This is a genomic window from Jeongeupia naejangsanensis (genome assembly GCF_016865585.1).
In the GTDB taxonomy this organism is placed as follows: Bacteria; Pseudomonadota; Gammaproteobacteria; order Burkholderiales; family Chitinibacteraceae; genus Jeongeupia; species Jeongeupia naejangsanensis.
Map to the genome: position 1 here is coordinate 164,384 of NZ_JAESND010000003.1, position 109,451 is coordinate 273,834.

The following is a 109,451-nucleotide window of genomic DNA, read 5'->3' on the forward strand; positions in this document are numbered from 1 at the left end:
AGCACATGCACCGAACCGGCGTCGAGCGATTCGGCTGCCGCCCGCAGCCCGTGCGCCAGTTGCAGCCGTTGCCCGTCGTCCGATGTCATCAGCCTTGAACCGGGTACCGGGGTGAACGGCACCGCCGAGACGAGCTTCGGGTAGTAGTCGAGGCCGTGCTGCTCGTAGGCGCGCACCCACGACCAGTCGAACACGTATTCGCCGAACGAGTGCGATTTCAGATAGAGCGGCACGGCCGCAGCTAGGCCGTCGACGCTCAGATGACACGGTTGCCAGCCGGTTTGCGCGCTGACGCAGCCACTGCGCTCGAGCGCATCCAGAAAGGCGTGCTGCAGGACCGTCTGACTGCCGGCCAGTGTGTTCCAGCGTGCGGGGTCGAGCGCCGCGATACGAGAATGAAGCTGGATGTCCATGAGCGGATCCAAGGGCGATGGAGCTAGGGTAAAGCCCGAGCGACAGCGGCGGCAAGGCAGCGTAGAACGGGCCGGTTGACCCGCGAGGTGGGAGCCGCGCTATGAAAAAACAACTACAAGTGGGGCTGATCGGTTATGGCAACGCAGGCAAGACCTATCACGCACCACTGATCACGGCGACGCCGGGGCTGAAGCTGGCGGCGATCGCATCGAGCCGGACACTGGCGGTCAATGCGGACTGGCCCGATGTCGATGTCGAACCCGATGCCGACGCGCTGATCGCGCGGCGTGATCTTGATCTGGTGGTGATCGCGACGCCGAACGACAGCCACGCATCGCTGGCGCGCGCGGCGCTGATCGCCGGGCGCAACGTCGTGGTCGACAAGCCGTTCACGCTGACCGTTGCCGAGGCCGAATCGCTGGTGGCGCTTGCCACCCAGACCGGGCTGCTGCTGTCGGTCTTTCACAACAGCCGCTGGCATGCCGACTTCATCGCGATTCGCAGTGCGATCACGGCCGGCAGGATCGGCACGGTCAAACAGTTCGAAAGCCGGGTCGACCGTTTCCGGCCGGTGGTCCAGCAACGCTGGCGCGAGGCGGCACAAGCCGGCGCCGGGCTGTGGTACGACTTCGGCCCGCACCTAGTCGATCAGGCATTGCAGCTGTTCGGCGTGCCGCAGACCGTCTGGGCCGACCTGGCGCTGCGGCGCGACGGCGCGCTGTCCGATGACGACGTGCACGTCGTGCTCGGCTATCCGGCGCTGCGTGTCGTGCTCGGGGTCAGCAATCTCGTGGTGGGGGGCGGACACCGCTTCCTCGTCCACGGCACCGGCGGCAGCCTCGTCGTCGACGGGGCCGACAGTCAAGCCGAACAGCTCAAGGCCGGCATGCGCCCGGGGCATCCGGCATGGGCATTCGATGCCCGGCAGATGGCCCTGTATACCGAGGCCGGCGGCGAAACGCGCAAGCAGCACATCGATCTGCCGCGGGGCGAATACACCGCCTACTACGCCGGTATCCGTGACGCCTTGCTGGGGAGCGGCCCGAATCCGGTGATGCCATCCGATGCCGTCGCGGTGATGCGGGTGATCGAGGCCGGCATCACCAGCAGCAGAAGCGGCAGGCGCATCGATCTCTGAGTTAGGTTGCGACCGGACTTACGCCCCCCGAACGCCGGCTTGCGTTCAGGGGGCGTTTGCCGGATGCCGCATCAATGTCGCCCTATTGCCGGCGGTGGGCCGCTTTACTCGGCCAGTGCGCCCCGGGCATTGGCGACCAGTTCGCGAACCAGCGCGGCGTCGGTGTCGACGATCGCGTATTCGTCCTGCCCCGGCGCGCCCATCTTGACCACGGCGTTGCGGTAGCGCATTGCGCTGTCGCGCGGTGCGCGGCCCGAGCTGTGGTATTCGCGGCAGCCGGTCTGCCGGACCAGCTCGGCGATATTGTGGTCACGGACTCCGGCACCGGGCATCACGATGATCCGGTCGCCGGCGATCTCGTTCAGCTGCTTGAGCATCGCCGCACCCTCGAGTGCGCTCGGCGCCTGGCCGCTGGTGAGCAGCCGGTTGCAGCCGGTGGCAATCACGTCTTCCAGCGCCTTGAGCGGATCGCGGGCGACGTCGAAGGCGCGGTGGAAACTGACCTGCATCGGCGCGGCGAGCTCGACCAGCTCGCGCGTCCGGGCGACGTCGATGTCGCCGTCGGCGCTCAGCAGACCGATGACGACGCCGTCGGCGCCGATCTTCTTGCACGCGAGGATGTCGCGCTTCATCACTTCGAACTCGATGTCGTCGTAGAGGAAGTCGCCGCCGCGCGGACGGATGATGACGTTCAGCGTGATCCACAAGCGGTCACGCGCAACGGCGATCGCACCGTGCGACGGCGTGGTGCCGCCTTCGAGCAGGTTGTCGCAGAATTCGACGCGTGCGGCGCCGCCTTCCTGCGCGGCCAGACACGAGTAAACCGAACCGGCACAGATTTCCAGCTGAATTTGATCGGATGCGGACATGGGATTCCTCCGTGGGCAATGACGGCGATGTTAGCCCTAGCGGCTGCCGGACCCAAACAAAAAGCCGCGCGGTGGCGCGGCTTTTTGTTGCGGATCAAGTCGAGCGGGGCCCGGCTCAGGCGGCGCGGCCCTCGCGCACCATGCCGCCGTTGAGCACGGCGAACACTGCGCGCTGGCGCTCGTTCAGTTCGGACAGCTGCTGCGTGAGCTGGCGGTCGATGTCCTCGAGTTCCTCGATCCGGCCTTCGAGCGTGTCGGTCGCCTTGTGGATGCGCTTGATGCTCTCAAGCCGGCGGCGCAGCTGCAGCTGGTGCTCCTTGACCTGCGTTTCCATCGGCGCCATCACGGCCTTGAGCCAGTGCTCGACGTCACGGTTGGCGACTTCGAACACGTAGACGACACGGCTGGCGACGGTTTCGAAGAACTTGTGTGTCAGGCGGCCCTGGCTGGTCGTCAGCAGCCGGCCGACGGTGTTGAAGTGCTCGCGGAACGACTTCTCCAGCCGTGCCAGCTCCTTGTGGTACTTGAGCGTCGAGAACGGCGGCGGGGTGACCTGGCCGAGGCCGTGCTCCTCGCTGAATTTCTTGTACATCGCGGCCATCATCGCCTGTACTTCGGCGACCTGTTCGGCAGCACGGCTGATGTTGTCGTTCACGTCCTTGAAGAAGCGGTCCATGATCGCGCGCAGCCCGGTTTCGCCGAACGAGAACAGGCTGCGTTCCATTTCGGCGCGGATGCCGGCGATCTGCGCTTTCAGCGCATCCATGCCGAGCAGCGTCAGCAGCTGGTTCTGCTGCTGCGAGAAGATCGACCGCAGCGCCTGGAAGCGCACCAGGCCCTGTTCGAACTCGCGCTTGTCGGCCTGCACCTTCTCCATCATCTGGGCGACGACGTCCTGGTTCTTGCCGCGCAGGCCGGTCAGCTCGAACAGCTGTTCGGTCACGCCGTCACGGCGGGCCGAAAGGATGCCGCGCGTGGCCATGACGATGTCTTCGACCTCGGTCACCGTTGCATCGCGGACGATGTCGAGCTTGGCCGGCAGCAGTTCTTCCGACAATGCGGTTTCCAGCGCGATCAGGCGCGAACGCTCGAGCAGCGCGGTGTTGTCCTGCACCTTGGCGACCAGCGCCTTCTGCGCCGACACCGGATAGACCTGCCGCGTCGAGATGCCGAGCAGCTGCGCCGTCGTGTCGACCTGACGGACGATTTCGGCGTCGGTCTCCGCCGGCGACTTCAGCTCGTCCCACAGCGTATCGATCTTGTTGAGCACGACCAGCCGGCCGCGGCCGCTGCCCTGCGATTTGCCGATGTGGTTGCGCCAGACGTCGATGTCGCTCTTGGTGACGCCGGTCTCGGCGGCGAGGATGAACAGGATCGCGTGCGCGTTCGGCAGCAGGTTCAGCGTCAGCTCGGGTTCGGTACCGATCGCGTTCAGCCCCGGCGTATCGAGGATGACCAGGCCCTGTTCGAGCAGCGGGTGCGGGAAGTTGATGATGGCATGGCGCCAGCACGGAATCTCGATCGTGCCGTCGTGACCGACGACGAGTTGCTGATCGGCGTCGCTGCTGTCGTAAAGGCCGAACTTCTGTGCCTCGTCGAGCCGGGCGCGGCGGGTTTCGCCGACGCGGCGGAATGCGGCGAGCAGCTGGTCGGGGTTGTCGATGTCGAGCGGAATCGTCGTCCATTCTTCCGCGTAGCGACGGTACTCGCTGGTGGTGACGTTCTGCGCGCGCGTTTCGATCGGCAGCAGCTTGATCGACGGCGGCTCGCTGCCGTCGTACAGCAGCTCGGTCGGACACATCGTCGTCCGGCCGGCGCTCGAAGGCAGCACGCGCTTGCCGTAGTGGGCGAAGAAGATCGCGTTGATCAGCTCGGACTTGCCGCGCGAGAACTCGGCGACAAAGGCGATGTTGAGCTTGTCGTCGCGCAGCTTGCCCTGCAGCGCGTTGATGCGCAGCTGGGTCTGCGCGTCGTCGAGGTCCTGATCGGTGAGCCAGCGCGACAGTTGCGCCACCGACTGCGTCAGCGTCGCGCGCCACTGGCTGTAGGCCTGGAAGTCGCCGACGAGGCGATCGCCTGCGTCGGTCGGATCGTTGACGGCGACATCGTCGCGATGCAGGTAATCGGTGCTCATGGGCTCACGGCCTCGTATTGTAAATATTGCCGCTGTTATCACCCGCGCGCGCGGCGCTGTCAACGCTGGCAGCGGGGGCAGTAGTAGCTTGTCCGCTGGCCGATACGGATTTGCCGGATGAGCGTGCCGCAAACGCGGCAGGGTGTGTCATTCCGGCCATAAACGAAGGCGTTGAGCTGGAAGTAGCCGGGCTTGCCTTCGGTATCGACGAAGTCGCGCAGCGTGCTGCCTCCGGCGCTGATCGCCTCGGCCAGCGTCGCCTTGATCGCCTCGGCCAGCTTCGCCGTTTCGTCGGCGTTCAGTGCGCTGGCCGGCCGTTCCGGGTGGACGCCGGCGCGGAACAGCGATTCGGACGCGTAGATGTTGCCGACGCCGACGACGACATGGTTGTCCATGATGACCAGCTTCACCGCGCGGCGCGTGCGCTGCAGTGCCGCGGCGAGGTGGGTGGCGTCGAAGGCGTCGGACAGTGGCTCCGGCCCCAGCGCGGCGATCAGCGGGTGGTCGCTGCCGTCGCCGTCGGCCCACAGCAGCGCGCCGAAGCGGCGCGGATCGCGGTAGCGCAGCCGTACACCCGAGGCGAGCACCAGATCGAAATGGTCGTGCTTTTCCGGCGGGTAGGCCTCGGTCAGCACCCGCAGGCTGCCGCTCATGCCGAGGTGGACGATGGCCGTGCCGGTGTCGAACCCGATCAGCAAATATTTGGCTCGCCGGCGCAGCGAGCGGATCGGCTGGCCGGCGATGCGTTCCGGCAGCTCGGGCGGAATGGGCCAGCGCAGCCGGGCTTCGCGCACGATCAGTTCGCTGACGACGGCGCCGTCAAGGTAGGGGGCGACACCGCGGCGTGTGGTTTCGACTTCGGGCAGCTCTGGCATGGTCTTTACTGGTAAGGCGCGCCGGCGTTTGGACGCCGTCTCGCTGATTCATTAAGATCAGGCTGTCTAACATAAAACAGGCCAGACCGTCGCTATGACCAAATCGCCCGCCGTTCGTACCACGCGTTTGCTGTCGGCGTTGCTGCTGGCGTTCGGGCTGTCGGCCTGCGCGTCGATGGGCACGCCGAGCGCCGTCGGCAACGCCAGTGAGCCCGCCGCGGAAGCCGCGCCGGGGCTCGACGACGATGCGATTCCCGACGACAAGCTGCCCAAGATTCCGCTGACCAGCGAATTGCTGCTGCGCTTCCTTGTCGGCGATATCGCGCTGCAGCGCGACCGGCCGCAACTGGCGGCACAAACCTGGCACGATCTGGCGCAACGGACCGACGACCCGCGCGTCGCGCGTCGCGCGACCGAAATCGCCATCGGCAGCGGGCAGTTGTCGATTGCCCGGGACGATGCACAACGCTGGATCGACGCCGTGCCCGACTCGGTCGCCGCACGGCAGGTGATGCTCAGCCTGCTGATCCGCGCCAACCGGCTCGACGAAGCCAAACCGCACATCCAGGCGCTGCTGGCCGCGCAGCCCGAGGAAATCGCGCCGTTTTTCCTGCAGATGCACCTGCTCTGGGACAAGAACACCGATCGCGAGGCGGCGCTCAAGCTGACCGAAGAGCTGACGACACCGTATCCGAAGCTGGCCGAGGCGCATTTTGCCCGCGCCGTCGCGCTGGCCAACGTCGGACGCATCGACGATGCCCTGAAGGAGCTCGACGAAGCCAACCGGCTCAAGGCCAACTGGGAGCCGGCGATCCTCTATCGCGCCCAACTGATGGGCAAGTCGTCGACGCCTCAGGCGCGTATCGATTACCTGCAGTCGGCCGAGCGCGCGCTGCCCAAGTCGATGGCCTTGCGTTCGGCCCTGGCGCGCGAATATGTCGAGGCCAATCGTTTCGACGCCGCGCTCAAGGTGTATGACGAAATGCTCGCGCTGCAGCCGAACAATCTGGAAGCGCTGACCGGCAGCGGTCTGGTGGCCTTGCAGACGCATGATCTCGACATGGCGGAAAAGCGGCTGACCCGCGCGACCGAGCTGGCGCCGCAGCAGACCGGCAACCTCCGCTACTACCTCGGCCAGATCGCCGAGGAAGGCTACCGCTTTACCGATGCACGTGACTGGTACGAGGCCGTCGATGGCGAGTTGAAGCCTTCGGCCGACAAGCGTCTGGTCCGCGTACTGGCCCGACTGGGCGATATCGACGGCGCGCAGGCGCAGGTCAAGGCGATCCCGGCACCGAACGACGAGGCGAAAGTCGAGAAGATCCAGCTCGAAGCGTCGATCTGGCGCGAGGTGAAGCAGTACCGCAAGGGCTACGACCTGCTGAGCGAAGGCCTCAAGCGCTACCCGGCGAGCACCGATCTGATCTACGACCGCTCGCTGTTTCTGGATCTGATGGGCAAGCAGGCCGAAGCCGAGGCCGAACTGCGCCGCTATCTGGCACTGGAACCCGACAACGCCATCGGCCTGAATGCGCTGGGCTATACGCTGGCCAACCATTCGACCGCGAGTGACACGGCCAGACTGGCCGAATCGCAGAAGCTGCTCGATGCGGCGCTGGCCAAGGAGCCCGACAACCCGACCGTGCTCGACAGCATGGGCTGGCTGCGCTATCGCCAGGGCAGATTGAACGACGCCAAGGGACTGCTCGAAAAAGCCTATGCCCGGATGTCCGACCCTGAAATCGGCGCCCATCTGGCCGAGGTGCTCTGGCAGCTTGGCGACAAGGCCGAGGCCCGCAAGCTCTTCGATACGGCGACCAGGGTTGATCCGAGCAACGAAGTCGTGCGAGAGGCGGTCCAGCGGCTGGGCGTGAAGTGATGCGCCGTTTGAGTGCCGTGCTGCTGGCCGGTGCCCTGCTGGCCGGCTGCGCCAGCGTGCCGCCGCCGGCGGCCGGCGATCTGGTGGCGCTGGGGCGGGTCAGCATCAAGCGGCCGCAGGGCAATGACTACGCCAATTTCATCTGGACCTGGCACGCTGCCGAAAGCCGGCTGGCGCTGAACAATCCGCTGGGGCAGACGCTGGCCGAGCTGACAATGACGGCAACCGGCGCCAGCTACCGTGATGCCGAGGGCCGGGTGCTCAGCGCCGGCGACGCCGATGCCCTGCTGCAGGACGGCCTCGGCTGGTCGGTGCCGGTCAACGGTCTGGTGCACTGGCTCAAGGGCGAAGCCGATCCGGGCAGCCCGGCAACGGTGCGTGACGCCGACGGCCGGCGCACGATTCTCCAGTCCGGCTGGCAGATCGAACTGTCCGAGTGGCAGCCCCGTGCCGACGGCCAGCGCCTGCCGCGCCGCCTGCATTTGACCCGTCCCGACCTTGACCTGCGTATCGCGATTTCCGAATGGCAACCCTGAACGATTTTCCGCCCGACGCGGCCGGCTGGCGCGCGTTTCCCGCTCCGGCCAAGCTCAACCTCTTCCTGCATGTCATCGGTCGTCGCGACGATGGCTACCATCTGCTGGAATCGGTGTTCCAGCTCATCGACCTTGCCGACACCATCCGCTTGCGGCTGCGTGACGACGGCGAGATCGTTCGTGTCGATCCGCTGCCCGGCGTGTCGCCGGAAACCGACCTGACCGTACGCGCCGCTCGCTTGCTGCAGCGGGAAACAGGCTGCAGCTTCGGCGTTGACATCGCTGTCGACAAGCATCTGCCCATGGGCGGTGGCGTCGGTGGCGGCAGCTCGGACGCGGCGACCGTGCTGCTGGCGTTGAACCGGTTGTGGCGGCTCGACCTGAGCCGGGAGCGGCTGATGCAGCTCGGTGCCTCGCTCGGCGCCGACGTGCCGTTCTTCATCTTCGGCGAAACGGCTTTCGTCGAGGGCATCGGCGAACGGATGACCCCCGTGCCCGGTGCTGCCGGCCATTTCGTGGTGCTGCACCCGCCGGTGCATGTACCGACACCGGAAATTTTTTGCGACCTGGGCTTGACGCGGGATACTCCACCACTTAATATGCGCGACCTCAACGCAGTAACTACCCGCAACGATTTGCAGGTGGTGGCTGTGAGGAAGCATCCTCTGATCGGGCAGTACATCGCCTGGTTGGGCCGGTTTTCCCCGGCAAGGATGACCGGTTCCGGAAGCTGTGTGTTTGCACATTTCGCTTCACAAGCCGGTGCAGATGCAGTAGTATCGCAGCTTCCTCGGAACATGACCGGATGGGTTGCGAAAGCAGCAGATCGGCATCCGTTGAAAGAATTTGCCGGATGATCGGCAAACGCCGCTAGGGGAGTCGCCAAGTTGGTTAAGGCATCGGATTTTGATTCCGACATGCGAAGGTTCGAATCCTTCTTCCCCTGCCAAATTCGAAAAGAAAAGCGTGTAACCCGGGTTACACGCTTTTCGTTTTTCTAGGGTTTGAAAATGGCTTACGACAGCCTCATGGTCTTCACCGGCAACGCTAACCCCAAGCTTGCCGATCGTGTTGTCAATCATCTTGACATCTCACTGGGCCGGGCAACCGTCGGCCGTTTCTCCGATGGCGAAGTCACCGTCGAATTGCTCGAAAATGTTCGCGGCCGCGACGTTTTCGTTCTGCAGTCGACCTGTGTGCCGACCAACGACAACCTGATGGAAATGATCCTGATCGTCGATGCGCTCAAGCGTGCATCGGCCGGCCGGATCACTGCCGCAATTCCGTACTTCGGCTACGCGCGCCAGGACCGCCGACCGCGTTCGGCCCGTGTGCCGATTTCGGCCAAGGTCGTCGCGAACATGCTGCAGGCCGCCGGCGTCGACCGCCTGCTGACCGTCGATGTCCATGCCGACCAGATCCAGGGCTTTTTCGACATTCCGGTCGACAACATCTATTCGACGCCGGTGCTGTTCGCCGACATCCGCGCGCAGAACTACGAGAACCTGATGGTCGTGTCGCCGGACGTCGGTGGCGTGCTGCGTGCCCGTGCAATGGCCAAGCAGCTCGGTACCGACATGGCGATCATCGACAAGCGTCGTCCGAAGGCCAACGTGGCCGAAGTGATGCACATCATCGGTGACGTGAAGGACCGGACCTGCCTGATCGTCGACGACATGATCGATACCGCCAACACCCTGTGCAAGGCCGCCGCCGCGCTGAAGGCGCACGGCGCCAAGCGCGTGCTGGCGTATGCCACGCACCCGGTGTTCTCGGGCGCCGCCGTCGAGCGCATCCTGCAGTCGGACCTCGACGAAGTCGTCGTCACCGACACCATTCCGCTGTCGGACACGGCCGAACTGTCGGGCCGCATCCGCTGCGTGTCGATCGCCGGCCTGCTGGCCGAGACGATGCGCCGCATCAACAACGAAGAGTCGGTCTCGTCGCTGTTCGTTGACTAATTCAGGGGATTTTTCCCCGGAATCGGCAGCCTTCCTGGTCGCGGGAGGCTGTTGCTTTTAATGCTATGGAGCAAACCATGACTTACGAAATTCAAGCTGCAGCCCGTGCTGCACAGGGTACCGGTGCGAGCCGCCGCCTGCGCAAGACTGGCAAACTGCCGGGTATCGTCTACGGCGGCAGCACTGCCCCGCTGGCGATCGAACTCGATCACAACAGCATGTACTACACCCTGCAGGAAGAAGCTTTCCACACCGCGCTGATCAAGCTCGCCGTGGATGGCAAGACCGAACAGGTGCTGCTGCGCTCGGTGAACTACCACCCGTTCAAGCAGCAAGTGCTGCACGTGGACTTCCAGCGTGTTGAAGCTGGCAGCACCGTTGAAGTGCGCGTACCGCTGCACTTCGTCGGCGCCGACACCTGCGAAGGTGTGAAGCTGCAAGGTGGTTCGATCCGTTACATCCTGAACGATGTGAAGGTTCGCTGCCTGGCCGACAAGATCCCGGAATTCCTGAACGTGGATCTGTCGAAGATGGCCGTTGGCAACACCATCGCCCACTTGACCGACATCGTTCTGCCGGAAGGCGTGACGTTGCTGGCACTGGCTCGCGGAGAAGACCTCGCTGTGGCCAGCCTGAACGGTGCCAAGGCCGGTTAATCCAGCCCGCTCCGTCCGAAACCCGCCGTGGCGCAAGCCCGGCGGGTTTTTTGTTTGCCCGGTTTGCCTGCAAGCCGGATGACGGAATCTTTTGGCCTTGCCATGCGCTACGATGACGGCATCATCGTGGATTGATCAGGGTTTTTATGTATTCGAACGAACAACCCGAAGGTCAGGACGTTCACCGCAAGCATGTTCCCAGCCCGCTTGAGCTGCTCGCGAACCTGCCGGTGATTCCGCCGCGCCATCGTCCAAAGGTGCGTGCGGTGGGGCTGATTGTCGGTCTGGTGTTGCTGGTCTACTGGCTGGCCCCGCGCTGGGGGGTGTCACCCTTTCATTCCCGCCAGGATGGTCTCGACTACTACCCGCACTTTACCGATGTCCAGGCGTCGCGCTACCAGTCCGCAGCGCCGAAGCGGCCGCCGGACGTCGTCGTGCAGGTCGGCTGGCCGGGTTGGCGGCTCGAGCAGTACGCCAGACGCTACGGGGAATCCAATACCTGGCTGGTGCTGCGCAATGCCGATGGCGAAGTCCGCTGGCAGCAGGTTGCCGACAACGACAACTGGCTTGGTGACTACCGGATCAAGCCCGACTCGGCGCACTGGGCCTGGTTCGGCGGCTGGGTGGTCGAGCTGCAATCGCCGCGGGTCGAGGATGCGCGCCTGTATCTGGCACCGGACGGATCGCCAAGACTGATCCGCCAGTGGCCGAACGCGCAGGCGCGGGCCAGACTCAAGGCGCTGGGCGCCTAGGCGGCGACTCGCGTTATCATGGTGGCCTTGCCTGCCGCGGGCGGGCCATCCGCTTTCTTTCCGATGTCCTCAATCAAACTGATCGTCGGCCTGGGCAATCCCGGTGCCGAGTATGCTGCAACCCGGCACAACGCCGGTTTCTGGTGGGTCGACCAACTGGCGCGTGATGCCGGCATCTCGCTGCGGCATGACGTCAAATTCCACGGTCTCGCCGGCCGGGCCCGTCTGGACGGGCGCGAGGTGTGGCTGCTCGAACCGCAGACCTATATGAACAAGAGCGGACTGTCGGTCGTCGCGCTGGCGCAGTTCTACAAAATCCTGCCGAACGAGATCCTTGTCGTCCATGACGAACTCGACTTGCCGGCCGGGCAGATCAAGCTCAAGCAGGGCGGTGGCCACGGTGGCCACAACGGCCTGCGCGATATTCAGGCCCACCTGTCAACGCCTGCGTTCTGGCGATTGCGCGTCGGCGTCGGTCATCCGGGCAACCGCAACGAGGTGGTCAACTTCGTGCTCAAGCCGCCGCGCAAGGAAGAACAGGACGCGATCGATGATGCGCTGACACGCGCGCATCACATCCTGCCGATGCTGCTGGCCGGCGAAACCGGCGCGGCGATGCAGAAGCTGCATACCGACGACAGCAAGATGCGGCCGCACAAGCCGGCCCCCGGGGCCTGAAATGCAGACGATCCTGGTGGCCAATCCCAAGGGCGGCAGCGGCAAGACGACGGTGGCGATTCAGCTGGCGACGTGGTTTGCCTGGCAGCGTCGCCCGGTGGTGCTGGCCGACCTGGACCGGCAGCAGTCGGCGCTGCGCTGGCTGGCGCTGCGCCCCGATACCTTTCCGGCGATCCGTGGCCGCGACGAGATCGTCGACCGATTGCCGACCGATGCCGTGCAGGTCGTCGACAGTCCGGCGGGCCTGCATGGCAAGCTGTTCGATGCCGCGCTTCAGGCTGCCGATCGCATCGTCGTGCCGATGCAACCTGCGGCATTCGACCGCTGGGCCAGTGCCGATTTTTTTGCCCGGCTCGCCGAGGAAAAACGCGTACGCAAGGGCAAGGTCGAGATCGCCCTGCTCGGCATGCGCGTCAATGCCCGGACGCAGACGGCACGCGATTTCAGCGCCTTTGTCGACGAGGCTGGTCTGCCATTGCTGGCGACGATTCGCGATACGCAACTTTACGTCCAACTGCAGCCGCGCGGACTTGCGCTGTTCGATCTGCCGCGCCTGCGTTTCGAGCGCGATTGCGAGCAATGGCAACCGCTGCTGAACTGGTTTTGAAATGACAACGACTCAAGCCATTCCGGTCAATCTGGTGACCGGCTTCCTCGGCGTCGGCAAGACAACCGCACTGACGCGCCTGCTGGCAGACAAGCCGGCGAATGAGTACTGGGCGATCATCGTCAACGAGTTCGGCGAGGTCGGCATCGACGGCGCGACGCTGTCGTCGAACGGCGAGGATCTGAACGTGGCCGAGGTGCCGGGCGGCTGCATCTGCTGTACGACGAGCCCGATGCTCCGGACCACATTGACCAAGCTGGCGCGCGGCCGGCGACCGGACCGCTTGCTGATCGAGCCGTCCGGGCTTGGCCATCCGGCCGGCATCGTCGATCTGCTGCGCGATCCCTTCCTGTCCAAGGCCTATCAGACGCGGGCCGTGATCACGCTGATCGATCCGCGCCATCTTGGCGATGCACGTTATACGACACACGAAACCTGGCGTGACCAGATCGAACTCGCCGATGTGCTGGTGCTGAACAAGACCGACCTTGCCGATGCCGACCAGCTTGCGTACGCGCATCGTTTTGCCGCAGCGCTCTATCCGCCGAAACTGGATGTCGTCGAAGCCCGGCAAGGCGCATTCGATCCGGCGCTGCTCGACCTGAGTCTGCTGGCCGAACGCTGGCCGGCGGCGAGTGGCGTCAAAACCGCTGCGCATGCACTGGCACCACGCCGGACTGTCGTGAATGCACGCGCAGCACCGTTGTTCTGGCCGGAACGCAACCTCCAGACCAGCCTGGATTCGGAGAGTTGCGGTTGGGTGTTTCCGCCGGAAACGCAGTTCGATTCGGCGCTGCTGGCCGAGCTGTTCGAGGCTGCCGGGCAGCATTTGCCGGGGCTGACGCGGGCGAAAGGCGTCTTCAATACCGAGCGGGACTGGTACCGGCTCGACTGGGTCGACGGCATGACCGGCGCAGCCGTTTCCGCTTACCGGCGCGACTCCCGGGCCGAATTCATTGTTGCCGGCGGCGTGCCGCCGGACTGGGTCGCAATCGAAGCCCGATTGGCTGCGGCGATGCTCAGCGGCGCAGGATCACGCTGATCTGCTGCAGATAGCTTTGTGCCACGGCGCCATGACCGCGGCTGTTCATCAGGGATTCCCAATGCTGCAGGCACTGGTTCAGCCCGGCCAGGTCGGCGCATTGGCCCAGAACGCGGTCGATCCATTCATCGAGCTCGCCACGCAAATGGGTGTTGTTGCTGATGTAGACAATCTGGCGGATCTGCGCGAGCTGCTTGCTACCCAGCGTTGCCGGGCTAGGCACCGTGGCGGCTGGCGCCGGTGCGGGGGCGGGTACGGGACCGATCTGGCCGGCGATCTTCTCGACCATGCCGTCCCATTCGAGTTCGAGCAGCGCTTGCAGCAACTCGCGTCCGCTCAAGGTCGTGATCAACTGGTCGGTGGTCTTGATGCCGTCGATCTGGATCAGCAGTTGCCGTGATTTGGCTGCCAGTCCGCTTGAACGGTTGACCATTTCGGCGAGTCCCTGCTGGGTCTTGCGATATACCACGCCTTGCATGCCGATTGTCCCTGGCTGAAATTCTGACGAATATATTACGCGGTTGTCGCGGTGCCCGCTGAGCGGGTGACGCAGGCTGCGCAGGGCCTAGGCGTCGGCGCGCAATAAAACTGACTTAATTTGAAATTATCAAGCCAGCTCGGTGCGAATTTCCCGCAGCACGCGATCGGCGATGCTGCGATGCCCGGAACGCCGCAATGCGGTCTGCCAATCGTCGAGCAGCTGTTCGAGCGCGGCAGTACCGTCAAGAGCGGCAAAGGCGGCATCGAAGCGGGCCAGCCAGCCATCACCGAGATAGGTACGGCTGCTGTCCTGTACCAGTGCATGGACCCTTGCAATCCGGGCGGCGTCGGGCAGGTTCGTGAGCGGTTTCTTCACGTCGACGGACGGTATGGCTGCATGTCCGGCAATGAGGCCGAGTTCCCGCAACCGCGCCAGCGCAGCATCGACATCGGTGGCTGGCGCCAGTTGACGGAGTGCGGTGACGTCGCGCTGGCCATCGATCATGATCAGCAATTGCCGTACCTTGAAACTGAGCAGATCGGTGCGCGTTGCCAGTTCTTGCTGGGCCTTGGCGGTCTTGTGATAAATCGTGTTTTCCATGCTTGCTCCCCGGCCTCGCTGACGTCGTGCTAGAAAGTCTCTGCGTGACTTCCGGTGCTGTCGCTGCGTTTTCGTAGCATAGTCTTACAGACTACAAACGTGTCAACGTGGCGTGTCAGTGTTGTATCGAGCACAAGAAAAAACCCGCGCGATGCGCGGGTTTTCCTGTGGGGGGAAGGCTGGCTCAGAGGCCGCCGTAGGAATGCAGGCCGGAGAGGAACATGTTGACGCCGAGGAAGGCAAACGTCGTCACCAGCAGGCCGATGACCGACCACCATGCCAGCACGTTGCCGCGCCAGCCCTTGACCAGCCGGACGTGCAGCCAGGCGGCGTAGTTCAGCCAGACGATCAGCGCCCATGTCTCCTTCGGGTCCCAGCTCCAGTAGCCGCCCCAGGCGTCGGCAGCCCACATTGCACCGAGGATGGTGGCAATGGTGAAGAACAGGAAACCGACGGCGATGGCCTTGTAGGAGACTTCGCCCAGCGTGTCGTAGCTCGGCAGCTTGCTGGTCAGGATGCCGCGCGACACCAGCAACTGCGCGACGCCGAGCATCGCGGCAATCGCAAACGCGCCATAGCCGACGAAGTTTGCCGGTACGTGGATCTTCATCCACCACGACTGAAGTGCCGGAATCAGCGGCTGGATCTCGTGGGCGCCGCGATCGAACGAGTACCAGAGGATGAAGCCGACTGCGGCGCTGATCACCAGCAGCACGAACGCACCCATGCTGCGTGCGGCAAAGCGGGCTTCGTAGTACAGGTACATCAGCGCAGTGATCAGGCAGAACAGCACGAAGACTTCATACAGGTTCGACACCGGAATGTGGCCGACGTCGGGGCCGATCAGATAGCCCTCGTACCAGCGCACGAGAATCGAGCTCAGCGCCGCGGTCGCCGCGGCCCAGGTCAGCCCCGATGCGATCGACAGGCTGCTGGCACTACGGCGCAGCAGACCGACCCAGTACATCAGCGTGGCCAGGAAGAACAGTACGCACATCCACATCACCAGCGACTGGCTGGCGAGCATGTACTTGAGGAAGAAGTTGCTGCTGCCACGGGCGAGATCCCGGTCGTACAGCTCGATGGCGGCCAGTGCGATCGCGCCGCACAGCGGCAGAAAGCGCTGCATGACCGGCCAGAAGCGGCCGAACCAGATCAGCCCGGCGGCACTGGCGAACAGGATGCCCTGTTCGTAGTAATCCATGGCGCCACGATAGCGGCTGAAGCTGATCATTGCTGCGACCAGCACCAGCGCGGCGAACGCGATGGCGCCGGCGGGGCGTTTGACGGGGAGGGTGGTCATGCTGATTCTCCGTCCGGACCGGTGTGGTCCGGCTTGGGCAGTGGCGGCGCGCTGTGCGCGGGGTCGGGCAGCAGTGCTGCGCTATGCGCAGCAAAGGCGTGGTCAAGGTCGGCGTTGCGGCGGTTGCTGGTCATTGCAATCAGCGTTCTGCCTGCTTCGAACCGGACCCACAGCCGTTCTTCGCGAATGTAGAACATGCAGAAGATGCCCATCACCAGCAGGATAGAGCCGATGTAGACCACGGTCTTGCCCGGCGAGCGCGTCAGCTGGAAGCCGCTGGCCTGGACCTGGGTGAAGCCGGTCGGCTGCAGGTAGACCGCCGGGCCGTAGTCGAACAGGTTGCTGGTCGCGACGAGGCTGTCCATCAGGAAGCGGTAGTTCGTTTCGTCCATCGGCAGTGGCGCCAGGCCAGCCTGACGCTGGGCCTGTGCAAACGCTTCGACTGCAGCCCCCTGAAGAATCTTCAGATAGGTCTGCGCGACCGTCTGGCGTTGCTCGGCCGGCACCTTGCCGTCGAGGAAACGCTCCAGTGCCGGGAAACCGCCGGTGCCGAACTGGGTCAGTACGCTCTGGGTGACCTCGGCGAACTGTGCCCGGTTGGTTGCCGAGAATGCACCGTCGCGGAAGGCCGCATCGGCGGTGGCCTTGGCGATCGCCGGGTACTGCCGCGGATCGAGCAGCGCGTGGCGCACGCGCATGAAGGTATCGACCCTGCCTTCGGCATCAAGCGGCATGCGGATGAACGAGAACGGCTGCGCCACTTCGCGGCGCATGCCGGTGACCAGATACAGATGGTCGTCCAGCGTTTGCGGCGCCAGATAGTTCAGGTACTCGACGGCCTGACCGGTCGCATCGCGGAGCTTGAACTGTACCGAGGGGCCGAGGTTGCGCAGGTTGTGCTCGCCCTTGACGCTGGTCGCCTGCGACAGCGCCTGCTCGAACTTGTTGACCGTGACCGCCGATTGCGTCGATTCGGTCTTGCCCAGGTTCTCGATGTTGAAGACGCGCAGGTCGCCGGTCTCGAGCGTGTACGGCTGGCCGGCGATGGTCAGCGCGCTGCTGGCCTGCGAGCGGGCGTCGAGCGGTGCCGGCTTGCCGCCGATCAGATCCCAGCGGGCGAAGTTCAGCGGCGAGCCGCCGTCACCGAAGCTGGCCTGATAGATCGCGACGCCGTCGACGACCATCGGCTTGTTGACCTCGACGGTGCCGCTCTGGCGTACCTTGCCGCTCTGGCGGTCGAGAATGTCGATGTCCGAGGCGAAGCGCTTCGGCTGGCCGGTGGTGTAGTAGTCGACGTGGAAGGCCTTGAGCCGGATCGCGAACGGCAGTTCCTGGACGAAATACCCGTTGCCGGCATTCAGGAACACTACGTCGGCTGCGGCGCCCTCGGGGACGGTGACGTTGCCGCGGAACGACAGGTTGGATGCGCTGAGGCGGCTGACCTCGGGGACCTGGCCCTGCGGCATGTCGCGCGTTTCCGGCGCCTTGTAGCCGGCGAGTTCCATCAGCTTGAGCGGCAGATTGCCATCAAGCAGGCCACCGATACAGATCACCACGATGGCCGCATGCGCGAACAGGTAGCCGAGTTTCTGCCACGCACCGCGCTTGGCCGCGACTTGCCAGACGCCGTCGTGCTCGCGTTCCTTGAAGCGGAAGCCCGATTGCGTCAGGTGTGCGAGCACGGCATCGCGGCCGGGCTGGCCGTCGCTTTCTGCGTGGTGTGCCATCAGCCGCAACGAGTTGCGGCTGGCCTTTTCGCGCCAGCCACGGATGTCGCGCAGCATGCCGGGCACGTGGCGCCAGATGCACAGCGACGTCGACAGCATCAGGAAGGCCAGCAGCAGCAAGAACCAACTGGTGTGGTAAACGTCGAACAGGCCCAGCGGCTCGAAGATGCGGAACCAGAAGTCGCCGAACTCGAAGCGGTAGTTGACGTAGGGCTCGTTCTGCTTGAGCACGGTGCCGATCACCGAGGCAATCGACAGCACGGTCAGCAGGCTGATCGCAAAACGCATCGACGAGAACAGCTCGAAGAGCGCGCGCCCGAACGGGGCAGGATGGTGGCGAGGAGATTTTTTCGTAGTCATAAAGCAAAAAAGGGGCGTTGGCCGCCCCTCTTGGTGAGTGATTGCCGGTAAAGGTTCACCGGCGGGGCACTCAGTTCAGCGCCTGCATGTACTGGGAGACGGCCTTGATCTCGTCGTCGCTCATTTTCTTGGCGACATCGGTCATCACGCTGTTGTTTTTGCGCTCACCCGAGCGGAAGGCTTTCAGCTGGGCCTCGATGTAGGCGCCGTGCTGGCTGGCTACGCGCGGATACTGGACCGGGATGCCCGAGCCGGCGGGACCATGGCATGCCATACAGGCCGGCAGGCCGGTCTTGGCAACGCCGCCACGGTAGATCTTCTTGCCGGCTTCGATCTGGGTCTTGTCCGACGCGCCCAGCGCCTTCGGCTGCTGGCTGGCATAGTAGGCGGCGACATTGCGCATGTCGGCGTCGGTCAGCGTCGCGGTCATGCCGAGCATCACCGGGTTGTTGCGCTTGCCGGTCTTGAACTCGGTCAACTGCTTGTACAGATACTGCTCGTGCTGGCCGGCCAGACGCGGGTAGGTCGAGGCAACGGCGTTGCCGTCGACACCGTGACAGGCGGCACAGACCGTTTCGGCCTTCTGCTTGCCCGCGGCGATATCGACCTTGGGTTGTTCTGCGTAGGCAGCCGATGTGGCCAACCACAATGCTGCTGCAACGAATGCTGCGACAGGCGCGCTGCGCATAGCTCTGCTCCCTCAAGCGATAGCGGTTCCCGGCTCTTGGCGCCGGTTTGAAACCAAATCCTGCTATTCTATAACAAGACTTTTTACCAAACAAAATACCTATGTCGCTGTTCCGCGGTTTGCAGTTCCTCACCACTGTCAATGATCTGTCCACACTGCCTCAGGAAGGCCTTGAAGTGGCGTTCGCCGGGCGCTCGAATGCGGGCAAGTCCAGTGCGATCAACACGCTGGCCAATCATACCCGGCTGGCTTTCGTCTCCAAGACCCCGGGGCGTACCCAGCACATCAATTACTTCGATTTCGGCAACGAGCGGCGTCTGGTCGACCTGCCGGGCTACGGTTACGCCGAGGTGCCGGCCAACGTCCGGGCCCACTGGGAAAAGCTGCTCGGCCACTATCTGGTCAACCGCGACAACCTGATCGGTCTGGTGCTGATCATGGATGCGCGCCGGCCGCTGACCGAACGCGACCGGCGCATGCTCGACTGGTTCCTGCCGACCGGCAAGCCGGTGCACTGCCTGCTGACCAAGTCGGACAAGCTGAGCAATCAGGAAAAGATCAAGACGCTGCGCGCGGTCGAAGCCGAGTTCAAGGGCGATCCGCGCGTGACCGTCCAGCTGTTCTCCAGCCTGAAGAAGCAGGGGGTCGAGCAGACCGAACAGGTCGTCGGCGCCTGGTTTGCCGCAGCGCAACAGGCCGATGCAGCCGACGACGATCATGCCGATGACATTGGATCGACGGACGGTCTCTGATTCGCCTTGCGCTTTGGGGGCGCCTTCCTATCTTGGAAGCTAGGTGCGCCCCTGCACCTCCCGCTTTTCCTCCCTGAGCGGGTGCCCCGGCTACGTGCCGGGGCGTATGTATACCCCGGTCATTCTCCCCTTGGGCCGGGGTTTCTTTTTTGCTGCCGCGCGATTTCTCCTGCCTGATCCTGTCATGCCTGAAAATCAGGGTTGTCTGATTTAAACATCGGCTTTTCCGGTTTTTCCGGCCGGACTTGGTGCCTGCAAATTTCCGCCGGTATGATCGAACGTACGAAAAATCCGTGCGTCTTGTTCGCCGGAGCGAATAAAAACGGGTCGCCGCCGGTGCATACGGTCGGCCCGCAGGGAGGAGCACCATGTCGGAACTCGCCGGGGTCAAGGTGATGGTGATTGATGACAGCAACACCATCCGCCGCAGCGCCGAAATTTTCCTCGGGCAGGCAGGTTGCGAGGTCATCCTGGCCGAAGACGGTTTCGACGCGCTGGCCAAGATCAGCGATCATCAGCCGCAACTCATTTTCGTCGACGTGATGATGCCGCGGCTTGACGGCTACCAGACCTGCTCGCTGATCAAGAAGAACCCGCGTTACAAAAACACGCCGGTGATCATGCTGTCGAGCAAGGACGGCCTGTTCGACCGTGCGCGCGGTCGCATGGTCGGCTCCGACGAGTATCTGACCAAGCCCTTTACCAAGGACAGCCTGCTGGCCGCCGTCGGCGAGCACGTGCAGCAGCGCTGAGCCTTTCTTTTACTTCTTCCGTACAAAGCGAACACTACCGCCATGGCCATCAAGAAAATCCTGATCGTTGACGACTCGCCCACCGAGCGTCACTTCCTCGGCGAACTCCTGACCAAGAACGGCTTCACCATCGTGACCGCTGAATCCGGCGAGGACGCCGTCGCCCGCGTCAAGGAACTGATGCCCGACCTGATCCTGATGGATGTGGTGATGCCCGGCATGAACGGTTTTCAGGCAACGCGCACGATTACCCGCGATACCGAAACCAGCCACATTCCGGTGATCATGTGTACGTCGAAGAACCAGGAAACCGACAAGGTCTGGGGCAAGCGTCAGGGGGCCGCCGAGTACGTCGTGAAGCCGGTCGACCCGCAAGAACTGCTGTCGAAGATCGCGGCGCTGTAAGCGGAGTCGATCATGGCCAAGCGGATCAGCCTGCGCGAGTATCAGGAAGGGGTAGTGGCCCGGCTCAAGAGCGCCGCGGCGACCGCTCAGGTCAACGCCCGCCTGGGGATACGCATCGGCCAGGAAAACTGGCTGGTCGACCTGGCTGACGTGGCCGAGGTGATGCCGGTACCGCCGGTGTCGCCATTGCCGCTGTCGCAGCCCTGGTTCAAGGGTGTGGCCAATATGCGCGGCAACTTGGTCAGCGTGTCGGACCTGTCGGCCTTTTTCGGCGGACCGGCGTTGATCGCCTCGCCGCTGGCCCGCTTGGTGCTGCTGCATCCCAAGCACATCCTGCATTCGGCAGTGCTGGTCGAGCGCATGCTCGGCCTGAAGCATTTGTCCGACCTGAGCGTGGAGGACGCGGTGCATCCGCGGGCCTCGACTGCTTACCGCGACGCAGCCGGGCAGCGCTGGCTGGCGCTCGACGTGGCCGCTTTGGCCAGTGATCCCGGCTTCCTGCAAGCCGGGCAATAAAGACAACGATCGGAATACGGGAAGAGACGCGCATCATGGCCTTGAAACTGGATCGCCTGAAAAACCTGTTTGGCAAGAAGACCGGGGCGCAGGCCGGCAAGGGATACGATTCGCTTAAAACGACGTGGATCCTTGAAAAAATGCGTCTGCCCGACGTCGACGAGGCACGCGTTCTCAAACCGCTGCCGTTGGTGGGGCACTTGCCCAGCCGGCAGCAGATGGCGATCTTCCTGCTGGGACTGATCGGCTCGGTGGCGCTCTTTGCCATCGTGGCGCTGCTGTCTTTCCAGTCCTCGACCCGCAACGCCGAACGGCGTTCGACGGCGACCGAAATGGAAATGCTGTCGCAGCGGATTGCCCGGGCGTCAACGCAGGCGGTGCAGGGCAACGCCGAAGCGTTCACGGTATTGCAGGACTCCTACCAGAAGTTCGGCGACAACCTCGACAAGCTCAAGCGCAGCGGCACGTTCTTCGGCCTGCTCGCGGTGGGGCAGGGCGACCTGCTCGACAGCATCAGCAGCACCTGGAACACCAGCTATGCGCCGAACCCGGGGCATCCGAGCGTCGACACCATCCTCAAGCAGAAGCCCAGCCTGATTTCCATCGGCAAGAGCGTCAGCGGGATCAACAACAGCGATGCCAAGCTGCTCGAGCTGACCCAGCAGTTCACCTCGATGCTCGGCGAGACCGGCGGCAACGTGCGCGAGCTCGACTACGCCAACCAGTTGTCGATGCTCAGCCAGCGGATGGCGAAGAACGCCAACGCCATGCTGGCCGGCGAGCTGATCAACCCGGAAGTGGTGTTCCTGCTGGGCAAGGACGTGTCGACGTTCTCCGACATCGTCAAGGGCTTCAACGACGGTAGCGACGAGTTGCAGATCCGCGCGGTATCGAGCTCGGCGCTGGCCGACAAGCTCGGCGAAATCCGTGCGCTGTTCCGCGACTTCGAAGTGGTCGTCAGTGCGTTCTCGAAGAACATGCAGCCGCTGGTGAACACGCGTCTGGCCAACCAGGCGATTGTCCGCGATTCGGAATCGCTGCTGAAGGACACCACCGCGCTGGCGGAGGCATACGAAAACAAGGTGGGCGGGGTGCTGATCACCGTGCTCGAACTGATCCTGATCGGTGCCGCACTGCTGTCGCTGTACCTGCTGGTCCGTGTGTTCAACCAGGAGGCCGTTCGCCGCCGGGTTGCGTCGGAAGGCGAGAACAAGCGGAACCAGGAGGCGATTCTTCGTCTGCTGAACGAAATGGCCGACCTCGCCGACGGTGACCTGACGGTCCGCGCCTCGGTGACCGAAGACCTGACCGGCGCGATCGCCGACTCGGTCAACTACACGATTGAAGAACTGCGGGCGCTGATCACCGAGATCAACCGCGCAACCGATCAGGTGACGCGCGCGACCGACGATGCACAGGACGTATCGAGCGGTCTGCTCGCCGCTGCCGAACGCCAGTCGAACGAAATCGCCGACACCACAGGCACCGTCGAGCAGATGGTGCGCTCGATTCAGGGCGTGTCGGGCAATGCGGCGCAATCGGCCGACGTGGCGCAAGCGTCGCTGCTGGCTGCGGAGAAGGGCTCGGACGCGGTGCAGAACCAGATCAAGGGCATGAACGAAATTCGCGAGCAGATCCAGGAGACCGCGAAGCGAATCAAGCGTCTGGGCGAATCGTCGCAAGAAATTGGCGAAATCGTTGAACTGATCTCGGACATTACCGAGCAGACCAACGTGCTGGCGCTGAACGCGGCGATCCAGGCCGCAGCTGCCGGCGAAGCCGGTCGCGGCTTCTCGGTCGTGGCCGAGGAAGTGCAGCGGCTGGCTGAACGCTCGGCCGAAGCGACCAAGCAGATCGGTGCGATCGTGAAGACCATTCAGACCGATACGCACGACGCCGTCGCGGCGATGGAAGTCTCGACGCAGGGTGTGGTCGAAGGCGCCAAGCTGTCCGACGCCGCCGGCGCGGCCCTGTCGGAAATCCGCCGCGTCACCGGCGAGCTGGCGCGATTGATCGAATCGATCGCGCATGAAACCGAAGACCAGACCGGTCTCGCCGCCCGCGTGAACGCGTCGATGCGCGACATCCTGTCGATCACCGAGCAGACGTCGACCGGTACCCAGCAGTCGGCGCAGATTGTCGGCCAGCTTTCCGGGCTGGCGCAGGACCTGAAGGACTCGGTGTCCGGCTTCAAGCTGTCCTGACCCATCCTGCCTGAAACGGGGGCCGGTCGGCCCCCGCCTCCGCCCGATTCGCCGGGCCAAGACGAAGAGAACCCGCCATGAGCGTTCATACCGAATTTGACCGCGGCTCGCTGGTCTGGGTGAAGAGCGAGATCGACCAGACGCTGAATCGCGCGGCCGACGTCCTCAACCAGTTCAGCAACGAGCCCGACGCGGCGTTGCTCAAGCACGCCCAGACCCACTTGCACCAGTGCGCCGGCGCGCTGCAGATGGTCGAGCTCGACGGGCTGGCGCGGTTTTGCGAAGAGATCGAACAGCTTGTTGCCAAAGTGGCTGCCGGTGACGCCGAAGCTGAGGCGCTGCCGCTGGTCCAGACTGCGGTCCAGGATACGGGGCGCTACCTTGAGCGCATCGCCGCCGGTGCGCCGAACGTGCCATTGCACCTGGCGCCGCGCTTTGCCGAACTCGCCCAGGCCGCCGGCCGGCCCGCCGCTGCAGTTGAGTTGTTTTTCCCCCGCCTTGGCGATCTGAGCCTGCCGGCCGGTTTGCCTGTGCGCCCTGTCGATGCGGGTGAGCGCGACGCGCATGTCAAACTGCTGCGCAGCCGCTACGAATCGGGGTTGCTGCGCTGGATTCGCGGCGATGCCTCTGCCGCTGCACAAATGAGCCGGGCGCTGGCCGAACTGGCCGCCGCGCAGGCCGGCGGACTGGCTCGCGTGTTCTGGTGGAGTGCCGCTGCGGCGACCGAAGCACTGCCCACCAGCGATGACGTCGACGCCAAGCAATTGCTGATGCGCCTGAACCTGCAGCTGCGGCGCCTGGCCGACGGCTCGACCAAGGTTGCCGAACGGCTGTTCAGGGATCTGCTGTACGTGCTGACGGTGTCGAAGACCCCGGGCACCCTGGGTCAACACCTGCAGCAGGCGTTCGCGCTGGATGCCTTGCTGCCGGACGGTAGCGCCGCCATGTCGTCGGAGCACGAAGCCCTGATCGCCCAGGCCGCCGCGCTGCGCGACGAGCTGGGCACGGCACGCGAAATCTGGTCGCGCACCGCGGGCGGGCAGCACGAACGTCTGCCGGCACTCCAGTCCGAACTGGCCCGGCTGTCAGCTGCGAGCGTATCGCTGCAGATCGCCGCACTGCCGACGCTGTGGGACGCGATGCAAAGCGCTTGCCGTCGCTATGCCGACAGCGGCGTGGTCGAGGCCGACGCGCTGGAAATGGCCACGGCCCTGTTGCTGGTCGACAATGCGCTGGCCAACTACCCGCGGCAGGCAAGCGATTTTGCGGAGCAGGTCGCCGCCATGGCGGCCCGTCTGGCCGAACCGGGCCTGGATGGCGACGTGCCGCACCTCGATACCATCAGCCAGCAAGCGCAAGAGCGGTTGCTGCGCGCTCAGCTGGCGCAGGAAATGCGCAGCAATCTGCGCCACGTCGAGGAAGTGCTGGATGCCTATTTCCGCGCACCCGAAACGGGCAGCAGCCTGGTCGAGCTCGAATCGGGCCTGCGGCAGACGCTGGGGGCGCTGGCGATGCTGGAGTGCGATCGTGCGGTCCGGCTGCTGGAAGTGTGCCGGCAACGTATCGATGAATATGCCGCCAGCGAAGTCGTGCCCGAACAGCTTGCGCTCGAAGAACTGGCCGAAGCATTTTCAAGCCTCGGTTTCTATATCGATGCACTCGAAGCCGGGCGCCCGGATCCCGACCGTCTGATCGCTACGTCGCTGGCTCGACTTTGCGGCGAGGAAGCGCTCGTCGAGGCGCCGTCCGAGGAGGTGCTCGAAGTCGAGGCGCCGCTGGCCGCCGTTGCCCCGGCTCCCGCGTCCGAACCGGCCGAAGTCAGGTCGCTGCCGCAAACCGATGACGCGATCGACGCCGAGCTGCTCGACGTTTACCTCGAAGAGGCGGTCGAAGTGCTGGCCACGATAGCCGGCCAGCTCGAGCGTTGCCGCGCTTTCCCGGCTGATCGCGATGCCATGACGGTAATCCGTCGCGGCTTCCATACCCTGAAGGGCAGCGGTCGCATGGTCGGGCTGACACAGCTTGGCGATGTGGCGTGGGCCATCGAACAGGTCATGAACAAATGGCTGCAGGACGAAGTACCGGCGTCGCCGGCGCTGCTCTCGCTTGTCGCCGATGCGCATGACGCCTTTGCCGGCTGGGTCCGCGAGCTGGGCGAGACCGGCGCCGCGCTGGTCGATGCCGGGGCACTGGTAGCAACCGCCGATTCGCTGCGGGAAGGTACGGCGCAGGCCGCCATGGCGCCGGCTGCCGCGCTTGCCGCGGTCGCACAACCCGGCGAATCCGACGAAGTGCAGATCGGCGAGGTCACGGTCTCGGCTGCGCTGTTCGCTCTGTTCCGCGACGAAGCGCAGCGCTACATGGACACCTTGCGTGGCGGTCAGCGCGCGCTGCGTCAGGGCGAGGTGCCTGGCGCCAATGTCGAACTCGCGGCGCATACGCTTGGCGGCATAGCGTCGACGGCGGGGCTGCGGTCGATGGGCGAGCTTGCCTACGCCATCGAAAACGCGCTGCAAACGCTCGATCTGCAACTGGCGTACCACGCCGATGCCGTTATCGATGCCGTCGACTTCCTGGGCGGCATGCTGGATGCCGTGGTCGCATTGAACGCACCGGCCGATCCGGCCGCGCCGCTGGCCACGCTGGCGGCACTTCACGACGAGCTGCTGACGATCAACTTCGATGCGCCGGCAGTGCCGGAGCCGCAGGACAGCGACCTCGGGGAACTGCCGTTGCTCGACGGCGAGGACCTGCTGATCGTCCCGCCGGTGGATGACGAAGACGAGCAGATCGAATTGCGTCTGCTTGACGGTGCCAGCGCAGAACAAGTGGCGGACACTGTTGCCGAAGCCGAAGCCGAAGCCGAAGCCGAAGCCGAAGCCGAAGCCGAAGCCGAAGCCGAAGCCGAAGCCGAAGCCGAAGCCGGCCTCGTTGTGTCGCTGGACGACGACGCAGAGCTGGTCTTTTCGTTGCCGGACGAGGCGGTTGATGCTGAGGTCATTCCGCAGGCATTGCACGAGGACGATAGCTTCACCCTTGATCTCGATGGCCTGCTCGACCACGGCATCGCATCGTTGCCGGCGGATATCCTTGCCGTTGGCAAGGCCGAACAAGCGCCGGAGTTCATCGAGCAGCCGAACGAGGACGGCGTTGACGCGGTACCGGTGGTTGACGCTGTTGCGGCGGACCCGGTCGAGCACCTTGAGCGCGAACCAGTCGTATCGGCTCCGGCAGGCGGTTCGGACGCTGACGAGCTTGTCGCGTTCGACGTGGCGCTGGCGGGCGAGCCGACGGTCGATGTTCAGCTGGACGCCGATCTGGCCGTGACGATCGACGCGGAACTGGCCGAGGAACTGTACAGCGACCGCCTGGCGTCGCCGGCTGACGACGCGCTCGCCGACGAATCGCCGTTCGCGTCGCTGCTGGCGACCCAAACCGAACGCCGTGACGAGCTCGATATTGGCGTCGTCGACGATATCGACGCGCAACTGCTGCCGATCTTCATCGAGGAAGCGGACGAGTTGTTGCCGCAGCTCGAGGCCTGCCTGCGTGCCGTGCGCGAAACGCCGGACGACGTGGAATCCAGCGCTGCAATCAAGCGCGTGCTGCATACGCTGAAGGGCAGTGCGCGGATGTCGGGCGCAATGCGCCTCGGCGAAGCCACGCACCGGATGGAGAGCCGGCTGCTGGCCGCCGTCGGTACGCCGGGTCTCGCGCTGCTTGACGAGCTCGATGCCGATTACGACCTGATCGTTTCGCTGTACGACACCCTGTGTGGTCGCGGTCAGCCGCAAGCGGCGACGGAACAGGCGCAACCTGCCGCTGCACCGCAGTTCCTGCTGGGCGCGGCCGAATCCGATGCGAAGACGACGATCCGGGTGAAGTCGGAACTCGTCGACCAGCTCGTCAACCAGGCCGGTGAAGTGGCGATCGCGCGCTCGCGGATCGAGGCCGAGATGCTGTCGCTGAAGGGCTCGCTGCTGGAGCTGACCGAAAACGTCGGCCGGCTGCGCGGCCAGCTGCGCGAGCTGGAAATCCAGGCCGAAAGCCAGATGCAGGCCCGTTCGCGCGAAATCGAGGACAGCCACGGCAACTTTGACCCGCTCGAGTTCGACCGCTTTACCCGGCTGCAGGAAGTCACCCGTTTCATCGCCGAAAGCGTCAACGACGTCGCGACGATCCAGCACAGTCTGCTGAAGAACCTGGACGACTCGGCCGGTGCGCTGACCGCGCAGGGCCGGATGACGCGCGAGCTGCAGCAGAGCCTGATGCGTGTGCGCATGGTGCCGTTCGCCAGCGTCTCGGACCGGCTGTACCGGCTGACGCGGCAGACCGGCAAGGAAGTCGGCAAGAAGGTCAACCTCGAACTCAAGGGCGGTCGCGTCGAAATCGACCGCGGCGTGCTCGAGAAAATGATTTCGCCGTTCGAGCACATGCTGCGCAACGCGATCGACCACGGCCTTGAGGACAGCGACGCCCGTGTTGCCGCCGGCAAGTCCGAGTTCGGCGAAGTGCTGGTCGAAGTCCGTCAGGAAGGCAACGAGCTGGTGCTGACGCTGAAGGACGACGGCAAGGGGCTCGATTACGGCCGCATCCGCAGCAAGGGCGAAACGCTGGGTCTGGTTGTACCGGGCAGTGATGTCTCGGAAACCACGCTGGCGCAGCTGATTTTCGAACCGGGCTTCTCGACAGCCAGCAACGTGACGCAGCTGTCGGGCCGCGGCATCGGCATGGACGTCGTCAAGAACGAGATCGGCAACCTTGGCGGCAGCATCGAAGTCGCCAGCACGCCGGGAGCGGGGACGACGTTCACGATCCACCTGCCGCTGACGCTGGCGGTGACGCAGGTGCTGCTGGTCAAGGCGGGCGAGCGCCAGTTCGCGATTCCGTCGGTGATGATCGAACAGGTGCAGGAACTGAAGCAGGCGCCGCTGGCCGAGCTGTATGCGGCGCGGGTGCAGCACTGGATGGGGGGCAGCTATCCGTTCGCCTACTTCCCGCGTCTTGTCGGTGATGCCGAGACCGTGCCGGAGCAGAAGCGCTTCTCGACCGTGCTGCTGTTGCGCAGCGGCGCCACGCGGATGGCACTGCACGTCGACGCGCTGCTCAAGAACCAGGAAGTCGTCGTCAAGGCGATCGGCCCGCAGCTGGCCCGGATCCCCGGTGTGGCTGGGGCGACGGTGCTCGGCAACGGCGACATCGTGCCGATCATGAACCCGATCGCGCTGCTGGCGCGTGGCGAGATCGCGGCGGCCGGTGTACGGGTCGAAGCGGCGCCGGCCCAGCTCGAAACCACGCCGGTGGTGATGGTCGTCGACGATTCGCTCACCGTGCGCAAGATCACCTCGCGCCTGCTGGCACGCGAAGGCTTCCAGGTCGTGACCGCCAAGGACGGCGTCGATGCGCTGCAGCAGCTGCAGGACGTGACCCCGGCGGTGATGCTGGTCGACGTCGAAATGCCGCGCATGGACGGCTTTGAGCTGACACGCAACGTGCGCAACAACGAGGGTACGCGCAACACGCCGATCGTGATGATCACGTCGCGTACCGCCGACAAGCACAAGAACTACGCGTTCGAACTGGGCGTCAACGTCTTCCTCGGCAAGCCGTATCAGGAAGACGAGCTGCTCGGCCACATCCGCCGGCTGATCGCCACCGCGACGATCTGATTCGCGGTGCGGTCCACACAAAGGGCACGGTTTTCCGTGCCCTTTGTCATTGCGGCGGACAATGAAGGGCCGATCGGCGCGGATGACCGCAATTTTGCGTGCTTTGTGCACGAAGGCCGCGCACCGACGGTGCGACTGCCTTTATCATTGCGGGTGAATGCGCGCCGGCGTGACCGGCGCGCGCGTCTTTTCCGGCCCGCCAGCGCGCGTGCCGCACGCCAGGAAGAAACGATGTCCACGCAAGCTTTGATCCAGCAATTGCAAGAACGCGGGCTGATTGCCCAGGTGACCGATACCGACGCGCTGGGCGCGCTGCTCGAACAGGGCCCGGTGACGCTGTATTGCGGCTTCGACCCGACCGCCGACAGCCTGCACCTCGGCCATCTGGTACCGGTGCTGGTGCTCAAGCGCTTCCAGCTCGCCGGCCACAAGCCGATCGCCCTTGTCGGCGGCGCGACCGGCATGATCGGTGACCCGAGCTTCAAGGCGACCGAGCGCAAGCTCAATACCCCCGACGTGATCGCCGGCTGGGTCGAGAACATCCGCAAGCAGGTCGAACCGTTCCTGAGCTTCGACGGCAGCAATGCCGCAATCATGGCCAACAACCACGACTGGTTCGGCCAGATGAACGTGCTCGATTTCCTGCGCGACATCGGCAAGCACTTCTCGGTCAACGCGATGATCAAGAAGGAATCGGTGCAGCAGCGGATCGACCGCGACGAGAGCGGCATTTCGTTCACCGAGTTCAGCTACAGCCTGCTGCAGGGCTACGACTTCGTCGAGCTGAACAGCCGCCATGGCTGCCGGCTGCAGATCGGCGGCTCGGACCAGTGGGGCAACATCACCGCCGGCATCGACCTGACCCGCCGCCGCAACCAGCAGCAGGTGTTCGGCCTGACGCTGCCGCTGGTGACCAAGTCCGACGGCACCAAGTTCGGCAAGACCGAAGGCGGCGCGGTGTGGCTCGATCCGAAAAAAACGTCGCCGTACAAGTTCTACCAGTTCTGGCTTGGCACCGCCGATGCCGACGTCTACAAGTTCCTGCGCTACTTCACCTTCCTGAGCATGGACGAGATCGCCGCGATCGAAGCGGCCGACAAGGCGCGTGACGGCAAGCCCGAAGCACAACGCATCCTCGCCGAGGCGGCGACCGCGCTGGTGCACGGCGACGACGCGGTGGTCGCGGCCAAGCGGATTTCGCAATCGCTGTTCAGCGACAGCCTGGCGTCGCTGACGCAGGACGACTTCGAACAGCTGGCGCTCGACGGCATGCCGACGGTGAGCCTGCCGAAAGAGACCGGCCTGATCGACGCCGTCGTCGCCGGCGAGCTGGCCAAATCCAAGAGCGAAGCGCGCACCTTCATCACCAGTGGCGCGGTCGCGATCAACGGCGCCAAGGCGGAGTCGATCGAGCATGCCTTTGCCGATGGCGAGCGTCTGTTCGGCCGTTATACGCTGCTGCGTCGCGGCAAGAAGAACTACAGCCTGATCGTCTGGCAGGACTGAAACCGGCTCATTCGGCGGCTGCGCCAGCGCAGTTCGTGCCCGTCCGATGCTCGGAATCCTCATGGACTCGTGTCCATTCCGGTTCCTGCGCTTCGGGCGGACACAAACTGCTTTGGCTCGCTCACCGACTGAACTGGTTTTGCCACGAGTTGGCGAGAACGAGGCCCGGCTTCCACGGCCGGGCTTTGCAGGAGTCCCCATGAAACACGTCCTGAGTATCCAGTCCCACGTCGTCTACGGCCACGCCGGCAACAGCGCGGCGGTGTTTCCGATGCGCCGGCTCGGCGTCGAGGTCTGGCCGGTCAACACGGTGCAGTTCTCCAACCACACCCAGTACGGCCGTTGGGCCGGGCAGGCGCTTGAGTCGTCGCAGATTACCGCGCTGGTCGACGGCATTGCCGCGATCGGCGAGCTGCAGCGTTGCGACGCGGTGCTGTCGGGCTACCTCGGTGCGCCGGAGCAGGCGGCCTACGTGATCGAGGCGGTACGCAAGGTCAGGGCCGCCAACCCGCAGGCGATCTACCTGTGCGATCCGGTGATGGGTCATCCGGAGAAGGGCTGCGTCGTTCAGCCTGGCATCCAGCAGTATCTGGTCGAGCACATGCCGGCGGTGGCCGACATCATGGCGCCGAATCATCTCGAACTCGAGAAGCTCGCCGGCCGCGACATCGACAGCCTGGCCGACGCGCTTGCCGCCTGCCGCGACCTGATCGCACGCGGCCCCAAGCTGGTGCTGGTCAAGCACCTCGACTACGCCGGCAAGCCGGTCGACCAGTTCGAGATGCTGGTGGTATCGGCAAGCGAAGCGTGGCTCGGCCGCCGGCCGCTGTATCCGTTCGACCGGCAGCCGGTCGGCGTCGGCGACCTGACCTCGGGTGTTTTTCTCGCGCGCACCTTGTCCGGTGACGATGTGAAAACGGCGTTCGAGCACACACTCGCCGCCGTCGACGCGGTGATGGCGGCGACGCATGCCGCCGGCGAGTACGAGCTGCAGCTCGTGGCCGCGCAGGACGAGATCGCCCGACCACAGCGCCATTTCGACGCGATCGCAGTCTGAACAGGCGTGGAGTGAAAATGCCGGCTTGCATGCCGGCATTGTTCGGATATCATTGATGTATTGAAAATGCTTCTTTAAATGCCGTGCGCAATCCCTTTGCCTCCGACGCCGTCGGTTTCGATACCCCGATCGCGATGCTGATCGCCTGCCACGACCGGGTCCGGCATTATGCCGGGCTGCTGCCGAAGCTGGCCGGCCACGTTGCGATCCACGGTGCCGATGCCGAAGCGGCACGTGCTGCTTTGGCGATCCTGCGCTACTTCGACGTCGCCGTACCCTTGCACCATCAGGATGAGGACGACGACGTGTTCCCGTTGCTGCGCGAACGCGGTGATGCGGCGCTGCGCGCGCGTGTCGACGAGATCGCCGCCGAGCACGATGCGCTCGGACTGCAATGGCAGACCTTGCGCCCGGCCTTGCAGGCGCTGGCGGTTGGCCTGGCGGCGACGCTGGACGCCGGTGTGGTGCAAGCGTTTGCCCAGGACTACCCGGCCCACGCGGCGCGCGAGGAGCGCGAACTCTATCCGCATGCAACACGGCTGATCGGTGCTGACGAGATGGCCGGGATCGGCCGGACCATGGCCGCGCGCCGCACACACAAGGACTGACGATGAACCGACTCTGGGACGCGCCGCACCGCGCGGCATTCTTCTTCGGCGGCCTCGGCGCCGTACTGGCACTGGCGTGGTGGGCGGCCGAGATGGTCATGCGCCTGCACGGCGGCTCGACCCACAGCGCGATTCCGGTGATGTGGCTGCACGCCGACCTGATGTTGTTCGGCTTCTTCCCGCTGTTCATGCTCGGCTTCATCTATACCGCCGGGCCGAAGTGGCTGAACGTCGAGCCGCCGCCGCTGAACGCGTGGGCGCCGGCAATCCTCGCTTACACCACCGGCACGGCGTTGCAGCTGGCCGCGCTGCGCTGGCCGATGGCGTGGTCGCTCGGTGATGCAATGCACTGGATCGCCTGGGTCGGCGCAACGATCTTGTGGATCGGCCGGATGCGCGCCAGCCGCGCACCGGACAAGAAACACGCGACTGCGGTGGCGTTCGCCTTCGGCCTCGGCGCGATTGCGCTGGCGACGATGGTCGGCGTGTCGTGGTTCGGCATCGCTGCAGCCTTCCAGCCGGCGGTGACGCTCGGCGTCTGGGGCTTCCTGCTGCCGGTGTTCCTTGCCGTCACCCACCGGATGCTGCCGTTCTTCTCGGCCAACGTCATCGCAGGCTATACCGCGTGGCGGCCGGGCTGGCTGCTTGGCGCTTTTGTCGTGCTGCCGTGGGCGCATGGTGGTTTCGTGCTGATGCAGTTCAACCCGGTGGCCGTCGACGTGCTGTTCGCCGGGCTGCTGCTGTACACCGGCTGGCGCTGGCGTCTGTTCGCATCGTTCAAGAACCGTTTGCTGGCGATGCTGCACGCGTCGTTCGCGTGGGCCGGCATCGCCATGCTGCTGTTCGTGGCGCAGGACATTGCCGATGCACTCGGTCAGCCGCTGTTCGCCTTCGCGCCACTGCATGCATTGACGATCGGCTTCTTCGCGACGATGCTGCTCGGCTTCGTTACCCGGGTGACGATGGGGCATTCGGGACGGCCGCTGGTGGCCGGTGCGGTGACGTGGACCGCGTACTGGCTGCTGCACGGCGTTGCGCTGGCGCGCGTCGCCAGCGAAATCTGGCCACAGGCGCAGTTCGCACTGCATGCCGCTGCCGGCATTGGCGCCTTGCTGGCCTTCGTGGTCTGGGCGGGGCAGGCCTTGCCGATCTACCTGAAGGCAAGGGCGGACGGTCAGCCGGGCTGAGCGTCGACGCCGATCGCCGCCTAGTCCGAAAGGACTAGCCGGGCCAACCGTTCGGCGTGCCGGCCCTGAGCCGATGGCGAATGGCCGGATTGCGGGGCCGGGACTACATTGCGTGCAATGGCTTCCTGAGGGAGGCTGTACTACCGTTCAAATCATGCGGCGCGCCAGCGCCCGCCAACGGGGATTACGCAATGTCCAATGCCTTGATCAAACGCTGGGAGCCCGAAGATCCGGTCTTCTGGCAGGAAACGGGGTCGCACGTCGCCAAACGCAATCTGTGGATCTCGATCCCCTGCCTGCTGCTGGCCTTCTCGTGTTCGATCGTCTGGAGCATCGTGGTGCTGAAGATGCCGCTGGTGGGCTTCTCGTACACCAAGGACCAGCTCTTCCTGCTCACCGCCTTGCCGTCGCTGTCGGGCGCCACGCTGCGGATCTTCTACAGCTTCCTGCCGTCGATGATGGGCGGGCGCAAGTGGACGACGATCTCGACCGCCTCCTTGCTGATTCCGGCCATCTGGCTCGGCTATGCGGTGCAGGATCCGACCACGCCGTATCCGGTGATGCTGATCATCGCGCTGCTGACCGGCTTCGGCGGCGGCAACTTCGCCAGCTCGATGGCCAACATCGCCTACTTCTTCCCGAAGTCGCAGAAGGGCTACGCCAACGGCATGAATGCCGGCCTCGGCAACCTCGGCGTGTCGATTGCCCAGTTCGTGATGCCGCTGGCGATTACCGTCGGCATGTTCGGCGCCTTCGGCGGCAACCCGCAGGCGCTGCCCAACGGCGGCGAGATCTGGCTGCAGAACGCCACCTTCGTCTGGGTGCCCTTCGTCGTCGCCGCGACGCTGGCCGCATGGTTCGGCATGAACGACCTCGCATCGGCGAAGGCCTCTTTCGCCGAGCAGGCGGTGATCTTCAAGCGCAAGCACAACTGGCTGATGTGCTGGCTCTACCTCGGCACCTTCGGCAGCTTCATCGGCTTCTCGGCCGGCTTCATGCTGCTGTCCAAGACCCAGTTCCCCGAGGTTGATCCGACCAAGGTTGCCTTCATCGGCCCGTTGATCGGTGCGCTGATCCGCCCCATCGGCGGCATGGTGTCGGACAAGGTCGGCGGCGCACGCGTCACGCTCGGCATCTTCGTCGGCATGGTGATCGCGGTGTTCGGCGTACTGGCCTTCCTGCCGGGTGCCAGCGGTGCCGGCAGCTTCATGGGCTTCTTCCTGTGCTTCCTCGCGCTGTTCCTGCTGGCCGGGATCGGCAACGGCTCGACCTACCGGATGATCCCGACGATCTTCTCGACGCTGGCGATGCGCGAAGCCAAGGGGCGCGATGCCGCGTCGATCAAGGAAGCCGAAGCAGACGGCGCACGCGAATCGGCGGCAGCCGGCGGTTTCATCAGCGCGATCGGTGCCTACGGCGGCTTCATCATTCCGCAGACCTTCGGTTTCTCGATGAAGGCGACCGGCGCGGCCGAGGCGGCACTGTACGTGTTCATCGCCTTCTACCTGTCGTGCGCGGCCATCACCTGGTGGTACTTCGCGCGCAAGAACGCCGAAATGCCCTGCTGATCCGTCGACTTCAACGTCAGAACCCCGCTTCGGCGGGGTTTTTCCGTTTCAGGGGGCGGAGTCGAGCAGCGTGCGGTAACGCTCGGCGAACGGATCGATGACGGCCAGCGGGGCCTCGCCGACGTCGAGCAGCAGCGGCTCTGCCCAGACCATGCCGCACAGGCGGGCGGTTTCGATCAGCGGCCGCAGCAGCACCGACGGCACCGACTCGCCCCAGCGCGGGCTGGCATAGCTGGCGACGGCCTGCAGGGTCTTGCCGGCCAGCGGCTTCGGGTCGGCCAGCGCCCACGCCGGGTCGAGCACCGTGTATCGAGCCAGACCTTGAGCGAGGCCGGCGGTGCGAACCAGTACAGCGGGAACTGCAGCACCAGCCGGCTCGCATGCGTGCAGGCTTCGCGCTCCTCGTCGACGTCGAGGGCGCCCTCAGAGATCAGCGTGTCGGCGTGGTGCAGCGAGACGTCGCCGGTTTCGGCGAGCATTTCGGCCAGCCGGGCGTGGACGACCGAGCCGCCGAGGTGGGGGTGGGCGAGGATCACGAGGTTGCGCATCTCTTTCTCCGTCTTACCCCTAGTCACTTCGGACTAGGGGCGCTAAGCCGATTGCGCCGCGCCGGCTGATCGTGCGGCGAATGTTGCGTCTGGCATCAGGCTCGTAAGCTCGGTTCATTCACACGAGCGCCCGCGTGCTCGAGCAGAACCGCAACCGGAGGCAGCATGAGCCATTTCCTGGACCGACTGAAGTTCCTCTCCAAGACCCGCGATACCTTCGCCGACGGCCACGGCGCCGTGGTGAACGAAGACCGCCAGTGGGAGAACGGCTACCGCAACCGCTGGACCCACGACAAGGTCGTGCGGTCGACCCACGGCGTCAACTGCACCGGCTCCTGTAGCTGGCGCATCTTCGTCAAGAACGGGCTGATCACCTGGGAGCTGCAGCAGACCGATTACCCGCGCACCCGACCGGACCTGCCGAACCACGAACCGCGCGGCTGCCCGCGCGGTGCTTCCTATTCGTGGTACGTCTACTCGGCACAGCGCGTCAAGCACCCGATGATCCGCGGCCGGCTGGCGCGGCTGTGGCGCGAGGCGCGCAAGACCATGGACCCGATCGCCGCATGGGCGAGCATCGTCGAAGACCCGGCCAAGTCGGCATCGTACAAATCGGTGCGCGGCCTCGGCGGTTTCGTGCGTACCGGCTGGGACGAAGTCACCGAGCTGATCGCTGCGTCGAACGCCTACACGATCAAGAACTACGGCCCGGACCGCGTGGTCGGCTTCTCGCCGATTCCGGCGATGTCGATGGTCAGCTACGCCGCCGGCGCGCGTTACCTCGGCCTGATCGGCGGCGTGCCGCTGTCGTTCTACGACTGGTACTGCGACCTGCCGCCGGCCAGTCCGCAAGTCTGGGGCGAGCAGACCGACGTGCCCGAATCGGCCGACTGGTACAACTCGACCTACCTGATGGTGTGGGGCTCGAACGTGCCGATGACGCGCACGCCGGACGCCCACTTCTACACCGAGGTCCGCTACAAGGGCACCAAGACCGTCGCCGTATCGAGCGACTTCGGCGAAATGGTCAAGTTCGGCGACCTGTGGATGGCGCCGAAGCAGGGGACCGACGCGGCGCTGGCGATGGCGATGGGCCACGTGGTGCTGAACGAATTCCACAAGACCGGCGCCTCGGATTACTTCCGCGACTACGGCAAGCAGTACACCGACTTCCCGATGCTGGTGACCTTGCGCGCCAAGGATGGCGGCTTCGTTGCCGACCACTTCCTGCGTGCCTCGCAACTGCCGGAGAACCTCGGCGAAGCGAAGAACCCGGACTGGAAGACGGTGCTGATCGATGCCGCCACCGGCGCGCTGACGGTGCCGAACGGCACGATCGGCTCGCGCTGGAACGAGGGTGAGGGCCGCAAAGGCAAGTGGAACCTCGAAATGAAGAACGTCGCCGACGGCGCCGGGATCGATCCGCTGCTGTCGCTCAAGGGCGCGCACGACGAGGTCGCCTCGGTCGGCTTCGACTACTTCGGCGGTGAAGCCGAAGACCTGCTGTTCCGCAACGTCCCGGCCAAACGCGTGACGCTGGCCGACGGTTCGACCGCGCTGGTCGCGACCGTTTACGACCTGCTGCTCGCCAACTATGGCGTCGACAACGGCATGGGCGGCGGCAACGTCGCGACCTCGTACGCCGACGACATCGCCTACACCCCGGCGTGGCAGGTCAAGCACACCGGCGTGCCGGCGATCGACGTCGAGACCGTCGCGCGCGAGTTCGCCCAGAACGCCCACGACACCCACGGCAAGAGCATGGTGATCGTCGGTGCGGCGCTGAACCACTGGTTCCACAACGACATGACCTACCGCGGCATCATCAACCTGCTGATGATGTGCGGCTGCGTCGGCCAGAGCGGTGGCGGCTGGGCGCATTACGTCGGCCAGGAAAAGCTGCGTCCGCAACCGGGCTGGACACCGCTGGCGTTCGCGCTCGACTGGCAGCGCCCGGCGCGCCAGATGAACGGCACCTCGTTCTTCTACGCCCACACCAGCCAGTGGCGGCACGAAAAACTCTCGGTCTCCGAAATCCTCGGCCCGAGCGCCAATGTCGATGCGTACAAGGACCTGTCGCTGATCGACTTCAACGCCAAGGCCGAACGGATGGGCTGGCTGCCGAGCGCGCCGCAGCTCGAAACCAACCCGCTCGACGTTGTGCGCCAAGCCGAAGCCGCCGGCCGCAACCCGGCCGAGTTCGCTGCCGAACAGCTGAAATCCGGCCAGCTCAACATGAGCTGCGACGATCCGGACAACCCGAAGAACTTCCCGCGCAACCTCTTCGTCTGGCGCTCGAATCTTTTGGGCAGCTCGGGCAAGGGCCACGAGTACTTCCTCAAGTATTTGCTCGGCACGCAGAACGCCGTGTTCTCGGATGAAAACGATGCAATCACGCCGTCCGAAATCAAGGTGCGCCCGGCCGCCGAAGGCAAGCTCGACCTCTTGACGGTGCTCGACTTCCGGATGAGCACGACCTGCCTGTACGGCGACGTCGTGCTGCCGACGGCGACCTGGTACGAGAAGGACGACCTCAACACCTCGGATATGCACCCCTTCATCCACCCGCTGTCCGAAGCCGTGCAGCCGCTGTGGCAGAGCAAGACCGACTGGGAAATCTACAAGGCCATCGCGAAGAAGTTCACCGAACTCGCCGGCCCCTACCTCGGCGTGCAGAAGGATCTGGTCCTGACGCCGCTGATGCACGACAGCCCGGGCGAGCTGGGCCAGCCGTTTGCACCGAAGGACTGGAAGAAGGGCGAGTGCGACCTGATTCCGGGCAAGACCGCGCCGAACATGACCGTGGTCGAGCGTGATTACGCGCGCATTTACGAGAAGTTCACCACCATCGGCCCGCTGCTGAAGAACGTGAACAACGGCGGCAAGGGCATCTTCTGGCAGACCGGTCATGAAATCGACGAGCTGGCCGCACTGAACGGCGTTGCCGCCAACGGCCAGCCGAAGCTCGACACCGCGATCGATGCGGCCGAAATGATCCTGACGCTGGCGCCGGAAACCAACGGCCATGTGGCGGTGAAATCGTGGGCGGCGCTGTCCGAGGTCACCGGCCGCGACCACACCCATCTGGCGAACGGCCGCGAGCATGAAAAAATCCGCTTCCGCGACGTGCAGGCGCAGCCGCGCAAGATCATTTCCTCGCCGACCTGGTCGGGCATCGAATCGGAAGAGGTCAGCTACAACGCCGGTTACACCAACGTCCACGAGCTGATTCCATGGCGCACGCTGACCGGCCGCCAGCAGTTCTACCAGGACCACCGCTGGATGCTCGACTTCGGTGAAGGCTTTGCCGTCTACAAGCCGGCGATCGACCTGAAGACGGTGCAGCCGATGCTCGGCCGCCAGCCGAACGGCGAGCAGGAGATCGTGCTCAACTTCATCACGCCGCACCAGAAGTGGGGCATCCACTCCACCTATTCGGACAACCTGCGGATGCTGACCTTGAGCCGCGGCGGCCCGCACGTGTGGCTGTCGGAAACCGACGCGAAGAAGGCCGGCATCGAGGACAACGACTGGATCGAGGTGTTCAACGTCAACGGCACGCTGACTGCCCGCGCCGTGGTGAGCCAGCGCGTTCCGGAAGGCATGACGCTGATGTACCACGCGCAGGAAAAGATCATCAACGTGCCGGGTGCCGAGCAGAGCGGCAAGCGCGGCGGCATCCACAACTCGGTGACGCGCACGGTGACCAAGCCGACGCACATGATCGGTGGTTACGCGCAGCAGGCCTATGGCTTCAACTACTACGGCACCGTCGGCGCCAACCGTGACGAGTTCGTCGTGATCCGCAAGATGAAGAAGGTCGACTGGATGGAAGGCGAACTCAAGGGAGAAAAAGCATGAAGATTCGCGCCCAGGTAGCGATGGTGCTCAACCTCGACAAGTGCATCGGCTGCCATACCTGTTCGGTCACCTGCAAGAACGTCTGGACTTCGCGCGACGGCGTCGAGTACGCGTGGTTCAACAACGTCGAGACCAAGCCCGGCATCGGTTACCCGAAGGAGTGGGAAAACCAGAAGAAGTGGAAGGGTGGCTGGAAACGGCTCCCGAACGGCAAGCTCGAACCGCGTCAGGGCGGCAAGCTGCGCATCCTGGCGAGCATGTTCGCCAACCCGAACCTGCCCGAGATCGACGACTACTACGAGCCGTTTACCTTCGATTACGACCGGCTGCAGAACGCACCCGAAGTCGAAACGCCGCCGACCGCAAGGCCGGTGTCGGTGATCACCGGCAAGAAGATGGACAAGATCAACTGGGGCCCGAACTGGGAAGACGACCTTGGCGGCGAGTTCGCCAAGCGTTCGAAGGACCAGCTGTTCGAAGACGTGCAGAAGGAGATGTACAGCACGTTCGAGAACACCTTCATGATGTACCTGCCGCGCCTGTGCGAGCACTGCCTGAACCCGGCCTGTGTCGCCTCGTGCCCGTCGGGCTCGGTGTACAAGCGCGAGGACGACGGCATCGTGCTGGTCGACCAGGACAAGTGCCGCGGCTGGCGCATGTGCGTGTCGGGCTGCCCGTACAAGAAGATCTATTACAACTGGCAGAGCGGCAAGGCCGAGAAGTGCACCTTCTGCTTCCCGCGCATCGAGGGCGGCCAGCCGACCGTGTGCTCGGAATCGTGCGTCGGCCGGATCCGCTACCTCGGCGTCATCCTCTATGACGCCGACCGGATCGAAGCCGCTGCCAGCGTTGCCGATGAAAAGGACCTGTACAAGGCCCAGCTGCAGGTCTTCCTCGACCCGCATTCGGACGCGATCATCGAAGAAGCCCGCCGTCAGGGCATTCCGGATTCGTGGCTGACCGCTGCGCAGAAGTCGCCGGTCTACAAGATGGCGATGGAATGGAAGGTGGCTTTCCCGCTGCACCCGGAATACCGCACCCTGCCGATGGTCTGGTACATCCCGCCGCTGTCGCCGATCCAGTCGGCGGCCGAACGCGGCTTGATGAACCAGAAGGGCCTGCTGCCCGACGTCAGCGAAATGCGCATTCCGGTCAAGTATCTGGCCAACCTGCTGACCGCCGGCGACGAAGCGCCGGTGCTGTCGGCGCTCGAACGGATGCTGGCAATGCGCGTCTACATGCGCGGCAAATCGGTGCACGGCAGCGAAGACCTCGAAGTGCTCAAGCAGGTCGGGCTGACGCAGGCGCAGGTCGAGGACATGTACAAGATCATGGCGATCGCCAATTACGAAGACCGTTTCGTGATTCCGAGCAGCCACAAGGAAGAGGTCGAGGACAGCTTCAACGACAAGGCCGCCTGCGGCTTCACCTTCGGCAACGGCTGCTCGGGCGGCACCTCGCCGCAGGGGCTGTTCGGCACGCGCAAGGAAGGCTCGGTGATCTTCGTCGACATGCCCAAATCCCGGAAGAACAAGGCGGAGGTGTAAACCATGACGACCGACACACTGCATTTCCGTGTCCTCTCGGCGCTGCTGCAGTACCCGGAAGCCGAACTGATCGACGCGCTGCCCGAGCTCGACGCCGCGCTGGCACAGGCGCCGACGGGGCTGCGCATCACCGTCGCGCCGCTGCTGACCGAACTGGCGGCCGGTGACCTGATCGCCGCGCAGGAAGGCTATGTCGCGACGTTCGACCGCTCGCGCGGCCACTCGCTGCACCTGTTCGAGCACATCCACGGCGAAAGCCGCGAACGCGGCCCGGCGCTCGTCGACCTGATGAACGCCTACCGCACGCACGGCTTCGAGATCGACGCCAACGAGCTGCCCGACTACCTGCCGCTGTTCCTCGAGTTCCTCGGCAGCGTCGACACCGCCACGGCGCAGGACTTCCTCAACGAGGCGGTCCACGTGATCGCCGCGCTGGCCGAGCGCCTCGGCGAAGCCGAAAGCCGCTACGCCTGCGTGATGAACGCGCTGGTCGCGCTCGCCAGCGTCAAGATCCAGCCGCTGGTCGCACCGCCGATCCGCGACATGGACGAAATGCTCGAAACCTTCGGACCCGGTGCCGACGGCACCGAACCGCTGCTGTCGCAGGCCGCAGGGCCCCAGACGGTGAAGTTCTACCCGCGCAATCAGGAGGCCCGGCCATGACTTACCTGCATCACTTCGTTTTCGGGGTCTACCCGTACATCGGTCTGGCGATCTTCCTGTTCGGCAGCCTGGTGCGCTTCGAGCGCGAGCAGTACACGTGGAAGAGCGACTCGAGCCAGCTGATCGACCGCCGTCTGCTGCGTGCCGGTTCCTACCTGTTCCATATCGGCGTGCTCGGTGTTTTTGCCGGTCACCTGGTCGGCCTGCTGACGCCGCTGGCGGTGTGGGATGCGCTCGGCGTGAGCCACGGTGCCAAGCAGCTGCTGGCGATGGTCGCCGGCGGTATCTTCGGCGGCATGGGGCTGATTGGCGCGCTGATCCTGATCTACCGCCGCTTTTCGAGCGAGCGGCTGCGCGCGATCACCACCTGGCGCGACAAGCTGACGCTGGGCTGGATCACCGTGACGCTGATCCTCGGCCTGTCGACGATCTTCGTTTCGAAGGATCACCTCGACGGCCACATGATGACGCTGTTCATGGAGTGGGCGCAGCGCATCGTCACCTTCCGTGGCGACGCGGCGAACTACATCGTCGACGCCCCGGGGATCTTCAAGCTGCACATCTTCATGGGCATGACGCTGTTCGTGATTTTCCCGTTCACCCGGCTGGTGCACGTGTGGAGCGGCTTCGGTGCCGCCGGCTACGTGACCCGGGCGTGGCAGCTGGTGCGGCCGCGAGGCTGAGTGCGAGTTACCGACGTGAAAAGGGCGCCAGCGGGCGCCCTTTTTTTCGATCGGGTCGGGACGCCGGGCTTGGCGTCTCCGGCAGGCCACGGCGCACGGATACCGGGCCGCCCCGGGGCGCCGGCATACGGGGGTACAAAATCCGGCGCCGGTTTCTGGTGTATTTCGTACGAGAAACTTAATCAAATATTCAGATATTGCATCGGCAACCCCGGTCTAGATTGATAGCAGGTCCACGACGCCGGAGAACGTCATGAGCACCAGCATCGGTCAGTACCTGCTGCAACGGCTGCACGAAGAAGGCGTGCGCCACGTCTTCGGCGTGCCCGGCGACTACATCCTGCGCTGGTACCAGCAACTGGCGCACAGCGAACTCACCCAGGTCGGCACCACGCGCGAGGACAACGCAGCGTTTGCCGCCGACGCCTATGCCCGGGTGCACGGCTTGGGCGCGCTGGCGGTCACCTACGGCGTCGGCGCGCTGTCGGTCGTCAATGCCGTCGCCGGGGCGGCGGCCGAATCGTCGCCGGTGGTGGTGATCTCGGGCGCACCGGGCGTGATCGAGCAGCGCGAACATCCGCTGCTGCACCACCGATTCGGGCCGTACCACTTCCAGCGCGAGATCTTCGAGCGGCTGACGTGCTACTGCGCGGTGCTCGACGACCCGCTGCTGGCGGCAAGGCAGATCGACCGGGCGCTGGCCGCTGCGCGGCGCTACAGCAAGCCGGTATATCTGGAGCTGCCGCGCGACCGTGTCGACACGGTGATTCACCTGCAGCCCGAGTGCGTGTTCGACGACGACGGCAGCGATCCGGACGCACTGGCCGAGGCCGTCGCCGAAACCGTCGCCCTGCTTGCCGGCGCCGAACGCGGTGCGGTGCTTGCCGGGGTCGAATTGCACCGCTACCGGCAGCAGGACGCGCTGGCTGCGCTGGTCGAGCGGCTGCGCTGGCCGGTCGCGGCGACGCTGTCGGGCAAGTCGGTGCTGTCCGAGCAGCATCCGGCCTATCTCGGCGTCTACGAGGGCGCAATGGGTGCCGAGTACGCACGCAGCGTGATCGAGGGCGCCGACATCCTGCTGCTGCTCGGTTCGGCGCTGAACGACGTCGACCTCGGCGTGTTCACCGCCCAGCTCGACCCGCGGCACATGATCCAGGCGCGCAACGACGAGGTGTGCGTCCGACACCACCGTTATCCGAACATCCGGCTGGCCGACTTTCTCGCCGCGCTGATTCCGGCGCTGCCCCCGCCACAGCGCGACTGGCCGGCGCACAGCCTGCCGCTGTCGGCGCCCGGTTTCCCCGAGCCCGGCGACGCGATGACGGTGTCGCGGCTGATCGGCCGGCTCAACGACACGCTGCCGGACGACATGCTCGTCGTCTCGGACACCGGCGACTGCCTGTTCGCGTCGCTCGAACTGCGCACCCACCCGCGCACCGGCTTTCTGGCGTCGGCGTACTACACGACGATGGGCTTCGCGGTGCCGGCGGCGCTCGGCGCCCAGCTCGGCAGCGGACTGCGGCCGCTGGTGCTGGTCGGCGACGGCGCTTTCCAGATGACTGGCACCGAGCTGTCGACCGCGGCATGGAAGGGGCTGAACCCGGTGGTGATCGTGTTCGACAATGGCGGCTACAGCACCGAGCGGTTTATCCTCGACGGACCGTTCAACGACATCGCGCCGTGGCGGCTCGATGCACTTGCCGACGTGTTCGGTCCGCTGTACGCGTTCACCGTCGGCGACGAGCAGGCGTTCGACGCGGCGTGGCAGCACGCGCTCGAGCACAAGGACCGGCCGACGCTGATCGCGGTCAAGCTCGCCGCCGACGATCCGTCGTCGGCGATGCGCCGGCTCGGGGAGTCGCTGGGAAGAACCGTCAAGGGAGGCTGAATGCGCGCACGCAGTGAATATCTCGACTGGCTGATCGACGAGCTGGCGCCGTTGGGGACGATACGTGCCAGATCGATGTTCGGCGGCTGGGGGCTTTACTGCGAAGAGCTGTTTTTCGCCATCGTCGACGACGACGTGCTCTACCTGAAGGCCGATGCGCTCAACCGCGCGGCCTTCGTTGCCGAAGGCGTCGCACCGTTCAGCTACACGGCGCGCGGCAAGGTGCAGACGATGTCCTATTACCGGCTGCCCGACGCCGCGCTCGATGACGCGACTGCGCTGCAGCACTGGGCGCGGACCGGTTTCGAAGCGGCGTTGCGTGCCGCTGCGGCCAAGGCGAGGCGCTAGCAGTCCGGCGTCAACCGGGCCGGTCCCGTACCGAAATGTGCGCAAGCCGGCCACGCATGTCGGCCAGCCCCTTCCCGCAGACGGCAATCTGTTGGAGAATCTGCATTAATTACGTCCAACTCCCGACCGCAATCGGGGCTATCCATGCGTCAGGCTACTGTTACCCGCAATACCCTCGAAACCCAGATCACGGTTTCGGTCAATCTCGACGGCTCCGGCCAGTCCAAATTCGATACCGGCGTGCCGTTCTTCGAGCACATGCTCGACCAGATCGCCCGTCACGGGCTGATCGACCTCGACATCAAGGCAGTCGGCGACCTGCACATCGACGCGCACCACACCGTCGAGGATGTCGGCATCACGCTCGGCCAGGCGTTTGCCAAGGCCGTCGGCGACAAGAAGGGCATCCGCCGCTACGGCCATGCCTACGTGCCGCTCGACGAAGCGCTGTCGCGCGTCGTCGTCGACCTGTCCGGTCGTCCCTGTCTCGAGTACGAGTGCGAATACACGCGCGCGGTGATCGGCGGTTTCGACGTCGACCTGTTCGGCGAGTTCTTCCGCGGTTTCGTCAACCATGCCGCGATCAGCCTGCATATCGACAACCTGAAGGGCAAGAATGCCCACCATCAGGCCGAGACGATTTTCAAGGCCTTGGGCCGCGCGCTGCGCATGGCGGTCGAGCACGACGAACGCATGGCCGGCATCACGCCGTCGACCAAAGGCACGCTGGTAGGCTGACATGGAAAAAATCGCCATTGTCGATTACGGCATGGGCAATCTGCATTCGGTGACCAAGGCGTTCGAGCTGGTTGCCGACGGTCGCGCCGACGTGGTGCTGACGGCCGATCCGGCCGTCGTTGCGTCGGCCGACAAGGTCGTGTTTCCCGGACAGGGCGCGATGCCCGACTGCATGCGCCATCTCGACGAATCGGGTCTGAAGGCCGAAGTCCTCAAGGCCGCCGGTGACCGGCCGTTCCTCGGCATCTGCGTCGGTGCGCAGCTGCTGTTCGCGCGCAGCGAGGAAGGTCCGACCGACAGCCTCGGCGTGTTTCCGGGGCAGGTGGTGCGCTTCCCGCCGGAAAAAATGCTGGATGCAGCCGGCCAGAAGCTCAAGGTGCCGCACATGGGCTGGAACGAGATGTTCATCAAGCATGCCCACCCGCTGTGGCAGGGCATTGCCGATGGCGAGCGCTTCTACTTCGTCCACAGCTATCATTTCTCCGGTGCGGACGATATCGCAGTCATCGAGTCGGCCTACCCGTACCGCTTTGCCGCCGCGGTTGCCCGCGACAACATCTTCGCGATCCAGTGTCATCCCGAGAAGTCGGCCGGCGCGGGTCTGAAGCTGCTGAAGAACTTCGTTGCCTGGGATGGCCGCCAGTAGGAGACTTTGGGTGAAATCACTGCCACAGTGGCTGCGCGAGTCTTTTCGGCAGTCGCTCATGACCGTTGGTGTGCTGGCGCTGGTTTTGCAGTTGTTTGCGCTGTCCGGTTCGCCGTCGCAGATGAACTACCTGCTGTTTTTTGCCATATATTTCCCATTTAGTGCGCTGGTCGCCTGTTTTCGCGCCAGACCGTTCCGTTCCCCGATCACCCAATCGTAACCGTCATCATGCTGATCATTCCTGCTATCGACCTCAAAGACGGCCAGTGCGTTCGCCTGCGCCAGGGCCTTATGAACGACGCCACGGTCTTCTCCGACGACCCGGCCAGCTTCGTCAGCCACTGGCTCGGCCAGGGCGCGCGCCGCATGCATCTGGTTGACCTGAACGGCGCGTTCGCCGGCAAGCCCAAGAACCTCGACGCGGTCAAAAGCATCATCAAGGCGATCGACGGTGAAGTGCCGGTCCAGCTCGGCGGCGGCATCCGCAACCTCGACACGATCGAGATGTACCTCGACGCCGGCATCGACTACGTGATCATCGGTACCGCCGCGGTCAAGCAGCCGGGCTTCCTGCACGAAGCGTGCGATGCCTTCCCGGGCCACATCATCGTCGGTCTCGACGCCAAGGACGGCAAGGTCGCTACCGACGGCTGGGCCAAGGTCACCGACCACGACGTGATCGACCTGGCGCAGCGCTTCGAGGGCTACGGCGTCGAGAGCGTGATCTACACCGACATCGGCCGCGACGGCATGCTCTCGGGCGTGAATATCGAAGCGACCGTGAAACTGGCGCAGGCGCTGCGCATTCCGGTGATCGCCTCGGGTGGCCTGACCAACCTCGACGACGTGCGCAAGCTCGTCGATGTCGAGTCGGAAGGCATCGAAGGCGTGATTACCGGCCGGGCCATCTACGAAGGCACGATCGACTTCAAGGCGGCGCAGGAACTCGCCGACGGCAAGCTCGAAGCCGTGGAAGCCTGATGCCGCTCGCCAAACGCATCATCCCCTGCCTCGACGTGACCGCCGGCCGCGTCGTCAAGGGTGTCAATTTCGTCGGGCTGCGCGACGCCGGAGATCCGGTCGAGATCGCCAAGAAGTACGACGCGCAGGGCGCCGACGAACTGACCTTCCTCGACATCACCGCCAGCTCGGATGACCGCGATCTGATCCTGCACGTGATCGACGCGGTCGCCTCGCAGGTCTTCATCCCGCTGACCGTTGGCGGCGGCGTGCGCAAGGTCGACGACGTGCGCCGGCTGCTCAATGCCGGTGCCGACAAGGTGTCGATCAACACCACGGCCGTCAGCAACCCGGAAGTGGTCGAAGCCGCAGCCAGCCGCTTCGGCAGTCAGGCCATCGTCGTGGCGATCGACGCCAAGGCGGTCGACGACACCAACACCCGTTGGGAAATCTTCACCCACGGCGGCCGCCGGCCGACCGGGCTCGACGCGGTCGAGTGGGCGGTGAAGATGCAGCAGCTCGGCGCCGGTGAAATCCTGCTCACCAGCATGGACCGCGACGGCACCCGGATCGGCTTCAACCTGCCGCTGACGCGCGCGGTGTCGGATGCCGTGGACATTCCGGTAATCGCGTCGGGCGGCGTCGGCAGCCTGCAGCATCTGGTCGACGGCGTGATCGACGGCCATGCCGATGCGGTGCTGGCGGCATCGATCTTCCATTTCGGCGAGTACACGGTGCGTCAGGCCAAGGAAGCAATGCAGCGTGCCGGGATCGAGGTGCGCCTGTGAGCTGGCTCGACGAGATCAAGTGGGACGACAAGGGCCTGGTGCCGGTGATCGCGCAGGATGCGCACACCGGCCGGGTGCTGATGTTCGCCTATGCCAACCGCGAAGCGGTCGAGAAGACGGCCGAGCACGGCACCGCGCATTACTGGACCCGCTCGCGCCAGAAGCTCTGGCACAAGGGCGAGGAAAGCGGCCATTTCCAGCACGTGCTGGAGATCCGCCTCGATTGCGACGGCGACGTGCTGATCTACGTGATCGAGCAGGACGGCGGCATTGCCTGCCACACCGGCCGCGAGAGCTGCTTCTACCGCGTGCTCAGCGACGGCGAGTGGGAAACCGTCGATCCGGTGCTCAAGGATCCGGCCGCGATCTACCACAAGCATCACTGAGCGCTGTGCGCTCGAAACAGGCCGGTTTTCCGGCCTGTTTGCTTTTCCGTTCCCGCTTTTTTTCGGTGTCGGCCGCGTTCATTACGCGAGTGTCACCAAACGGCAATATAATTGCCGCTAAATCACGTGCACTCTGAGGTCCAGCATGGTTTCCAGCGAAATTCTCGACCGCCTTTCGGCGACGCTTGCCAGCCGTCGCGATGCCGATCCGACCACCTCCTACGTTGCCAAGCTCTTCCACAAGGGCCAGGAAGCCATCCTCAAGAAGGTCGGCGAGGAGTCGTTCGAGGTCGTCATGGCCGCCAAGGATGGTGACAGGCGGGCCCTGGTCGGCGAAATCGCCGATCTGTGGTTCCACACGCTGGTGCTGCTGGCCCACGAGGGGCTGAGCCACGAGGACGTGCTGGCCGAGCTGGCGCGGCGCGAAGGGATTTCCGGCATCGATGAAAAAGCATCGCGCCCCAAGGATTGAGACGAGGACAGCATGAGCGACTGCATTTTCTGCAAGCTGGCGAAGGGCGAGTTTCCGACGACCAAGCTCTACGAGGACGACGACATCCTCGTCTTCAACGACCTGCATCCGGTCGCACCGGTGCATTTTCTCGTCGTGCCGAAGCCGCACATCGAATCTCTGGCGCACGCCGAGGTCCAACATCAGGCGCTGCTGGGCAAGCTGATGCTGGTCGCCGCGCGCGTTGCCGCCGAGCAGGGGCTGGCGCAGGGCTTCCGCACCATCATCAATACCGGCGAGGGCGGGGGGCAGAGCGTGTTCCACCTGCACCTGCACGTGATCGGCGGTGCACCGCTGCCGACCAAGATTACCGAACTCAGTACCCACTGATTCGCATTCCAACGGAGAACGTCCATGGGTTCCTTCAGCATCTGGCACTGGCTCATCGTGCTGGTCATCGTCATCCTCGTATTCGGCACCAAGCGTCTGGGCAATATCGGCAAGGACCTCGGATCGGCCGTGCGGGGGTTCAAGGAGGGCATCCGCGAGGGAGAGGGTGACAAGCCCGAGTCCAAGGACGTGCCGGCCGATTCGGGCCGCGTCATCGACGTGGTCGACAAGGACAAGCGCTAAGCCGTGTTCGACGTCAGTCTCGGCGAGTTGGCCGTCATCGGTGCCGTGGCGCTGGTGGTGATCGGCCCGGAGCGCCTGCCGACCGTTGCACGCACCGTGGGTGCGCTGATCGGTCGTGCGCAACGCTTCGTCGGCAGCGTCAAGGCCGACCTCGAACGTGAGGTCCGTGCCAGCGAGCTGGCACAGATCGAAGCCGAGCTGCGCGCCGAGGGCGAGGCACTGAAGCAGACGATTCACGCGCCGGTGACCGAGTTGCGCGAAACGCTGGCCGGCGCCCGCGATGCGCTGAGCGATCCGCTGCCGCCCGCCGTGGCCGAGGCGGCATCGCCGCCCCCCGTTGCCGGTGCGACCGTCCGCGAGATTCCGCAAGCGGACGAGCGCCAGCCCGATCTCTTTGTTGTCGAACCCCCGGCACCTCCACCCGCGCGCGACCGCCGCTGATTCCTGATGAATGCTGCCGATTTCCAGCCGCTCCTGGCCCACCTGATCGAACTGCGCAACCGGCTGGTGCGCGCCGGGCTGGTGTTCCTGCTCGGCTTCGGCGTGTGTTTCGCCTTCTCCGCGCAGCTGTACGACTTCGTCGTCGCGCCGCTGACGCACGTGCTGCCGGGGCAGAAGCTGGTGTCGATCGGCATCGCGACGCCGTTCATGGTCCAGGTGAAGATCGCCGCGCTGGTCGCCTTCATCGCCACGCTGCCGCATACGCTTTACCAAGCGTGGGCCTTCATCGCACCGGGCTTGTACACGCACGAGAAAAGGCTGGTGCTGCCGCTGATCGTCGCCTCGTCGCTGCTGTTTCTTGCGGGCATGGCGTTCGCGTATTTCTTCGTGTTCGGCGTGGTCTTCAAGTTCATCGCCTCGGTCGTGCCGGCGTCGATGCAATGGTTGCCCGATTCCGGCGAATACCTCGATTTCATTTTCGGCATGTTCATCGCCTTCGGAACGACCTTCGAGGTCCCGGTGGCGATTGTCGTGCTCGTGTACCTCAACGTCGTCAACGTCGCGCAGCTGGTGCGCTGGCGGCCTTATGTGATCGTCGGTGCTTTTGTCATCGCCGCGGTGGTGACGCCGCCCGACGTTCTGTCGCAATGCCTGCTGGCGATACCGCTGTGGCTGCTGTACGAGCTCGGCTGTATCGTTGCCCGGCTGATTGTTCCCCGTTCGCCCCTTCCTGCCTGAGTCTGCATGCTCCGCGTTTTCCAAGTCCTGCTTTTCCTGCTTGCCGCCGTCCCCTGCGGCATTCCGTTCCGCTATCCGCCAAATCCGGTGTTTCCGTCCGAGCTGGCCGCGTATTCGCTGGCGACGCTGCTGGTGCTCGCCGTCGCCGGCTTGCCGACCCAAAGGGTCGAAACGACCCGCACGCCGTGGATGGCGATCGTCTGGTTCGGTCTTGCCGCCGTGCTCGGCCTGCAGGCACTGACGATGACGGTGCCGTACTGGTCCGACCTGACGATTCCGGCGCTGTATATGGTGACTGCCGGCATGTCGGTCTGGGCACTGGCGCGCGCGCGTGACGAATTCGGCATCGCGCCGCTGGCACAGGCGCTGGCGTGGGGGCTGGTCGTCGGCGCGCTGTTCAATTCGGCGATCGCGGTCGAACAGATCTACCAGCTGATCACCAGCGGGCCGCGGCTGATTTTCGGCAACATCGGCCAGAAGAACATGTACGGCCACTATCTGGCCTGGGGCTTTGCCTCGGTGATGTGGCTGTCGGCGACCGGCAGGCTGCCGCGCTGGCTGACGGTGACGCTGTCGCTGTGGTTCGCGCTGTCGATGGCCTATTGCGGTTCGCGCTCGCCCTTCCTGTACGCCGTCGCATGGCTGGTGTTCGGCCTTGCACTGGCCTTCGGCAGGCAGGATGTCGTGCGTCGTCTGGGTCGCAATCTGATGATCGCCGGTGCACTGATCATCGCGATGCAGTTCGTCGCACCGCTGATCAACGACGTGATCGGCAGCCTGCTGCGCTCGCAGAACGAAGTGCCGACCGGGCTCGACCGACTCGATTCCAACGGCGCGCGCCGTCTGGTCGAATGGCACAAGGCGTGGCTGACGTTCGAGGCGCATCCGCTGCTCGGCGTCGGCTGGGGCGAGTACCCGGCCCACGGCGTTGCGCTGCAGGTCCAGCCGGAGTTCGCCAAGGTCGTCGAAAGCGTGCTGTTCACCCACGCGCACAACTCGCTGCTGAACCTGATGGCCGAAACCGGCGTCATCGGCACCGGCATCGTCGTACTCGGCATCCTGGCCGCGTTCTTCGGTCTGTGGTCACGTCGCGATGACGACGTGGCGATGTTCGCTGCCGCGCTCGTGGCGGTGTCGATCCTGCATAGCCTGGTCGAATATCCGCTGTGGTACTACCACTTTTTCGGTCCGTTCGCGCTGATGCTCTTCCTCGCCTTCGGCGCCACGCCGCGCAAGGGGCCGGCGGTATCGCGTGGCGGCTTCGCGCTTTACGGCATCGCCTCGGTCGCCGCGGCGGTGTTCGGCGGTCTGACCTACCTGAAGATCTATCCGATCATCGACCCGAGCGACAGCGTGGCGACCAACGAGCGCAACCTGAAGACGCTGGGCGAGTTGCGCCACAACCCGCTGGTCGACTTCTACGCCGATTACGCGCTGTCGAACTACATCACCGCCAGTGCCGAGAACATCGACTGGAAGCTCGGCATCCTCGACCGGCTCAACGCGGTCCGGCCGTATCCGGGCCAGCTGTCCGACGCGGCAATCATGCACGCGATCAAGGGCGATGCTGCGCAGGCGCAGACATTGATGCGTCAGGCCGCATTCGCCTATCCGGAAAGCCTCGACTACTTCCGCGACGAACTGGCACGTTTCCCGAACGACACCCGCGTCCAGGCGCTGGCCAAGCCGGTCGACGAGGGTGAGGCGATGTTCGGCAAGCAGAAGCACGACGGCGAATAGGCGCTGTTTCGACCGCATGAAAAAAAGCCCGGCAATGCCGGGCTTTTTCGTTGCCGAGTCCGGTCAGAACTTCTCGGCGCGCAGCACCCGGACGTCGGTCAGCCACTGCACCAGCGCATAATGCCGGCCGAAGCGTTCGGCGATCGTCGTTGCCAGCTGTTCGGCCGCCGCGGTATCGGCGATCAGCTCGATCTGGATATTGCCGTTGGCGTCGAAGCTGGCGCGTTTTTCGCCGTGCTCGCCCTTGCCGCGGGCTTCGACGATGGTCCAGCCGCGCAGGCCCTGAAGGTGGAACAGATCGACCAGATCGTTTTCCAGCGCGGATTCGGTGACGATGGTCAGCAGGGTACGGGTATGGAAAGTCATCGCGGTTCCTCAGGCAACGGCAAGGGCGAACTGATGGTACAGCGGAATGCCGACCAGCAGGTTGAACGGGAAGGTGATGCCGAGCGCGGCACCGAGCGATAGCGCAGGGTCGGCGCCAGGCACCGCCATCCGCATCGCCGCCGGTGCGGCAATGTACGACGCAGACGCGGCGAGCAGCGCCATCAGCGTCAGGCCTCCGGTCGACATGCCCAGCATCAGGCCGACGCCGATGCCGAGCCAGCTCAGTGCCAGTGGCAGGCCGATGCCGGCCACGAGCAGGAACAACCCCTCGCGCCGCAGGATGCCGATCTTGCCGGCGACGACGAGGCCCATTTCGAGCAGGAACAGCGTCAGCGTCGGCTTGAACAGGTCGACATAAAGCCGGTCGAGCGGCTTGATGCCCTCCGGCCCGGCCAGCGCACCGATCGCCAGACCGCCGAGCAGCAGCACCATGCTCTTGCCCAGCAGCACTTCGTGCAGCAGCTTGCCCCAGCCGTGGCCGGGCGCGGACCGGCTGCCGCGTCGTGCCAGAATCACGCCGATGATCAGCGCCGGCATTTCCAGCAGCACGAGGAACAGCGTCGTCTGCGATTCGAACGCCTCGCCGATCCGCGACAGGTAGGCCACGCCGACGGCGTAGGTGACGACCGAAACCGAGCCGTAGTGGGCCGCAATGCTGGCCGCGTCGACCTGCGGCAGGCGCCAGCGCAGCAGCGGGTAGATGAGTAGCGGAATCGCCGCGCCCATCGCCAGTACCAGCATCGCCTGCGGCAGCAGCGTCAGGATGGGCTGCTTGGCGAGCTCCAGCCCGCCCTTGATGCCGATGCACAGCAGCAGGAACACCGACAGCGTGTCGTACAGCGCGGCGGGGAGCTTGAGGTCCGATTTGGCGACGCCGGCCGCGAGGCCGAGCAGGAAGAAGAGAACGACGGGATCGAAGGACATCGGCAGCGGTCGGCGGTTGGGGCGCCGCGACTCTAGCGTGTTGGCGCCGCGGCCGGTAGTGACGTTGGGCGGCGACCGCCGGTCGGCGTTTTTCGCCGAATATCGGGAACCTTACGGGCGGCCGGACGTCGCCGTGCCGTGATTCTCCGGCTCAGGTTCGGTGCCCGGGTAACGATGGCGGCTGCACCGGTATTGCCATCGGAATATATTTCCATATAATTGGAAATATGGAAAATAAAGAAGCCGTCGTTCGACTCGCGGCGCTGGCGCAGGACACGCGCTTGGCGATCTTCCGTCTGCTGGTCACGGCCGGCCCCGAGGGCATGGTCGCCGGGCGCATCGGCGAACAGCTGGCGCTGGCGCCGGCAACGCTGTCGTTCCACCTGAAGGCGCTGGCGCAGGCCGGCCTGATCGAGGCCCGGCACGAAAGCCGTTTCATCCACTACTCGGTCAACTATCCGGCCATGAACGCACTGCTGGCGTTCCTGACCGACAGCTGCTGCGGCGGCGCCCCGTGCGAGATCACGGCGCCGTCGTGCTGCACACCATCGGAGCAAGCATGAGCAACAAGGTCTACAACGTGCTGTTTTTGTGCACGGCCAACTCGGCGCGCAGCGTCATGTCCGAAGGCTGGCTGAACGTGCTGGGGGGCGGCCGTTTCCGGGCATTCAGCGCCGGCAGCCACCCGAGTGGCAAGGTCAACCCGCATGCGATCGCGCTGCTGGACGGGATCGGCTACGACATCGGCGCGCTGCGTTCCAAGTCGTGGGACGAATTCGAGCTGGCCGATGCACCGCGCATGGACATCGTCATCACGGTCTGCGACAACGCCAAGGGCGAGGCCTGCCCGGTCTGGCCGGGGCATCCGCTGACCGCACACTGGGGTTATGAAGACCCGCATGGCGAAACCGAGGCGGAAAAGCGCGCTTCGTTCCAGAAGATTTTCCTGCAGATCAGGCAACGCATCACGCTGCTGGTCGCGCTGTCGGATGCGCAGCTCGCCGGCCCGGCGCTCAAGGATGCCGTGCGCGACATTGGCGAGACTCGCGTCGATTGAACCCCGCGTCCTGTCCGCAGGGCAGGGTGCCGAACCGGAGCAAGCCATGTCCGCGCAATGCGAAGCCGTCGGCCAGCGTGCCGCCGTCGCCCCGATGGGATTTTTCGAACGTTATCTGACGGCCTGGGTGCTGGCGTGCATCGTCGTGGGTATCGGACTGGGCCAGGCCTTGCCGCAGCTGTTCAAGGCCATTGGCGCAATGGAAGTCGCCAGGGTCAATCTGCCGGTCGGGTTGCTGATCTGGGTGATGATCATTCCGATGCTGCTGAAGATCGATTTCGGCGCCTTGCATCAGGTCCGGGGCCATTTGAAGGGCATCGGCGTCACGCTGGGCGTCAACTGGCTGGTCAAGCCGTTCTCGATGGCGCTCTTGGGCTGGCTGTTCGTCCGCGTGCTGTTTGCGCAGTGGCTGCCGGCGGACCAGCTCGACAGCTATGTGGCCGGGCTGATCCTGCTGGCCGCGGCGCCGTGCACGGCGATGGTCTTCGTCTGGAGCCGGCTGACCCGCGGTGACGCGTATTTCACGCTGTCGCAGGTCGCGCTGAACGACCTGATCATGGTGTTCGCGTTTGCGCCGCTGGTTGCGCTGCTGCTTGGTGTCTCGAGCATCGTCGTACCGTGGGCGACGCTGCTGACGTCGGTCGTGCTCTACATCGTGATCCCGGTGCTGATCGCCCAAGTGATCCGCAAGGCGCTGCTCGCAAAGGGTCAGGCGGCATTCGATACGGCCATGCACAGGATCCAACCGTGGTCGATTGCTGCACTGCTGGCGACACTGGTGCTGTTGTTCGCGTTTCAGGGTGATGCCATCATCAGGCAGCCCCTGGTGATCGCGCTGCTGGCGGTGCCGATCCTGATTCAGGTGTTTTTCAATGCGGGCCTCGCGTACTGGCTCAACCGCAAGGTGGGAGAAAAACACGCGGTGGCCGGCCCGTCGGCGCTGATCGGCGCGTCGAACTTCTTCGAGCTGGCCGTCGCCGCCGCGATCAGCCTGTTCGGCTTCGAATCGGGCGCGGCGCTGGCGACCGTCGTCGGCGTGCTGATCGAAGTGCCGGTGATGCTGCTGGTGGTGCGCGTCGTCAACGCCAGCAAGGCCTGGTACGAGGCGGGCCTGCCTCAGCCGCGACGGGCGTAGACGAAAAATTCGCGGTTGCCGTCGCCACCGGTGATCGGGCTGTCGAAATAGTCGAGCACGTCGAAACCGGCCTCGCGCGCCGACGTGCGGATCTTCGCTTCGACCTCGGGGTAGCTGCCCGCGTCGCGGACGATGCCGCCCTTGCCGAGTCCCGCCAGGCCCACTTCGAACTGCGGCTTGACGAGAAAGAGCAGCAGGCCGCCGGCCGGCAGCTGCGTGGCCAGCGCAGGCAGGACCAGCGTCAGCGAGATGAACGACACGTCGCCGACGACGAGATCGACGGGCGCGTCCAGATGATCGTCCAGATCACCGGCCGCCAGATGGCGTGCGTTGAGGCCCTCGAGCGTGACGATGCGCGGGTCATCGGTCAGGCTGCGGTGCAGCTGGTCGTGACCGACCTCGAGGCCGATCACCCGGCGTGCGCCGGCCTGAAGCAGGCAGTCGGTGAAACCGCCGGTGCTCTGGCCGACGTCGAGCACCAGCATGCCGCTCACGTCGACGCCGCTCTGCGCCAGCGCGCCGGCGAGCTTGAGCCCGCCACGTGACACGAAGCGGTCGGCTTCGTCATCGGCGGCGATGGCGATCGACATGCCGGCATCGAGCTTGGCGCTGGCCTTGCCGACGAGCCTGCCTTCGACGCTGACCCGGCCCGCGGCAATCAGTTGCTGTGCATGGGTGCGCGAGCTGGCGAGGCCGAGCTCGACCAGCAGAACGTCGGCGCGTGCCATCAGAACATCTCGTCCGGGTGCAGATAGCGCCACTGGCCGGTCGGCAGGTCGCCGAGTTCGACCTTGCCGATGCGGATGCGCTTGAGGCCGACCACCTTGAGGCCGACCAGTTCGCACATCCGGCGGATCTGCCGCTTCTTGCCTTCGTGCAGGACGAAGCGCAGCTGGTCGCGGTTCTGCCACCAGACTTCGGCGCGCTTGAGTTTCTGGCCGTCGAGTTCGAGCCCGTAATTGAGCCGCTTCAGGTCGCCCGGCGCCAGTTGGCCGGAGACGCGGACGAGGTATTCCTTCTCGACGGTCGAGTTCTCGCCGATCAGGTGCTTGGCGATGCGGCCGTCCTGCGTCAGCACCAAGAGGCCCACCGAGTCGATGTCGAGGCGGCCGGCCGGGACGAGGCTTTTCAGGTGTTCGCGATCGAAGCGGATGCCGCTCGTGTCGTCGGCCCACTGGTTGTCGGGCTTCACCAGTACCACGGCCGGCTGGTAGCCGTCTTCGGCCTGGCCCGAGACATAGCCGATCGGCTTGTTGATCAGCACGGTGACGCGGCCGGCCTGCTCGCGTTCGGCGGCCTTGTTCAGCGTGACGGTCTGCGTCGGCAGAACCTTGCTGCCGAGCACGTCGACAACGACGCCGTCGACGCGGACCCAGCCGCGGGCAATGTATTCGTCGGCTTCGCGGCGCGAGCACAGACCGAGTTCGGTCATGCGTTTGGAAAGGCGGATCGGTTCCATGACGTCGCTCCGGGAAAACCGTGCAGCTTATCGAATCGGGCCGGTGCTGGCGAGCCGCTGCCGACGATTTACACTGCGGCAGCCCCGCACGCCCGGAACCTCAGTCGCTGCGACCGAGGCCGTGTTCGACCGCGTACACGGCCGCCTGGACCCGGCTCGACAGGCCGAGCTTCTTGAGGATGTTCTGCACGTGGATCTTGACCGTGCTCTCGGCAAGATCGAGCTCGCGCGCGATGCCCTTGTTGCTGTCGCCGCGGGCGAGAAAACCGAGGATTTCGCGCTCGCGCGGCGTCAGTCGGTCTTCGTCGCGCGGTTCGGCCGGTGCTGCCGCATTGCGGAACTGGGCGACGAGCTTGGCGGTCATCGCTTCGGCGACGACGGCTTCGCCGGCGTGGGCGCGGACGATGGCACCGACGAGATAGTCAGCGTCGATGTTCTTCAGCAGATAGCCGCGCGCACCGCTGCGCAACGCATCGGCCAGGTCCTCGGCGTCTTCGGACACCGTCAGCATCAGCACGGCGGTCTGCGGCCGGTCCTCGAGGATCAGCTGCAGCGCTTCGAGGCCCGAGAGGCCGGGCATGTTCAGGTCGAGCAGCACCACGTCGGGTGCGAGTTCGTGGCAACGCTTGACGCCTTCGGCACCGTCGGCCGCCTCGCCGACGACGTCGAATTCGGGCTGGCGCGACAGCAGCAGCTTGATGCCGCTGCGAAACAGCGTGTGATCGTCAACCAGCAATACCTTGATCGTCATGCCTGCCTGTCCTTTCCTGTGTACGTTCGTCGAGCCGGCGCGCCTCGGCCGGGATCGTCAGGGTCACGACGCCGCCGTGGTCCGAGTCGATCCGCAGTTGTGCCGCCAGCCGGCTGGCGCGCTCCTGCATGATTTTAAGCCCGACATGGCCTTCGGCGCGCGCCGCCATTTCGGCCGCGTCGAAACCGCGCCCGTCGTCGTGGATCGTCAGCGTTACGTCGCGCTCGTTGACGAAGCGGACCCGGACCCCGGTCGCGTAGGCATGCTTGCGCACGTTCGACAGTGCCTCCTGCAGCACGAACAGCAGCTGCAGCTGGTCCTCGGCCGGCAGTGGTGCACCGGAGCCGCTGGTGTCGAAGTCGACGCCGATCCCGGTCTGGCGGCGGAAGCGTTCGATCGTCGCGCGCATGCTGGACACGAGATCGCCTTCGGCGAGGCGGGCGCGGAAATTGTTCAGCAGTTCGCGCACGTCGTCGTAGCTCTCCTGCACGCCGGCCTTGAGCAGCGGCACGATGTCGAGCGCCTCGGCGACGTCGCCGCGCTTGAGCGAGTCGTTGAGCATCTGCACCTGCAGGTTCAGGAAGGACAGCCCCTGGGCGATGCTGTCGTGCAGGCCCTGGGCGAGCAGGTTGCGCTCCTCGTAGACGGCGATTTCGCGCTCGCGTGCGGCGAGGCGCAGGTTTTCCAGTGCGATGCCCAGCTGTTCACCCAGCGCTTCGAGCAGGTCGCGTTCGCTGCGGGTGATGTCGCGCGCGATGCGGAAGTGCATGTTGAACTGGCCGGTCGACCGCGTGCGGGCACGGATAGGAAAGGCGCTGACCTGGACAAAGCCCTCGCGCTCGCACGAATACGGCGCGGCTGCCATCGGCAGCTTGCGGAAGTCCTGAATGATGGCGACGCCTTCCTTGAGGCTGGTGCCGCACAGGCAGTCGCCGGGCTGCAGGCAGTGTTCGGCGGCGGCGAGGCTGTCGGAAATCCCCTCGTAGACGACCATGTGCGCAGCGTTCGAATGCGGGTCGACGATGCGGACGCTGCCGCCGTCGGCGCCGAACCAGGCGATCAGCTGGTCGAGAAAATCGCGGCACATCGATTCGGCCGACAGGCCGGCGTTGAGACGGGCGCCGATGTCGTTGCGCAGGGCGAGTTCGCGGTTGCGCGTGTTGAGCGCATCGGTCTTCTGGGCGACGCGGGCTTCGAGCGAGCCGTGCGCATCGGCGACGCGGTCGGCCATCCGGTTGAAGCTGCGGGTCAGCTCGCCGAATTCGTCGTCGGTCTCGACCGGCAGCCGGACGCTGTAATCCCGTTCGGCCATGCGCGAAATCCCGCCCGAGAGCCGGTACAGCGGCCGGAACACCAGCAGGAACATCAGGTAGATCTGCGCAACGGTACCGACGATGGCCAGCGCGATCAGCAGGATCTGCGAGCCGCGCATCAGCATGGTCCGGCGCGCGTTGTACTGTTCGATGTCGAGGACCAGTCCGTTGATCTGGTCGACGAAGTGGTCCATCTGGACGCGCATGTCCGCCGGGTCGCGCTTCAGCGTGCTCGGCGGCATGGCCAGCAGCCGCTCGTAACGCTGCTCGATCGCCTTGAACCGTGCGCGTACGGCGGGATCGCTGGGCAGATAGAGCGGCCGCGCCGGATCGCCACGGTCGAGCAGCGCCAGCGTGGCGGCAAACTGTCCGCGTTCGTGCTCGATCTGCGCGGCCAGCTCGGGGCTGGGATGCTCGCGGTTCAGTTGCAGCGTGTAGCCGAGCCGGTAGGTCTGCATGCGCAGGCTGCCGGCTGCGTTGATCGCCGCCGCGCCGCCTTCGAGCTGCCAGGACAGGTAGAGCGTGGTGCCGACCGCCGCCAGACCGACCAGCAGCGAGACCAGCAGCAGCGCGACGACCTTGATCGACAGCTGCTGGCGGGCGGGCAGCGCCGGTTCGCCCTGCATCAGCCGTGTCCGTCGGCGGGTTCGTCGCCGGCGCGCCACACACCGGATTTCCCGCCGCGTTTTTCCAGCAGGCGGATGTCGCCGATGACCATGCCGCGGTCGACGGCCTTGCACATGTCGTAGATCGTCAGCAGTGCGACGTTGACCGCGGTCAGCGCTTCCATCTCGACGCCGGTCTTGCCGACGGTCTCGGCGACGACTTCGCAGCGCACGCCGTCGGCTTCAAGCTCGAATGCCACATCGACGCGGGTCAGCGGCAGCGGGTGGCAGAGCGGAATCAGTTCGGATGCCTTCTTGGACGCCATGATCGCGGCAATGCGGGCGATGCCGAGCACGTCGCCCTTCTTGTGGCCGCCGCCGGCGATCAGCGCCAGCGTCGCCGGCTGCATGCGGATCCGGCCTTCGGTGCGGGCAACACGGTGCGTGTCGGCCTTGGCGCCGACATCGACCATGTGCGCCTGGCCTTGCTCGTTGAAATGGGTCAGCGGGTTCATGCGTCGGACTCTTTGGGGGCAAAGGCAGCCAGCGCCGCCGGGGTGTTCAGGTTCGGAAAGGCATCGGCCGCAAAGGCAACCGGCACGGCGTCCAGACTGGCGAGCCAGTCGCGCAGACGCAATTCGTGGCGCTGCAGCCGGCCTGCGAGCGCGCTCGCGCAAGCGGTGCGGACAAGGCAGATGCTGGGCTGGATTGTCTCATCGGCGAAGGCGACGGCAGCCTGTTGTCCGGCCAGTACGCCGGCAAGCCGGATCACAAGGTCGGCCGGCAGCATCGGCACGTCGCACGGCACGATCAGCAGGGCATCGGCATCGGTGGCCGTCAGTGCCGCGTGGATGCCGGCGAGCGGCCCCAGCCGTTCCGTGTCGGCATCGGGCAGTACCGGTACGCCGTAGCGCCGGTAAGTGTCGAGGTTGCGGTTGGCCGAGATCATCACATGATCGGGCTGCCTTGTCTGTGCGGCCAGCGCGGCCAGCACCCATGCGACCAACGGCCGGTCGTGCAGCGGCAGCAGGCCCTTGTCCTGGCCGCCCATGCGCCGGCCTTCGCCGCCGGCCAGAATGACGGCGGCGATCTTCATCGAATGCCTCCGCCGGACAGGAAGACTAGGGCGATCCTCATCGGGCGCCTTCGCCGGCGAGGACGGTCATGTCGATTGTCATGGCGTGTCGTCGGGGTGCCAGCGCTGGATGGCCTCGCTGTCGCTGTCGCGTGCGTCGACCCAGTGCGCCGTCTGGCCATCCGATTCGCGCTTCCAGAACGGCGCCTCGGTCTTCAGGTAATCCATGATGTAGGCGTTGGCGTCGTACGCCGCATGACGGTGGGCGCTGGCGGTCAGGACCAGCACGATCTGGTCGGCCGGGTGCAGCGGCCCGACGCGGTGGACGACGGTGACGGCTGTCAGCGGCCAGCGCGCAGCGGCGCTGTCGGCGATTTTCGCCAGCGCTTTTTCGGTCATCCCCGGATAGTGTTCGAGTTCGAGGACGGCAACGTGCCGGTCGAGGCTCAGGTCGCGCACGCGGCCGACGAAGGCGACGACAGCGCCGCTGTCGGCTTCCCCCGCGACGAGCGCGGCGTACTCGGCGCCGAGGTCGAAGTCGTCGGGACCGACGCGGATCGTGATGCTGGCCATCTCAGCCCCCGGTGACGGGCGGAAAGATCGCGACCTCGGCGCCGGCCGGGATGGCGTCGGCGGCGTGCGCCATTTCCTGGTTGACCGCAACGCGGAAGACCCGTGTACCGCCGAGTTCGTCGGCAAAAGCACCGCCACGGGCAACGAGCAGGGCGACCAGATCGGCGACACGGCTGCCACCGGGCAGCGACACGGCCTCGCCGGCGCAGCCGAACGCATCGCGCAGCCGTGCAAAGTAAAGCAACTGGATGGTGTTCACGGTTTGCCCCTCAGTTCAGTGTGGCCAGCGGCAGGAAGTCGACCGGGTCGCCCTCCCGCACGGTTGCCGCTTCGGGCACGATCACCAGACCGTCGGCCCAAACCACCGACGTCAGCACGCCCGAACTCTGGTTCGGAAACAGCACGACTCGGCCGTCGACCAGCCGTGCACGCAGGTATTCCCGGCGGTTGCCGGCACGTTCGATCGTGAAGCCGGCCGGCACCCTGATGGCCGGCTCCGGTGCATCGCGGCCGGTGCGGGCCGCGAGGAAGGGACGGACGAACACGATGAAGGTGACGAAACTCGACACCGGATTGCCGGGCAGGCCGATGAAATCGGCATCGCCGATCCTGCCGCAGGCGAACGGCTTGCCGGGCTTGATGGCGATCTTCCACAGTGACAGGGCTCCGAGCGATTCGACGGCGGCCTTGACGTGGTCTTCCTCGCCGACCGACACGCCGCCGGTACTCAGGACGACGTCATGCGTCGCCGCGGCATCGGCGAGAATGTCGCGCGTCGCGGCGAACTGGTCCGGCACGATGCCGAGGTCGTCGACGATGCAGCCGGCCTCGCGCAACAGCGCCGACAGGGCATAGCGGTTGGAGTTGTAGATCTGGGCCGGCGCAAGCGGCGAGCCGGGCTCGACCAGCTCGTTGCCGGTCGACAGCAAGGCGACGCGCAGTTTTCGCACGACAGCCACCTGCCCAACGCCCACCGCCGCCAACAGGCCCAGTTCGGCGGCGCCAAGGCGCGTACCGGCCTGGATGACGACAGCACCTTGCTGCACGTCTTCGCCGCGCCGGCGGATGTGCTGGCCGGGTTGCAGCCTGGTGTTGACGGTCAGCGTGGTGGTCTCGACGTTGCAGTCTTCCTGCATCGCGACGGCGTTGCTGCCTTCGGGCACCGGCGCGCCGGTGAAGATGCGTGCGGCCTCGCCCGGCGCGAGTGCGCTGCCGGTGTCGCCGGCGGCGATGCGCTGGACGACACGGAATGCGGTCGGCGCGCTGAAATCGGCAACGTTGAGGGCGTACCCGTCCATGGCGCTGTTGTCGAAACCGGGGACGGCCAGCGTCGAGACGACGTCGGTGGCGAGCACGCGGCCGAGCGCGTCGTTCAGTGCCAATGTTTCGGTTTCGGTGATGCGCCGGGCGGCGGCGAGCAGTTGCTCGCGGGCTTGATCAACGGTCAGCATGGGGATTCAGTGCCAGATGGTGAGTGATGAAGTCGGCGATCGTGTCGGCGTCGTCGAGGTCGAGGAAAGGCAGGGCGGTCTCGACCGGATGATCGCTGGCGACGGCGACGATGCTCGGGTCGCCGGGGAACAGCTGCGGCTTGCCGGTTTCGGCGCGCCAGACTTCGAGTTTCGGGATGGGATCGTGCTTGAAACCCTCGACCAGCGTCAGGTCGGCAGGCGAGAGGCGGGCCAGTTGTTCGGCCAGCGTCGGCTCGGGTGCGCCGCGCAGCTCGTGGACGATGGCAAACCGGTAGGGCGAGGCAACCAGGACCTCGGCGGCGCCGGCGCTGCGAAAGCGCGCGCTGTCCTTGCCCGGCGGTTCGAGTTCGAGATCGTGGTGCGAATGCTTGATGGCATTGACGCGCAGGCCGCGTGCCGCGAAGCAGGCAATCAGTTGCTCGGTCAGCGTGGTTTTGCCGCTGCCGGAAAAGCCGACAATGCCGAAGACGCTGCCCATCAACCGCCCGTCTGCGACATGAAACGCACGAGCTTGGTCGGCGCTTCGATGAATTCGTGGCGTTCGGGCTTGAGTTCGATCGCATGGGCAATGGCGGCGTCGAGATCGGCGTCGCTGCAGCCGGCGCGCAGCATCGGCCGGAATTCGAACTTCTCTTCCTGGCCGAGGCAAAGGTAGAGCGTGCCGTCGACCGAGAGGCGGACGCGATTGCAGGTCGCACAGAAGTGCTGCGAAATCGGCGTGATGAAGCCGATCCGGCCCTGGCCGTCCGGTGTTTTCCAGTAGCGCGCCGGACCGCCGCCGAGTTCTTCGGCTTCGGGTGTCAGTCCGAAATGCGCGACCAGTTTTTCGCGCACCGGTGCGAGGTCGAGGTATTGCGTGTTGCGGCCCGTGTCGCCCATCGGCATGGCTTCGATCAGCCGCAGGATGAAGCCGTGGCGCATGGCGAACTCGGCCATTCGCTCGATCTCGGCCTCGTTGACGCCCTTCATCGCGACCATGTTCAGCTTGATCGGTGAGAAACCTTCGTCGCGGGCGGCCATGATGCCGGCGAGGCTGGCGTCGAACGCATCGCGGCCGGCGAGTTTTTCGTAGCAGCCGCGATCGAGCGTATCGAGGCTGATGTTGAGGCGGTCGACGCCGGCGGCGCGCAGTGCGCGGGCATGGCGGACCAGCTGGGTGGCGTTGGTCGACAGCGACAGGTCGTCGAGACCGTCGAGCTGTTTGAGCCGGGCGGCGAGCTCGGACAGGTTCCGGCGCAGCAGCGGTTCACCGCCGGTGAGGCGGACGCGGGCGACGCCGGCGCGCACGAAGGCGCCAACCAGACGTTCGACTTCATCGAAGCGCAGCCAGTGTTCGGGCTCTTCGAATCCGTGAAAGCCCTTGGGCATGCAGTAGCTGCAGCGCAGGTCGCAGCGGTCGGTCACCGATACGCGCAGGTAGCGGATCGAGCGGCCGAATCGGTCGACGAGCGGCGCTTGGTCTGTCAGTGGTCGATCGGTCTGCATGGCCTCCTCCTCTCATGCCCATTCTAGGCGGATTGCGGGGCGGGGACAGTTCGCCTGTCGATGCGGGTGAGCTAGTCCGTTCGGACTATACCCCGGTCATTTTATGCCGCTGCGTTGCGGCTGTGGATAAGCAATCGCCCCGGTCTGGGCCGGGGCGATGCGGGGCGGGCGTGGCCGGAATTACTGGCCGGCAGCCTTGAGGTCGTAACCCTGGATGTCGGCGGCTTCGACCAGACCTTGCAGGTAGGTGTGCATCGCGCGGCGTGCTTCCATCTCGGTCAGGTAGGCGGTCAGGCGTTCCTGGACTTCGTCGAAGCTGACGCTGGCGCCGCCGGTTTTCTTGCCGGCCTTGATGATGTGCAGGCCGAACTGGGTTTCGACCAGCTCCTTGGCCAGCTCGCCTTCGCCGAGCGCGAACGCGGCCTGTTCGAATTCCGGCACCATCTGGCCGCGACCGAACGAACCGAGCGCGCCGCCTTGCTGGCCCGACGGGCAGGCCGACAGTTCCTTGGCGCGGGTTTCGAACAGGTGCGGCGCGAGGCGCAGTTCCATCAGCACCTGTTCGGCCTTGCCGCGCATCAGCGCAGCCGGCGTTTCCGGGGTGCTCTTGAACAGGATGTGGCTGGCTTCGACCTGCTCGCCCTGGACGAAGGCTTGCGGGTTGGCATCGTAGAAGGCGCGGGCCTGGGCTTCGTCGACCTTCGGTGCCTCGATTTCCTGGCCGAGCAGTTCGCCGACGGCTTCCTGCGGATCGGTGGCTTCGATGCCCTTGGCACGTGCGCGCTGGGTCAGCAGTTCGCGCAGGATCAGTTCCTGAACGGTGGCGTCGACCGGGCTCGGTGCGTCCTGGTGGTGCGGCAGTTCCGCTTCGATCTGTGCATCGGTGATTTCAACGCCGTTGACGAGAATGGCCATGGGTCAGGTCCTGTCTGAATATGAAAATGGCCGCGACACCGTCGCGGCCCGTCTGTGCTGCATATCGGGTCGAATAACCCGATTGCAAGTGGGTGATTATTTCAGTCGCAGCTCGGCGGCGTTGGCATGCGCCGTCAGCCCCTCGCCGTGCGCCAAGGTCGCGGCGACACGACCCAGCGTCTGCGCGCCGGCTTCGGACACCATGATCAGGCTCGAACGCTTCTGGAAGTCGTAGACACCGAGCGGGCTGGAGAAACGTGCGCTGCGCGCCGTCGGCAGCACGTGGTTCGGCCCGGCACAGTAGTCGCCGAGGCTTTCCGAAGTGAACTTGCCCATGAAAATTGCGCCGGCGTGGCGGAGTTTTTCGACCCAGGCTTTCGGATCGGCGACCTGCAGCTCAAGGTGCTCGGGGGCGATCCGGTTCGAGATCGCACAAGCCTCGTCGAGGTCGGCCACGTGGATCAGCGCACCCCGGTTGCCGAGCGATGCGGCGATGATGTCGCGGCGCGGCTGGCTGGGCAGCAGTTTCTCGATGCTGGCGGCGACACGGTCGATATAGGCCGCATCCGGGCACAGCAGGATGGCCTGGGCGATTTCGTCGTGTTCGGCCTGCGAGAACAGGTCGATGGCGACCCAGTCCGGATCGGTGGAGCCGTCACACAGCACGAGGATTTCCGACGGGCCGGCGACCATGTCGATGCCGACGACACCGAACACCGCGCGCTTGGCGCTGGCGACATAGGCATTGCCGGGGCCGGTGATCTTGTCGACCTGCGGCACGGTCTGCGTGCCGTAGGCGAGTGCACCGACGGCCTGCGCACCGCCGACGGTGAATGCACGCGACACGCCGGCGACATAAGCGGCGGCGAGGACCAGATCGTTCTTTTCGCCCTTCGGTGTCGGCACGACCATGATGATTTCGGCCACGCCGGCAACGTGGGCCGGAATCGCGTTCATCAGCACCGACGACGGGTAGGCCGCCTTGCCGCCCGGCACGTAGATGCCGACCCGATCAAGCGCGGTGATCTGCTGGCCGAGCAAGGTGCCGTCCTCGTCCTCGTAGGTCCACGAGCTCATCTTCTGGTGCTCGTGGTAACTGCGCACGCGTTTGGCTGCGAAGGTCAGCGCGTCCTTCTGCACTTGCGGCAGGCGCTCGAACGCGTCCTTGAGTTCGTCCTGCGTCAGTTCGAGATCGGCCATCGTCGTGGCTTGCGTGCCATCGAAGCGGTTGGTGTACTCGACCACGGCAGCATCGCCGCGGGCTTTCACGTCGGCAAGGATGGCGGCGACACGGGCGTCGACCTCGGGATCCTGCGAGGTTTCGAACGCCAGCAGCGCGGAGAGTTCGGATTCAAAATCGGCGGAACGGGTATCGAGGCGACGGATCATGGCGGCTCTGCGGCTATCGTTGGGTTGGGTCGATTATACCTGCCGTATCCGCCGCGACGACTTGCCGGGGCTCAATCGTCGTCGCTGTCGCGCTCGGCCTGTTTCTGCAGCAACTTGGCGCGCAGCTCGGCGTCGCTGATGTTGACACCTGTGGCACGCAGCTTTTCACCCAACTCGTGAATCCGGGCATCGGTGATTTCACGACCATGGTTGTCGTAGATTTTCTGCCCGTTTTCGCCGTCCTGCGTGGTGTTGTCTGGCTGACTGTGTTCGGCAATGGCGTTGCGTGTACCCGTTGATTTCAATGCAGCTGGCAGCGAGGCGACACTGATCAGCAGGCACAGGACGCCGCCGATATGGATCAGCAAGGTCGGCGGTTCGGCGGGCAGGCCGAAACGGTTGTCCGCGGTGTCGCCGGGAACCAGGCAAAGGCCGAGCGATGCGAGCAACACCGCGCCGGAAAGCAGCATCCCCAGCCGCAGGTCGATGGCATAGGCGATGCCCGGGATGGCGACTGCGGAGACGCACCACCAGCCGGAGAAGTCGAAGTCGTGCAGCCTGAGTATGGCCAGGCGCAGCATCAGCCAGAGTGCTCCGGCGGCAAACGCGTAGATGAAACCGTCGAGAAAGACCAGCAATGGCGAGCCGAGGATTGCCGCTGCAACGATCACCACGAGCAGTGCCATGCTGTAAGCCAGATAGCGCATCCGCCCCAGCCGGCCATCGGTGAACACGCCGAGCAGCGGCGGAGTAAGAAACTCCAGTTCGTCGTCGGGAACCCGGCCGGTGAGTTGCGGCGTGGTCGTGACGTTGCGATGCGTATCCTGGGCTGCAACGGCTGGCGGGGATGCCGGGGTTTGCTGTGCGGCGCGAAAGCGCGGCATGTCGATACCGCAGCCGAGACATAGCGTGCGCGGCGGTTGCTGTCGTCCGCAGGCCGGGCAGGCGATGCCGTTCTCGATGACGGGTGTGGCGACGGGTTCGACGTTCAGGCTGGCGATATCGAGGTCGTCGCTGACAATGGCTTGCTGCCGGGCTTCACCCGCCGGCGGTGTCAGCGGCTCGGCGCGAACGACGACGCCGGCACGTTTCAGGTGGGTCAGGTATGCACCGGCTTCCCTGCCGGACACGCTGGGCTTGATGATTTTCGGCGCGGCGCCGAGCAGCTGGTGCGCGCGGTCGACGTCGATCTTCAGCAGCGTGGCCAGATTGCCTGCCGCGGTTTCGAGGGAAACGCCGGGTTGCAGCTCGCCGGTGAGGACGAGACGGACGGGATCGTGCATCGATGGAATCCGGTGGAACGGTTGTCGATGACGATATTGTTTGATTCAGTTTCACGCAAGAAAATTGGCGTGAAGCGCGGTGTTGTGACGCAAAAAAGCCGGCATTGCGCCGGCTTTGCTGACGGTGACATGGCCGGGCTTACTGGCCGATCGCCCCGGCGAAGGCTTCCAGCATCGGCTGGATCCGGTCTTCCTTGAGCTTGAGCGCCGCCTGGTTGACGACGAGCCGGCTCGAAATGTCGCGGATGTGTTCGACGGCGACGAGGTCGTTGGCCTTGAGCGTGCCGCCGGTCGACACGAGGTCGACAATGGCGTCGGCGAGGCCGACCAGCGGCGCGAGTTCCATCGAGCCGTACAGCTTGATCACGTCGACGTGGACGCCCTTGGCGGCGAAGTGTTCGCGCGCCTGCTGGACGTACTTGGTGGCGATCTTCAGCCGCGCGCCCTGACGCACCGCGCCGTCGTAATCGAAACCGTTGCGTGTCGCGACCATCAGCCGGCACTTGGCGATTTCGAGATCGAGCGGCTGGTAGATGCCGGCGCCGCCGTGCTCGATCAGCACGTCGCGGCCGGCGACGCCGAGGTCGGCGGCGCCGTACTCGACATAGGTCGGTACGTCGCTGGCGCGGACGATGATCAGCCGCACGTCGTCACGGTTGGTACCGATGATGAGCTTGCGGCTGGCTTCCGGATCTTCGGCCGGGGTGATGCCGGCTGCGGCGAGCAGCGGCAGCGTTTCTTCGAAAATGCGTCCCTTGGACAGCGCGATCGTGATCATCGCAGGCTCACTTGAAGAGTTTGAGGGTCAGCGGGTACTTCGACTGCCAGCCGTTGATGGCCTTGGCGCCTTCCCACATTGCGAAAATGGTCGAACCGATCGCAACCCACCAGATCAGGAACAACGAGTTCAGCGCGAAACCGGCGATCATCGCGAACAGGTAGAGGCTGGCCATCAGCAGCTGGAAGTTCACCGCCTGGATCGCGTGCTGCTCGACAAACGGCGAATGGATGCGTGCGAACTGCAGGATCAGGAACGGGATCACCAGCGCGAGAATCGGCATCGGCAGATAGGGAATCCAGAACAGCCCGGCCAGATGCGCCAGCGCGGCGAAGCCTTTTTCGACCGGCTGCGGCGGGCGCTGCTTGCCGTCGTCGTCATCGCCGCGGGGTTTGGGGTTGAGCGTCAGCATGCGGTCGTCCGGTTCAGGAAAGACGTTCGATCTGCGCGCCGACGCCGGCGAGCTTGGCTTCGATGTGCTCGTAGCCGCGATCAAGATGGTAGATGCGGTCGACGATGGTTTCGCCTTCGGCGACCATGCCGGCGATCACCAGACTGGCCGACGCACGCAGGTCGGTGGCCATCACGGTGGCGCCAGACAGCCGGTCGACGCCGGTGACAATGGCGGTGTTGCCTTCGGCCTTGATCTGGGCGCCCATGCGGCCAAGTTCCGGTACGTGCATGAAGCGGTTTTCGAAGATGGTTTCGGTCATCACGCTGGTGCCGTTGGCGATCGCGTTCAGTGTCATGAACTGCGCCTGCATGTCGGTCGGGAAGGCCGGATACTCGAGCGTGCGGATGTCGACAGCCTTGGCGCGCTGTTTCATGTCGAGCGCGATCCAGTTGTCACCGGCCTCGATGTGGGCACCGGCCTCGACCAGCTTGTCGAGCACGGCGCCGAGGATGTCGGCGCGGGTGTTGCGGCAGACGATGCGGCCCTGTGCGGCAGCGGCGGCGACAAGGAAGGTACCGGTTTCGATCCGGTCGGCGACGATGGCGTGCTCGGCGCCATGCAGCGATTCGACGCCCTCGATGGTGATCGTGTCGGTACCGTGGCCGCTGATCTTTGCGCCCATCTTGATCAGCAGTTCGGCCAGATCGACGATTTCGGGTTCGCGCGCGGCGTTTTCCAGAATCGTCGTGCCTTCGGCCAGCGTCGCGGCCATCAGCAGGTTTTCGGTTCCGGTGACGGTGATCATGTCCGAGCGGAAGCGCGCGCCCTTGAGCTTGCCCTTCGCCTTCACGTAACCGTGTTCGATGACGATCTCGGCGCCCATCGCCTGCAGGCCCTTGATGTGCTGGTCGACCGGGCGTGCGCCGATCGCGCAGCCGCCGGGCAGCGACACCTGTGCTTCGCCGAAGCGCGCCAGGGTCGGTCCGAGGACGAGGATCGACGCACGCATCGTCTTTACCAGCTCGTATGGTGCGACGAGGCTGCTGATGTGGCTGGCGGTGATCTCGTATTCGTGGACGTTGTCGGTCATCACCCGCACGCCCATGCCCTGCAGCAGCTTCTGCGTCGTCTTGACGTCGGCCAGCTGCGGCACGTTGGTCAGGCGCAGCGTGTCGGCGGTCAGGAGGCTGGCACAGAGGATGGGCAGCGCGGCGTTCTTGGCGCCGGAAATGGTGATCTCGCCGTTGAGCGGCGTACCGCCGATGATTCTGAGTTTGTCCATGGTGTATCTACAGCAGGGCCGGTGCGGCTGCACCGGCGGATTGATTGGGGCCGATCTAGTGGAAGAAGTACCAGTAGATCAGTGCGACCGCGGCGATCAGCCACGGCAGGGTGGTGAGTCCGGCAAGGCCGCTGGGCTGCTTGCCGGCTTCATGGGCGGCCTTGATGGCGGCATCGAGCTTGGCGCGTTCGCGGTCGATGGTGTCGAGCGAGAAGCGGTCTTGCGGATCGTTCACTGTGCGGCCCATTCGGCCGGGGTGGCGGTCTTTTCCAGCGACAGCGCGTGCAGTTCGCCCGAGTCGATCACGTCCTTCAGTGCGTCCTTGACGAGGCGGTGCCGGGCCAGCAGGCCGAGGCCCTCGAAACGCGGGCTGACGATGCGCGCGTAGAAATGGTGGCCGTCGCCGTTGACGTGAACGTGGGTGGCGGCGAGGCGGTCGGTGATCAGTTGCTGAACGAATTCGGGTGTCATGGTGGGCTTAGTGCCTGATTTTGTAGCCTGATTTTATCAGCGAGTAGGCCCAGAGCGACAGCGCAATCAGCGCCACACTGACGACCGCAAGGCTTTGCCATGGTGAAACGTCCGAGACGCCGAAGAAGCCGTGGCGGAATCCGTCGATGGTGTAGAACACCGGATTCCACTGCGACACGCCGTACCAGAACGGCGGCAGCGAGTGGATCGAGTAGAACACGCCGGACAGGAAGGTCAGCGGCATGATCAGGAAGTTCTGGAACGCGGCGAGCTGGTCGAACTTCTCCGCCCAGATGCCGGCGATCAGTCCGAGCACCGCCATCAGTGCGCTGCCGAGCAGCGCAAAGGCGATCACCCACAGCGGATGGGCCATCGGCGGCACGGTAAACAGCAGGGTGACCAGCAGTACGCCGGCGCCGACCACCAGGCCGCGAACGACGGCGGCGAGCACATAAGCGGCGAAGAACTCGAAATGGCTCAGTGGCGGCAGCAGGATGAACACCAGATTGCCGGTGATCTTGGACTGGATCAGGCTGGAGCTCGTGTTCGAGAACGCATTTTGCAGCATCGCCATCATCGCCAGGCCCGGAATCAGGAAGGCGGTGTAGCGCACGCCCGGGTAAGGCTGGACGTGAGCGTCGAGTACATGAGCGAAAATCAGCAGGTAGAGCAGCGCGGTAAGCACCGGGGCGGCGACGGTCTGGAACGAGACCTTCCAGAAACGCAGCAGCTCCTTGTAGAACAGCGTGGAAAAGCCTTGCATGGATCAACCCAGAGTTTTGACGAAGCGCAGCCCGGTATCACGGTAGCCCTGCGCTTCATAGAAATGGTGTGCGTGTTCGCGCTGGTGGGCGCTGTTGACGATCAGCCGGTCGGCGCCATGTTCATGCGCCCAGGCTTCACCCGCGGCAAGCAGGACCTGGCCGATGCCGGTGCCACGACAGTGCTCGGCGACGACAAGGGCGATGATCCGCGCGTGCGCGCCATCCTGATCCAGCGACAGCCCGAGGGACAGCCCGATCAGTCCGACCACCTGCTCGTCGATTTCGGCGACCAGCGCGCCGTAGCCGCCGGCCTTGTCCAGCTGGCCCAGCCGCGTCTGCATTTCGCAGTCGGTGCTGGGATAGCCGAGCGATGTCATCAGCCTGGCGAGCACGGGCGCGTCATCGAGACGGGCCGGGCGGATTGTCGCGCTGCTCATGATGCGGGCGTGTTCATCATTTCGACGAAGATGTCCTCGAGGTCCGGCTTGGCGACCTCGATGTCCCGGATACCGACCGATTCGGCCTTCAGCGTCGCCAGAATGGTGTCGAGTGCGCCGCAGTCGGCGAGCTTGAGCTCGATCGCGCCGTCGTTGCTGCGCAGCTGCAGTGGCGTCAGGCTCGCGGGCAAGGCACCGTCGAGCCGCAGCTTCAGCGTGCGGCTGCGGCCGCGGTCGAGCAGGGTGCGCTTGTCCTCGAGCGCCAGCAGCCGGCCCTGCTTGAGCATGGCGATCCGGTTGCAGAGCGCTTCGGCTTCTTCGAGGTAGTGTGTCGTCAGCACGATGGTATGGCCCTGGTCGTTCAGCCGCTGCACGAAGTCCCACAGCGTCTGGCGCAGCTCGACGTCGACGCCTGCGGTCGGCTCGTCGAGTACGATCACCGGCGGCCGGTGCACCAGCGCCTGCGCCACCATCACCCGGCGCTTCATGCCGCCCGACAGGGCGCGCATGTTCGCGTTCGCCTTGGCGGTCAGACCGAGGTTCTCGAGGATTTCGTCGATCCAGTCATCGTTCTTTTTCAGCCCGAAGTAGCCGGACTGGAACACCAGTGTTTCTCGCACGCTGAAGAACGGGTCGAAGACCAGTTCCTGCGGCACGATACCGACCGCGCGGCGTGCGGCACGGTAATCGTCGGCCACATCGTGCCCCATGACCGAGATGCGGCCACTGCTGGCGCGGGCGAGGCCGCCGAGGATCGAGATCAGCGTGGTTTTGCCGGCGCCGTTGGGGCCGAGCAGCGCGAAGAAATCACCCTCGGCGACGTCGAAACTGACGCCGGACAGCGCGTTGAATTCGCCGTACCGTTTGACGACCTGGTCGAATGAAATCGCGCTCATGGCGTGGCGGCGTCAGGCGCCGAGGCAGGGACGGATGCAGGTGTGGACGCTGGCACCGGTGCCGACGCAGCGGCATCGCCGGAGACCATGGTGGCCGTCGCGGCTTCGCTTGCAACCCCGGACGCGTTCGAATTCGCCGGCACATCGTCATCGTCGTCGGGCTCGCCAAGCGGCAGCGGATGCGGAGGCAGGCCGTCGTAGACCTTGTTCCAGCGGGCCTGCAGATAAGCATCGCGCAGATAGGCGTAGGGATCGATCTGGCTGTCGAGCATCGCGTCGAGTGGCAACAGCTTGCTGCGGGCATCGACGAGATAGACGCCGTAGTAGGCAATCTGGCCCCACAGCGGGTCGATGTAGTCGATCGGCCCCCAGCTCAGCCGGACCAGCGGATCGGCACTGTCGCGCAGCGTCATCGGTCCGTAGAACGGGACCATCAGGTAGGGGCCGGAGCCGATTCCCCAATGGCCGAGGGTCTGGCCGAAGTCGGCCTTGCCCTTGTCCAGCCCCATCCGGGTACCCCAGTCGAACAGGCCGAACATGCCGAAGGTGGTGTTGACGATCACCCGGCCGGCGCTGGTGCCGGCTTCGCCGAATTTGCCCTGAAACAGCGCGGCGACCGAACCGAACAGGTCATCGACGTTGGAAAAGAAATTGGACGTGCCGTCCTTGATCGGGCCGGGCGTGTAATCGGCATAGGTTTGTGCCACCGGGCGCACGACGGTGCGATCGACGGCGCGGTTGAACGAGAAAATGCCGCGGTTGACCGGCTCGATCGGATCGTAGTTGTTCTGCGGGCTGGCACAGCCGGCCAGCAACAGCGCAAGGCCGCAGAGCCGGAGGGTCGACAGAATGGAATGAGTCATGATTCAGGGTCGCGCAGGTTCGGTTGCGCCGATTGGGGGCTGGGTCCCGTCGGCGGTCGCAGGCGGTCAGTCGAAAAGGCCTGCCGTCGTTGTGGCCGGCCGGTTTTACGGCGTATTCAGCCAGTCGGCCACGCCGTACAGCCTGGCCAGCTGCTGCAGCGTCGGCGGCAGATGGATGAAGTGTAGCGTGACCTGACGTCGCTGCGCTTCGCGCAGCCAGTGCAGCAACACCGAGACGCCAGCGGAGTCGGCTGTCTCGATGCCGGCCAGGTCGACGGTCAGTGTGCCGCCGGCCGCAGGCCAGTCATCCAGCGTCAGCCGGCCGGCCGCACTGGCCATCGTCAATGCGCCGCCTGGCGCGAAACGACCGGCTTCAGCCACCTTGCTTGCCACCACCGGCGAGCTTGGCATTGCGATCGGACAGCGTCTTGATCAGGCCGTCGATGCCGTCCTTGCGGATCACCGCGCCGAACTGGTTGCGGTTGTTGACGGTGAAGCTGATGCCGTCGACGGCAATGTCGAAGACCTTCCAGTTGCTGCCGAGCTTTTCGAAGTAGAAGTCGAGCGGAATCGGTTTCTGGCCCGGAATCGAGACTTCGGTGCGCACGGTCTGCTCGTCGGCATCCGCGCCCGGGCGCGTGCCCTTCACGTCGACTTCGGCGTTCTTGTAAATCGTCAGTGCCGACATGTAGGTGCGGACCAGCATGGTCCGGAACTCCCGGGTCAGTGCCTGTTGCTGCTCCGGCGTGGCCTGACGCCAGTACTTGCCGACCGCCAGCGAGGTCATCCGGGTGTAGTCGGCCAGCGGCGAGACGCGTGCGTCGACCTGTTCGCGCACCTTGGCCGGATCCTTGTCGCCCTGCTTCAGGATGACAAGGACGTCATTGCTGACGCCGCGTACGATCTGCTCCGGGTCGGCGGCGGCCAGCGCGAAGGCCGGCAGCAGGGCGATGACGAGCGAGGCAATCCATTTTTTCATTGTTCATTTCTCCGTATGCGCATTACCGCCTTCGTCTGCCTTGGAAAACAGGAAGCGGCTGATCAATTGTTCCAGCACGATGGCCGACGACGTGATCGTGATCCGGTCGCCATTCATCAGCATTTTTTCGTCGGCACCCGGCTCCAGCCCGACATACTGCTCGCCAAGCAATCCGGCGGTCAGGATCTCGGCGCTGGTATCACGGCTGAAGTGGTAGCGATCGTCGAGCTTCATCGTCACGCTGGCGACGTAACGCTGCGGATCGAGCGTGATCGCGGCCACCCGGCCGACGACAACACCGGCGCTCTTCACCGGCGCACGCACCTTGAGGCCGCCGATGTTTTCAAAATTGGCGGTCACCGTGTAGGTGCTCGACGCAGGCAGGCTGCTCTGGCTGCTGACCTTCAGCGCCAGAAACAACAGGGCGACGATGCCGAGGGCAATAAAGAGGCCGACCCAGAAGTCGATCATTGTCCGTTTCATTGCTGCAATCTCAAGTATCTATTTGTCAATTCTGCTTGCCGGGGCGGCGGTGTCAAATGCCGCGGAACATGAAAGCGGTCAGCAGCACGTCCAGGCCGAGGATCACCAGCGCGCTGGTCACCACGGTGCGCGTGGTCGCGCCCGACACGCCTTCGGCCGTTGGCGGTGCGTCGTAGCCTTCGAAAACCGCGATCAGGCTGACTGCGAAACCGAAGCACACGCTCTTGATGACACCGTTGACCACGTCGAGCCGGAAGTCGACCGCGCTCTGCATCTGGCTCCAGAAACTGCCGGCGTCGAGCCCGAGCAGCTGCACGCCGACCAGATAGCCGCCGAAAATCCCCATGGCGCTGAACAGCGCGGCCAGCAAAGGCATCGAAATCACGCCGCCCCAGAACTTCGGCGCAACCACGCGCGCGACCGGGTTGACCGCCATCATCTCCATCGCCGACAGCTGTTCGGTTGCTTTCATCAGGCCGATTTCGGCGGTGATCGCGCTGCCGGCCCGGCTGGCGAACAGCAAGGCACCAATGACCGGGCCGAGCTCGCGGACCAGCGACAGTGCAACCAGCACGCCGAGCGAACTAGACGCGCCGAAGCGGACCAGCGTTTCGTATCCTTGCAGCGCCAGGACCATGCCGACGAACAGGCCCGACACGACGATGATCAGCACCGACAACACGCCGGCGAACCAGATCTCGCGCATCGTCAGCGAAAAACGGCACAAGGCAAACGGCGAGACCTTGAGGACAGAGACCAGAAAGCGGCAGGCAAAGCCCAGTTTGATCAGGGCATTGGTAACCGGGGCGCCAAGGCTTTGCAGGGCACGGGAAAGCGGATTCGTCATGGCCGCTCCAGATTCAGCGCCGTTGCATATGGTTCGGCATCGCGATGGAACGGCACCGGGCCGTCGGGCTCGGCATTGATGAACTGTTTGACGAAGGGGTGCGTCGACGCACGCACTTCGTCGGGAGTGCCCTGGGCGACGACGGCGCCGTCGGCAAGAAAATAGACATAGTCGACGATGGCCAGCGATTCGGCGACGTCGTGCGTGACGACGATCGAAGCGCCACCGAGCGCGTCATTCAGTTCGCGGATCAACTGGCCCGTCACGCCGAGCGAAATCGGATCAAGCCCGGTGAAGGGCTCGTCGTAGAGCATGATTGCCGGGTCGAGCGCGATGGCCCGCGCCAGTGCAACCCGCCGCGCCATGCCGCCGGACAGCTCGGCGGGCATCAGTTGCGCGGCGCCGCGCAGGCCGACCGCGTGCAGCTTCATCAGGACCAGATCGCGGACCACCGATTCGGGCAGTTTGCCGCGCTCGCGCAACGGGAAGGCCACATTGTCGTAGACCGACAGGTCGGTGAACAGCGCGCCGAACTGGAACAGCATGCCGAGCTTGCGGCGCATGCCGTACAGCGTTGTTTCGTTCATCGTCCCGACGTCGTCGCCATCGACGAGTACGCGGCCGGTCCGGGCGCGGAGTTGGCCGCCGATCAGCTTGAGCAGCGTGGTTTTGCCCGAGCCGGAGCCACCCATGATCGCAACCACCTGGCCACGGTCGATGCGCAGCGACAGGTCGCGCAGCACGGGCTGCTCACCGTAGCCAAACGAGACGTCGTCGAAGACGACCATGGGGGACAAATGGGACAAGGTGGCTGACTAGACTGGAGTGTACAAACGTACCGTCATTGTACGCCGAGCACCGCCGTCCGGGCCATGCTGATGGTTGCTGATGCAACACATACAACGTAAGTAATCTTGGCAAATCTAGGGTGCATGCTAGTATCCGGCTGACAAAAAATTTCGTGAATATTACCAATAGCATGTATCTGCAGCATTTTGGCCTCACCGACCCGCCTTTCCGCATTACGCCGCATCCGGCATTTTTCTTCGGTGGCGGGCGCCGTAGCGAGGTGCTGGCCGCATTGCGCTACGCCGTGCTGCACGGGGAGGGTTTGGTCAAGGTAGTTGGCGAAGTCGGCAGCGGCAAGACGATGCTGTGCAGAATGCTGCTCGAACAACTGGCCGGTGATGCCGATCTGGTGTTCATGCCGCACCCGCTGCTCGAGCGCGACGAGATTCTCGATGCGATTGCAGCAGAGCTGGGCCTGCCGGCCGTGACGGGGTACGCGGGGGCCCGAGTGCAGGCTTTGCAGCTGGCGCTGATCGAACGCTTTGGTCGCGGCCGTCGGGTCGTGGTGGTGGTTGATGAAGCACACGCGATGCAGTTGCAGAGTCTGGAAACGATCCGGCTACTGTCCAATCTCGACCATGGTCACGACAAATTGTTGCAGATCGTGCTGTTCGGTCAGCCCGAACTCGATCAGCGACTAAAAAATTACGAATTAAGACAGTTTTCAGAACGCATCACTCACGCTTTTTCCCTGCAGCCGCTGCGCCGCGACGAGTTGTCGGCCTATCTCGAATTCCGCCTTCGCGCCGCCGGCTACTGCGGGCCACAGCCGTTTTCGGCGGCAGCACTGCGACAGATTGCCGGCTCGGCCGAAGGGCTGGTGCGCCGCGCCAACATTCTGGCCGACAAGGCGCTGCTGGCGGCCTACGCGGAAGGAGCGCATGCGGTGACCCGCCGCCACGCGCGCGCTGCGGTTGCCGATTGCGGCTATCGCCGTTCGGGCTTGCCTTGCCGGATGCTGGGCGCCCTTGCTGCCTTCCGGTTTCGCCATGCTTGAAGCAAGGAGGGGGCTGTGGTGGGGGCTGCTCGCAACCTTGTCCGGCTGTGCCGGCAATACGGGGCTGACGATGGCGCCCGAGCGTCACCTGTCGGTGCCGGCGACCCCGCCTTCGGCAGCCATCCCGCCGACCATCAGCGGCCTGCCTCCGCTACCCAGGCCGCGGCCGGCGCAGAAAACCGAAGTCTACAGCGTCGTCGTGCACAAGCTGCCGCTGGCCGAGCTGCTGTTCGCATTGGGCCGGGACGCCAAAATCAATGTCGACGTGAGCCCCGATGTCAGCGGCGTGATCACGCTGAATGCGATCAACCAGACGCTGCCGCAGATCATGGCGCGAGTCGCCCGCCAGGCCGACATCCGCTGGACGCTGGATGGCGGCGTGCTGTCGGTGACGCCGGATACGCCGTACCTGAAAACGTATGCGATCGACTACATGAACGTGTCGCGCACGGTGAAGTCGTCGGTCAACATCCTCAACTCGGTTTCGAGTGTCAGTGGCAACAGCACGACCAGCAACGGTACGACGACGACCCAGTCATCGGCCGGTGACGGGGGCAATACCTCGAGCACCCAGCTGGAGATGGCGTCGGAGCACCAGTTCTGGCGCAGGCTGGAAGGCAATCTGAAAGTGCTGCTTGGCATCACCGACGCGGCTGCGAATGTGCCAAGCCCCGCCCAGCAGGCGGTGACCCAGCTGGCCTTGAGCGCGCCGACAACGCCGCAACTGGCGCAGCAGCTGGCACAGATCGAGAAAAGCCTTGCCCAGGCCGGCAAGGCGCAGGCCGAAACGGCGAACCTGCAGGCCAGGACGCAGCCGCCCGTGACAACGAACCCGCCTGCGACAATCGGCAATCAGGTCATCGTTCATCCGGAAACCGGCATGGTCACGGTCCGGGCCTCGCACAAGGACCAGCAGCGTGTGGCCGAGATGCTGGCGGCCGTACAGGCCAGTGCATCGCGCCAGGTGCTGATCGAGGCGACCATCGTCGAGGTGGCGCTGTCGAACGAATATCAGGCCGGCGTCGACTGGAGCCGCGTCGCGACCAATGGCGTCAATTTCGCCGTCCAGAACATCGGCACCGCACTGGCGCAGGCCCCGTTCACCGCCGTGTCGTACAGCAACCCGAACCACGGTTTCGACATGACGGTGAAACTGCTCGAGCAGTTCGGCCGCACGCGGGTGCTGTCGAGCCCGAAGATCATCGCGCTCAACAACCAGACTGCGCTGATGAAGGTGGTCGAGGAGCAGGTCTACTTCACCATCTCGCAGCAGACCAACCAGAACGACAGCCAGACCGTGACCAATCTGACCAGCACGCTCAACACCGTGCCGGTCGGCCTCGTGATGCAGGTGACGCCGCAGGTTGCCGAGGACAACACGATTTCGCTGAATGTGCGGCCGACCATCACCAATATCAGTGGTTATGTTGCCGATCCGGCCGTGGCGCTGCTGGCGGCGCAGTCCAAGGTCAGCCTGCAGAGTCTGGTGCCGGTGTTGCAGGTGCGCGAATTCGATTCGACGCTGAAGGTGCCGAGCGGGCAGATCGCGGTGCTGGGGGGCCTGATCCAGGATGCGCTCGACGCGCATCGCTCGGGCATTCCCGGCGTCGGACGGGTGCCGGTCGTGGGCGATCTTTTCAGCTATCGCGACGACAAGGTCAGAAAGATCGAACTCGTCGTGTTCCTGCGGCCGGTGACGGTCCGGAATGCCAGTGTCGATGGCGATCTGGCCGGGCTCAAGGGTTACCTTCCCGCGAACGATTTTTTCGAGTCGCCGCAAGACCAGACGTTGTCGGCGTATCAGGGCGGCCTGACACCGATGCCGGTCAGGGACGAGCGATGAGTCTGCTGCTGCAGGCGCTCAAGCGTGCCGATGCGCAGAAACGGCAGCCTGCCGACGTCGCGCTCCCGGCCGCATCGTCGCTGGCTCTGGTGACCGACGGGCAGGACGCGCCGGGCGACGAGGCACTGGCGGACACATCCACGCCTGTCCGGGCCGAGCCGGTACTTGAGTCGGTGCAAGCGCACGACGAGACACCAAACGAAGAACGCATGCGTGAAAACGCCGCCGAACCTGCACCGTTGTCGCCGTCACCGTTACTCGCTCGGCAGCTGTTTGTTGCCAAGGGGCGCCCGCCGCGCCGGTGGTGGACGGCTGGACTGGGCATCGGCTTGCTGGCCGTTGCGGTTGCCGCGTGGTGGCTCGAGCCATGGCGTTTGGAGCCATCGACGCCTGCAGCGGCACCGACGACGGTGGCCGCTGAGAAAACGGTCGTCCCGGCCGTTGTGCCCGAACCGGCCATACCGCCAGAGCGGGTTGCGCCGCAGCCAGCCCCGCCGGAGTCTGCGACGCCGGTGCCGCAGTCCCGGCCGGATGTCCGTGAACGCCTTGCGCCGAGCGGACCGGACGAAGCATCGACGCGGGTCGAGGTCCATCGCGGTGAAGCCGGTGAAAGGATTCCGGCGGCGATCGAATCGGGTTATGACGCTTTTCAGGCCGGCCAGTGGCGCGAGGCAGAGGCACAGTACCGACTGGCCGTGCGACAGGACGCCCGCTCGCGCGATGCCTTGCTCGGCTTGGCGGCCGCGCTGGCGCAGCAGGGCAAGACCGTAGCGGCGATCGATGTCTACCAGCAACTGGTGCGGCTGTATCCCGAGGACAGCAGTGTGCAGGCGGGCCTCGCCGCGCTGCAGCGCGACGGCGGCGAGCGCCAGCGTGCCTTGCTCAAGCAGCAGGCCGATGTCGGCGATGCCGATGCGGCCTTTGTGCTCGGCAACCGGCTGGCGGCCGAGGGACGCTGGCCCGAGGCACAGGCCGCCTACTTTCAGGCGTACACGCAGGTGCCCGTGTCGGCCGACTACGCGTACAACCTAGCCGTCAGTCTGGATCATCTGCAGCAGCCCGCGCCGGCTGCCGACTACTACCGCCGTGCGCTGAAACTGGCGGGCGATCAGCCGGCCCGGTTTGACGCGCAAGCGGCGCGCTCGCGGCTGGCTGCCCTGACGGTGCAACCATGAACGCGCCGCTGACGGTCGCAAAACGGCTGCCGCTGGGCGAACAGCTTGTCATCAAGGGCCTGATCAGCAGCGATCAGTTGCGCATCGCGCTGATCGAACAGCAGCGTGCCGGCAGGCCGCTGGGCCAGACGCTGGTGCAACTGGGCTTCCTCTCCGAAGCCATCCTGCGCGACGTGCTGTCGGAAACGCTCGGTCAGGGGGCCGTCGATCTGGCGCAGACGCTGGCCGATCCGCAGGCGGTGCGGCTGGTCGGCAAGGAGCTGGCCAAGCGGCTGTTGCTGTTGCCGATCGCTGTTGATGCCGATGCTGCGACGCTGACGGTCGCGATGGCCCAGCCGACCAATCTGGTGGTGCTCGACCAGTTGCGCCAGCATACGCAGGACCGCTATGCGATCGTGCCGCTGCTGGCGGCCGAGTCGCAACTGAGCCATGCAATCGACCAGTATTACGGCTTCGAGCTGTCGATCGACGGCATCCTGCACGAAATCGAGACCGGCGAGGTCGACGAGGCCAGCCTGCAACTGCAGGACGCCGAATACAACCAGCCGGTGGTGCGGCTGATCGATGCGCTGCTCGCCGACGCGGTGTCACGCGGTGCGTCGGATATCCACTTCGAACCCGAACAGCGCTTTGTCCGGATCCGCTACCGGGTCGACGGCGTACTGCGGCAGATCCACGCGTTGCACCGGACCTACTGGCCGGCGATGGTCGTCCGCCTCAAGGTGATGGCAAGGATGAATCTGGCTGAAACGCGCGCGCCGCAGGACGGGCGGATCTCGCTGACCATCGCCGGCCGGCCGCTGGATTTCCGCGTCGCCAGCCAGCCGACGACCTGGGGCGAGAACGTCGTGCTGCGGATTCTCGACCGGCACAAGGGCCTCGTCGCACTGGATGCGCTGGGGCTGACCGAGACCAATCTGCAGTTGTTGCGGCTGATGATCGCCCGGCCCGAAGGCCTGATCCTCGTCACCGGTCCGACCGGCAGCGGCAAAACCACCACGCTTTACTCGGTGCTGAGCCATATCAGCTCCGAGGCGATCAACATCATGACGCTCGAAGATCCGGTCGAGTACCCGATGCCGCTGATCCGGCAGACCTCGGTCAACGAGACGGTGAAAATGGATTTCGCCGGCGGCATCCGTTCGATGATGCGTCAGGACCCGGACGTGATCCTCGTCGGCGAAATCCGCGATCGCGATACGGCCGAGATGGCATTCCGCGCCGCCATGACCGGCCACCAGGTCTATTCGACGTTGCACACCAACTCGGCAATCGGCGCGGTGCCGCGGCTGCTCGACATCGGCGTACTCCCCGACATCATTGCCGGCAACCTGATCGGCATCGTCGCGCAGCGGCTGGTCCGCAAGCTGTGCCGGCATTGCCGCGAGCCGTATGTCGCCGACGAAGTCGAGCGCCGCTTGCTCGGCATCGGCGACGAGGAGCCGGCTACGCTGTACCGCGCCATCGGTTGCCCGCGCTGCGACCATCAGGGTTACCGGGGGCGCGTGCCGGTGATGGAAGTGCTCAAGTTCGGTGACGTGCTCGACGAACTGGTCGCCCGGCGGGCGACCTTGCGCGACATCCGCGCCGCCGCCGAGGCCGCCGGTTTTGTGCCGCTGGTCGACGATGCCTGCCGGCGGGTGCGCGACGGCACGACGACACTCGACGAAATCTCGCGCGTTGTCGACATGACCGCGCGTGCGCAGGCCTAGGTCGCGGGATGCAGTTTCGATACCGCGCGGTCGATGCCGGTGGCCGCATTCGTCAGGGAGTGATGGAGGCCGCCAATGCCGCCGATCTCGAGTTGCGCCTCAAGCGGCTGGCGCTGTCGCTGATCCGCGCCTGGCCGGCACGCGAGGCGCACCTGCTGGCCCCACGTCGCATTGGCCGGCGCGAACTGGTCACTTTCTGTTTTCACCTCGAACAGTTGAGCCGGGCCGGCATTCCGCTGATCGAAGGCCTGACCGACCTGCGCGACAGCAGCGAGCACCCCCGCTTCCGTGTGGTGGTCGCGCAACTTATCGAGGACATCGAGGGCGGCAAGCTGTTTTCGCAGGCTTTGGCCATGCACCCGCGCGTTTTTAATTCGCTGTTCGTCAATCTGGTGCGCGCCGGCGAGGCCAGCGGCACCTTGGCCGTCGTGCTCGGCCAGTTGGCCGAGTCGCTGAAATGGCAGGACGAGCTTGTGGCGCAGGTCAGGAAGATCCTTGCCTATCCGGTGTTCGTCGGCGTGGTCGTGCTGTCGGTGACGGCCTTCCTGCTCAGTTATCTGGTCCCGCAGATGGTTGAATTCATGCGGTCGATGAACCAGACCCTGTCGCTCAATACCCGGCTGCTGATTGCCGCTTCGCAGGTCGTCGTCGATTTCGGCTGGCTTCTGCTGCTCGCGCCGATCGCGCTGGTCCTGATCGTGCCGGCGTGGGCGAAGCGCAATGCGGCGCTGGCGTTGTGGCTCGATACATTCAAGCTGCGGGCACCCTTCATCGGCCCGACGCTGAAGAAGCTTTCGCTGGCGCGCTTTGCCGACCAGTTCGGCCTGCTCTATGCGGCGGGGATTCCGATTCTCGATGCGCTGGCGATCTGCGAAGGCATCGTCGGCAACCGTGCGATCGCGGCCGCGCTGGCGAGGATCCGCGGCATGATCCGCGAAGGCGGCGGCATTGCCGCGAGTTTCGAGCGCGAACAGCTGTTTCCGCCGCTGGTCCAGCGCATGGTCAAGATCGGCGAGCAGACCGGCGGCATCGATACCGGCATGCGCAACGTTGCCTACTTCTTCCACCGCGACGCCCGCGAATCGATCGCGCGCATCCAGGGGCTGATCGAGCCGACGATGACCGTGGTGCTCGGCCTGTTGCTGCTGTGGGTGATGTCGGCGGTGCTCGGGCCGGTGTTCGATACCGTGGGGAGGCTGCGCTGATGCGTTGGTGGCACCTTCCCGCCAGTGGCCGTGATGGCCTGGTCGTGCTGGCACAACAACGGATCATCGTCGGTCCGCTGGGTGCTTCATGGCGTGCCGAGGTGCAGTTCGACACGGGGCCGCAAGGGCTGGCCGATCTGGCGCTGTACTGCCAGCACAACCCTTACCGGCGTTTCCATCTCCTCGTGCTCGGCAGCGACGAGGAGTTCAGGTTCGACACCTTGCCGCCGGTGCGCGGGCGCGACCGGCAAAGCCTGATCACGCGGCGGCTGGAGCAAGCCTGGCGCGGCTCGCCCTACCGGCGTGCCCTGGCGCTGGACGACGGGATGCTGGTGCTCTCGGCGCTGACGCAGCGCGAACCGATCGACGCCCTGGTTCAATCGCTGCTGAACGCAGGCTGCCCGATTGCCGGCCTTTATACGCTGCCGGTGCTCGCCGCCGCGTTGTTGCCACGAGCTGTTTCGCAGACGGGGCCGACCGTGCTGCTGGCACCGGTTCCGGGCGGCGGCACGCAGCAAGTCTGGCTGATGCCCGATGGCCTGCGTTTCGCCCGCAGCAGCCAGGCACGCGCCGATGTTGCCTGCGCGGATGTGCTCGCCGACGAAGTCCGCCTGACGCAGCACTATCTTGCGAACGAACGCATCCTGCCGCGCGATGCCCGGGTAACGCTGCTGTTGCTCGACGGCGAGGCCGGCGTGGCAGTTCGACTGCAGCAGCGCCTTGCCGCTGCTGGCGAAGCCGTGCAGGTAAATACGCTGGCGCAGACGGACCTGAGCCGGACGCTGGGCCTGCCGGCGGGTGACGACATGCTTGCGCTGTGGGCTGCAGCGATAGTCCGGCACGGCCGGTCCGCAAGGTACGCCGACCCGGCGCTGCGCCGTTTCGAGACGCTCCGCCGGGCGCGCCAGTACCTTGGCTGGAGCGGTGCCGCCGTCTTGAGTGTTGCTGCCGTTTCGGCCCTGACGGTCTGGCTGGAGACGCGCGAGCTGGAGGCGCGGGCGGCTGTGCAACAGGCAAGATTGCGAACGCTGCAACATGAGTCGCAGCGGGTTTCGGCCGAGCTGGTCCGTCATGGCGTGGGCGATCCGCTGGCTTTGCGTGCCGTCAACCGCTTGTATCGCAACGGCATGGCGTCGTGGCCGAGTGCCGAGGCGCACGCACGCGAGATCAGCCGGACGCTGCAAGCCTTCCCCGACCTGCGCGTCGATCTGCTGTCATGGGACGTTGCGCTGCCGGTGGCGACGGCATCACCCGAGGAGGGGGAGGCACCGGTGCCGATCGGGACCTGGACCCAGCGCATGGCCCTGTCCGGCCACGTGTTGCCGCCCGTTGATGCCCGTCAGGCGCTGGCGCGCGTCGAGGCCCTCGTGACGCGCTTGCGTGCCGAGCACGGGCTGCGCGTCGAGGTGACCCGGCTGCCGCTGGATGTCCGCTCGCAGGCGACGATTCAGAATCCGCTGGAGGCGACGGACGACGCAACCGGTGCGCTTGGTTTTGCGCTGACGCTGGAGCTGCCTGCCGGAGCGGCTTCATGAACCTACCGTTGAGGCAGGACTGGCCCTTGCTGCGCGGGCCCTTGCTGGGACTGCTGCTTGCCGCCGTCTGTGGCTGCGGGCTGGCGTATGCGGCCACGCTGCAGCGCACCGGGGCGCAGGCCCGGCTTGATCTGGCGCGCGAACGGGTGTCGGCGATGCAGCTGCGCGTCGACGAAACCCGCACCCAGCTCGACCAGCTGGATCAGCATCAGCGCGATTACACGCGCTTGCGCGGCCGTGGCGTCATCGGCGCCGAGCATCGGCTCGAGTGGGCCGAATTCCTGGAGGATCAGGCCCGTCGCACCCCGGGCTTGCGCTACCAGATTGCCGCGCGTCGGGCGCTGCCCGGCGTTGAAGCGCAGGACGGTCTGCAGCTGTTTGCCAGCCGTCTCGATGTCCGCTTCGTGGCCGCGGACGAAACCGGCTGGTCCGACTTCAATGCCGGCCTGCATCGCTTGCCCGGCTGGGTGGCGGAACGCCGTTGCCAGCTCGAGCGGTCCGCTTCGCCGGACATGCCGGGTGTGACGATCGATTGCAGCTACGAATGGCTGAGTATCGACCACGCCTCGGCCGAGGTCCCGGAATGAAAACCTTGTTTGCCGTGCTGCTGCTGGCCGCGTCGACGGTCCAGGCCGATGACGGCTGGGGCACGCTGTTCACGTCGCCGGCCGAACGCAGCGGCGCGTTGCAGCGGGGACAGGGGCCGGCGGGCACCGGTCAGCGTTTCGACGGCGAAGTACGCGGCCGTCACGGCGTGACGCGCTGGGTCGACGGCCAGCAGCGACGCGAGGCGCCGGACGGACTCAAGCCCGGCCAGCGCCGAGTCGATGGCCGGGTGCGCGAGGCCTATGAACCGGATCCGTCCTGAGATGCCTCGGGCCCAGCGCGGCATCGCACTCGGACTCTTGCTGATCGCCTTGATCGTGATGGTCGTGGCGTTCGGAGCGCGCGTGTACAGCGCCGGCGCAAGCCGTCGCGATGCCGCGACCACGCGCGCGCTGGCGGAGGCCAGGCGACAGTTGCTGGCGACGGCGCTGGGCCGCCAGCCGATCGGCGTTGGCGGCGGGAACAACGACAATCGCCCCGGCTCGCTGCCGTGTCCCGACCTGAATGCACCGGGCAGTGCCGATGCCGGACGTTCCGGTCTGGCCGGGAACGTGTCGTGCAACGGCAGCCCGGATACCAACCGACTCGGTCGCCTGCCATCACGGACGATGGTGCAACCGGTGCTGCGCGACGGAAGCGGCGAGCCGCTGTGGTACGCGCTGGTCCGTGGTCTTGACGATCGGGACGACTCGCCGTTGAACAACGACTTTGTCCCCGAGGGCGGCAAACCGTGGTTTTCGCTCTGGCTTGATGCCGGCCGCGTAACGGCGACGTCGCCGGATGATCCGGTGGTTGCGGTCGTGATTGCACCGGGGGCAGCGCTGGCGGGGCAGCCACGTGACACGGCTGCACAGCAGCGCAATCCGGCCAATTATCTGGAAACGGCTACCACCGCTCAGGGCAGGTTTTCCAATCGTGACCTGCAGCTTGCGCGTTTTCTGGATGGCCCGGTGCCGGGGGCGAACGGTGTTGCCGTACTGAACGACCGGGTGCTGGCCATTCGTCGCAGCGACCTGTTGGTGCCGGCGGCGCGCCGCGCGGCGCGGGAGTACCAGCAGCTGCTGGCGCTCTGGGCCGAGCAAAAGGGGGGCGGCCGCTGGCCCAATCCGGCCGATCCGGCGAGTGCCGAATGCACCGAAAGTACCGGCAACGCGACGTCGAACGGTTGCGCGCCGGATGCGGCCCGTTGCCGGGGCCGGTTGCCCAAGTCGGTTGCACTGACGGACGAACTGCAATCCAAGGCGGCCTACCGGCCGATCGGGACCAGCGCGGCCGACTGGAGCGCGCGACTGTCGGTGTACCACTGGCTGTACCGCAACCGCTGGGAACAGCAGTTCTTCTATGCCGTGGGCACCGGTGCAAGCCATGACGCGCCGGCCGGGTGTGCGGCTTCGTTGACGGTGCACGGGGTGCCGCTGCCGCCGGGAGCCACGGTGCAGGGTGTGATGTTCGGCGCCGGCCCGCCGCGCGATGACACGCAACCGCCACAACGTCGCGTCAGCCCGCTTGAGAAGAGCCGCCTGGCGAACTATCTCGATCCGCTGCCGCCGCCGGACGCGTCGCTGAACGTGCAGGGGTGGGATCAACCGCCTTTGCGCCCCGACGAGTATGCGAAGTCCGTTGGCAACGACGAAATGTATCTACTGGTGAAGAGTAATGGTGCGACGGACTGGATTCACGCTGATTGAGCTGGCCGTGGTGCTGGCCGTGATCGGGCTGGTGCTCGCCAGTGCCGTGCAGGCGACCCGGCTGATGGGCGAGGCGCAGCATGTGCGGGATACGCGCGCCCAGCTATCCGAGATTCACGAGGCCTTGCTGGGGTTTGCGGTCAGCACCGGTCACCTGCCTTGTCCGGCGAATCCCGCCGCGGTCGGTGCCGGCAGCGGGGTCGAGGATCGCGCCGCTGCCGGGGGGTGCAATCGCCTGCAGGGCCTGCTGCCGTGGGCGACGCTGGGCCTGGGCCAGAACGATGCATTCGGCCGGCCGTTCAGCTATCGGGTGACCGGCTACTACGCCGATACCGATCCGGCCACCGTGGGCTATTGCTTTGGCGCCAAACCGCCGGCGAGCGTGACGTTCGCGATGTGCTCGCGCGGTGACATCACCGTTCGGCCGGCAGCGGGCTCGGCCGAGATTCTGGCGCAGGGTGTCGTTGCCGTTGTGGTCTCGCACGGCAGCCACGGCCCGGGGCCGTTGCAGCCCGGCGGTGCCGGCGACGAAGCCGCGAATGCCGACAACGATGTGGAATTCGTCAGCCATGACCGTACCGATGCCGCCAACGGCGCAGTGACGTACGACGACCTGACCGACTGGCTGGCGCCGACCACCTTGCTGAGCCGGATGCTGGTGGCGGGACGTTTGCCATGACGCGTTGCATGCAGGCCGCGATCGCGCCAACACGGATCCGGAGGTGACCCGGCGCAGATACCTCGCCTCAACCCGTTAACAACACAAGTCAAAAAGGAGAGAAGCAATGCAGCAGACAACAAGACAAGGTGGTTTCACCCTGGTCGAACTGGCCATTGTCCTGGTTATCGTCGGCCTGATTCTGGGTCTGGCGTTCAAGGGGCGTGACCTGATCGACGGTGCGCGGGTCAAGAGTGCGCAGGCCGGTGCGAACAAGATCCAGGCGGCGATCAACATCTACTTCGAGCGCTATGGCGCCTATCCCGGTGACGGTTGCCTGACGCCGAATGCGACGACGCTGGCCGCCTGCTCACCGACACCGCCCGGTACCGGCGGAGCCCGCAACGGATTGATCAGCGGGGCGAACGAGTCCGGCTCGTTCTGGACCATGCTGATCACGGGCACCAACATCCTCAGTGCAGCCGAGCGCAATACCCCGTTCGGCGTGCAGTGGAACGTGGCGCTGATCGCCAACGTCGATTACCTGCAAACCGCGGCGGCGATCGACCCGCGCTATTCGTGCGCGATGGATCAGCAGTTCGATGACGGCGTGCCGACCACCGGCAATATCCTCGCTACCAATGCGACCTACAACGCCTCGACCGATTGCTGGTCGACGGCGGCATCGCCGGCCGGTGTCGGTGCCGCTTCCCGGGTATTGAATGTCCGCTTGCTGCCCTGAGTGCAGTCTGACCAAAACGAAACCCGCCAACTGGCGGGTTTTGTTTTGGACGGTGGCCGGTCAGGTCGGCGCAGCATCGGCGCCGCCGAGCACTTCGCGCAGCAGTGGCAGCGTCACCGGTCGGCGCAGCGACAGCGCATAGCGGTTGGCGCGTGCGATCAGCGCCTGCAGGTCGGCAAGATCGCGGCTGGCGTGGTGCAGCAGATAGTCGCAGGCCTCGTCGCTGAGGTCGAAGCCGAGCTGGTGGGCCAGCTGCTGCAGCACGGCTGCCTTGTTGCGGTCGGACAGGCCCTTGAGCTGATAGACGAGGCCCCAGCCGAGCCGGGTGGTCAGATCGTCGCGCAGCGAGAGCAGCATCGGCGGCAGCGGGCCGGCGGCCAGCAGGCGGCCGCTGCCTTCGCGCAGGGTGTTGTAGTGGTCGAAGAGGCGGATCTGTTGTGCCTCGTCGAGCACTTCGACGTTGTCGACGATCAGCGCCGCATCGGCGGGGATCTCGTCCGGGAGTCGTTCGCGGCGCGCGTCGATGCGGAGCGCGCCGGGCAGCCGCTCGGCTGCGGCATCGAGCAGGTGGGTTTTACCGACGCCCGCGCCGCCCCACAGATAAAGGAAGCGGACGTCGTCGCTGCCCGTCAGCCATTCGCCGAGCATGAACAACAATTCGGCATTCTCGCCGGGGACAAAGCCGGCGAAGCCCGCGGGCTGCGGGAGCATCAGGTCGAGGACGAGCTGTTTCATTGGCAAGTGGCACCGGACGCACGAAGGCGTACGGCCGGAACGGCAGCACGCGGGGTGGTCAGGGCGAGGGCGGCAGGCCCGTCCGGTGGAACCGGACGCGCACCGCGCCGGTGGGCGGACAGCAGGCGTTTCATTGCAGGATGCGGTAAACTACCGCGTTTTCAGCAGCTTGCCGCCATTTTACCTGAGTTGGCGCGCTGCAGAACCCGAATTCCTTCACGAGGCCGTCATGAGTTCCAAAAGCCTGAGCTACCGCGACGCGGGTGTCGACATCGACGCTGGCGATCAGCTGGTTGAAAACATCAAGCCCTTTGCCAAGCGCACCATGCGTCCCGAAGTCCTGTCCGGCATCGGCGGCTTCGGCGGGCTGATCGAAATCTCCAAGAAATTCAAGGAGCCAGTGCTGGTCTCGGGTACCGACGGCGTCGGCACCAAGCTCAAGCTCGCGTTCGAACTGAACCGCCATGACACCGTCGGCCAGGATCTGGTCGCGATGAGCGTCAACGACATTCTGGTCCAGGGCGCCGAGCCGCTGTTCTTCCTCGACTACTTTGCCTGCGGCAAGCTCGACGTCGATACCGCGACCGAAGTGATCCGCGGCATCGCCCATGGCTGTGAGCTGTCGGGCGCGGCGCTGATCGGCGGCGAAACCGCCGAAATGCCGGGCATGTACCCGGTCGGCGAATACGATCTGGCCGGTTTCGCGGTCGGCGTGGTCGAAAAATCGAAAATCATCACCGGTGACAGCATTGTTGCCGGCGACGTCGTGCTGGGCCTTGCCTCGAACGGCGCGCATTCGAACGGCTATTCGCTGGTGCGCAAGATCCTGCACCTGACCGAAGCCGATTACGCGGCCGAGTTCGACGGCGGCAAGAGCCTCGCCGACGTGGTGATCGCGCCGACGCGCATTTATGTGAAGCCGATCCTGAAACTCCTCGAGTCGGTCACGGTCAAGGGTATGGCGCACATCACCGGTGGCGGCATTACCGAGAACGTGCCGCGCGTGCTGCCGGCCAATGTCGTCGCACAGATCGATGCCAAGAGCTGGACGCTGCCGAAGCTGTTCCAGTGGCTGCAGAAGGAAGGCAACGTCGAAGCGCAGGAAATGTACAAGACGTTCAACTGCGGTGTCGGCATGGTCGTGATCGTCTCGGCGCAGGATGCCGAAGCGGCGAAGAAGCTGCTCGAAGCCGAAGGCGAAACCGTCTACACGCTGGGCGCGGTTCGTGCACGCAACGGCGACGAGCACCAGACCCAGGTTGCTTGATCGGTTTGACCGGTCAACGGGGCGAGGTGGCGACACCTCGCCCTTTGTTATTAGAAGTGGACGTACTGATTGGAAGTGGGCGCACTCGCTAGAGACATGAAGAATATTGTCATCCTGATTTCCGGCCGCGGTTCGAACATGCAGGCCATCGTCGACGCACAGATCGCCGGCGCACGCATTGCCGCGGTGATCTCGAACAAGGCCGATGCCGAGGGGCTGGCGTGGGCACGCGAGCGCGGTATTGCCACCGCGTCGCTGAACCACAAGGATTTCGACGGTCGCGAAGCGTTCGACGCGGCGCTGGCCGGGTTGATCGATGCCTACGCGCCGGATCTGGTCGTGCTGGCCGGCTTCATGCGCATCCTGACGCCAGGTTTTGTCGGTCATTATGAGAACCGCCTGCTGAACATCCATCCGTCGCTGCTGCCGGCGTTCACCGGCCTGCATACGCACGAGCGGGCGATTGCCGAAGGCGTGAAATTCGCCGGTTGCACCGTGCACTTCGTCACCGCCGAACTGGATCATGGCCCGATCGTCGCGCAGGCGGTCGTGCCGGTCCGCGACGACGACGACGCGGCGGCGCTGGCCGCGCGCATTCTGGTCGAGGAGCATCGGCTGTATCCGCAAGCCGTGGCCGATTTCGTCGCCGACCGGCTGACGATCTCCGGCCAGCGCGTGTTGCGCCGGAGCTGATGCATCAATGACGCCGCGTTTCGGCCGCCGGTTGCTTGGGTTCGCGCTGGCCCTGTCGCTGTTGCTGCACCTGTCGGGCCTGTTCGGCGAGCTGGCACTGGCGTGGTGGGCGCGGCCGAGCGCCGATGCGACGCCGCTGCGCAAGGCGACGCAAAAACTGGCGGCACAGGAACTCGACGACGAAACGACCAGGCCGGCCGGGCTTGCCGGCGTCAAACCGGCGGACAAGCAGGTGGTCTATCTGCGGCCGCTGGCCGAGCTGATGCCGCCCAAGCCGGTCGCACCGCCGCCTGCCGCTACGCCGAAGCCGGCCAGCCGGCCCAAGCCGCGTCCGGTCAAGGTGGTCGCCAGTGCGCCGGTCGCAACGCCGGCCGTGGCCGGCGCGGCGGTCGGCAGTGCGGTGGCGACCGCTGCCGCGAGCATGCCGGCCAGTGCGCCGGCGCTTGCCGCTGCCAGCAAGCCCGCTGCCGCCGTATCGACGGAGGCCACGCGCACGGTCCATGCCAGCGCACCGGCGGGTCTGGGCAAGCAGGCCAAGGCATTTCCGAAGAAGGTTGAAATTACCTACGTTTACGGCGTGTTCCCGGTCAGAATGACCTGGCGCGTCGATCAGGGTGATTACCGGCTCAAGCTCGCCGGCTCGCTGTTCGGCCGGACCCGGCTGATCGAAAGCGTCGGCACCGTCGGCAAGGACGGCGTCGTTCCGCAGCGCTTCTCGGACTACAAGGACGACAAGCTGCTGAACGAGGCGACGTTCGACTGGGATGCAAAAACGGTCACGCTGAACGACAAGGGCAACCTGAAAACGGCCGACATCTCTCCGGGCGACCAGGATCTGTTTTCGGCCGCGTTCCAGTTCGCGCTGCAGGGCGCGAAGATGAAGAACTTCACCTTCGCGATGGTCAGCGGCCGCAAGCTCTATCCGGAAGTCGCATTCGAGATTCGCGGCGAGACCACGCTGAGGCTGGGTGACCAGCATGTCGACGTGATCCTGTTGCACGGCGAGTTCGAGGACCGGATTTTCGATTTCTGGCTGGCGCCGCAGTGGAACAACATGCCGGTCCGCATCCAGCTGACGCTGGGCAAGGACAGCAGCAGTTTCGACATCCTCGCCAACGCGATCACGATCAACGGCGAGCAGGTGCTCAAGCCGCTTTCGTCGACCAACGGAACGGTCGACCGCAACAACCCGCAGCTGCGCTAGCCGCAGCTGCCAGACTGGCGGGCTGCGGCCCGCACCGATTAACGCTGGTGTGAACCCGCTTTCGCCGCTACAACGCTGATATGAACAAGACCCAATTCGATGCCATTCTCGACGTGCTGCACACCGTGCTGCCGTTCACCGCGCCGGCCGACGTATGCCTGTCGCGCTACTTCCGTGATCACCCCAAGCTGGGCGCACGCGATCGCGCCGAAATCGCCGAAACCGTTTTCGGCCTCTTGCGCCACCTGCCTCGGCTGAAGTGGGCGTGCGGCGAAAAGGCCGGCGTCATCGACTGGATGGTCGCCTACTGGGCGGCGGTCGAAAAGCGCAACCTCAAGGAGCTGACGGCGATTTTCGATACCCGCCGGATGGAGCAGGCCAAGGAATACAAGGCAGTGCGCTGGGATGAAGCACCGCTGGCGGTGCGTGCCGCGCTGCCGCAGTGGACGGTCGACGCGATGCTCGCCGACGGTTTTGACGAGGCCGCCATCCTCGAAACCGGCAGGGCCATGCTGCAGTCGGCGCCGCTGGATCTGCGCGCCAATACGCTGAAGATGAAGCGCGAACCGGTGCAGACCGAGCTGGCCGCGCAGGGCATCGAGTCGGTGCCGACGCCGTTTTCGCCGTGGGGCCTGCGCGTCACCGGCAAGCCGGGGCTGTCGCGCCTGAACTTGTTCAAGGAAGGCGCGTTCGAAGTCCAGGACGAGGGCAGCCAGTTGCTGGCGTTGCTGACCGGTGCCAAGCGCGGCCAGATGATTGCCGATTTCTGTGCCGGCGCAGGCGGGAAGACGCTGGCGATCGGCGCGATGATGCAGTCGTCGGGTTCGTTGTACGCGTTCGATATTTCCGAAAAGCGCCTGTCGAACCTCAAGCCGCGTCTTGCGCGTTCGGGCCTCTCGAACGTCCGGCCACAGCTGATCGCGAGCGAGAACGACACCAAGATCAAGCGTCTGGCCGGCAAGATGGATGCGGTGCTGGTCGACGCGCCGTGCTCGGGCCTGGGTACGCTGCGCCGCAATCCGGACCTGAAGTACCGTCAGAGCGCGCAGAGCGTCGTCGAACTCAATGCGAAGCAGGCGAGCATTCTGGCGTCGGCCTCGCGGCTGGTGAAGGCCGGTGGCCGTCTGGTTTACGCGACCTGCAGTTTCCTGCCGAGCGAAAACCGCAAGATTGTCGATGCCTTCCTCGCCGCGCATCCGGAGTTCCAGCTGCTCGACGTGCGCGAGCTGCTGACGAAGGAAAAGATCGAGCTGGCGCTCGACAACGAATGCATGCAGCTGTCGCCGATGCAGCACGGTACCGACGGTTTCTTTGCCGCGGTCATGCAGCGAATCTGAGCCTGAACGTTGCCAAAAACAAAGCCCGCGAATGCGGGCTTTGTTTTTACTTGACCACCCGCAGCGACGGGCGGCCGCCGCTGGGACGGGAGGGGGGCGGCTCGTCGCCACCGTCGTCCTTGCTTGCCGGCGCGCTTTCGGGGGCGTCTTCCTGCTCGCCGTCGGCCGGGCCTTCGTACTCGAAACCCATGCCTTCGCCGTTCTCGCGCGAGAAGATCGACACGACCGCGCCGACCGGGATGGTGATGTCACGCGAGACGCCGTTGAAGCGTGCCGAGAAACTGACGTAGTCGTTGCCCAGATTCAGGTTGCGCGTCGCGTTGTAGCTGATGTTCAGCACGATCTCGCCGTTCTTCACGTATTCCATCGGCACCTGCATCTTGCCGCGTACGGCAACGACGAGGTAGGGCGTGAAGTCGTGGTCGGAGCACCACTCGTGGATCGCACGGATCAGATAAGGCTTGGTCGAAACGGATTGCATGGCCAGCGTCCTCGGGTGAACAAGACGGCCGGGACCAGCCCGGCCGCACGACTTACTTGCGCATCGCCTTTTCGTTCGGGGTCAGCGAATCGATGAAGGCCTGGCGGCTGAACAGGCGCTCGGCGTACTTGAGGATCGGTACCAGCGGCTTGGTCATTTCGATGCCGTAGTGTTCGAGACGCCACAGCAGCGGTGCGATCGCGACGTCGAGCATCGAGAATTCCTCGCCCAGCATGTGCTTCTGCTTGGTGAACAGCGGTGCGATCTGGGTCAGGCTGTCGCGCACGGCGACACGGGCGGCATCGAGGGTTTTCTTGGTGGCGGCGCCGTCTTCGAGCGTTTTCATGTGCACGAAGAGTTCGCGCTCGAAGTTGAACAGCATCAGCCGTGCACGGGCACGCATGACCGGGTCGGCCGGCATCAGCTGCGGGTGCGGGAAACGTTCGTCGATGTATTCGTTGATGATGTTCGATTCGTACAGGGTCAGGTCACGTTCGACCAGTACCGGGACTTCGTTGTACGGATTCATCACCGCGAGGTCTTCCGGCATGCTGTGCGTGTCGACATCGAGAATTTCGAAATCCATGCCCTTTTCGAACAGGACGATGCGGCAACGGTGGCTGAACGGGCACGAGGTACCGGAGTAAAGCTTCATCATGGCGATGGAATTCCCAGGGTGGATGCAATGGCGCCGATTCTAGCGATTTCGCCATCGATAAGCCAGAAAAAATGACCTAATCCATTGATATTTAATAATTTTTACGAAAAAAGAAAAAGGCGCCCGGAGGCGCCTTTTTGCTGGTTTCCGGTGCTCAGTGCACGTCGCGCCAGTATTCCTTCTTCAGCAGGTAGGTGATCGGAATCAGGATGAACAGCAGGAACAGCAGGACGCCGTAGCCGATCTGCTGGCGCTTCACCTGTGCCGGCTCGCCCATGTAGACGAGGTAGCTGACCAGATCGCCGACGCGCTTGTCGAACTCGTGCTGATCATACTGGTTGTTCTCGCCAACCTGGGTCAACAGGCCCGGCTTCACCAGCTTCAGGCCTTCGAGCACCTTTTCGTCCTTGCCGTCGTGGCCCTTGACCGTCTTGTAGACCGGCTCCTGGATGCCCTGCAGCTCCCACAGCACGTGCGGCATGCCGACCTTGTCGAAGGCGAGGTTGTTCCAGCCGGTCGGACGCGAGTCGTCACGGTAGAAACCGCGCAGATAGGTGTAGAGCCAGTCTGCGCCGCGCGAACGGGCGATCAGCGACAGGTCCGGCGGGGTGGCGCCAAACCATTCCTTGGCATCGTGCGCCTGCATCGCGACCTTCATCGGATCGCCGACCTTGTCGGTCGCGAACATCAGGTTGGCCTTGATCTGGTCTTCGGTCAGGCCGATGTCCTGCAGCCGGTTGTAGCGCATGTTGATGGCGCCGTGACACGACAGGCAGTAGTTGGCGAAGGTCTGGGCGCCGCGCTGGAGGCCCTCGACGTCACGCAGGTTGACGGGGGCCTTGTCCAGATGGACGCCGCCCTCGCTGGCGAAGCCGGCAACCGGGACGAGGAGTGCCACGGCGGCCAGGAAACGACGGAATTGCTTGGTCATTTGTGGTCGTCCTCAATCAAACCAGTTTCGCGAAAATCGCGGCGCCGAGGAAGGTCACCAGCATCAGGATGCCGAAGATCATCTGGCGGCGGCCGTTGGTGTCGGTCACGCGTTCCGGCACCGGCAGCGTCTGGCCCCAGCGGGTGTAGAACGGCATGCCGAGGAAGAAGGCGAAGTAGATTACCGAGAACACCTGCGACAGGATGGTACGCAGGCCGTCCGGCGGCAGCGCGCCGAGAATGCCGAGACCGAAGAACGCGACGAGGAAGACGGCCAGAATCCACTTGAAGAAAGCCGGGCGATAGCGGATCGACTTGACCGGGCTGCGGTCGAGCCACGGCAGGAAGGCAATCACCACCACCGCAGCGCCCATGGCCAGCACGCCCCAGACTTGGGTGCCGAGGAAGGACGGAATCGCGCGCAGGATCGCGTAGAACGGCGTGAAGTACCACACCGGCGCAATGTGCGGCGGCGTCTTCAGCGGGTCGGCCGGGATGAAGTTGTTGTCTTCGAGGAAGTAACCGAACATGTTCGGGAAGAAGAACACGATGGTGGTGAACACCGCGAGGAAGACCGCGACACCGAAGATGTCCTTCACCGTGTAGTACGGGTGGAACGGGATGCCGTCGAGCGGAATGCCGGTCTTCGGGTCCTTGTTCTTCTTGATCTCTACGCCGTCCGGGTTGTTCGAGCCGACTTCGTGCAGCGCGACCAGGTGGGCGACGACCAGCGCCAGCAGCACCAGCGGTACGGCGATGACGTGCAGCGCGAAGAAGCGGTTCAGCGTGACGTCGGAAACGACGAAGTCACCACGGATGAAGGTCGACAGATCCGGACCGATGATCGGCAGCGAAGCGAACAGGTTGACGATGACCTGTGCGCCCCAGAACGACATCTGGCCCCACGGCAGCAGGTAGCCGAGGAAGGCTTCGGCCATCAGGCACAGGAAGATCAGCGTGCCGAACACCCAGACCAGCTCGCGCGGTTTCTGGTACGAGCCGTAGATCAGGCCGCGGAACATGTGCAGATAGACGACGACGAAGAACATCGAGGCGCCGGTCGAGTGCATGTAGCGGATGATCCAGCCGCCCGCGACGTCGCGCATGATGTACTCGACCGAGTTGAACGCGACCGAGACGTTGGTGCCCGGGATCAGGCTGCCGTCCGGCTTGTAGTTCATCGTCAGGAAGATGCCGGTGACGATCTGGATCACCAGGACCAGCATCGCCAGCGAGCCGAAGAAGTACCAGAAGTTGAAGTTTTTCGGCGCGTAGTATTCCGATACGTGCGCCTTCCAGGTCGACGTCAGCGGAAAACGATCGTCGACCCAGTTCAGGACCTGTTGTCCTACTTGTTGTGCCTTGCTCATGCCTCAGCTCCCCTTGCCTTATTCGCCGACCATGATCCGGGTGTCGGACAGGTATTTGTAGGGCGGAATGTCGAGGTTCTTCGGCGCCGGGACGCCCGAATAGACCCGACCTGCGAGGTCGTATTTGGAGCCGTGACAGGGGCAGTAGTAGCCGCCGAGCCAGTCGCCGCCGAGGTCAGCCGGGCCGAGGTCCGGACGGAAGGTCGGCGAACAGCCCAGATGGGTACAGACGCCGACCGCGACGAGGATTTCCGGCTTGATCGAACGTGCTTCGTTCTTGCAGTTGTCCGGCTGGACGCTGCCGTCCGACTTCGGGTCGAGCAGTTTCGGGTCGAGCTTGGGCAGGTTGGCGAGCATTTCCGGCGTGCGTTTGAGCACCCAGACCGGCTTGCCGCGCCATTCGACGTTGATCTGCTGGCCCAATTCGAGCTTGCTGATATCCACTTCGACCGGTGCGCCTGCTGCTTTGGCGCGCTCGGACGGCAGGAAGCTCGCGATGAACGGTGTCGCAATCCCTGCGACCGCACCGGCGCCTGCTACGCCGGTGGCAATCAGCAGGAAGCGCCGTTTGCTGTTATCGACTTGCTGGTCACTCATACCCAATCCCTGATGTTTGGAACTTATACCTAAACCCGTGAATTCTACCCGAGCGGCGAGGGAACAGGAAGCTGACCACGTGGTCGGCGTGGGTAAGAGGGTACGCTGGGACCAGCTTGCTACCGGCTTGCGCCGGTGCGCGCGTAACGCGGCAATTCGTCGTTGAGCTTGTCGGCGACCTGCGTGGTGATGTCGCTGACCGCTTCGCGCGTCGTGCCCGGGTAGCTGACCTGGAAGACACGTGCGGACAGTTTCCAGCCCTTGCCGACCGGGGTCAGTTCGTAGCGCATCCGGGCTTCGGTCGGTACCTTGGCCTTCGGTACCACCTGCTTGAATTCGACGCGCTTGTCGGCGCGCGTCAGCACGCGCATGCCCTTCTGGGTCCGGTAGGCAACGACATCGTCGAGAATGGCTTGCGGCGTGCGGCCGTCGATGACGATGCTCGGAACGGTTGCGGTCTGGGACTGCGTCTGGTCCGGGGCCGGTGTGCTGGCGGCTGGCGGCTGGACCGTCGGGGTGGCGCAGGCGGCAAGCAGCAGTGCCGCAGCGAGGGGCAGTAGATGACGGATGTTCATACCGGATTCTCGATGTCGAGATGAATGAGTTCCAGACCGAATCGGCTGGCCAGATGTTCCCCGAGCGAGCGCACGCCGTAACGCTCGGTGGCGTGATGTCCTGCTGCGATGAAGGCGACGCCGGTTTCGCGGGCGAGATGGGTGACGAATTCGGAGGCTTCGCCGGTCACGAAGGCGTCGATGCCCAGTTCGACCGCCTGGTGAAAGTAGCCCTGCGCGCCGCCGGTGCACCATGCCACACGCCGGACCGGCCTGGCTGCGTCGCCGATCACTAGCGGTGCGCGATCGAGTGCGCTAGCGGTGCGAGCGGTAAAGTCGGCCAGCGTGCAGGGCTCGGCAAGTTCGCCCAGCCAGCCGAGATCCTGCTCGCCGAAGCGGCCGGTTGCGTTCAGGCCCAGCAAGGCGCCGAGACGGGCGTTGTTGCCGAGTTCGGCGTGGGCATCGAGCGGCAGGTGGTAGGCGAGCAGATTCACGTCGGCCTTGAGCAGCGCGGCGATGCGGGCCTTCTTGGTGCCACGGATCGGTGCCGCTTCGCTTTTCCAGAAGTAGCCGTGGTGGACCAGCAGCGTATCGGCCTCCGCGGCGATTGCCGCGTCGACGGCGGCCTGGCTTGCGGTGACCGCCGTAGCGATTTTCCGGACCGAATCCCGGCCCTCGACCTGCAGGCCGTTCGGACAATAGTCCCGGAATCGGTCAACCGCGAGCAGTTGTCCGATATAATTTTCCAATTCGAATCTTGCGATCAACGTCATTCTGCCGATGAAAAAGCTATGGTTGATTTTCGCACAAACCGCCACGATCGGCCTCGCGGTCTGGTTCGTGCTCACGCTGGTCGCCCCGCAGTGGCTGCCGCGGCCGGTTGCCAATGTCGTGACGGTGCGCCAGGCGCCGGCCGACGCATCTGCGCCGGTCGTCACGCCTGACAGCTATCACGACGCGGCACATCGGGCGATGCCCGCCGTGGTGAACATCTACACGGCCAAGGACGTGAAGGCGCGCAGCCACCCGTTGCTGAACGACCCGTTCTTCAAGCGCTTCTTCGACGACCGCTTTGGCGGCGACGAAACGCAGCGGACCTCCAGCCTCGGTTCGGGCGTCATCGTTTCGGATCGCGGCTATATCGTCACCAACAACCACGTCGTCGAATCGGCCGACGAAATCGAGGTTGCACTCGCCGACGGGCGGACCGCCGAAGCCAAGATCATCGGCAGCGATCCGGATACGGACATCGCGGTGATCAAGGTCGACCTCGACAAGCTGCCGACGCTGGCCTTTGCCGACGTCAACCGCATGCAGGTCGGCGACGTGGTGCTGGCGATCGGCAACCCCTTCGGCGTCGGCCAGACGGTGACGATGGGCATCGTGTCGGCACTGGGGCGCTCGCAGCTGGGCATCAATACCTTCGAGAACTTCATCCAGACCGATGCGGCCATCAACCCGGGCAACTCGGGTGGTGCGCTGGTCGATACCCGTGGCAGCCTGGTCGGCATCAACACGGCGATCTATTCGCGCAGTGGCGGCTCGCTCGGCATCGGTTTCGCGATTCCGGCGACGACGGTCCGGCAGGTGATGGATGCGATCATCAAGGAGGGCGGCGTGACGCGCGGCTGGCTCGGCATCGAGGCGCAGGACGTGACGCCGGAACTGGCGGCTTCGTTCAAGCTGCCCGAAGCGCATGGCGCGCTGATCGCGGGCATCGTCCGTGCCGGTCCGGCCGATGCTGCCGGGATGCGCCCCGGCGACATCCTGCTCGCTATCAACGGCCAGCCGGTGAAGGATTCGTCGGACATGCTCAACCAAATCGCCGGCCTCAAGCCGGACTCCAATGTGCCGATGGAAGTATTCCGTGCCGGCAAGGGCCAGACGGTGCAGGTGAAAATCGGCAAGCGGCCCCGGCTGAGCGGCCGATAGATCGGTCTCGCCGACGCAGCAAAACGCCCCGCAATGCGGGGCGTTGTCGTTGGTCCGGGCCGGATCAGCTGCCCTGCAGCAGGATCATCTCGGCGGCAGCGAGATTCTCCGGTTCGCCGAGCAGGACCAGCACGTCGTTCTCCTGCAGCACCAGTTCGTCCTGAACCTGGGTCGGGGGCATGGACTTCCGCCGCACGCCCTTGACCTCGACGTGCAGGCCGGCGAGGCCGATGTCGCCGAGGCGGCGGCCGATGGCGCTGGCGTCGCCGTTGAGGTGGATCGTGTGCAGGCGCGGTTGGCTGGCATTGTCTTCGAGATCCTCGGTCGTACCCCGGAAGAAGCCGCGGAACATCTGGTAGCGGTCCTCGCGGACGTGGCGGATGCGCTTGAGCACGGTGTTCAGCGGCACGCCGAGCAGCATCAGCGTGTGCGAGGCCAGCATCAGGCTGCCTTCGAGGATTTCGGCGACGACCTCGGCCGCACCGGCGTTCTTCAGCTTGTCGACGTCGGTTTCGTCATAGGTCCGCACGATGACCGGCAGCTCCGGGCGGATCTGGTGTGCGAGCTCGAGAATCTTCATCGCCGAGTGCGTGTCGGCGTAGCTGACGACCAGCGCACGGGCACGCATCAGCCCGGCGGCCATCAGCACCTCGCGCTTGGCGGCGTCGCCGAAGACGACCGACTCGCCGGCGGCACCGGCTTCGCGGACTTTCTCGGGGTCGAGGTCGAGGGCGAAGAAGGGGATTTTTTCCTCGGTCAGAATCCGCGCCAGACTCTGGCCGCTTCGCCCGTAGCCGCAGACGATCACGTGCCCCTGGCTCTGCATCGTCCGTACCGCGATCTGGTGCAGGTTGGCGGCCATGTTCATCCATTCGGATGCGGCAAACCGCAGCACCAGCTTGTCGGAGTGCTGGACGATGAACGGTGTCGCCAGCATCGACAGCACGATGGCCGCCGTGGTCGCCTGCAGCAGCGGATCGGGCAGCAGCTTGCCGCTGCCGGCCAGCGTCAGCAGGACGAAGGCGAACTCGCCACCCTGGCCGAGCGCGAAACCGGTGCGCAGCGACACGCCGGCGCTGGCACCGAACCAGCGTGCGATCCCGGCGATCATGGCGATTTTCAGCGGCAGCAGGATCACCAGAATGATCAGCACCAGCCACCACCGGTCGGCGAGCTGGCCGAAATTCAGCGTCATGCCGACGGTGACGAAGAACAGCCCGAGCAGCAGGTCGCGGAAAGGCCGGATGTCGTCCTCGACCTGATAGCGGTAGTCGGTTTCGGCAATCAGCATGCCGGCCAGAAAGGCGCCGAGCGCCAGCGAAAGGCCGGACAGTTCGGTCAGCCAGGCGATGCCGAGCGTCACCAGCAGCAGGTTGAGCATGAACAGCTCGCTCGAATGCTGCTTGGCGACGAGGTTGAACCACGGCCGCATCAGCTTTTGGCCGAGGTTGAGCAACAGGAACAGCACGACGATGATCTTCAGCGCCGCGAAACCGAGCGCGTTGAGCATCGCTTCGCCGGGCTGGCTCAGCACCGGCAGCATGATCAGCAGCGGCACGACCGCCAGATCCTGGAACAGCAGGATGCCGATCGCATTCTGGCCGTGCGCCGCATTGAGTTCGTTACGTTCGGACAACAGTTTGGAGACCATCGCCGTCGACGACATCGCCAGCGCCCCGCCCAGCGCCAGCCCGGCGGCCCAGTTCAGCCGGACGATCAGCACCAGCCCGATGATCACGATCAGCACCATCGCCCCGACCTGTGCCGCGCCGAGTCCGAACACGATGCGTCGCATGGCCTTGAGTTTGGCGAGGTTGAATTCGAGCCCCAGCGTGAACATCAGGAACACCACGCCGTACTCGGCCAGATGGGTTGCTTCCTCGCTGCTGGCGATCAGGCCGAGCGCATGGGGGCCGATCAGCATGCCGACGAAGAGATAGCCGAGCATCGCCGGCAGCTTGACCAGCCGGCACAGCACAACGGTGATGACCGCGGCGCCAAGCAGCAGCAACAGGGAGGAAAGGTGAACGGGCATGGGCTGCAGCCGGAAGGTTCCGTGGAGGGTCTGGCAAAAATTATACCTGCCGGTGTGGCCTACTTGCTGGCCGCGCCCTGCATGGCTCTTTTATACTGGGGCCCATGAGTGAAATCACGCAATCGTTGGCGCAGGCGCGTCAGGTGCTGGCGATCGAAGCCGACGCGATCACCGCCATGGCAGCACGGCTTGATCACCGCTTTGACGCGGCCTGTGCGCTGCTGCTCGGCTGTTCCGGCCGCGTCGTCGTGACCGGCATGGGCAAGTCCGGCCATATCGCGCGCAAGATCGCCGCAACGCTGGCGAGCACCGGTACGACGGCGATGTTCGTCCATCCGGCCGAGGCCGTTCACGGCGATCTGGGCATGATCAGGGCCGAGGATGTCGTACTGGCGCTGTCGTACTCGGGTGAGAGCGACGAGGTGCTGGCGATCTTGCCGAGCCTGAAGCGGCTCGGCGTCAAGGTGGTTGCGCTGGCGGGGCGGGCGGATTCGACGCTGGTCCGTGCGGCCGACGTCTGGCTTGACGCCGGTGTGGCACAAGAGGCCTGTCCGCTGAACCTGGCGCCGACGGCCAGCACGACGGCGGCGCTGGCGCTGGGCGATGCACTGGCGGTGGCCTTACTTGATGCGCGCGGTTTCAAGGCCGAAGATTTTGCGCTGTCCCATCCGGGCGGCAGTCTCGGTCGCCGCCTGCTGGTTCATGTGCGTGACGTCATGCATGCAGGTGATGCATTGCCGGTGGTGCGCGACGACGTGTTGCTGCGCGATGCGTTGCTGGAAATCAGCCGCAAGGGCATGGGCATGACCGCCGTGGTCGATGCCACCGGCGTGCTGGTCGGCGTGTTTACCGACGGCGACTTGCGACGCGCGCTCGACGATGGCCGTGACGTGCTGGCCACGCCGGTGGCGCAGGTCATGACGCACGCGCCGCTGACGATCGATGCCGACCACCTCGCCGCAGAAGCGGTGCAGGTCATGGAACAACGCCGCATCAACGGCCTGCTGGTGCTCGACGCCGGTCGGCTGGTCGGTGCGTTGAACATGCACGACCTGTTGCGTGCCCGGGTCGTCTGAGAAAAGAACAAGGGAAATCGAAATGCAGGAAAAAGCCCGTGCAGTGCGACTGATGATTTTTGACGTCGACGGCGTCATGACCGATGGTGGTCTGTATTACAACGACGCAGGCGAGGAAATGAAGGCCTTCAATTCGCTCGACGGTCATGGCCTGCGCATGTTGCAGCAGACCGGCGTCAAGCTGGCGATCATCACCGGCCGCAAATCGAAGCTGCTCGAGCATCGTGCGAACAATCTCGGCATCGATTTCGTCTACCAGGGCGCGCACGACAAGCTCGCGACCTTCGGCGAACTGCTTGCCGCGGCCGGCGTGACTGCCGACGAATGCGGCTACATGGGTGATGACGTGATCGATCTGCCGGTCATGCGCCGTGCAGCCTTTGCCGTTGCCGTGCCCGACTCGCCCGAGATCGTCCTGCAGAACGCCCACTACGTCACCGGTCGAGCCGGCGGCCGCGGTGCCGTGCGCGAGGTGTGCGAGCTGATCATGCAGGCGCAGGGTACGTACGACGGGCTGATGGCCCATTACCTGCGCTGATCATGGGCGGCCTGTCGACCAAACTTCTCCCGATGGTGCTGCTGGCGACGCTCGGCGCGCTGGTGCTGATCCTCAACGAAGTGGCCCAGGTGCCCGGCGTCGGCCGGCCCGACCGGCCGAACGAACCCGACCTGATTGCGCAGAATGCAACGGCCTACCGTTTCGACGTGAACGGCAAGCGCCTGTCGCGCGTCTATGCCGACCGGCTCAGACACTATCCGGCCGGTGATACCAACTGGCTCGACCAGCCGCGCATCCACTACACCAAGCCCGATACGCCCGAGGTGACCGTCGTCGGCAAGCGCGCGCGCACCGAACAAAATGGTACCCTCGTCTGGTTCCCCGACGATGCCAAGCTGACCCGGGCGCCGAGCGCAGACAAGCCGCAGCTCGACGTGGTCAGCTCGGATGTCTGGGTCAAACCGAACGAGAATTTCGTCTGGTCCAAGACGCCGGTCAACGGCAAGATGGGCGCATACACCGTGTCCGGTGTCGGGTTCAATGCCGACATGGACAAGGAAACCCTGGAACTCCTCTCCAAAGTGAGCACGACCTATGTCCCGCCGCCGCCGCGCCGCTGAACTGTCGGCGCTGATCCTGCTGGCCGCGCCGATGGCGCACGCAGAGAACGCCGACCGCGAAAAACCGATGAATATCGAGGCGGATCACGCCAATTTCGATCAAAAGAACAATGTCGGTGTCTATACCGGCAATGTCATCGTCGTGCAGGGCACGATGACGCTGAAGGCCGACAAGGTCACCGTACGTCAGGACGCCGACGGCAACCAGTTCTCGCAGGGCGACGGCAAGCCGGTGAAGTTCCGCCAGCGCATGGATACCGGTGAATGGGTCGATGCCAACTCGCTGCATTACGATTACGATGGCAAGACCGGCATCCTCAAGCTGATCAACAAGGCGTGGGTGCGTCGTGACACCGGTGACGAGGTCATCGGCGACGTGATCGTCTACGACATGGCAACTTCGACCTATCAGGCGCAAACCGACGGCAAGCCGGGCAGCCGCGTCAACATCACGCTGATGCCGAAGAAGAAGGACGCCAGTGCCACCGCGGCCAAACCCGCCAAGGCGGTGGCGAGCAAACCCGCCGCCAGCAAGCCGGCAGCCGCCAGTGCGCCGAAGTCCGGTGGTTCGTGGAGCAAGGACGCGCAATGACCGAAGCCAAGGCCGTGCTCAGTGCCAATGGTCTGATGAAACGCTACAAGAAGCGTACCGTCGTCAAGGACGTGTCGATCGACGTCGCGGCCGGCGAGGTCGTCGGGCTGCTCGGGCCGAACGGCGCGGGCAAGACCACCAGCTTCTACATGATCGTCGGGCTGGTTGCCAAGGACGGTGGCGACATCCGCCTTGACGGCATCGACATCGGCCACCTGCCGATGCACGAGCGCGCCCGCATGGGGGTGGGTTACCTGCCGCAGGAAGCATCGATCTTCCGCAAGATGACGGTCGAACAGAACATTCTCGCCGTGCTCGAGCTGCACGTCGCCGACAAGGTCGAGCGCACCCGCCAGCTCGACGCATTACTCAACGATCTCCACATCTCGCATCTGCGCGAAAACAACGCGATGAGCCTGTCGGGCGGCGAACGCCGCCGGGCCGAGATCGCCCGTGCGCTCGCGGCAAGCCCGCGCTTCATCCTGCTGGACGAGCCGTTTGCCGGCGTCGATCCGATTGCGGTGATGGACATCCAGCGCATCATCCGCTTCCTCAAGGAGCGCGGCATCGGTGTGCTGATCACCGACCACAATGTGCGCGAAACGCTGGGCATCTGCGATCGCGCCTACATCATTTCCGAAGGGGCCGTGATGGCGTCGGGCTTGCCGAGCGCCATCGTCACCAACGAGCAGGTGCGCCGGGTCTATCTCGGCGAACACTTCCGGATGTAGCGGCATGAAGCAATCGCTGCAACTTCGCCTTTCACAGCAGCTGAACCTGACGCCGCAGCTGCAGCAATCGATCAAGCTGCTGCAGCTGTCGACGCTCGACTTTCAGCAGGAGGTCGAGCGGTTCCTCGCCGAAAATCCGCTGCTCGAGCGTGGCGAAGACCATCACGCCTCGTCCGAGGGCGAGGGCGGCAGCGAAGCGCCGGCAGAGAGCAGCAGTGACGATGCGCCGGCGAGCGAATCAGCATTCGACAGTGACGACTGGGGCTGGGAGGGCAGCGGTGGCGGCGCGCGTAGCGGTGGCGACGACGACGACGACTTCGATCCGGCCAGCAACATTGCCCGCGAGCTGACCTTGCGCGAACACCTGCTGGCGCAAGCCGGCCTGTTGCCGATTCCGCTGCGCGATCGTGCTGCGCTGACCTGGCTGATTGACGCGCTCGACGACGACGGCTTTCTGACCCAGCCGCTTGAGGAAATACTTGCGCTGCTGCCTGCGGAACTTGCTGGCGGGTTCGAGTTCGAACTCGATGATCTGGCGATCGCGCTGGCGCGACTCAAGCAGCTCGAACCGCTCGGTGTCGGTGCCTGTGACATGGCCGAATCCCTGGCTCTGCAGCTGGCTGCCTTGCCGGTGTCTGACGTACGTCAACTGGCGATCGGAATCGTGCGGGACAGTCTCGATTTGCTCGCGACACGCGACTACACTAGGTTAAAACGCCGCCTGAAATGCGATGAAGCGGCGCTAAAGGCCGCGCAGGCCTTGATCGTCAGCCTGAATCCGCGACCGGGTGCACAATGGAGCGACGAGTCGTCGCATTATGTGGTGGCCGATGTTTTGGTCAGCAAGTACAAGGGGCAGTGGCGAGTGCGCTTGAACGACGCGGCCAGACCCAAGCTCAGGGTCAACCGGATGTACGCCGATATCCTGCAACGCAGCGATGGTGGCGTGCTGGCGCGCGAGCTGCAGGAAGCCAAATGGCTGGTCAAGAGCGTGCAGCAGCGCTTCGACACGATCCTCAGGGTCGGTCAGGCCATCGTCGACAAGCAGCGCGCCTTCTTCGAGCACGGTGAAATCGCGATGCGGCCGCTGGTGTTGCGTGACATCGCATCCGAACTCGATCTGCACGAGTCCACCGTTTCCCGCGTCACGACGCAGAAGTACATGCTGACGCCGCGCGGCATCTTCGAATTCAAGTATTTCTTTGGCAGCCATGTCGAGACCGAAACCGGCGGCGAAGCCTCGGCAACGGCGATCAAGGCGCAGATTCGCCAGCTGGTCCAGCAGGAAGACAAGCAAAAGCCATTGTCGGATAGTGCCATCGCGGAAGCGTTGGCAGGGCAAGGGGTCGTGGTTGCGCGACGAACCGTTGCCAAATACAGGGAGGCGATGCAAATCCCACCCGTCAATCTGCGCAAATGCCTGTAACGGCGATTCCCTGAAGGAGAATGTCTATGAACCTCAATATCAGCGGCCATCACCTCGAAGTGACCCCGGCAATTCGTGATTACATCACGAGCAAGCTTGAACGGGTGGCGCGTCATTTTGACGCGGTGATCGAAGTCGGCGTCGTCCTCTCGGTCGAACGCCTGCAGCAGAAAATTGAGGCAACCGTGCACGTGCCGGGCAAGGATATCCACGTCGAGGCGATCGACGAAGACATGTACGCCGCGATTGACGCGCTGGCCGACAAGCTCGACCGGCAGATCGTCAAGCACAAGGAAAAGCGCAACGGCCACGATGGCGAAAGCATCCGTCGCCAAGTCGTCGCCGAAGAGTAAGTGTCCTTTTCCTGCCAACGGGAATCCGTTCTGCGGATTCCCGTTTTTGTTTACGGGCCGGGAGGCGATACAATGGCCCGCTTCGACGTTCCTCCTGCTCATGGATTCTCGCAATGAGCCTGATTTCCAAGATTCTGCCGACGCAAAATGTCTTTCTCGACATGGACGTGGGCAGCAAAAAACGCGTGTTCGAGCAAGTTGGCATCCTGTTCGAGAACAGCCACGGCATTGCCCGTAGCGTGATTTTCGACAGCCTGTTCGCACGTGAAAAACTCGGCTCGACCGGCCTTGGCCAGGGCGTGGCGATTCCGCACGGCCGTATCAAGGGGCTGAAGGAAGCCACCGGTGCGTTCGTGCGTCTCAAGGCACCGATTCCGTACGACGCGCCGGACGGCAAGCCGGTGTCGCTGATTTTCGTGCTGCTGGTCCCTGCCAATGCGACGGACCTGCACTTGCAGATTCTGTCCGAACTGGCGCAGCTGTTTTCGGACAAGGCCGTCCGCGAGCAACTGGCGACATTCGGCGAGCCGGGCGAAGCGTACAAGCTGATTTCCACTTGGGAACCGTACGCGGGCTTCTGAGCCCCGGCGCCCTCGTGTAAGCTTAAAGGGCAGCGCGCCGCGTTTGCCCTGTTCCCGACCCCAGCCCACGAGCGACCATGCCGCAGATCACCACCAGGCAACTCTTCATCGACAACGCCGAGAAGCTGCGGCTGACGTGGGTCGCCGGGCAGTCGGGTGCGAACAATCTGCTGACCAACGATTCGGCCGAACAGAAGCCGATCCTCGCGCTGGTCGGTCATCTGAACTTCATCCATCCGAACCGGATCCAGGTACTCGGCATCGCCGAGACCAAGTATTTTCTCGACCTGTCGCCCGAGGCACAGCGCGAGTCGGTCGAGCGGCTGTTTGCCAGCGAAATGGCGGCAATGATCGTCGCCAACGGCCAGCCGGTACCCGATGCCCTGCGCGACGGGGCCGAACGGCATCATGTGCCGCTGCTGACCAGTCCCGAGCAGTCGCCCTATCTGATGGACGTGCTGCGCTATTACCTGGCGAAAGCACTGGCGGTCTCGACGCACCTGCACGGGGTGTTTCTCGACGTCCTCGAAGTCGGTGTACTGCTGACCGGCGAGTCGTCGATGGGTAAGTCCGAACTGGCGCTGGAGCTGATTTCGCGCGGCCACGGTCTGGTGGCCGACGATGTCGTCGAGGTCTACCGGACCAATCCCGAGACGCTGGAGGGCCGCTGCCCGCCGATGTTGCGCGACTTTCTCGAAGTGCGCGGGATCGGGGTGCTGAACATCCGCACCATCTTCGGCGAAACCGCCGTCCGGCCGAAAAAGACGCTG

The 109,451-nt window shown here is 64.9% G+C and carries 117 protein-coding genes, 1 tRNA gene and 1 pseudogene (2 of these 119 running past the window's edge); 69 read left to right on the forward strand and 50 right to left on the reverse strand.

Annotation, left to right across the window (positions count from 1 at the left end):
* Positions 1 to 413, reverse strand: partial view of a GNAT family N-acetyltransferase gene (locus tag JMJ54_RS08500; RefSeq protein ID WP_203537781.1) — the 5' portion only. 712 nt of this gene lie to the left of the window's left edge; the window shows 413 of its 1,125 coding nt (coding positions 1–413); the start codon lies at positions 411 to 413; its stop codon lies off the left edge, out of view.
* A gap of 101 nt (positions 414 to 514) precedes the next feature.
* Between JMJ54_RS08500 and JMJ54_RS08505 the strand changes: the two genes are divergently transcribed.
* Complete coding sequence (locus tag JMJ54_RS08505) at positions 515 to 1,552, forward strand: oxidoreductase (RefSeq protein WP_203537783.1); 1,038 nt, start codon at positions 515 to 517, stop codon at positions 1,550 to 1,552.
* A gap of 104 nt (positions 1,553 to 1,656) precedes the next feature.
* Here JMJ54_RS08505 and JMJ54_RS08510 read toward each other — a convergent pair whose 3' ends face one another.
* The 3 genes from JMJ54_RS08510 to mutM form a co-directional block, all read right to left on the reverse strand.
* On the reverse strand, positions 1,657 to 2,421 hold the full coding sequence (locus JMJ54_RS08510; protein WP_203537785.1) for a copper homeostasis protein CutC: 765 nt from the start codon (positions 2,419 to 2,421) through the stop codon (positions 1,657 to 1,659).
* A gap of 115 nt (positions 2,422 to 2,536) precedes the next feature.
* Complete coding sequence (locus tag JMJ54_RS08515) at positions 2,537 to 4,555, reverse strand: dynamin family protein (protein WP_203537787.1); 2,019 nt, start codon at positions 4,553 to 4,555, stop codon at positions 2,537 to 2,539.
* A 59-nt stretch (positions 4,556 to 4,614) separates the two neighbouring features.
* Positions 4,615 to 5,430: a bifunctional DNA-formamidopyrimidine glycosylase/DNA-(apurinic or apyrimidinic site) lyase gene (gene mutM, locus JMJ54_RS08520; protein WP_203537790.1), complete on the reverse strand. Its 816-nt coding sequence runs from the start codon at positions 5,428 to 5,430 to the stop codon at positions 4,615 to 4,617.
* 94 nt (positions 5,431 to 5,524) lie between these two features.
* Here mutM and JMJ54_RS08525 point away from each other — a divergent pair, with 94 nt between their 5' ends.
* The 10 genes from JMJ54_RS08525 to JMJ54_RS08570 all read left to right on the forward strand — a co-directional run bounded on the left by JMJ54_RS08525 (position 5,525) and on the right by JMJ54_RS08570 (position 13,541).
* A complete protein-coding gene (locus JMJ54_RS08525) occupies positions 5,525 to 7,309 on the forward strand; it encodes a tetratricopeptide repeat protein (protein ID WP_203537792.1) in 1,785 nt (594 codons plus the stop codon).
* A complete protein-coding gene (gene lolB, locus JMJ54_RS08530; protein WP_203537794.1) occupies positions 7,309 to 7,845 on the forward strand; it encodes a lipoprotein insertase outer membrane protein LolB in 537 nt (178 codons plus the stop codon). Before JMJ54_RS08525 ends, lolB begins: the two co-directional genes overlap by 1 nt.
* On the forward strand, positions 7,833 to 8,702 hold the full coding sequence (gene ispE / locus JMJ54_RS08535) for a 4-(cytidine 5'-diphospho)-2-C-methyl-D-erythritol kinase (RefSeq protein ID WP_203537796.1): 870 nt from the start codon (positions 7,833 to 7,835) through the stop codon (positions 8,700 to 8,702). The genes lolB and ispE overlap by 13 nt, the downstream gene beginning before the upstream one ends.
* Before the next feature lie 15 nt (positions 8,703 to 8,717).
* Positions 8,718 to 8,794, forward strand: a tRNA-Gln gene (locus JMJ54_RS08540).
* Positions 8,795 to 8,855: 61 nt separating this feature from the next.
* Positions 8,856 to 9,806, forward strand: a complete 951-nt coding sequence (locus tag JMJ54_RS08545) for a ribose-phosphate pyrophosphokinase (protein ID WP_189459903.1) — start codon at positions 8,856 to 8,858, stop codon at positions 9,804 to 9,806.
* Between the two features lie 77 nt (positions 9,807 to 9,883).
* On the forward strand, positions 9,884 to 10,462 hold the full coding sequence (locus JMJ54_RS08550) for a 50S ribosomal protein L25/general stress protein Ctc (RefSeq protein ID WP_203537798.1): 579 nt from the start codon (positions 9,884 to 9,886) through the stop codon (positions 10,460 to 10,462).
* Between the two features lie 146 nt (positions 10,463 to 10,608).
* Entirely contained in the window at positions 10,609 to 11,214 is a 606-nt protein-coding gene (locus JMJ54_RS08555) for a hypothetical protein (protein WP_203537800.1), read from the forward strand.
* A gap of 63 nt (positions 11,215 to 11,277) precedes the next feature.
* Positions 11,278 to 11,892 carry an aminoacyl-tRNA hydrolase gene (gene pth / locus JMJ54_RS08560; protein WP_203537802.1) on the forward strand — a complete coding sequence of 205 codons (615 nt, stop codon included), beginning with the start codon at positions 11,278 to 11,280 and terminating at the stop codon, positions 11,890 to 11,892.
* 1 nt (position 11,893) lies between these two features.
* Positions 11,894 to 12,499 carry an AAA family ATPase gene (locus tag JMJ54_RS08565; protein ID WP_203537804.1) on the forward strand — a complete coding sequence of 202 codons (606 nt, stop codon included), beginning with the start codon at positions 11,894 to 11,896 and terminating at the stop codon, positions 12,497 to 12,499.
* A gap of 1 nt (position 12,500) precedes the next feature.
* Positions 12,501 to 13,541: a CobW family GTP-binding protein gene (locus JMJ54_RS08570; RefSeq protein ID WP_203537806.1), complete on the forward strand. Its 1,041-nt coding sequence runs from the start codon at positions 12,501 to 12,503 to the stop codon at positions 13,539 to 13,541.
* Here JMJ54_RS08570 and JMJ54_RS08575 read toward each other — a convergent pair.
* The 5 genes from JMJ54_RS08575 to JMJ54_RS08595 form a co-directional block, all read right to left on the reverse strand.
* Complete coding sequence (locus tag JMJ54_RS08575) at positions 13,519 to 14,019, reverse strand: hypothetical protein (RefSeq protein WP_203537808.1); 501 nt, start codon at positions 14,017 to 14,019, stop codon at positions 13,519 to 13,521. The genes JMJ54_RS08570 and JMJ54_RS08575 overlap by 23 nt on opposite strands.
* A gap of 129 nt (positions 14,020 to 14,148) precedes the next feature.
* Entirely contained in the window at positions 14,149 to 14,622 is a 474-nt protein-coding gene (locus tag JMJ54_RS08580; RefSeq protein ID WP_203537810.1) for a hypothetical protein, read from the reverse strand.
* Positions 14,623 to 14,806: 184 nt separating this feature from the next.
* The gene (gene ccsB, locus JMJ54_RS08585; protein ID WP_203537812.1) at positions 14,807 to 15,925 is read right to left on the reverse strand and encodes a c-type cytochrome biogenesis protein CcsB; all 1,119 of its coding nucleotides are present in this window, start codon (positions 15,923 to 15,925) and stop codon (positions 14,807 to 14,809) included.
* Positions 15,922 to 17,940, reverse strand: coding sequence for a cytochrome c biogenesis protein ResB (locus JMJ54_RS08590; RefSeq protein WP_238999987.1), 2,019 nt, complete (start codon positions 17,938 to 17,940; stop codon positions 15,922 to 15,924). The genes ccsB and JMJ54_RS08590 overlap by 4 nt, the downstream gene beginning before the upstream one ends.
* 142 nt (positions 17,941 to 18,082) lie before the next feature.
* Positions 18,083 to 18,700: a c-type cytochrome gene (locus JMJ54_RS08595; RefSeq protein ID WP_203537816.1), complete on the reverse strand. Its 618-nt coding sequence runs from the start codon at positions 18,698 to 18,700 to the stop codon at positions 18,083 to 18,085.
* Between the two features lie 101 nt (positions 18,701 to 18,801).
* On the opposite strand from JMJ54_RS08595, the gene yihA reads away from it, so the two are divergent.
* The 11 genes from yihA (at position 18,802) to JMJ54_RS08650 (ending at position 34,924) form a co-directional block, all read left to right on the forward strand.
* On the forward strand, positions 18,802 to 19,452 hold the full coding sequence (gene yihA, locus JMJ54_RS08600) for a ribosome biogenesis GTP-binding protein YihA/YsxC (RefSeq protein ID WP_203537818.1): 651 nt from the start codon (positions 18,802 to 18,804) through the stop codon (positions 19,450 to 19,452).
* 368 nt (positions 19,453 to 19,820) lie between these two features.
* Positions 19,821 to 20,204 carry a response regulator gene (locus JMJ54_RS08605; RefSeq protein WP_203537820.1) on the forward strand — a complete coding sequence of 128 codons (384 nt, stop codon included), beginning with the start codon at positions 19,821 to 19,823 and terminating at the stop codon, positions 20,202 to 20,204.
* A gap of 42 nt (positions 20,205 to 20,246) precedes the next feature.
* Positions 20,247 to 20,609, forward strand: a complete 363-nt coding sequence (locus JMJ54_RS08610) for a response regulator transcription factor (protein WP_238999988.1) — start codon at positions 20,247 to 20,249, stop codon at positions 20,607 to 20,609.
* Between the two features lie 12 nt (positions 20,610 to 20,621).
* A complete protein-coding gene (locus tag JMJ54_RS08615) occupies positions 20,622 to 21,125 on the forward strand; it encodes a chemotaxis protein CheW (RefSeq protein ID WP_203537822.1) in 504 nt (167 codons plus the stop codon).
* 35 nt (positions 21,126 to 21,160) lie between these two features.
* Positions 21,161 to 23,329, forward strand: coding sequence for a methyl-accepting chemotaxis protein (locus JMJ54_RS08620; RefSeq protein ID WP_203537823.1), 2,169 nt, complete (start codon positions 21,161 to 21,163; stop codon positions 23,327 to 23,329).
* Positions 23,330 to 23,406: 77 nt separating this feature from the next.
* Positions 23,407 to 28,998, forward strand: a complete 5,592-nt coding sequence (locus JMJ54_RS08625) for an Hpt domain-containing protein (RefSeq protein ID WP_203537825.1) — start codon at positions 23,407 to 23,409, stop codon at positions 28,996 to 28,998.
* A 231-nt stretch (positions 28,999 to 29,229) separates the two neighbouring features.
* Entirely contained in the window at positions 29,230 to 30,504 is a 1,275-nt protein-coding gene (gene tyrS / locus JMJ54_RS08630) for a tyrosine--tRNA ligase (RefSeq protein ID WP_189459886.1), read from the forward strand.
* Between the two features lie 199 nt (positions 30,505 to 30,703).
* Positions 30,704 to 31,561, forward strand: coding sequence for a pyridoxal kinase PdxY (pdxY, locus tag JMJ54_RS08635; protein WP_203537827.1), 858 nt, complete (start codon positions 30,704 to 30,706; stop codon positions 31,559 to 31,561).
* 83 nt (positions 31,562 to 31,644) lie between these two features.
* Positions 31,645 to 32,169: a hemerythrin domain-containing protein gene (locus JMJ54_RS08640; RefSeq protein WP_203537829.1), complete on the forward strand. Its 525-nt coding sequence runs from the start codon at positions 31,645 to 31,647 to the stop codon at positions 32,167 to 32,169.
* A gap of 2 nt (positions 32,170 to 32,171) precedes the next feature.
* Positions 32,172 to 33,356, forward strand: coding sequence for an NnrS family protein (locus JMJ54_RS08645; protein WP_203537831.1), 1,185 nt, complete (start codon positions 32,172 to 32,174; stop codon positions 33,354 to 33,356).
* A 191-nt stretch (positions 33,357 to 33,547) separates the two neighbouring features.
* Positions 33,548 to 34,924 (forward strand): NarK family nitrate/nitrite MFS transporter, encoded by a 1,377-nt coding sequence (locus tag JMJ54_RS08650; protein ID WP_203537833.1) that lies wholly within the window; start codon positions 33,548 to 33,550, stop codon positions 34,922 to 34,924.
* Between the two features lie 48 nt (positions 34,925 to 34,972).
* Here JMJ54_RS08650 and JMJ54_RS19625 read toward each other — a convergent pair whose 3' ends face one another.
* The gene (locus tag JMJ54_RS19625) at positions 34,973 to 35,119 is read right to left on the reverse strand and encodes a hypothetical protein (protein ID WP_203537835.1); all 147 of its coding nucleotides are present in this window, start codon (positions 35,117 to 35,119) and stop codon (positions 34,973 to 34,975) included.
* The gene (locus JMJ54_RS19630; protein WP_373310138.1) at positions 35,101 to 35,412 is read right to left on the reverse strand and encodes an NAD(P)H-dependent oxidoreductase; all 312 of its coding nucleotides are present in this window, start codon (positions 35,410 to 35,412) and stop codon (positions 35,101 to 35,103) included. Before JMJ54_RS19630 ends, JMJ54_RS19625 begins: the two co-directional genes overlap by 19 nt.
* Here JMJ54_RS19630 and JMJ54_RS19205 point away from each other — a divergent pair.
* The 19 genes and pseudogenes from JMJ54_RS19205 to JMJ54_RS08750 all read left to right on the forward strand — a co-directional run bounded on the left by JMJ54_RS19205 (position 35,305) and on the right by JMJ54_RS08750 (position 51,983).
* A complete protein-coding gene (locus JMJ54_RS19205; protein ID WP_238999990.1) occupies positions 35,305 to 35,541 on the forward strand; it encodes a hypothetical protein in 237 nt (78 codons plus the stop codon). The two genes, JMJ54_RS19630 and JMJ54_RS19205, sit on opposite strands and share 108 nt — an antisense overlap.
* A gap of 96 nt (positions 35,542 to 35,637) precedes the next feature.
* Positions 35,638 to 39,333 carry a nitrate reductase subunit alpha gene (locus JMJ54_RS08665; RefSeq protein ID WP_203537839.1) on the forward strand — a complete coding sequence of 1,232 codons (3,696 nt, stop codon included), beginning with the start codon at positions 35,638 to 35,640 and terminating at the stop codon, positions 39,331 to 39,333.
* Positions 39,330 to 40,880 (forward strand): nitrate reductase subunit beta, encoded by a 1,551-nt coding sequence (gene narH, locus JMJ54_RS08670; protein ID WP_203537841.1) that lies wholly within the window; start codon positions 39,330 to 39,332, stop codon positions 40,878 to 40,880. The genes JMJ54_RS08665 and narH overlap by 4 nt, the downstream gene beginning before the upstream one ends.
* Before the next feature lie 3 nt (positions 40,881 to 40,883).
* Complete coding sequence (gene narJ / locus JMJ54_RS08675) at positions 40,884 to 41,543, forward strand: nitrate reductase molybdenum cofactor assembly chaperone (RefSeq protein WP_203537843.1); 660 nt, start codon at positions 40,884 to 40,886, stop codon at positions 41,541 to 41,543.
* Complete coding sequence (gene narI, locus JMJ54_RS08680) at positions 41,540 to 42,226, forward strand: respiratory nitrate reductase subunit gamma (protein ID WP_189459878.1); 687 nt, start codon at positions 41,540 to 41,542, stop codon at positions 42,224 to 42,226. The genes narJ and narI overlap by 4 nt, the downstream gene beginning before the upstream one ends.
* A gap of 253 nt (positions 42,227 to 42,479) precedes the next feature.
* Complete coding sequence (locus tag JMJ54_RS08685; RefSeq protein WP_203537845.1) at positions 42,480 to 44,114, forward strand: alpha-keto acid decarboxylase family protein; 1,635 nt, start codon at positions 42,480 to 42,482, stop codon at positions 44,112 to 44,114.
* On the forward strand, positions 44,115 to 44,462 hold the full coding sequence (locus tag JMJ54_RS08690) for a TfoX/Sxy family protein (protein WP_203537847.1): 348 nt from the start codon (positions 44,115 to 44,117) through the stop codon (positions 44,460 to 44,462). It begins immediately after the preceding gene.
* A gap of 144 nt (positions 44,463 to 44,606) precedes the next feature.
* Positions 44,607 to 45,200, forward strand: coding sequence for an imidazoleglycerol-phosphate dehydratase HisB (hisB, locus tag JMJ54_RS08695; RefSeq protein WP_203537849.1), 594 nt, complete (start codon positions 44,607 to 44,609; stop codon positions 45,198 to 45,200).
* Position 45,201: 1 nt separating this feature from the next.
* Positions 45,202 to 45,846 carry an imidazole glycerol phosphate synthase subunit HisH gene (hisH, locus tag JMJ54_RS08700; protein ID WP_203537851.1) on the forward strand — a complete coding sequence of 215 codons (645 nt, stop codon included), beginning with the start codon at positions 45,202 to 45,204 and terminating at the stop codon, positions 45,844 to 45,846.
* 10 nt (positions 45,847 to 45,856) lie between these two features.
* Complete coding sequence (locus JMJ54_RS08705; RefSeq protein ID WP_203537853.1) at positions 45,857 to 46,066, forward strand: hypothetical protein; 210 nt, start codon at positions 45,857 to 45,859, stop codon at positions 46,064 to 46,066.
* 8 nt (positions 46,067 to 46,074) lie between these two features.
* A complete protein-coding gene (gene hisA / locus JMJ54_RS08710; protein WP_203537855.1) occupies positions 46,075 to 46,827 on the forward strand; it encodes a 1-(5-phosphoribosyl)-5-[(5-phosphoribosylamino)methylideneamino]imidazole-4-carboxamide isomerase in 753 nt (250 codons plus the stop codon).
* On the forward strand, positions 46,827 to 47,594 hold the full coding sequence (gene hisF, locus JMJ54_RS08715) for an imidazole glycerol phosphate synthase subunit HisF (RefSeq protein WP_203537857.1): 768 nt from the start codon (positions 46,827 to 46,829) through the stop codon (positions 47,592 to 47,594). The genes hisA and hisF overlap by 1 nt, the downstream gene beginning before the upstream one ends.
* Positions 47,591 to 47,980, forward strand: a complete 390-nt coding sequence (hisI, locus tag JMJ54_RS08720; protein WP_203537859.1) for a phosphoribosyl-AMP cyclohydrolase — start codon at positions 47,591 to 47,593, stop codon at positions 47,978 to 47,980. The genes hisF and hisI overlap by 4 nt, the downstream gene beginning before the upstream one ends.
* 145 nt (positions 47,981 to 48,125) lie before the next feature.
* Positions 48,126 to 48,452 carry a phosphoribosyl-ATP diphosphatase gene (locus JMJ54_RS08725; RefSeq protein ID WP_203537861.1) on the forward strand — a complete coding sequence of 109 codons (327 nt, stop codon included), beginning with the start codon at positions 48,126 to 48,128 and terminating at the stop codon, positions 48,450 to 48,452.
* Positions 48,453 to 48,464: 12 nt separating this feature from the next.
* The gene (locus tag JMJ54_RS08730; protein WP_203537864.1) at positions 48,465 to 48,821 is read left to right on the forward strand and encodes a histidine triad nucleotide-binding protein; all 357 of its coding nucleotides are present in this window, start codon (positions 48,465 to 48,467) and stop codon (positions 48,819 to 48,821) included.
* 24 nt (positions 48,822 to 48,845) lie between these two features.
* Positions 48,846 to 49,064 (forward strand): Sec-independent protein translocase subunit TatA, encoded by a 219-nt coding sequence (tatA, locus tag JMJ54_RS08735; RefSeq protein ID WP_203537866.1) that lies wholly within the window; start codon positions 48,846 to 48,848, stop codon positions 49,062 to 49,064.
* Positions 49,065 to 49,067: 3 nt separating this feature from the next.
* Positions 49,068 to 49,212: pseudogene (locus JMJ54_RS19635) on the forward strand (Sec-independent protein translocase subunit TatA/TatB); the annotation flags it as partial.
* 299 nt (positions 49,213 to 49,511) lie between these two features.
* The gene (gene tatC / locus JMJ54_RS08745; protein ID WP_203537870.1) at positions 49,512 to 50,243 is read left to right on the forward strand and encodes a twin-arginine translocase subunit TatC; all 732 of its coding nucleotides are present in this window, start codon (positions 49,512 to 49,514) and stop codon (positions 50,241 to 50,243) included.
* 6 nt (positions 50,244 to 50,249) lie between these two features.
* On the forward strand, positions 50,250 to 51,983 hold the full coding sequence (locus tag JMJ54_RS08750) for a PglL family O-oligosaccharyltransferase (RefSeq protein WP_203537872.1): 1,734 nt from the start codon (positions 50,250 to 50,252) through the stop codon (positions 51,981 to 51,983).
* Positions 51,984 to 52,046: 63 nt separating this feature from the next.
* Here the strand turns inward: JMJ54_RS08750 and JMJ54_RS08755 are convergent, their stop codons facing one another.
* Together JMJ54_RS08755 and JMJ54_RS08760 are read right to left on the reverse strand one after the other, a co-directional pair.
* Positions 52,047 to 52,349, reverse strand: a complete 303-nt coding sequence (locus JMJ54_RS08755; protein ID WP_203537874.1) for a P-II family nitrogen regulator — start codon at positions 52,347 to 52,349, stop codon at positions 52,047 to 52,049.
* A gap of 9 nt (positions 52,350 to 52,358) precedes the next feature.
* Positions 52,359 to 53,294 carry a sodium-dependent bicarbonate transport family permease gene (locus JMJ54_RS08760; RefSeq protein ID WP_203537876.1) on the reverse strand — a complete coding sequence of 312 codons (936 nt, stop codon included), beginning with the start codon at positions 53,292 to 53,294 and terminating at the stop codon, positions 52,359 to 52,361.
* A gap of 227 nt (positions 53,295 to 53,521) precedes the next feature.
* On the opposite strand from JMJ54_RS08760, the gene JMJ54_RS08765 reads away from it, so the two are divergent.
* The 3 genes from JMJ54_RS08765 to arsB are packed head-to-tail and all read left to right on the forward strand — an operon-like array spanning position 53,522 to position 55,486.
* Positions 53,522 to 53,857: an ArsR/SmtB family transcription factor gene (locus JMJ54_RS08765; protein WP_203537878.1), complete on the forward strand. Its 336-nt coding sequence runs from the start codon at positions 53,522 to 53,524 to the stop codon at positions 53,855 to 53,857.
* The gene (locus JMJ54_RS08770; RefSeq protein WP_203537880.1) at positions 53,854 to 54,351 is read left to right on the forward strand and encodes an arsenate reductase ArsC; all 498 of its coding nucleotides are present in this window, start codon (positions 53,854 to 53,856) and stop codon (positions 54,349 to 54,351) included. The genes JMJ54_RS08765 and JMJ54_RS08770 overlap by 4 nt, the downstream gene beginning before the upstream one ends.
* Positions 54,352 to 54,397: 46 nt before the next feature.
* On the forward strand, positions 54,398 to 55,486 hold the full coding sequence (arsB, locus tag JMJ54_RS08775; RefSeq protein ID WP_203537882.1) for an ACR3 family arsenite efflux transporter: 1,089 nt from the start codon (positions 54,398 to 54,400) through the stop codon (positions 55,484 to 55,486).
* Here the strand turns inward: arsB and JMJ54_RS08780 are convergent.
* From JMJ54_RS08780 to JMJ54_RS08915, 28 genes are all read right to left on the reverse strand, one after another.
* Positions 55,468 to 56,214: a TlyA family RNA methyltransferase gene (locus JMJ54_RS08780; RefSeq protein ID WP_203537884.1), complete on the reverse strand. Its 747-nt coding sequence runs from the start codon at positions 56,212 to 56,214 to the stop codon at positions 55,468 to 55,470. The genes arsB and JMJ54_RS08780 overlap by 19 nt on opposite strands.
* Positions 56,214 to 56,945, reverse strand: a complete 732-nt coding sequence (locus tag JMJ54_RS08785) for a pseudouridine synthase (RefSeq protein ID WP_203537886.1) — start codon at positions 56,943 to 56,945, stop codon at positions 56,214 to 56,216. Before JMJ54_RS08785 ends, JMJ54_RS08780 begins: the two co-directional genes overlap by 1 nt.
* 100 nt (positions 56,946 to 57,045) lie before the next feature.
* Positions 57,046 to 57,696: a response regulator gene (locus JMJ54_RS08790; protein WP_203537888.1), complete on the reverse strand. Its 651-nt coding sequence runs from the start codon at positions 57,694 to 57,696 to the stop codon at positions 57,046 to 57,048.
* A complete protein-coding gene (locus tag JMJ54_RS08795; protein ID WP_203537890.1) occupies positions 57,671 to 59,635 on the reverse strand; it encodes a type IV pili methyl-accepting chemotaxis transducer N-terminal domain-containing protein in 1,965 nt (654 codons plus the stop codon). The genes JMJ54_RS08790 and JMJ54_RS08795 overlap by 26 nt, the downstream gene beginning before the upstream one ends.
* The gene (gene moaC, locus JMJ54_RS08800) at positions 59,635 to 60,129 is read right to left on the reverse strand and encodes a cyclic pyranopterin monophosphate synthase MoaC (protein WP_203537891.1); all 495 of its coding nucleotides are present in this window, start codon (positions 60,127 to 60,129) and stop codon (positions 59,635 to 59,637) included. The genes JMJ54_RS08795 and moaC overlap by 1 nt, the downstream gene beginning before the upstream one ends.
* On the reverse strand, positions 60,126 to 60,710 hold the full coding sequence (mobA, locus tag JMJ54_RS08805) for a molybdenum cofactor guanylyltransferase MobA (RefSeq protein WP_203537892.1): 585 nt from the start codon (positions 60,708 to 60,710) through the stop codon (positions 60,126 to 60,128). Before mobA ends, moaC begins: the two co-directional genes overlap by 4 nt.
* Before the next feature lie 78 nt (positions 60,711 to 60,788).
* Positions 60,789 to 61,262, reverse strand: a complete 474-nt coding sequence (gene moaE / locus JMJ54_RS08810; protein ID WP_203537893.1) for a molybdopterin synthase catalytic subunit MoaE — start codon at positions 61,260 to 61,262, stop codon at positions 60,789 to 60,791.
* Between the two features lies 1 nt (position 61,263).
* Entirely contained in the window at positions 61,264 to 61,521 is a 258-nt protein-coding gene (locus JMJ54_RS08815) for a MoaD/ThiS family protein (protein ID WP_203537894.1), read from the reverse strand.
* Between the two features lie 10 nt (positions 61,522 to 61,531).
* A complete protein-coding gene (locus tag JMJ54_RS08820; RefSeq protein WP_203537895.1) occupies positions 61,532 to 62,713 on the reverse strand; it encodes a molybdopterin molybdotransferase MoeA in 1,182 nt (393 codons plus the stop codon).
* The gene (mobB, locus tag JMJ54_RS08825; RefSeq protein WP_203537896.1) at positions 62,700 to 63,212 is read right to left on the reverse strand and encodes a molybdopterin-guanine dinucleotide biosynthesis protein B; all 513 of its coding nucleotides are present in this window, start codon (positions 63,210 to 63,212) and stop codon (positions 62,700 to 62,702) included. Before mobB ends, JMJ54_RS08820 begins: the two co-directional genes overlap by 14 nt.
* On the reverse strand, positions 63,212 to 64,219 hold the full coding sequence (gene moaA / locus JMJ54_RS08830) for a GTP 3',8-cyclase MoaA (protein ID WP_203537897.1): 1,008 nt from the start codon (positions 64,217 to 64,219) through the stop codon (positions 63,212 to 63,214). The genes mobB and moaA overlap by 1 nt, the downstream gene beginning before the upstream one ends.
* A gap of 180 nt (positions 64,220 to 64,399) precedes the next feature.
* Positions 64,400 to 65,134 carry a peptidylprolyl isomerase gene (locus JMJ54_RS08835; protein ID WP_203537899.1) on the reverse strand — a complete coding sequence of 245 codons (735 nt, stop codon included), beginning with the start codon at positions 65,132 to 65,134 and terminating at the stop codon, positions 64,400 to 64,402.
* Positions 65,135 to 65,230: 96 nt separating this feature from the next.
* Complete coding sequence (gene hisD / locus JMJ54_RS08840) at positions 65,231 to 66,520, reverse strand: histidinol dehydrogenase (RefSeq protein ID WP_203538123.1); 1,290 nt, start codon at positions 66,518 to 66,520, stop codon at positions 65,231 to 65,233.
* 74 nt (positions 66,521 to 66,594) lie between these two features.
* Positions 66,595 to 67,806 (reverse strand): DUF805 domain-containing protein, encoded by a 1,212-nt coding sequence (locus tag JMJ54_RS08845; RefSeq protein ID WP_203537901.1) that lies wholly within the window; start codon positions 67,804 to 67,806, stop codon positions 66,595 to 66,597.
* A 139-nt stretch (positions 67,807 to 67,945) separates the two neighbouring features.
* Complete coding sequence (gene hisG / locus JMJ54_RS08850) at positions 67,946 to 68,584, reverse strand: ATP phosphoribosyltransferase (RefSeq protein ID WP_203537903.1); 639 nt, start codon at positions 68,582 to 68,584, stop codon at positions 67,946 to 67,948.
* 7 nt (positions 68,585 to 68,591) lie between these two features.
* The gene (locus tag JMJ54_RS08855) at positions 68,592 to 68,996 is read right to left on the reverse strand and encodes a DUF4870 domain-containing protein (RefSeq protein ID WP_203537905.1); all 405 of its coding nucleotides are present in this window, start codon (positions 68,994 to 68,996) and stop codon (positions 68,592 to 68,594) included.
* 13 nt (positions 68,997 to 69,009) lie between these two features.
* Positions 69,010 to 70,260 carry a UDP-N-acetylglucosamine 1-carboxyvinyltransferase gene (gene murA, locus JMJ54_RS08860; RefSeq protein WP_203537907.1) on the reverse strand — a complete coding sequence of 417 codons (1,251 nt, stop codon included), beginning with the start codon at positions 70,258 to 70,260 and terminating at the stop codon, positions 69,010 to 69,012.
* Positions 70,261 to 70,315: 55 nt separating this feature from the next.
* Positions 70,316 to 70,495: a hypothetical protein gene (locus JMJ54_RS08865; RefSeq protein ID WP_203537908.1), complete on the reverse strand. Its 180-nt coding sequence runs from the start codon at positions 70,493 to 70,495 to the stop codon at positions 70,316 to 70,318.
* Positions 70,492 to 70,731: a BolA family protein gene (locus JMJ54_RS08870; RefSeq protein ID WP_189459842.1), complete on the reverse strand. Its 240-nt coding sequence runs from the start codon at positions 70,729 to 70,731 to the stop codon at positions 70,492 to 70,494. Before JMJ54_RS08870 ends, JMJ54_RS08865 begins: the two co-directional genes overlap by 4 nt.
* Before the next feature lie 7 nt (positions 70,732 to 70,738).
* The gene (locus JMJ54_RS08875) at positions 70,739 to 71,494 is read right to left on the reverse strand and encodes an ABC transporter permease (protein WP_203537909.1); all 756 of its coding nucleotides are present in this window, start codon (positions 71,492 to 71,494) and stop codon (positions 70,739 to 70,741) included.
* A gap of 3 nt (positions 71,495 to 71,497) precedes the next feature.
* Positions 71,498 to 71,932 (reverse strand): GNAT family N-acetyltransferase, encoded by a 435-nt coding sequence (locus JMJ54_RS08880; RefSeq protein WP_203537910.1) that lies wholly within the window; start codon positions 71,930 to 71,932, stop codon positions 71,498 to 71,500.
* On the reverse strand, positions 71,929 to 72,828 hold the full coding sequence (locus tag JMJ54_RS08885) for an ABC transporter ATP-binding protein (RefSeq protein ID WP_203537911.1): 900 nt from the start codon (positions 72,826 to 72,828) through the stop codon (positions 71,929 to 71,931). The genes JMJ54_RS08880 and JMJ54_RS08885 overlap by 4 nt, the downstream gene beginning before the upstream one ends.
* Positions 72,825 to 73,691, reverse strand: coding sequence for an MlaA family lipoprotein (locus tag JMJ54_RS08890; protein ID WP_203537913.1), 867 nt, complete (start codon positions 73,689 to 73,691; stop codon positions 72,825 to 72,827). The genes JMJ54_RS08885 and JMJ54_RS08890 overlap by 4 nt, the downstream gene beginning before the upstream one ends.
* Positions 73,692 to 73,796: 105 nt before the next feature.
* Positions 73,797 to 74,072: an STAS domain-containing protein gene (locus JMJ54_RS08895; protein ID WP_203537915.1), complete on the reverse strand. Its 276-nt coding sequence runs from the start codon at positions 74,070 to 74,072 to the stop codon at positions 73,797 to 73,799.
* On the reverse strand, positions 74,065 to 74,670 hold the full coding sequence (locus tag JMJ54_RS08900) for an MlaC/ttg2D family ABC transporter substrate-binding protein (protein ID WP_203537916.1): 606 nt from the start codon (positions 74,668 to 74,670) through the stop codon (positions 74,065 to 74,067). The genes JMJ54_RS08895 and JMJ54_RS08900 overlap by 8 nt, the downstream gene beginning before the upstream one ends.
* 3 nt (positions 74,671 to 74,673) lie before the next feature.
* Positions 74,674 to 75,153: an outer membrane lipid asymmetry maintenance protein MlaD gene (gene mlaD, locus JMJ54_RS08905; RefSeq protein ID WP_203537918.1), complete on the reverse strand. Its 480-nt coding sequence runs from the start codon at positions 75,151 to 75,153 to the stop codon at positions 74,674 to 74,676.
* 52 nt (positions 75,154 to 75,205) lie between these two features.
* Positions 75,206 to 76,000, reverse strand: a complete 795-nt coding sequence (mlaE, locus tag JMJ54_RS08910; RefSeq protein ID WP_203537920.1) for a lipid asymmetry maintenance ABC transporter permease subunit MlaE — start codon at positions 75,998 to 76,000, stop codon at positions 75,206 to 75,208.
* Positions 75,997 to 76,788: an ABC transporter ATP-binding protein gene (locus tag JMJ54_RS08915; protein WP_203537921.1), complete on the reverse strand. Its 792-nt coding sequence runs from the start codon at positions 76,786 to 76,788 to the stop codon at positions 75,997 to 75,999. Before JMJ54_RS08915 ends, mlaE begins: the two co-directional genes overlap by 4 nt.
* Before the next feature lie 173 nt (positions 76,789 to 76,961).
* On the opposite strand from JMJ54_RS08915, the gene JMJ54_RS08920 reads away from it, so the two are divergent.
* The 11 genes from JMJ54_RS08920 (at position 76,962) to JMJ54_RS08970 (ending at position 89,010) form a co-directional block, all read left to right on the forward strand.
* On the forward strand, positions 76,962 to 77,846 hold the full coding sequence (locus JMJ54_RS08920) for an ExeA family protein (protein ID WP_203537922.1): 885 nt from the start codon (positions 76,962 to 76,964) through the stop codon (positions 77,844 to 77,846).
* Positions 77,839 to 79,689 (forward strand): type II secretion system protein GspD, encoded by a 1,851-nt coding sequence (locus tag JMJ54_RS08925; protein WP_203537923.1) that lies wholly within the window; start codon positions 77,839 to 77,841, stop codon positions 79,687 to 79,689. The genes JMJ54_RS08920 and JMJ54_RS08925 overlap by 8 nt, the downstream gene beginning before the upstream one ends.
* Entirely contained in the window at positions 79,686 to 80,864 is a 1,179-nt protein-coding gene (locus tag JMJ54_RS08930; RefSeq protein WP_203537924.1) for a tetratricopeptide repeat protein, read from the forward strand. The genes JMJ54_RS08925 and JMJ54_RS08930 overlap by 4 nt, the downstream gene beginning before the upstream one ends.
* Positions 80,861 to 82,576 (forward strand): GspE/PulE family protein, encoded by a 1,716-nt coding sequence (locus JMJ54_RS08935; protein WP_203537925.1) that lies wholly within the window; start codon positions 80,861 to 80,863, stop codon positions 82,574 to 82,576. Before JMJ54_RS08930 ends, JMJ54_RS08935 begins: the two co-directional genes overlap by 4 nt.
* Positions 82,577 to 82,584: 8 nt before the next feature.
* Positions 82,585 to 83,781 (forward strand): type II secretion system F family protein, encoded by a 1,197-nt coding sequence (locus JMJ54_RS08940; RefSeq protein WP_203537927.1) that lies wholly within the window; start codon positions 82,585 to 82,587, stop codon positions 83,779 to 83,781.
* The gene (locus JMJ54_RS08945) at positions 83,781 to 85,316 is read left to right on the forward strand and encodes a hypothetical protein (RefSeq protein WP_203537929.1); all 1,536 of its coding nucleotides are present in this window, start codon (positions 83,781 to 83,783) and stop codon (positions 85,314 to 85,316) included. The genes JMJ54_RS08940 and JMJ54_RS08945 overlap by 1 nt, the downstream gene beginning before the upstream one ends.
* Positions 85,313 to 85,903, forward strand: coding sequence for a hypothetical protein (locus JMJ54_RS08950; protein ID WP_203537931.1), 591 nt, complete (start codon positions 85,313 to 85,315; stop codon positions 85,901 to 85,903). The genes JMJ54_RS08945 and JMJ54_RS08950 overlap by 4 nt, the downstream gene beginning before the upstream one ends.
* Entirely contained in the window at positions 85,900 to 86,184 is a 285-nt protein-coding gene (locus JMJ54_RS08955; protein WP_203537933.1) for a hypothetical protein, read from the forward strand. Before JMJ54_RS08950 ends, JMJ54_RS08955 begins: the two co-directional genes overlap by 4 nt.
* A gap of 1 nt (position 86,185) precedes the next feature.
* Entirely contained in the window at positions 86,186 to 87,610 is a 1,425-nt protein-coding gene (locus JMJ54_RS08960) for a hypothetical protein (protein ID WP_203537935.1), read from the forward strand.
* Positions 87,579 to 88,289, forward strand: coding sequence for a type II secretion system protein (locus JMJ54_RS08965; protein WP_203537937.1), 711 nt, complete (start codon positions 87,579 to 87,581; stop codon positions 88,287 to 88,289). Before JMJ54_RS08960 ends, JMJ54_RS08965 begins: the two co-directional genes overlap by 32 nt.
* 106 nt (positions 88,290 to 88,395) lie before the next feature.
* Positions 88,396 to 89,010: a type II secretion system protein gene (locus JMJ54_RS08970; RefSeq protein ID WP_203537939.1), complete on the forward strand. Its 615-nt coding sequence runs from the start codon at positions 88,396 to 88,398 to the stop codon at positions 89,008 to 89,010.
* 60 nt (positions 89,011 to 89,070) lie between these two features.
* On the opposite strand, the gene hda is transcribed toward JMJ54_RS08970, so the two are convergent.
* Entirely contained in the window at positions 89,071 to 89,745 is a 675-nt protein-coding gene (hda, locus tag JMJ54_RS08975; RefSeq protein ID WP_203537941.1) for a DnaA regulatory inactivator Hda, read from the reverse strand.
* A 229-nt stretch (positions 89,746 to 89,974) separates the two neighbouring features.
* Between hda and purM the strand changes: the two genes are divergently transcribed.
* The 4 genes from purM to JMJ54_RS08995 all read left to right on the forward strand — a co-directional run bounded on the left by purM (position 89,975) and on the right by JMJ54_RS08995 (position 94,246).
* Positions 89,975 to 91,012: a phosphoribosylformylglycinamidine cyclo-ligase gene (gene purM / locus JMJ54_RS08980; protein WP_203537943.1), complete on the forward strand. Its 1,038-nt coding sequence runs from the start codon at positions 89,975 to 89,977 to the stop codon at positions 91,010 to 91,012.
* Between the two features lie 96 nt (positions 91,013 to 91,108).
* Positions 91,109 to 91,705, forward strand: a complete 597-nt coding sequence (gene purN, locus JMJ54_RS08985) for a phosphoribosylglycinamide formyltransferase (RefSeq protein ID WP_203537945.1) — start codon at positions 91,109 to 91,111, stop codon at positions 91,703 to 91,705.
* A 7-nt stretch (positions 91,706 to 91,712) separates the two neighbouring features.
* On the forward strand, positions 91,713 to 92,909 hold the full coding sequence (locus JMJ54_RS08990; RefSeq protein ID WP_203537947.1) for a DUF3108 domain-containing protein: 1,197 nt from the start codon (positions 91,713 to 91,715) through the stop codon (positions 92,907 to 92,909).
* A gap of 80 nt (positions 92,910 to 92,989) precedes the next feature.
* A complete protein-coding gene (locus tag JMJ54_RS08995; RefSeq protein ID WP_203537949.1) occupies positions 92,990 to 94,246 on the forward strand; it encodes an RsmB/NOP family class I SAM-dependent RNA methyltransferase in 1,257 nt (418 codons plus the stop codon).
* A 46-nt stretch (positions 94,247 to 94,292) separates the two neighbouring features.
* Here JMJ54_RS08995 and JMJ54_RS09000 read toward each other — a convergent pair whose 3' ends face one another.
* From JMJ54_RS09000 to JMJ54_RS09030, 7 genes are all read right to left on the reverse strand, one after another.
* Positions 94,293 to 94,727 carry a ClpXP protease specificity-enhancing factor gene (locus JMJ54_RS09000; protein ID WP_203537951.1) on the reverse strand — a complete coding sequence of 145 codons (435 nt, stop codon included), beginning with the start codon at positions 94,725 to 94,727 and terminating at the stop codon, positions 94,293 to 94,295.
* A 52-nt stretch (positions 94,728 to 94,779) separates the two neighbouring features.
* Positions 94,780 to 95,385 (reverse strand): glutathione S-transferase N-terminal domain-containing protein, encoded by a 606-nt coding sequence (locus JMJ54_RS09005; RefSeq protein WP_203537953.1) that lies wholly within the window; start codon positions 95,383 to 95,385, stop codon positions 94,780 to 94,782.
* A gap of 154 nt (positions 95,386 to 95,539) precedes the next feature.
* Complete coding sequence (locus JMJ54_RS09010) at positions 95,540 to 96,316, reverse strand: cytochrome c1 (protein ID WP_203537955.1); 777 nt, start codon at positions 96,314 to 96,316, stop codon at positions 95,540 to 95,542.
* Between the two features lie 16 nt (positions 96,317 to 96,332).
* Entirely contained in the window at positions 96,333 to 97,685 is a 1,353-nt protein-coding gene (locus JMJ54_RS09015) for a cytochrome b (protein WP_203537956.1), read from the reverse strand.
* An 18-nt stretch (positions 97,686 to 97,703) separates the two neighbouring features.
* Complete coding sequence (gene petA, locus JMJ54_RS09020) at positions 97,704 to 98,282, reverse strand: ubiquinol-cytochrome c reductase iron-sulfur subunit (RefSeq protein ID WP_203537957.1); 579 nt, start codon at positions 98,280 to 98,282, stop codon at positions 97,704 to 97,706.
* Between the two features lie 119 nt (positions 98,283 to 98,401).
* Entirely contained in the window at positions 98,402 to 98,857 is a 456-nt protein-coding gene (locus JMJ54_RS09025) for a hypothetical protein (RefSeq protein ID WP_203537958.1), read from the reverse strand.
* The gene (locus tag JMJ54_RS09030) at positions 98,854 to 99,609 is read right to left on the reverse strand and encodes a Nif3-like dinuclear metal center hexameric protein (RefSeq protein ID WP_203537959.1); all 756 of its coding nucleotides are present in this window, start codon (positions 99,607 to 99,609) and stop codon (positions 98,854 to 98,856) included. Before JMJ54_RS09030 ends, JMJ54_RS09025 begins: the two co-directional genes overlap by 4 nt.
* A 7-nt stretch (positions 99,610 to 99,616) precedes the next feature.
* Between JMJ54_RS09030 and JMJ54_RS09035 the strand changes: the two genes are divergently transcribed.
* The gene (locus tag JMJ54_RS09035; protein WP_203537960.1) at positions 99,617 to 100,768 is read left to right on the forward strand and encodes a S1C family serine protease; all 1,152 of its coding nucleotides are present in this window, start codon (positions 99,617 to 99,619) and stop codon (positions 100,766 to 100,768) included.
* Between the two features lie 64 nt (positions 100,769 to 100,832).
* On the opposite strand, the gene JMJ54_RS09040 is transcribed toward JMJ54_RS09035, so the two are convergent.
* Positions 100,833 to 102,803 carry a monovalent cation:proton antiporter family protein gene (locus JMJ54_RS09040; protein WP_203537962.1) on the reverse strand — a complete coding sequence of 657 codons (1,971 nt, stop codon included), beginning with the start codon at positions 102,801 to 102,803 and terminating at the stop codon, positions 100,833 to 100,835.
* A 104-nt stretch (positions 102,804 to 102,907) separates the two neighbouring features.
* Here JMJ54_RS09040 and JMJ54_RS09045 point away from each other — a divergent pair, with 104 nt between their 5' ends.
* From JMJ54_RS09045 to hprK, 9 genes are all read left to right on the forward strand, one after another.
* On the forward strand, positions 102,908 to 103,879 hold the full coding sequence (locus JMJ54_RS09045) for a KpsF/GutQ family sugar-phosphate isomerase (protein WP_203537964.1): 972 nt from the start codon (positions 102,908 to 102,910) through the stop codon (positions 103,877 to 103,879).
* A gap of 22 nt (positions 103,880 to 103,901) precedes the next feature.
* A complete protein-coding gene (locus JMJ54_RS09050) occupies positions 103,902 to 104,417 on the forward strand; it encodes a KdsC family phosphatase (protein WP_203537966.1) in 516 nt (171 codons plus the stop codon).
* Positions 104,418 to 104,419: 2 nt separating this feature from the next.
* The gene (lptC, locus tag JMJ54_RS09055) at positions 104,420 to 104,998 is read left to right on the forward strand and encodes an LPS export ABC transporter periplasmic protein LptC (RefSeq protein WP_203537968.1); all 579 of its coding nucleotides are present in this window, start codon (positions 104,420 to 104,422) and stop codon (positions 104,996 to 104,998) included.
* A complete protein-coding gene (lptA, locus tag JMJ54_RS09060) occupies positions 104,973 to 105,590 on the forward strand; it encodes a lipopolysaccharide transport periplasmic protein LptA (RefSeq protein WP_203537970.1) in 618 nt (205 codons plus the stop codon). Before lptC ends, lptA begins: the two co-directional genes overlap by 26 nt.
* Positions 105,587 to 106,321, forward strand: a complete 735-nt coding sequence (lptB, locus tag JMJ54_RS09065) for an LPS export ABC transporter ATP-binding protein (RefSeq protein ID WP_203537971.1) — start codon at positions 105,587 to 105,589, stop codon at positions 106,319 to 106,321. The genes lptA and lptB overlap by 4 nt, the downstream gene beginning before the upstream one ends.
* Positions 106,322 to 106,325: 4 nt before the next feature.
* Positions 106,326 to 107,747, forward strand: coding sequence for an RNA polymerase factor sigma-54 (locus tag JMJ54_RS09070; protein ID WP_203537972.1), 1,422 nt, complete (start codon positions 106,326 to 106,328; stop codon positions 107,745 to 107,747).
* 26 nt (positions 107,748 to 107,773) lie between these two features.
* On the forward strand, positions 107,774 to 108,100 hold the full coding sequence (gene hpf, locus JMJ54_RS09075) for a ribosome hibernation-promoting factor, HPF/YfiA family (protein WP_203537973.1): 327 nt from the start codon (positions 107,774 to 107,776) through the stop codon (positions 108,098 to 108,100).
* 113 nt (positions 108,101 to 108,213) lie between these two features.
* Positions 108,214 to 108,681: a PTS IIA-like nitrogen regulatory protein PtsN gene (ptsN, locus tag JMJ54_RS09080; protein ID WP_203537974.1), complete on the forward strand. Its 468-nt coding sequence runs from the start codon at positions 108,214 to 108,216 to the stop codon at positions 108,679 to 108,681.
* 77 nt (positions 108,682 to 108,758) lie between these two features.
* Positions 108,759 to 109,451 carry the 5' portion of an HPr(Ser) kinase/phosphatase gene (gene hprK, locus JMJ54_RS09085; protein ID WP_203537975.1) on the forward strand. Its footprint extends 252 nt past the window's final position, so the window shows 693 of its 945 coding nt (coding positions 1–693); it begins with the start codon at positions 108,759 to 108,761; its stop codon lies beyond the right edge, outside the window.

Excerpts from the sequence above, each read along its gene's own strand:
- lolB (WP_203537794.1), top strand. The coding sequence starts at position 7,309 with ATGCGCCGTTTGAGTGCCGTGCTGCTGGCCGGTGCCCTGCTGGCCGGC.
- hpf (WP_203537973.1), top strand. The coding sequence starts at position 107,774 with ATGAACCTCAATATCAGCGGCCATCACCTCGAAGTGACCCCGGCAATT.
- JMJ54_RS08960 (WP_203537935.1), top strand. The coding sequence starts at position 86,186 with ATGCCTCGGGCCCAGCGCGGCATCGCACTCGGACTCTTGCTGATCGCC.
- JMJ54_RS08610 (WP_238999988.1), top strand. The coding sequence starts at position 20,247 with ATGGCCATCAAGAAAATCCTGATCGTTGACGACTCGCCCACCGAGCGT.
- JMJ54_RS08950 (WP_203537931.1), top strand. The coding sequence starts at position 85,313 with ATGAACCTACCGTTGAGGCAGGACTGGCCCTTGCTGCGCGGGCCCTTG.
- JMJ54_RS08900 (WP_203537916.1), bottom strand. The coding sequence starts at position 74,670 with ATGAAAAAATGGATTGCCTCGCTCGTCATCGCCCTGCTGCCGGCCTTC.
- JMJ54_RS08765 (WP_203537878.1), top strand. The coding sequence starts at position 53,522 with ATGGAAAATAAAGAAGCCGTCGTTCGACTCGCGGCGCTGGCGCAGGAC.
- narJ (WP_203537843.1), top strand. The coding sequence starts at position 40,884 with ATGACGACCGACACACTGCATTTCCGTGTCCTCTCGGCGCTGCTGCAG.
- yihA (WP_203537818.1), top strand. The coding sequence starts at position 18,802 with ATGTCGCTGTTCCGCGGTTTGCAGTTCCTCACCACTGTCAATGATCTG.
- JMJ54_RS08555 (WP_203537800.1), top strand. The coding sequence starts at position 10,609 with ATGTATTCGAACGAACAACCCGAAGGTCAGGACGTTCACCGCAAGCAT.
- JMJ54_RS08785 (WP_203537886.1), bottom strand. The coding sequence starts at position 56,945 with ATGGAACCGATCCGCCTTTCCAAACGCATGACCGAACTCGGTCTGTGC.
- narI (WP_189459878.1), top strand. The coding sequence starts at position 41,540 with ATGACTTACCTGCATCACTTCGTTTTCGGGGTCTACCCGTACATCGGT.
- JMJ54_RS08515 (WP_203537787.1), bottom strand. The coding sequence starts at position 4,555 with ATGAGCACCGATTACCTGCATCGCGACGATGTCGCCGTCAACGATCCG.
- ispE (WP_203537796.1), top strand. The coding sequence starts at position 7,833 with ATGGCAACCCTGAACGATTTTCCGCCCGACGCGGCCGGCTGGCGCGCG.
- mobA (WP_203537892.1), bottom strand. The coding sequence starts at position 60,710 with ATGAAGATCGCCGCCGTCATTCTGGCCGGCGGCGAAGGCCGGCGCATG.
- JMJ54_RS09030 (WP_203537959.1), bottom strand. The coding sequence starts at position 99,609 with ATGACGTTGATCGCAAGATTCGAATTGGAAAATTATATCGGACAACTG.
- moaC (WP_203537891.1), bottom strand. The coding sequence starts at position 60,129 with ATGAACCCGCTGACCCATTTCAACGAGCAAGGCCAGGCGCACATGGTC.
- mlaE (WP_203537920.1), bottom strand. The coding sequence starts at position 76,000 with ATGACGAATCCGCTTTCCCGTGCCCTGCAAAGCCTTGGCGCCCCGGTT.
- murA (WP_203537907.1), bottom strand. The coding sequence starts at position 70,260 with ATGGACAAACTCAGAATCATCGGCGGTACGCCGCTCAACGGCGAGATC.
- JMJ54_RS08930 (WP_203537924.1), top strand. The coding sequence starts at position 79,686 with ATGAGTCTGCTGCTGCAGGCGCTCAAGCGTGCCGATGCGCAGAAACGG.
- tatA (WP_203537866.1), top strand. The coding sequence starts at position 48,846 with ATGGGTTCCTTCAGCATCTGGCACTGGCTCATCGTGCTGGTCATCGTC.
- JMJ54_RS08990 (WP_203537947.1), top strand. The coding sequence starts at position 91,713 with ATGACGCCGCGTTTCGGCCGCCGGTTGCTTGGGTTCGCGCTGGCCCTG.
- JMJ54_RS08665 (WP_203537839.1), top strand. The coding sequence starts at position 35,638 with ATGAGCCATTTCCTGGACCGACTGAAGTTCCTCTCCAAGACCCGCGAT.
- hisG (WP_203537903.1), bottom strand. The coding sequence starts at position 68,584 with ATGATCACGATCGCGCTGTCCAAGGGACGCATTTTCGAAGAAACGCTG.
- pdxY (WP_203537827.1), top strand. The coding sequence starts at position 30,704 with ATGAAACACGTCCTGAGTATCCAGTCCCACGTCGTCTACGGCCACGCC.
- JMJ54_RS09040 (WP_203537962.1), bottom strand. The coding sequence starts at position 102,803 with ATGCCCGTTCACCTTTCCTCCCTGTTGCTGCTGCTTGGCGCCGCGGTC.
- purM (WP_203537943.1), top strand. The coding sequence starts at position 89,975 with ATGAGTTCCAAAAGCCTGAGCTACCGCGACGCGGGTGTCGACATCGAC.
- JMJ54_RS08770 (WP_203537880.1), top strand. The coding sequence starts at position 53,854 with ATGAGCAACAAGGTCTACAACGTGCTGTTTTTGTGCACGGCCAACTCG.
- purN (WP_203537945.1), top strand. The coding sequence starts at position 91,109 with ATGAAGAATATTGTCATCCTGATTTCCGGCCGCGGTTCGAACATGCAG.
- lptA (WP_203537970.1), top strand. The coding sequence starts at position 104,973 with ATGTCCCGCCGCCGCCGCGCCGCTGAACTGTCGGCGCTGATCCTGCTG.
- JMJ54_RS08650 (WP_203537833.1), top strand. The coding sequence starts at position 33,548 with ATGTCCAATGCCTTGATCAAACGCTGGGAGCCCGAAGATCCGGTCTTC.
- JMJ54_RS08690 (WP_203537847.1), top strand. The coding sequence starts at position 44,115 with ATGCGCGCACGCAGTGAATATCTCGACTGGCTGATCGACGAGCTGGCG.
- hisH (WP_203537851.1), top strand. The coding sequence starts at position 45,202 with ATGGAAAAAATCGCCATTGTCGATTACGGCATGGGCAATCTGCATTCG.
- ccsB (WP_203537812.1), bottom strand. The coding sequence starts at position 15,925 with ATGACCACCCTCCCCGTCAAACGCCCCGCCGGCGCCATCGCGTTCGCC.
- mobB (WP_203537896.1), bottom strand. The coding sequence starts at position 63,212 with ATGGGCAGCGTCTTCGGCATTGTCGGCTTTTCCGGCAGCGGCAAAACC.
- arsB (WP_203537882.1), top strand. The coding sequence starts at position 54,398 with ATGTCCGCGCAATGCGAAGCCGTCGGCCAGCGTGCCGCCGTCGCCCCG.
- JMJ54_RS08885 (WP_203537911.1), bottom strand. The coding sequence starts at position 72,828 with ATGAGCGCGATTTCATTCGACCAGGTCGTCAAACGGTACGGCGAATTC.
- JMJ54_RS08730 (WP_203537864.1), top strand. The coding sequence starts at position 48,465 with ATGAGCGACTGCATTTTCTGCAAGCTGGCGAAGGGCGAGTTTCCGACG.
- JMJ54_RS08795 (WP_203537890.1), bottom strand. The coding sequence starts at position 59,635 with ATGCAGGGCGAACCGGCGCTGCCCGCCCGCCAGCAGCTGTCGATCAAG.
- JMJ54_RS08550 (WP_203537798.1), top strand. The coding sequence starts at position 9,884 with ATGACTTACGAAATTCAAGCTGCAGCCCGTGCTGCACAGGGTACCGGT.
- JMJ54_RS09010 (WP_203537955.1), bottom strand. The coding sequence starts at position 96,316 with ATGACCAAGCAATTCCGTCGTTTCCTGGCCGCCGTGGCACTCCTCGTC.
- JMJ54_RS19205 (WP_238999990.1), top strand. The coding sequence starts at position 35,305 with ATGCGTGCAGGCTTCGCGCTCCTCGTCGACGTCGAGGGCGCCCTCAGA.
- JMJ54_RS08880 (WP_203537910.1), bottom strand. The coding sequence starts at position 71,932 with ATGAGCAGCGCGACAATCCGCCCGGCCCGTCTCGATGACGCGCCCGTG.
- JMJ54_RS08575 (WP_203537808.1), bottom strand. The coding sequence starts at position 14,019 with ATGCAAGGCGTGGTATATCGCAAGACCCAGCAGGGACTCGCCGAAATG.
- moaE (WP_203537893.1), bottom strand. The coding sequence starts at position 61,262 with ATGGCCAGCATCACGATCCGCGTCGGTCCCGACGACTTCGACCTCGGC.
- mlaD (WP_203537918.1), bottom strand. The coding sequence starts at position 75,153 with ATGAAACGGACAATGATCGACTTCTGGGTCGGCCTCTTTATTGCCCTC.
- tatC (WP_203537870.1), top strand. The coding sequence starts at position 49,512 with ATGAATGCTGCCGATTTCCAGCCGCTCCTGGCCCACCTGATCGAACTG.
- JMJ54_RS08615 (WP_203537822.1), top strand. The coding sequence starts at position 20,622 with ATGGCCAAGCGGATCAGCCTGCGCGAGTATCAGGAAGGGGTAGTGGCC.
- JMJ54_RS09050 (WP_203537966.1), top strand. The coding sequence starts at position 103,902 with ATGCAGGAAAAAGCCCGTGCAGTGCGACTGATGATTTTTGACGTCGAC.
- JMJ54_RS08820 (WP_203537895.1), bottom strand. The coding sequence starts at position 62,713 with ATGCTGACCGTTGATCAAGCCCGCGAGCAACTGCTCGCCGCCGCCCGG.
- pth (WP_203537802.1), top strand. The coding sequence starts at position 11,278 with ATGTCCTCAATCAAACTGATCGTCGGCCTGGGCAATCCCGGTGCCGAG.
- JMJ54_RS08945 (WP_203537929.1), top strand. The coding sequence starts at position 83,781 with ATGCGTTGGTGGCACCTTCCCGCCAGTGGCCGTGATGGCCTGGTCGTG.
- JMJ54_RS09035 (WP_203537960.1), top strand. The coding sequence starts at position 99,617 with ATGAAAAAGCTATGGTTGATTTTCGCACAAACCGCCACGATCGGCCTC.
- JMJ54_RS08835 (WP_203537899.1), bottom strand. The coding sequence starts at position 65,134 with ATGGCCATTCTCGTCAACGGCGTTGAAATCACCGATGCACAGATCGAA.
- JMJ54_RS08780 (WP_203537884.1), bottom strand. The coding sequence starts at position 56,214 with ATGGCACGCGCCGACGTTCTGCTGGTCGAGCTCGGCCTCGCCAGCTCG.
- JMJ54_RS09005 (WP_203537953.1), bottom strand. The coding sequence starts at position 95,385 with ATGATGAAGCTTTACTCCGGTACCTCGTGCCCGTTCAGCCACCGTTGC.
- mutM (WP_203537790.1), bottom strand. The coding sequence starts at position 5,430 with ATGCCAGAGCTGCCCGAAGTCGAAACCACACGCCGCGGTGTCGCCCCC.
- JMJ54_RS08565 (WP_203537804.1), top strand. The coding sequence starts at position 11,894 with ATGCAGACGATCCTGGTGGCCAATCCCAAGGGCGGCAGCGGCAAGACG.
- JMJ54_RS08590 (WP_238999987.1), bottom strand. The coding sequence starts at position 17,940 with ATGCGTTTTGCGATCAGCCTGCTGACCGTGCTGTCGATTGCCTCGGTG.
- JMJ54_RS09025 (WP_203537958.1), bottom strand. The coding sequence starts at position 98,857 with ATGAACATCCGTCATCTACTGCCCCTCGCTGCGGCACTGCTGCTTGCC.
- JMJ54_RS08925 (WP_203537923.1), top strand. The coding sequence starts at position 77,839 with ATGCTTGAAGCAAGGAGGGGGCTGTGGTGGGGGCTGCTCGCAACCTTG.
- JMJ54_RS08525 (WP_203537792.1), top strand. The coding sequence starts at position 5,525 with ATGACCAAATCGCCCGCCGTTCGTACCACGCGTTTGCTGTCGGCGTTG.
- JMJ54_RS08935 (WP_203537925.1), top strand. The coding sequence starts at position 80,861 with ATGAACGCGCCGCTGACGGTCGCAAAACGGCTGCCGCTGGGCGAACAG.
- JMJ54_RS08595 (WP_203537816.1), bottom strand. The coding sequence starts at position 18,700 with ATGCGCAGCGCGCCTGTCGCAGCATTCGTTGCAGCAGCATTGTGGTTG.
- JMJ54_RS08940 (WP_203537927.1), top strand. The coding sequence starts at position 82,585 with ATGCAGTTTCGATACCGCGCGGTCGATGCCGGTGGCCGCATTCGTCAG.
- JMJ54_RS08645 (WP_203537831.1), top strand. The coding sequence starts at position 32,172 with ATGAACCGACTCTGGGACGCGCCGCACCGCGCGGCATTCTTCTTCGGC.
- JMJ54_RS09070 (WP_203537972.1), top strand. The coding sequence starts at position 106,326 with ATGAAGCAATCGCTGCAACTTCGCCTTTCACAGCAGCTGAACCTGACG.
- hda (WP_203537941.1), bottom strand. The coding sequence starts at position 89,745 with ATGAAACAGCTCGTCCTCGACCTGATGCTCCCGCAGCCCGCGGGCTTC.
- tyrS (WP_189459886.1), top strand. The coding sequence starts at position 29,230 with ATGTCCACGCAAGCTTTGATCCAGCAATTGCAAGAACGCGGGCTGATT.
- JMJ54_RS08545 (WP_189459903.1), top strand. The coding sequence starts at position 8,856 with ATGGCTTACGACAGCCTCATGGTCTTCACCGGCAACGCTAACCCCAAG.
- JMJ54_RS08915 (WP_203537921.1), bottom strand. The coding sequence starts at position 76,788 with ATGGTCGTCTTCGACGACGTCTCGTTTGGCTACGGTGAGCAGCCCGTG.
- JMJ54_RS08620 (WP_203537823.1), top strand. The coding sequence starts at position 21,161 with ATGGCCTTGAAACTGGATCGCCTGAAAAACCTGTTTGGCAAGAAGACC.
- JMJ54_RS08890 (WP_203537913.1), bottom strand. The coding sequence starts at position 73,691 with ATGACTCATTCCATTCTGTCGACCCTCCGGCTCTGCGGCCTTGCGCTG.
- JMJ54_RS08725 (WP_203537861.1), top strand. The coding sequence starts at position 48,126 with ATGGTTTCCAGCGAAATTCTCGACCGCCTTTCGGCGACGCTTGCCAGC.
- moaA (WP_203537897.1), bottom strand. The coding sequence starts at position 64,219 with ATGCAGACCGATCGACCACTGACAGACCAAGCGCCGCTCGTCGACCGA.
- JMJ54_RS08790 (WP_203537888.1), bottom strand. The coding sequence starts at position 57,696 with ATGACGATCAAGGTATTGCTGGTTGACGATCACACGCTGTTTCGCAGC.
- hisF (WP_203537857.1), top strand. The coding sequence starts at position 46,827 with ATGCCGCTCGCCAAACGCATCATCCCCTGCCTCGACGTGACCGCCGGC.
- JMJ54_RS08755 (WP_203537874.1), bottom strand. The coding sequence starts at position 52,349 with ATGACTTTCCATACCCGTACCCTGCTGACCATCGTCACCGAATCCGCG.
- petA (WP_203537957.1), bottom strand. The coding sequence starts at position 98,282 with ATGAGTGACCAGCAAGTCGATAACAGCAAACGGCGCTTCCTGCTGATT.
- JMJ54_RS08605 (WP_203537820.1), top strand. The coding sequence starts at position 19,821 with ATGTCGGAACTCGCCGGGGTCAAGGTGATGGTGATTGATGACAGCAAC.
- JMJ54_RS08855 (WP_203537905.1), bottom strand. The coding sequence starts at position 68,996 with ATGCTGACGCTCAACCCCAAACCCCGCGGCGATGACGACGACGGCAAG.
- JMJ54_RS08625 (WP_203537825.1), top strand. The coding sequence starts at position 23,407 with ATGAGCGTTCATACCGAATTTGACCGCGGCTCGCTGGTCTGGGTGAAG.
- JMJ54_RS08970 (WP_203537939.1), top strand. The coding sequence starts at position 88,396 with ATGCAGCAGACAACAAGACAAGGTGGTTTCACCCTGGTCGAACTGGCC.
- lptB (WP_203537971.1), top strand. The coding sequence starts at position 105,587 with ATGACCGAAGCCAAGGCCGTGCTCAGTGCCAATGGTCTGATGAAACGC.
- JMJ54_RS08875 (WP_203537909.1), bottom strand. The coding sequence starts at position 71,494 with ATGCAAGGCTTTTCCACGCTGTTCTACAAGGAGCTGCTGCGTTTCTGG.
- hisA (WP_203537855.1), top strand. The coding sequence starts at position 46,075 with ATGCTGATCATTCCTGCTATCGACCTCAAAGACGGCCAGTGCGTTCGC.
- JMJ54_RS08510 (WP_203537785.1), bottom strand. The coding sequence starts at position 2,421 with ATGTCCGCATCCGATCAAATTCAGCTGGAAATCTGTGCCGGTTCGGTT.
- JMJ54_RS08580 (WP_203537810.1), bottom strand. The coding sequence starts at position 14,622 with ATGGAAAACACGATTTATCACAAGACCGCCAAGGCCCAGCAAGAACTG.
- JMJ54_RS08845 (WP_203537901.1), bottom strand. The coding sequence starts at position 67,806 with ATGCACGATCCCGTCCGTCTCGTCCTCACCGGCGAGCTGCAACCCGGC.
- hisB (WP_203537849.1), top strand. The coding sequence starts at position 44,607 with ATGCGTCAGGCTACTGTTACCCGCAATACCCTCGAAACCCAGATCACG.
- lptC (WP_203537968.1), top strand. The coding sequence starts at position 104,420 with ATGGGCGGCCTGTCGACCAAACTTCTCCCGATGGTGCTGCTGGCGACG.
- JMJ54_RS08760 (WP_203537876.1), bottom strand. The coding sequence starts at position 53,294 with ATGTCCTTCGATCCCGTCGTTCTCTTCTTCCTGCTCGGCCTCGCGGCC.
- JMJ54_RS08685 (WP_203537845.1), top strand. The coding sequence starts at position 42,480 with ATGAGCACCAGCATCGGTCAGTACCTGCTGCAACGGCTGCACGAAGAA.
- JMJ54_RS08965 (WP_203537937.1), top strand. The coding sequence starts at position 87,579 with ATGGTGCGACGGACTGGATTCACGCTGATTGAGCTGGCCGTGGTGCTG.
- JMJ54_RS09000 (WP_203537951.1), bottom strand. The coding sequence starts at position 94,727 with ATGCAATCCGTTTCGACCAAGCCTTATCTGATCCGTGCGATCCACGAG.
- JMJ54_RS08995 (WP_203537949.1), top strand. The coding sequence starts at position 92,990 with ATGAACAAGACCCAATTCGATGCCATTCTCGACGTGCTGCACACCGTG.
- JMJ54_RS08505 (WP_203537783.1), top strand. The coding sequence starts at position 515 with ATGAAAAAACAACTACAAGTGGGGCTGATCGGTTATGGCAACGCAGGC.
- JMJ54_RS08750 (WP_203537872.1), top strand. The coding sequence starts at position 50,250 with ATGCTCCGCGTTTTCCAAGTCCTGCTTTTCCTGCTTGCCGCCGTCCCC.
- JMJ54_RS09015 (WP_203537956.1), bottom strand. The coding sequence starts at position 97,685 with ATGAGCAAGGCACAACAAGTAGGACAACAGGTCCTGAACTGGGTCGAC.
- JMJ54_RS08870 (WP_189459842.1), bottom strand. The coding sequence starts at position 70,731 with ATGACACCCGAATTCGTTCAGCAACTGATCACCGACCGCCTCGCCGCC.
- narH (WP_203537841.1), top strand. The coding sequence starts at position 39,330 with ATGAAGATTCGCGCCCAGGTAGCGATGGTGCTCAACCTCGACAAGTGC.
- JMJ54_RS09045 (WP_203537964.1), top strand. The coding sequence starts at position 102,908 with ATGAGTGAAATCACGCAATCGTTGGCGCAGGCGCGTCAGGTGCTGGCG.
- JMJ54_RS08570 (WP_203537806.1), top strand. The coding sequence starts at position 12,501 with ATGACAACGACTCAAGCCATTCCGGTCAATCTGGTGACCGGCTTCCTC.
- JMJ54_RS08955 (WP_203537933.1), top strand. The coding sequence starts at position 85,900 with ATGAAAACCTTGTTTGCCGTGCTGCTGCTGGCCGCGTCGACGGTCCAG.
- ptsN (WP_203537974.1), top strand. The coding sequence starts at position 108,214 with ATGAGCCTGATTTCCAAGATTCTGCCGACGCAAAATGTCTTTCTCGAC.